Origin of the sequence: Variovorax sp. CCNWLW186, assembly GCF_037203865.1 — a bacterium.
Taxonomy (GTDB): domain Bacteria; phylum Pseudomonadota; class Gammaproteobacteria; order Burkholderiales; family Burkholderiaceae_C; genus Variovorax.
This window is the reverse complement of sequence record NZ_JBBCBO010000007.1, coordinates 54,485-167,763: the sequence shown is the minus strand read 5'-3', so window position 1 is coordinate 167,763 and position 113,279 is coordinate 54,485. Positions and strand designations below refer to the sequence as shown.

General features: G+C 66.1%; 101 protein-coding genes and 1 tRNA gene (2 of these 102 running past the window's edge). 56 read left to right on the top strand and 46 right to left on the bottom strand.

Translation table 11 applies throughout. The features are described from left to right. The 3 genes in view from V9K97_RS11250 to V9K97_RS11240 are tightly spaced (at most 43 nt apart) and all read right to left on the bottom strand, a layout consistent with a single transcriptional unit that may run on beyond the window. Nucleotides 1-150, bottom strand: the beginning of a protein-coding gene (locus V9K97_RS11250; protein ID WP_337318048.1) for an ABC transporter permease. The gene continues 834 nt to the left of window position 1, outside the view; 150 of the gene's 984 nt are visible here — the first part of the coding sequence; its start codon is at nt 148-150; its stop codon lies beyond the left edge, outside the window. Continuing rightward, the gene (locus V9K97_RS11245) at nt 147-1,766 is read right to left on the bottom strand and encodes a sugar ABC transporter ATP-binding protein (protein WP_337318169.1); all 1,620 of its coding nucleotides are present in this window, start codon (nt 1,764-1,766) and stop codon (nt 147-149) included. The genes V9K97_RS11250 and V9K97_RS11245 overlap by 4 nt, the downstream gene beginning before the upstream one ends. Nucleotides 1,767-1,809: 43 nt before the next feature. Then, a complete protein-coding gene (locus V9K97_RS11240; protein WP_337318047.1) occupies nt 1,810-2,766 on the bottom strand; it encodes a sugar ABC transporter substrate-binding protein in 957 nt (318 codons plus the stop codon). 192 nt (nt 2,767-2,958) lie between these two features. Here V9K97_RS11240 and ychF point away from each other — a divergent pair, with 192 nt between their 5' ends. Together ychF and V9K97_RS11230 are read left to right on the top strand one after the other, a co-directional pair. Next, a complete protein-coding gene (gene ychF, locus V9K97_RS11235) occupies nt 2,959-4,050 on the top strand; it encodes a redox-regulated ATPase YchF (protein ID WP_157615968.1) in 1,092 nt (363 codons plus the stop codon). Between the two features lie 138 nt (nt 4,051-4,188). Beyond that, on the top strand, nt 4,189-4,863 hold the full coding sequence (locus V9K97_RS11230) for a glutathione S-transferase family protein (RefSeq protein ID WP_337318045.1): 675 nt from the start codon (nt 4,189-4,191) through the stop codon (nt 4,861-4,863). Nucleotides 4,864-4,879: 16 nt separating this feature from the next. Here V9K97_RS11230 and V9K97_RS11225 read toward each other — a convergent pair whose 3' ends face one another. Next, nucleotides 4,880-5,350, bottom strand: coding sequence for a YqaA family protein (locus V9K97_RS11225; protein WP_337296967.1), 471 nt, complete (start codon nt 5,348-5,350; stop codon nt 4,880-4,882). Between the two features lie 181 nt (nt 5,351-5,531). On the opposite strand from V9K97_RS11225, the gene dusB reads away from it, so the two are divergent. The 3 genes from dusB to purH are packed head-to-tail and all read left to right on the top strand — an operon-like array spanning nt 5,532 to nt 8,473. Then, nucleotides 5,532-6,590: a tRNA dihydrouridine synthase DusB gene (gene dusB / locus V9K97_RS11220; RefSeq protein ID WP_337318043.1), complete on the top strand. Its 1,059-nt coding sequence runs from the start codon at nt 5,532-5,534 to the stop codon at nt 6,588-6,590. 22 nt (nt 6,591-6,612) lie between these two features. Continuing rightward, nucleotides 6,613-6,849, top strand: coding sequence for a Fis family transcriptional regulator (locus tag V9K97_RS11215; protein WP_007838304.1), 237 nt, complete (start codon nt 6,613-6,615; stop codon nt 6,847-6,849). Between the two features lie 16 nt (nt 6,850-6,865). Further along, a complete protein-coding gene (gene purH / locus V9K97_RS11210) occupies nt 6,866-8,473 on the top strand; it encodes a bifunctional phosphoribosylaminoimidazolecarboxamide formyltransferase/IMP cyclohydrolase (protein WP_337318041.1) in 1,608 nt (535 codons plus the stop codon). Nucleotides 8,474-8,565: 92 nt separating this feature from the next. On the opposite strand, the gene hemL is transcribed toward purH, so the two are convergent. Continuing rightward, a complete protein-coding gene (gene hemL / locus V9K97_RS11205) occupies nt 8,566-9,861 on the bottom strand; it encodes a glutamate-1-semialdehyde 2,1-aminomutase (RefSeq protein WP_337296964.1) in 1,296 nt (431 codons plus the stop codon). Continuing rightward, nucleotides 9,861-10,826: a bifunctional hydroxymethylpyrimidine kinase/phosphomethylpyrimidine kinase gene (thiD, locus tag V9K97_RS11200; protein ID WP_258502397.1), complete on the bottom strand. Its 966-nt coding sequence runs from the start codon at nt 10,824-10,826 to the stop codon at nt 9,861-9,863. Before thiD ends, hemL begins: the two co-directional genes overlap by 1 nt. A gap of 111 nt (nt 10,827-10,937) precedes the next feature. Here thiD and V9K97_RS11195 point away from each other — a divergent pair, with 111 nt between their 5' ends. The 6 genes from V9K97_RS11195 (at nt 10,938) to V9K97_RS11170 (ending at nt 20,970) form a co-directional block, all read left to right on the top strand. Continuing rightward, a complete protein-coding gene (locus tag V9K97_RS11195) occupies nt 10,938-11,108 on the top strand; it encodes a rubredoxin (protein ID WP_007838397.1) in 171 nt (56 codons plus the stop codon). 83 nt (nt 11,109-11,191) lie between these two features. Further along, entirely contained in the window at nt 11,192-11,590 is a 399-nt protein-coding gene (locus tag V9K97_RS11190) for a response regulator (RefSeq protein WP_126749384.1), read from the top strand. Further along, nucleotides 11,590-11,955, top strand: a complete 366-nt coding sequence (locus V9K97_RS11185; protein WP_126749383.1) for a response regulator — start codon at nt 11,590-11,592, stop codon at nt 11,953-11,955. Before V9K97_RS11190 ends, V9K97_RS11185 begins: the two co-directional genes overlap by 1 nt. 19 nt (nt 11,956-11,974) lie before the next feature. Continuing rightward, complete coding sequence (locus tag V9K97_RS11180; RefSeq protein WP_258502392.1) at nt 11,975-12,508, top strand: chemotaxis protein CheW; 534 nt, start codon at nt 11,975-11,977, stop codon at nt 12,506-12,508. Between the two features lie 43 nt (nt 12,509-12,551). Continuing rightward, entirely contained in the window at nt 12,552-14,873 is a 2,322-nt protein-coding gene (locus V9K97_RS11175) for a methyl-accepting chemotaxis protein (RefSeq protein ID WP_337318038.1), read from the top strand. A 28-nt stretch (nt 14,874-14,901) separates the two neighbouring features. After that, on the top strand, nt 14,902-20,970 hold the full coding sequence (locus tag V9K97_RS11170) for an Hpt domain-containing protein (protein ID WP_337318036.1): 6,069 nt from the start codon (nt 14,902-14,904) through the stop codon (nt 20,968-20,970). 43 nt (nt 20,971-21,013) lie between these two features. On the opposite strand, the gene V9K97_RS11165 is transcribed toward V9K97_RS11170, so the two are convergent. Continuing rightward, the gene (locus V9K97_RS11165; RefSeq protein ID WP_337318034.1) at nt 21,014-22,513 is read right to left on the bottom strand and encodes a cryptochrome/photolyase family protein; all 1,500 of its coding nucleotides are present in this window, start codon (nt 22,511-22,513) and stop codon (nt 21,014-21,016) included. Between V9K97_RS11165 and V9K97_RS11160 the strand changes: the two genes are divergently transcribed. From V9K97_RS11160 to V9K97_RS11135, 6 genes are read left to right on the top strand one after another with little or no spacing between them, the layout of a single operon-like run. Further along, a complete protein-coding gene (locus V9K97_RS11160) occupies nt 22,514-23,113 on the top strand; it encodes a YqgE/AlgH family protein (RefSeq protein WP_126749378.1) in 600 nt (199 codons plus the stop codon). Continuing rightward, nucleotides 23,113-23,562 (top strand): Holliday junction resolvase RuvX, encoded by a 450-nt coding sequence (gene ruvX / locus V9K97_RS11155; protein ID WP_157615946.1) that lies wholly within the window; start codon nt 23,113-23,115, stop codon nt 23,560-23,562. The genes V9K97_RS11160 and ruvX overlap by 1 nt, the downstream gene beginning before the upstream one ends. Next, the gene (gene pyrR, locus V9K97_RS11150; protein ID WP_337318032.1) at nt 23,559-24,056 is read left to right on the top strand and encodes a bifunctional pyr operon transcriptional regulator/uracil phosphoribosyltransferase PyrR; all 498 of its coding nucleotides are present in this window, start codon (nt 23,559-23,561) and stop codon (nt 24,054-24,056) included. The genes ruvX and pyrR overlap by 4 nt, the downstream gene beginning before the upstream one ends. Next, nucleotides 24,056-25,018: an aspartate carbamoyltransferase catalytic subunit gene (locus V9K97_RS11145; RefSeq protein WP_013543579.1), complete on the top strand. Its 963-nt coding sequence runs from the start codon at nt 24,056-24,058 to the stop codon at nt 25,016-25,018. Before pyrR ends, V9K97_RS11145 begins: the two co-directional genes overlap by 1 nt. Continuing rightward, entirely contained in the window at nt 25,015-26,298 is a 1,284-nt protein-coding gene (locus V9K97_RS11140) for a dihydroorotase (RefSeq protein WP_337318030.1), read from the top strand. The genes V9K97_RS11145 and V9K97_RS11140 overlap by 4 nt, the downstream gene beginning before the upstream one ends. A 25-nt stretch (nt 26,299-26,323) precedes the next feature. Further along, nucleotides 26,324-27,070: a lysophospholipid acyltransferase family protein gene (locus tag V9K97_RS11135; RefSeq protein ID WP_258502383.1), complete on the top strand. Its 747-nt coding sequence runs from the start codon at nt 26,324-26,326 to the stop codon at nt 27,068-27,070. Between the two features lie 238 nt (nt 27,071-27,308). Here the strand turns inward: V9K97_RS11135 and V9K97_RS11130 are convergent, their stop codons facing one another. After that, nucleotides 27,309-29,576, bottom strand: a complete 2,268-nt coding sequence (locus tag V9K97_RS11130) for an EAL domain-containing protein (RefSeq protein WP_337318028.1) — start codon at nt 29,574-29,576, stop codon at nt 27,309-27,311. A 239-nt stretch (nt 29,577-29,815) separates the two neighbouring features. Between V9K97_RS11130 and V9K97_RS11125 the strand changes: the two genes are divergently transcribed. Further along, nucleotides 29,816-30,277, top strand: coding sequence for a hypothetical protein (locus tag V9K97_RS11125; RefSeq protein ID WP_337296956.1), 462 nt, complete (start codon nt 29,816-29,818; stop codon nt 30,275-30,277). A 429-nt stretch (nt 30,278-30,706) separates the two neighbouring features. Here the strand turns inward: V9K97_RS11125 and V9K97_RS11120 are convergent, their stop codons facing one another. Then, nucleotides 30,707-31,624, bottom strand: coding sequence for a LysR family transcriptional regulator (locus tag V9K97_RS11120; protein ID WP_258502379.1), 918 nt, complete (start codon nt 31,622-31,624; stop codon nt 30,707-30,709). Between the two features lie 110 nt (nt 31,625-31,734). Here V9K97_RS11120 and V9K97_RS11115 point away from each other — a divergent pair, with 110 nt between their 5' ends. Next, on the top strand, nt 31,735-32,625 hold the full coding sequence (locus V9K97_RS11115) for an NmrA family NAD(P)-binding protein (RefSeq protein ID WP_337318026.1): 891 nt from the start codon (nt 31,735-31,737) through the stop codon (nt 32,623-32,625). Nucleotides 32,626-32,694: 69 nt separating this feature from the next. Next, nucleotides 32,695-33,564 carry an alpha/beta fold hydrolase gene (locus V9K97_RS11110; protein ID WP_337318024.1) on the top strand — a complete coding sequence of 290 codons (870 nt, stop codon included), beginning with the start codon at nt 32,695-32,697 and terminating at the stop codon, nt 33,562-33,564. Between the two features lie 13 nt (nt 33,565-33,577). Here V9K97_RS11110 and V9K97_RS11105 read toward each other — a convergent pair. Further along, a tRNA-Arg gene (locus V9K97_RS11105) sits at nt 33,578-33,652 on the bottom strand. Between the two features lie 70 nt (nt 33,653-33,722). Beyond that, a complete protein-coding gene (locus V9K97_RS11100) occupies nt 33,723-33,962 on the bottom strand; it encodes a hypothetical protein (RefSeq protein WP_126749368.1) in 240 nt (79 codons plus the stop codon). Between the two features lie 293 nt (nt 33,963-34,255). On the opposite strand from V9K97_RS11100, the gene V9K97_RS11095 reads away from it, so the two are divergent. The 4 genes from V9K97_RS11095 to V9K97_RS11080 all read left to right on the top strand — a co-directional run bounded on the left by V9K97_RS11095 (nt 34,256) and on the right by V9K97_RS11080 (nt 38,326). Beyond that, nucleotides 34,256-35,278 (top strand): Bug family tripartite tricarboxylate transporter substrate binding protein, encoded by a 1,023-nt coding sequence (locus V9K97_RS11095; protein ID WP_431769317.1) that lies wholly within the window; start codon nt 34,256-34,258, stop codon nt 35,276-35,278. Between the two features lie 122 nt (nt 35,279-35,400). Beyond that, entirely contained in the window at nt 35,401-35,922 is a 522-nt protein-coding gene (locus V9K97_RS11090) for a tripartite tricarboxylate transporter TctB family protein (protein ID WP_258502376.1), read from the top strand. A 21-nt stretch (nt 35,923-35,943) separates the two neighbouring features. Beyond that, entirely contained in the window at nt 35,944-37,473 is a 1,530-nt protein-coding gene (locus V9K97_RS11085; RefSeq protein ID WP_258502375.1) for a tripartite tricarboxylate transporter permease, read from the top strand. A 16-nt stretch (nt 37,474-37,489) separates the two neighbouring features. Continuing rightward, entirely contained in the window at nt 37,490-38,326 is an 837-nt protein-coding gene (locus tag V9K97_RS11080) for a cytidylate kinase family protein (RefSeq protein WP_337296950.1), read from the top strand. 25 nt (nt 38,327-38,351) lie between these two features. On the opposite strand, the gene V9K97_RS11075 is transcribed toward V9K97_RS11080, so the two are convergent. Next, entirely contained in the window at nt 38,352-38,960 is a 609-nt protein-coding gene (locus V9K97_RS11075; protein ID WP_015867259.1) for a Crp/Fnr family transcriptional regulator, read from the bottom strand. 156 nt (nt 38,961-39,116) lie between these two features. On the opposite strand from V9K97_RS11075, the gene oxc reads away from it, so the two are divergent. The 11 genes from oxc to V9K97_RS11020 all read left to right on the top strand — a co-directional run bounded on the left by oxc (nt 39,117) and on the right by V9K97_RS11020 (nt 51,349). Then, complete coding sequence (gene oxc, locus V9K97_RS11070) at nt 39,117-40,937, top strand: oxalyl-CoA decarboxylase (RefSeq protein WP_337318022.1); 1,821 nt, start codon at nt 39,117-39,119, stop codon at nt 40,935-40,937. A gap of 26 nt (nt 40,938-40,963) precedes the next feature. Beyond that, the gene (frc, locus tag V9K97_RS11065) at nt 40,964-42,235 is read left to right on the top strand and encodes a formyl-CoA transferase (RefSeq protein WP_337318020.1); all 1,272 of its coding nucleotides are present in this window, start codon (nt 40,964-40,966) and stop codon (nt 42,233-42,235) included. Between the two features lie 71 nt (nt 42,236-42,306). Continuing rightward, a complete protein-coding gene (locus tag V9K97_RS11060; protein WP_157615917.1) occupies nt 42,307-42,744 on the top strand; it encodes a PAS domain-containing protein in 438 nt (145 codons plus the stop codon). Then, the gene (gene frc, locus V9K97_RS11055) at nt 42,744-43,991 is read left to right on the top strand and encodes a formyl-CoA transferase (RefSeq protein ID WP_258502370.1); all 1,248 of its coding nucleotides are present in this window, start codon (nt 42,744-42,746) and stop codon (nt 43,989-43,991) included. The genes V9K97_RS11060 and frc (V9K97_RS11055) overlap by 1 nt, the downstream gene beginning before the upstream one ends. Before the next feature lie 160 nt (nt 43,992-44,151). Further along, nucleotides 44,152-44,535, top strand: a complete 384-nt coding sequence (locus V9K97_RS11050; protein ID WP_337318018.1) for a hypothetical protein — start codon at nt 44,152-44,154, stop codon at nt 44,533-44,535. A 7-nt stretch (nt 44,536-44,542) separates the two neighbouring features. Beyond that, nucleotides 44,543-45,715, top strand: coding sequence for an ADP-forming succinate--CoA ligase subunit beta (gene sucC / locus V9K97_RS11045; RefSeq protein WP_337296946.1), 1,173 nt, complete (start codon nt 44,543-44,545; stop codon nt 45,713-45,715). Nucleotides 45,716-46,063: 348 nt separating this feature from the next. Then, nucleotides 46,064-46,963: a succinate--CoA ligase subunit alpha gene (sucD, locus tag V9K97_RS11040; protein WP_337318016.1), complete on the top strand. Its 900-nt coding sequence runs from the start codon at nt 46,064-46,066 to the stop codon at nt 46,961-46,963. Nucleotides 46,964-47,005: 42 nt separating this feature from the next. Continuing rightward, a complete protein-coding gene (locus tag V9K97_RS11035; RefSeq protein ID WP_337318014.1) occupies nt 47,006-47,791 on the top strand; it encodes a fumarylacetoacetate hydrolase family protein in 786 nt (261 codons plus the stop codon). 41 nt (nt 47,792-47,832) lie between these two features. Further along, nucleotides 47,833-48,846 (top strand): 2-dehydropantoate 2-reductase, encoded by a 1,014-nt coding sequence (locus V9K97_RS11030; protein WP_258502366.1) that lies wholly within the window; start codon nt 47,833-47,835, stop codon nt 48,844-48,846. 65 nt (nt 48,847-48,911) lie between these two features. Continuing rightward, entirely contained in the window at nt 48,912-50,327 is a 1,416-nt protein-coding gene (pyk, locus tag V9K97_RS11025; RefSeq protein ID WP_337318167.1) for a pyruvate kinase, read from the top strand. A gap of 74 nt (nt 50,328-50,401) precedes the next feature. After that, complete coding sequence (locus tag V9K97_RS11020; protein WP_337318012.1) at nt 50,402-51,349, top strand: LysR family transcriptional regulator; 948 nt, start codon at nt 50,402-50,404, stop codon at nt 51,347-51,349. A gap of 21 nt (nt 51,350-51,370) precedes the next feature. Here the strand turns inward: V9K97_RS11020 and V9K97_RS11015 are convergent, their stop codons facing one another. Continuing rightward, the gene (locus V9K97_RS11015; RefSeq protein ID WP_258502363.1) at nt 51,371-51,607 is read right to left on the bottom strand and encodes a hypothetical protein; all 237 of its coding nucleotides are present in this window, start codon (nt 51,605-51,607) and stop codon (nt 51,371-51,373) included. Nucleotides 51,608-51,727: 120 nt separating this feature from the next. Here V9K97_RS11015 and V9K97_RS11010 point away from each other — a divergent pair, with 120 nt between their 5' ends. Beyond that, nucleotides 51,728-52,588 carry a LysR family transcriptional regulator gene (locus V9K97_RS11010; RefSeq protein WP_337318009.1) on the top strand — a complete coding sequence of 287 codons (861 nt, stop codon included), beginning with the start codon at nt 51,728-51,730 and terminating at the stop codon, nt 52,586-52,588. Here V9K97_RS11010 and V9K97_RS11005 read toward each other — a convergent pair. The 7 genes from V9K97_RS11005 to V9K97_RS10975 form a co-directional block, all read right to left on the bottom strand. Next, nucleotides 52,585-52,890, bottom strand: coding sequence for a hypothetical protein (locus V9K97_RS11005; protein ID WP_126749353.1), 306 nt, complete (start codon nt 52,888-52,890; stop codon nt 52,585-52,587). The two genes, V9K97_RS11010 and V9K97_RS11005, sit on opposite strands and share 4 nt — an antisense overlap. 77 nt (nt 52,891-52,967) lie before the next feature. Next, nucleotides 52,968-57,071: a translocation/assembly module TamB domain-containing protein gene (locus tag V9K97_RS11000; protein WP_337318008.1), complete on the bottom strand. Its 4,104-nt coding sequence runs from the start codon at nt 57,069-57,071 to the stop codon at nt 52,968-52,970. A gap of 14 nt (nt 57,072-57,085) precedes the next feature. After that, nucleotides 57,086-59,023 carry an autotransporter assembly complex protein TamA gene (locus V9K97_RS10995; protein WP_337318006.1) on the bottom strand — a complete coding sequence of 646 codons (1,938 nt, stop codon included), beginning with the start codon at nt 59,021-59,023 and terminating at the stop codon, nt 57,086-57,088. A 72-nt stretch (nt 59,024-59,095) separates the two neighbouring features. Continuing rightward, complete coding sequence (locus V9K97_RS10990; protein WP_157615892.1) at nt 59,096-60,283, bottom strand: vWA domain-containing protein; 1,188 nt, start codon at nt 60,281-60,283, stop codon at nt 59,096-59,098. Nucleotides 60,284-60,311: 28 nt separating this feature from the next. Next, nucleotides 60,312-60,908: a GNAT family N-acetyltransferase gene (locus V9K97_RS10985; protein ID WP_337318004.1), complete on the bottom strand. Its 597-nt coding sequence runs from the start codon at nt 60,906-60,908 to the stop codon at nt 60,312-60,314. 29 nt (nt 60,909-60,937) lie between these two features. Then, a complete protein-coding gene (locus V9K97_RS10980; RefSeq protein WP_157615888.1) occupies nt 60,938-61,183 on the bottom strand; it encodes a hypothetical protein in 246 nt (81 codons plus the stop codon). A gap of 61 nt (nt 61,184-61,244) precedes the next feature. Next, the gene (locus tag V9K97_RS10975) at nt 61,245-62,099 is read right to left on the bottom strand and encodes an AAA family ATPase (RefSeq protein WP_157615886.1); all 855 of its coding nucleotides are present in this window, start codon (nt 62,097-62,099) and stop codon (nt 61,245-61,247) included. A 161-nt stretch (nt 62,100-62,260) separates the two neighbouring features. On the opposite strand from V9K97_RS10975, the gene V9K97_RS10970 reads away from it, so the two are divergent. Further along, nucleotides 62,261-62,956, top strand: a complete 696-nt coding sequence (locus tag V9K97_RS10970; protein WP_258502355.1) for a c-type cytochrome — start codon at nt 62,261-62,263, stop codon at nt 62,954-62,956. A gap of 97 nt (nt 62,957-63,053) precedes the next feature. On the opposite strand, the gene pcaG is transcribed toward V9K97_RS10970, so the two are convergent. Both pcaG and pcaH read right to left on the bottom strand, forming a co-directional pair. Continuing rightward, on the bottom strand, nt 63,054-63,665 hold the full coding sequence (pcaG, locus tag V9K97_RS10965; protein WP_337318003.1) for a protocatechuate 3,4-dioxygenase subunit alpha: 612 nt from the start codon (nt 63,663-63,665) through the stop codon (nt 63,054-63,056). Between the two features lie 11 nt (nt 63,666-63,676). Continuing rightward, nucleotides 63,677-64,408, bottom strand: coding sequence for a protocatechuate 3,4-dioxygenase subunit beta (gene pcaH, locus V9K97_RS10960; protein ID WP_126747138.1), 732 nt, complete (start codon nt 64,406-64,408; stop codon nt 63,677-63,679). A gap of 108 nt (nt 64,409-64,516) precedes the next feature. Here pcaH and V9K97_RS10955 point away from each other — a divergent pair, with 108 nt between their 5' ends. Beyond that, nucleotides 64,517-65,503, top strand: a complete 987-nt coding sequence (locus V9K97_RS10955; RefSeq protein WP_337318001.1) for a LysR substrate-binding domain-containing protein — start codon at nt 64,517-64,519, stop codon at nt 65,501-65,503. Here the strand turns inward: V9K97_RS10955 and V9K97_RS10950 are convergent. Continuing rightward, on the bottom strand, nt 65,500-65,934 hold the full coding sequence (locus tag V9K97_RS10950) for a DUF1841 family protein (protein WP_018906845.1): 435 nt from the start codon (nt 65,932-65,934) through the stop codon (nt 65,500-65,502). The genes V9K97_RS10955 and V9K97_RS10950 overlap by 4 nt on opposite strands. 289 nt (nt 65,935-66,223) lie before the next feature. On the opposite strand from V9K97_RS10950, the gene V9K97_RS10945 reads away from it, so the two are divergent. The 7 genes from V9K97_RS10945 (at nt 66,224) to V9K97_RS10915 (ending at nt 78,207) form a co-directional block, all read left to right on the top strand. Then, entirely contained in the window at nt 66,224-69,310 is a 3,087-nt protein-coding gene (locus V9K97_RS10945) for a hypothetical protein (RefSeq protein WP_337317997.1), read from the top strand. A gap of 81 nt (nt 69,311-69,391) precedes the next feature. Beyond that, nucleotides 69,392-69,895, top strand: a complete 504-nt coding sequence (pal, locus tag V9K97_RS10940) for a peptidoglycan-associated lipoprotein Pal (RefSeq protein WP_258502351.1) — start codon at nt 69,392-69,394, stop codon at nt 69,893-69,895. Nucleotides 69,896-70,002: 107 nt separating this feature from the next. After that, nucleotides 70,003-73,080, top strand: coding sequence for a glutamate ligase domain-containing protein (locus tag V9K97_RS10935; RefSeq protein ID WP_337317995.1), 3,078 nt, complete (start codon nt 70,003-70,005; stop codon nt 73,078-73,080). Further along, nucleotides 73,077-73,382, top strand: a complete 306-nt coding sequence (locus V9K97_RS10930; RefSeq protein WP_337317994.1) for a hypothetical protein — start codon at nt 73,077-73,079, stop codon at nt 73,380-73,382. Before V9K97_RS10935 ends, V9K97_RS10930 begins: the two co-directional genes overlap by 4 nt. Nucleotides 73,383-73,455: 73 nt before the next feature. After that, nucleotides 73,456-75,300, top strand: coding sequence for a peptidase domain-containing ABC transporter (locus tag V9K97_RS10925; protein ID WP_337317992.1), 1,845 nt, complete (start codon nt 73,456-73,458; stop codon nt 75,298-75,300). 37 nt (nt 75,301-75,337) lie between these two features. Next, the gene (locus tag V9K97_RS10920; RefSeq protein WP_258502345.1) at nt 75,338-76,654 is read left to right on the top strand and encodes an HlyD family type I secretion periplasmic adaptor subunit; all 1,317 of its coding nucleotides are present in this window, start codon (nt 75,338-75,340) and stop codon (nt 76,652-76,654) included. After that, nucleotides 76,651-78,207: a TolC family protein gene (locus V9K97_RS10915; protein ID WP_337317990.1), complete on the top strand. Its 1,557-nt coding sequence runs from the start codon at nt 76,651-76,653 to the stop codon at nt 78,205-78,207. Before V9K97_RS10920 ends, V9K97_RS10915 begins: the two co-directional genes overlap by 4 nt. Before the next feature lie 15 nt (nt 78,208-78,222). Here V9K97_RS10915 and V9K97_RS10910 read toward each other — a convergent pair whose 3' ends face one another. The 16 genes from V9K97_RS10910 to V9K97_RS10835 all read right to left on the bottom strand — a co-directional run bounded on the left by V9K97_RS10910 (nt 78,223) and on the right by V9K97_RS10835 (nt 94,809). Continuing rightward, complete coding sequence (locus V9K97_RS10910) at nt 78,223-79,653, bottom strand: sigma 54-interacting transcriptional regulator (protein WP_337317988.1); 1,431 nt, start codon at nt 79,651-79,653, stop codon at nt 78,223-78,225. 18 nt (nt 79,654-79,671) lie between these two features. Further along, on the bottom strand, nt 79,672-81,612 hold the full coding sequence (locus V9K97_RS10905) for a TadG family pilus assembly protein (RefSeq protein ID WP_337317986.1): 1,941 nt from the start codon (nt 81,610-81,612) through the stop codon (nt 79,672-79,674). Nucleotides 81,613-81,670: 58 nt separating this feature from the next. Beyond that, nucleotides 81,671-82,132 carry a TadE/TadG family type IV pilus assembly protein gene (locus tag V9K97_RS10900; RefSeq protein WP_337317984.1) on the bottom strand — a complete coding sequence of 154 codons (462 nt, stop codon included), beginning with the start codon at nt 82,130-82,132 and terminating at the stop codon, nt 81,671-81,673. 29 nt (nt 82,133-82,161) lie between these two features. After that, complete coding sequence (locus V9K97_RS10895) at nt 82,162-82,647, bottom strand: TadE/TadG family type IV pilus assembly protein (protein WP_337317982.1); 486 nt, start codon at nt 82,645-82,647, stop codon at nt 82,162-82,164. 36 nt (nt 82,648-82,683) lie between these two features. Then, nucleotides 82,684-83,088 (bottom strand): DUF3613 domain-containing protein, encoded by a 405-nt coding sequence (locus V9K97_RS10890; protein WP_337317980.1) that lies wholly within the window; start codon nt 83,086-83,088, stop codon nt 82,684-82,686. Continuing rightward, on the bottom strand, nt 83,085-84,020 hold the full coding sequence (locus V9K97_RS10885) for a hypothetical protein (protein WP_337317979.1): 936 nt from the start codon (nt 84,018-84,020) through the stop codon (nt 83,085-83,087). Before V9K97_RS10885 ends, V9K97_RS10890 begins: the two co-directional genes overlap by 4 nt. After that, nucleotides 84,017-84,982: a type II secretion system F family protein gene (locus V9K97_RS10880; protein WP_337317977.1), complete on the bottom strand. Its 966-nt coding sequence runs from the start codon at nt 84,980-84,982 to the stop codon at nt 84,017-84,019. The genes V9K97_RS10885 and V9K97_RS10880 overlap by 4 nt, the downstream gene beginning before the upstream one ends. After that, entirely contained in the window at nt 84,979-85,968 is a 990-nt protein-coding gene (locus V9K97_RS10875) for a type II secretion system F family protein (protein WP_337318165.1), read from the bottom strand. The genes V9K97_RS10880 and V9K97_RS10875 overlap by 4 nt, the downstream gene beginning before the upstream one ends. Nucleotide 85,969: 1 nt before the next feature. Beyond that, nucleotides 85,970-87,289: a CpaF family protein gene (locus V9K97_RS10870; RefSeq protein ID WP_337317975.1), complete on the bottom strand. Its 1,320-nt coding sequence runs from the start codon at nt 87,287-87,289 to the stop codon at nt 85,970-85,972. 9 nt (nt 87,290-87,298) lie between these two features. Beyond that, complete coding sequence (locus tag V9K97_RS10865) at nt 87,299-88,594, bottom strand: AAA family ATPase (protein ID WP_337317973.1); 1,296 nt, start codon at nt 88,592-88,594, stop codon at nt 87,299-87,301. A 35-nt stretch (nt 88,595-88,629) separates the two neighbouring features. Beyond that, nucleotides 88,630-89,952, bottom strand: a complete 1,323-nt coding sequence (locus tag V9K97_RS10860) for a type II and III secretion system protein family protein (protein ID WP_443303164.1) — start codon at nt 89,950-89,952, stop codon at nt 88,630-88,632. A gap of 93 nt (nt 89,953-90,045) precedes the next feature. Then, a complete protein-coding gene (gene cpaB, locus V9K97_RS10855; protein ID WP_337317969.1) occupies nt 90,046-91,041 on the bottom strand; it encodes a Flp pilus assembly protein CpaB in 996 nt (331 codons plus the stop codon). Nucleotides 91,042-91,106: 65 nt separating this feature from the next. After that, the gene (locus tag V9K97_RS10850; RefSeq protein ID WP_258502326.1) at nt 91,107-91,607 is read right to left on the bottom strand and encodes an A24 family peptidase; all 501 of its coding nucleotides are present in this window, start codon (nt 91,605-91,607) and stop codon (nt 91,107-91,109) included. 15 nt (nt 91,608-91,622) lie between these two features. Next, a complete protein-coding gene (locus V9K97_RS10845) occupies nt 91,623-91,820 on the bottom strand; it encodes a Flp family type IVb pilin (protein ID WP_258502325.1) in 198 nt (65 codons plus the stop codon). Between the two features lie 422 nt (nt 91,821-92,242). Further along, entirely contained in the window at nt 92,243-93,676 is a 1,434-nt protein-coding gene (locus V9K97_RS10840) for a L,D-transpeptidase family protein (protein WP_337317967.1), read from the bottom strand. Next, entirely contained in the window at nt 93,676-94,809 is a 1,134-nt protein-coding gene (locus V9K97_RS10835) for a nuclear transport factor 2 family protein (RefSeq protein WP_337317965.1), read from the bottom strand. The genes V9K97_RS10840 and V9K97_RS10835 overlap by 1 nt, the downstream gene beginning before the upstream one ends. A gap of 241 nt (nt 94,810-95,050) precedes the next feature. Between V9K97_RS10835 and V9K97_RS10830 the strand changes: the two genes are divergently transcribed. Then, the gene (locus V9K97_RS10830) at nt 95,051-96,067 is read left to right on the top strand and encodes a Bug family tripartite tricarboxylate transporter substrate binding protein (RefSeq protein WP_337296919.1); all 1,017 of its coding nucleotides are present in this window, start codon (nt 95,051-95,053) and stop codon (nt 96,065-96,067) included. A 17-nt stretch (nt 96,068-96,084) separates the two neighbouring features. Here the strand turns inward: V9K97_RS10830 and V9K97_RS10825 are convergent, their stop codons facing one another. Next, entirely contained in the window at nt 96,085-96,888 is an 804-nt protein-coding gene (locus V9K97_RS10825) for an IclR family transcriptional regulator domain-containing protein (protein ID WP_337317964.1), read from the bottom strand. Between the two features lie 140 nt (nt 96,889-97,028). Between V9K97_RS10825 and V9K97_RS10820 the strand changes: the two genes are divergently transcribed. The 4 genes from V9K97_RS10820 to soxR all read left to right on the top strand — a co-directional run bounded on the left by V9K97_RS10820 (nt 97,029) and on the right by soxR (nt 100,203). Beyond that, a complete protein-coding gene (locus V9K97_RS10820; RefSeq protein ID WP_126747114.1) occupies nt 97,029-97,730 on the top strand; it encodes a 3-oxoacid CoA-transferase subunit A in 702 nt (233 codons plus the stop codon). Continuing rightward, nucleotides 97,727-98,380, top strand: a complete 654-nt coding sequence (locus V9K97_RS10815; RefSeq protein ID WP_337317962.1) for a 3-oxoacid CoA-transferase subunit B — start codon at nt 97,727-97,729, stop codon at nt 98,378-98,380. The genes V9K97_RS10820 and V9K97_RS10815 overlap by 4 nt, the downstream gene beginning before the upstream one ends. A gap of 31 nt (nt 98,381-98,411) precedes the next feature. Further along, entirely contained in the window at nt 98,412-99,617 is a 1,206-nt protein-coding gene (gene pcaF / locus V9K97_RS10810; protein WP_337296916.1) for a 3-oxoadipyl-CoA thiolase, read from the top strand. 97 nt (nt 99,618-99,714) lie between these two features. Then, entirely contained in the window at nt 99,715-100,203 is a 489-nt protein-coding gene (gene soxR, locus V9K97_RS10805) for a redox-sensitive transcriptional activator SoxR (RefSeq protein ID WP_337296915.1), read from the top strand. Nucleotides 100,204-100,213: 10 nt separating this feature from the next. Here the strand turns inward: soxR and V9K97_RS10800 are convergent, their stop codons facing one another. Then, nucleotides 100,214-100,447 (bottom strand): hypothetical protein, encoded by a 234-nt coding sequence (locus V9K97_RS10800; protein WP_337296914.1) that lies wholly within the window; start codon nt 100,445-100,447, stop codon nt 100,214-100,216. A gap of 240 nt (nt 100,448-100,687) precedes the next feature. Here V9K97_RS10800 and V9K97_RS10795 point away from each other — a divergent pair, with 240 nt between their 5' ends. After that, nucleotides 100,688-101,272 (top strand): thioredoxin family protein, encoded by a 585-nt coding sequence (locus tag V9K97_RS10795; protein WP_337317960.1) that lies wholly within the window; start codon nt 100,688-100,690, stop codon nt 101,270-101,272. A gap of 87 nt (nt 101,273-101,359) precedes the next feature. On the opposite strand, the gene V9K97_RS10790 is transcribed toward V9K97_RS10795, so the two are convergent. Then, on the bottom strand, nt 101,360-102,100 hold the full coding sequence (locus V9K97_RS10790) for a response regulator (RefSeq protein WP_126747108.1): 741 nt from the start codon (nt 102,098-102,100) through the stop codon (nt 101,360-101,362). A 211-nt stretch (nt 102,101-102,311) separates the two neighbouring features. Between V9K97_RS10790 and V9K97_RS10785 the strand changes: the two genes are divergently transcribed. Genes V9K97_RS10785 through V9K97_RS10775 form a run of 3 tightly spaced genes read left to right on the top strand, consistent with a single transcriptional unit; the run spans nt 102,312 to nt 105,962 of the window. After that, on the top strand, nt 102,312-102,731 hold the full coding sequence (locus tag V9K97_RS10785; RefSeq protein ID WP_337317958.1) for an organic hydroperoxide resistance protein: 420 nt from the start codon (nt 102,312-102,314) through the stop codon (nt 102,729-102,731). 32 nt (nt 102,732-102,763) lie between these two features. Continuing rightward, nucleotides 102,764-104,143: an ATP-binding protein gene (locus V9K97_RS10780; protein WP_337317956.1), complete on the top strand. Its 1,380-nt coding sequence runs from the start codon at nt 102,764-102,766 to the stop codon at nt 104,141-104,143. 28 nt (nt 104,144-104,171) lie between these two features. Then, nucleotides 104,172-105,962 (top strand): cytochrome c biogenesis protein DipZ, encoded by a 1,791-nt coding sequence (locus V9K97_RS10775; RefSeq protein ID WP_337317954.1) that lies wholly within the window; start codon nt 104,172-104,174, stop codon nt 105,960-105,962. Nucleotides 105,963-106,005: 43 nt separating this feature from the next. Here V9K97_RS10775 and V9K97_RS10770 read toward each other — a convergent pair whose 3' ends face one another. The 4 genes from V9K97_RS10770 to rtcR all read right to left on the bottom strand — a co-directional run bounded on the left by V9K97_RS10770 (nt 106,006) and on the right by rtcR (nt 109,837). Next, the gene (locus V9K97_RS10770; protein ID WP_258502308.1) at nt 106,006-106,257 is read right to left on the bottom strand and encodes a hypothetical protein; all 252 of its coding nucleotides are present in this window, start codon (nt 106,255-106,257) and stop codon (nt 106,006-106,008) included. Between the two features lie 135 nt (nt 106,258-106,392). Then, nucleotides 106,393-107,340: an ornithine cyclodeaminase family protein gene (locus V9K97_RS10765; RefSeq protein ID WP_337317952.1), complete on the bottom strand. Its 948-nt coding sequence runs from the start codon at nt 107,338-107,340 to the stop codon at nt 106,393-106,395. After that, nucleotides 107,337-108,179, bottom strand: coding sequence for an alpha/beta hydrolase (locus V9K97_RS10760; protein ID WP_337317950.1), 843 nt, complete (start codon nt 108,177-108,179; stop codon nt 107,337-107,339). The genes V9K97_RS10765 and V9K97_RS10760 overlap by 4 nt, the downstream gene beginning before the upstream one ends. 44 nt (nt 108,180-108,223) lie before the next feature. Next, complete coding sequence (gene rtcR, locus V9K97_RS10755) at nt 108,224-109,837, bottom strand: RNA repair transcriptional activator RtcR (RefSeq protein WP_337317948.1); 1,614 nt, start codon at nt 109,835-109,837, stop codon at nt 108,224-108,226. A 217-nt stretch (nt 109,838-110,054) separates the two neighbouring features. Here rtcR and V9K97_RS10750 point away from each other — a divergent pair, with 217 nt between their 5' ends. Continuing rightward, nucleotides 110,055-111,608, top strand: coding sequence for a vWA domain-containing protein (locus tag V9K97_RS10750; RefSeq protein WP_337317947.1), 1,554 nt, complete (start codon nt 110,055-110,057; stop codon nt 111,606-111,608). An 806-nt stretch (nt 111,609-112,414) separates the two neighbouring features. Beyond that, nucleotides 112,415-113,279, top strand: the 5' portion of a protein-coding gene (locus V9K97_RS10745) for an RtcB family protein (RefSeq protein WP_337317945.1). It continues 359 nt past the right edge of the window; 865 of the gene's 1,224 nt are visible here — the first part of the coding sequence; it begins with the start codon at nt 112,415-112,417; the stop codon falls past the right edge of the window.

Sequence of the window (113,279 nt, the reverse complement as noted above, 5' to 3'; positions counted from 1 at the left end):
CGAGATGAAGGTTTCGCGGGTAAAGAAGTACTCGCTCAGCGAACCGAAGAGCACGACCATGCCCACGAGCACGACCGAGAGGCCAAGGTAGGTGCCCAACTGGCCCTTGAGAGCGGAGGGCTGGGCGGATGTAGCGGCGGCTGCGTTCATGGTGTCTCGGCGGAGGCTGGTTGGGCCTTGTTCGAATCGGAAATGGCAGATCCCGCCGTGGCGGGCGTTGGCTCGGTGGCGCGTCCCGTCGCGTCGCTGAATGCCGCGGCGAGCAGCGATCGTTCGCTCCATTGGCCGCGCTCGAACACCGCGACCAGCCGGCCGGCGCTCATCACGCCGATGCGGTCGCACATGGCCATCAGCTCGCGCAGGTCGCTCGACACCATCAAGAGCGCCTTGCCGGCGTCGGTCATGCGGTCGAGCTCGGCATAGAGATCGGCCCGCGCACCCACGTCCACGCCGCGCGTGGGCTCGTCGAGCAGCAGCACCTTGCATTCGCGGTGCAGCCAGCGCGCGAACACCACCTTCTGCTGGTTGCCGCCGCTCAAGGTGGCAACGGGCTGCTCGATGCTGCGGGAGCGGATGCGCAGCAGTTCCACCAGCCGCCTGGCAATGCCGCGCTCCTTGGCGCGTTGCAGCCAGCCGGCATGCGAGATGGCGCCCAGGTCGCTCAACGTGGCGTTGACGCGAATCGATTGCGTGAGCAGCAGCCCTTGCGACTTGCGGTCTTCGGTCACCAGGCCGATGCCCGCGCGGATGGCCTGCATCGGCGAGCGCCAGCCCTTGTGGGCGCGCTGCACCGGTTGCGTGCTGGAGACACCGTCGTAGAGAAGAATTTCGCCGCGGTCGGCTCGGTCGGCACCGAACAGCAGCCGCACGAGTTCGGTCCGGCCCGAGCCGACCAACCCTGCCAAGCCCATGACTTCGCCCGCATGCAGGTCGATGTCTACGCCTTTCACGACCTCTGAACGGCCGATGCCCCGTGCGCTCAGTAAAACGGGTCCTGCTACGCGACGGTCGCGCCCTTCGTGCTCATGCACCGCACGGCCAACCATGCGCTGAACCAGTTCGGACTCGCGCACGCCGGCCATGGCGCGCACGTCGACCAACCGGCCGTCGCGCAGCACCGCCACGCGGTCGGCGATGCGCTGCAATTCCTCGAGTCGGTGCGACACATAGACGATGGCTACGCCGCGCGCCTTGAGCAGCTCGATCTGCTCGAAGAGGTGCGAGGTTTCGCGCGGCGTGAGCATGGCTGTGGGCTCGTCGAGCACCAGCACGCGCGTGTCGTCCTGCAGGTTGCGCGCAATTTCGACCATCTGCTGCTGGCCGATGCCGAGCCGCGCCACGGGCGTGGCCGGATCGATGTTCTGCATGCCGATTTTTGCGAGCTGCTGCGCGGCCAGATCGTGCAGCTTGCCGCGGCGAATCCAGCCGGTCTGGTTGGGCAGCCGGTCGAGCAGCAGGTTCTCGGCCACCGACAGCGTGTTGACCAGCCCCAGCTCCTGCATGACCATGCGCACGCCCAACCGCTCGGCGTCGCGGCGCGATGCGGGCTGGAACGGCCCGCCGCCCAGCAGCATCTGGCCGCGCGTCGGCTGCACCAGGCCGCAGACGATTTTCGAGAGCGTGCTCTTGCCGGCGCCGTTCTCGCCCGTGAGCGCGAGCACCTCGCCGGCATTCAGCACAAGAGAAACGTCGTCGAGCACCGGCGCCGCATAGTCCTTGCCGAGCGCGCTCAGCGAGAGCACGGGCGGGGCAAGACCTGTATTCATGGCGGCGGCGGATGCGTTCAACGGCGACTCTTTTTGTTGTTGCTTACTTGGCCGACGTCTTGGTGACCAGCACCACGTCGGTCTTCACTTCAGCCGGCATGCTCGACTGCGGCTTTTTCTCGGCCAGCGCCTTGAGCGCGGTCTCGATGCCGAACACCGCCTGCTTGGCTGCGAACTGGTCGGCGGTGGCAAGCACGCGGCCGTCCTTCAGCATCGGCTTGATGGCGCCGATGTTGTCGTAGCCCACCACCAGCACCTTGCCGGTCTTGCCCGCGGCCTTGACGGCAGCCACCGCGCCGAGCGCCATGCTGTCGTTGCCCGCGAGCAGCGCCTTCAGGTCGGGATGCTCGCGCATCATGCCGGCGGCCACCGTGTTGCCCTTGTCGATTTCCCACTGGCCCGACTGCACGCCCACCACCGTCACGCCGGCGGCCTTCATTGCGTCCTGGTAGCCGAGGGTGCGCTGCTGCGCATTGAACGTGGTCGACACGCCTTCGATGATGCCGACCTTGTCGCCGGCCTTCAGGCTCTTGGCGAGTTCATCGCCCACCAGCTTGGCGCCGGCGCGGTTGTCCGGGCCGACGAACGGCACCTGGATGCCCTTTTCCTTCAGCGCGGCGGCGTCGAACTGGTTGTCGATGTTGACGACCAGGATGCCCCGGTCGATGGCCGCCTTGACCACCGGCACCAGCGCCTTCGAATCGGCTGGCGCAATGACCAGCGCATTGATCTTCTGCGCCATCATCTGCTCGACCATCTTGATCTGGGCGGCCGTGTCGGTCTCGTCCTTGATGCCGTTGGCCACCAGCGTGTATTGGGAGGCGTTGGCTTTCTGGTGCGCCTTGGCGCCGTCTTCCATGGTGCGGAAGAATTCGTTGGCCAGCGACTTCATGACCAGCGCCACCTTGGGCTTTTCCTGGGCGAGGGCGGGCGTGGCGGCAAAGGCGCCCAGCAACGTCAGTGCGGCTGCGCTTTGCAGCGTACGGCGGGTGAACTTCATGGTGATGTGTCTCCTGAGGTGGTTGAGCGGGGCGCCGGTCTTGGCCGGGGGCTCCGATATTAACTAACGAAAACGTTTGCGCAAACGTTTGCTTGATGGGTCTAACCCTGAGGTTTCAAGCCGTCTTGCAAAGCCCGCCGGCGATGGCTGAGCCGGCTCGCCTAAAATCCTGGGTTACCCAGAGGACCCCCCATGAGTTTGCAATGCGGCATCGTCGGCCTGCCCAACGTCGGTAAATCCACCCTTTTCAATGCGTTGACCAAGGCCGGTATCGCAGCGGAAAACTATCCGTTCTGCACCATCGAGCCCAACGTGGGCGTGGTGGAAGTGCCTGACCCGCGGCTCGCGCAGCTCAGCGAGATCGTCAAGCCCGAGCGCGTGGTGCCCGCCATCGTCGAGTTCGTCGACATTGCCGGCCTGGTGGCCGGCGCCAGTACGGGCGAAGGCCTGGGCAACAAGTTTCTTGCGCACATCCGCGAAACCGACGCCACGGTGAACGTGGTGCGCTGCTTCGACGACGAGAACGTGATCCACGTGGCCGGCAAGGTCGACCCGATCTCCGACATCGAAGTGATCCAGACCGAGCTCTGCCTGGCCGACCTGGCCACGGTCGAGAAGGCGCTGCACCGCCACACCAAGGTGGCGCGTTCGGGCGACAAGGACGCGCAGAAGCTCGTCGGCCTGCTCGAGCGCTGCCAGGCCGCGCTGAACGAGAACACGCCGGTGCGCGCGCTCGAGTTCACCAAGGAAGAGCAGCCGCTGGTGAAGTCGTTCACGCTCATCACCGCCAAGCCCGCGATGTTCGTCGGCAACGTGGCCGAAGACGGCTTCGAGAACAACCCGTACCTCGACCGCCTGCGCGAATACGCCGCCAAGCAGGGCGCGCCCGTGGTCGCCATCTGCGCCAAGATCGAAGCCGACCTGGCCGAGATGGACGACGAAGACAAGAAGATGTTCCTCGCCGAAATCGGCCAGGAAGAGCCGGGCCTCAACCGCCTGATCCGCGCGGCCTTCAAGCTGCTGGGCCTGCAGACCTACTTCACCGCGGGCGTGAAGGAAGTGCGCGCCTGGACCATCCACATCGGCGACACCGGCCCACAGGCGGCCGGCGTGATTCACGGTGACTTCGAAAAGGGCTACATCCGCGCCCAGACCATCGCCTTCGAGGACTACATCGCCTACAAGGGCGAGCAGGGCGCAAAGGACGCGGGCAAGATGCGTTCGGAAGGCAAGGAATACGTCGTCAAGGACGGCGACGTGATGAACTTCCTCTTCAGCTCCTAACTGGCTCACCCCCAGTCTTCGCGCACTTCGTGTCGCTACGCCAACCCCCTCACCGGGGGCAACACCAGCGGCCCGGCGAAGCCGGTTCCGCGGTGTTCCACGAAAAGGCACGCCCTTCCTTCAAGCACCTGCCGACCTATGCTCACCGTCCACCACCTGAACAACTCGCGCTCGCAGCGCGTGCTGTGGCTGCTCGAAGAACTCGGGCTGCCCTACGAGATCGTTCACTACCAGCGCGATGCGAAGACCATGTTGGCGCCTGCTTCGCTGCGGGCCGTTCATCCACTGGGCAAGTCGCCGGTGGTCACGACGGACGACGGGCTCACGCTCGCGGAATCGGGCGCAATCATCGAGACGGTGATCGAGCGCTACGGCAACGGCCAACTGGCACCGGCGCCGGGCACGGCCGAGGCACTGCGCTACCGCTACTGGATGCATTTCGCGGAAGGCACGGCCATGTCGCCGCTGCTGCTGAAGCTGGTGTTCGACAAGATCGAGCGCAGCAAGATGCCTTTCTTCGTGAAGCCGGTCGCGAAGATGATCTCGGGCAAGGCCAAGGCGGCCATCATCATGCCCAACATCGAGAGCCACCTGAACTTCATGGAAGCGGAGCTCGGCAAGAGCGAATGGTTTGCGGGCAATGAATTCACGGGCGCCGACATCCAGATGAGCTTTCCCGTCGAAGCCTCGCAGGCGCGCGGCGGCCTGAATGCAACGCGCCCCCGTCTCATGGCCTACCTGGAGCGCATTTATGCGCGGCCGGCCTACCAGCGTGCGCTGGAACGCGGCGGCCCCTACGATCTGTTGAGCTGACGCGGGCGCGCCGGGACTACCCCGGAAAGATATAGAGCAGCGCGACGGTCATACACACGTAGCGCAAGAATTTGCCGATGAGCATGTAGCCAAGACATGGCCAGAACGGCAGCTTGAGCCAACCCGCGACCGCGCAGAGCGGATCGCCGACGATCGGCAGCCAGCTCAAGAGACACGCCTTGGGACCGAGCCGCTCCAGCCAACTCAATACGCGCACATGATGTTTCGAGTGCGAGTATTTGTCTGCGACCTTGTGCGCGCCGTAGCCTATCCACCAGTCGACCGCGCCGCCCAGCGTGTTGCCCGCCGTTGCCACCAGCACCGCCGGCCAGAACAGTTCGGGGTTGAGCTTGAGCAAGCCGAACAGAATGGGCTCGGAGCCCACCGGCAGCAGCGTGGCCGAGACAAAGGCCGCGATGAACAGCGTGGAGAGTCCGTATTGCGGAAGCGCGAGTAGCGCCAGAAGAGCGTCGAGCCAGGCTTGCATAGGGTGAAATGAGTCGACGCAGTATAGGTAGCCCGCCTGCTTGTACAGGTCGGAGAAAGCGCCGAGGACCGCAGGTTTTATTTCCCTACCCCAAGCGCAAATCGTTTCATTCGCCGAAATCCCGCGTGGCTACAATCGTGCCTCATTTTTCAGCAGCCGAACTCGCGACGCTTTCTCCTCCATGACCCTGCAGATCGGCACTCACACGCTGGAAAACCGCCTGTTCGCCGCGCCCATGGCCGGCGTGACGGACCGGCCGTTCCGCATGCTGTGCCGCCAACTGGGTGCGGGCTATGCGGTCAGCGAGATGGTGACCTCGCGCAAAGACCTGTGGAACACGCTCAAGACATCGCGCCGCGCCAACCATGACGGCGAGCCCGGCCCCATCGCGGTGCAGATCGCCGGCACCGATGCGGCCATGATGGCCGAGGCCACGGTCTACAACATCGAACGTGGCGCACAGATCATCGACATCAACATGGGCTGCCCGGCCAAGAAGGTCTGCAACAAGTGGGCCGGCTCGGCGCTGATGCGCGACGAGCCGCTGGCGCGCGAGATCGTGCAGGCGGTGGTGGATGCGGCTCAACCTTTCAACGTGCCGGTCACGCTCAAGATGCGCACTGGCTGGAGCCAGGAGCACCGCAATGCGGTGAGGCTCGCGCGCGACTTCGAATCGGCCGGCGTGCAGATGCTCACCGTGCATGGCCGCACGCGAGAGCAAGGCTACAAGGGCAGCGCCGAGTACGACACCATTGCCGCCGTGAAGGCGGCGGTGCGCATTCCCGTGGTGGCCAACGGCGACATCAATTCACCGGAGAAGGCGCGCGACGTGCTCGCGGCCACCGGTGCCGATGCGGTGATGATCGGCCGCGCGGCGCAAGGCCGGCCCTGGATCTTCCGTGAGATTTCTCACTTTCTTGCAACGGGTACGCATCTTGCGCCGCCGCTGGTCATAGAGGTTCGCCGCTTGCTGCTCGACCATCTGGTGGAGCACTATGCGCTCTACGGTGAGTTCAGCGGCGTGCGCACTGCGCGCAAGCACATCGGCTGGTATGTGCGTACGCTACCGGAGGGAGAAGCCTTCCGCGCGCAGATGAACACCATCGAAGATTCCGCCGCGCAGCTGCGTGCGGTCGGCGATTATTTCGACGGGTTGGCGGACCGCATGGACCGCATGCCCGTGCACCAGGCGGCCGAAGAGCTGTCCGGTGAAGAGGAGGCGGCTTGCGCCGCTGATTGAGAGAGAAGAAGAGAAGAAAAGCATGAGCAAGAAACACATCGAGGACTGCGTTCGCACCAGTCTGGACAGCTACTTTCGCGATTTGCGCGGCACCGAACCCGACGGCATGTACGAGATGCTCGTGCGCGTGGTTGAGAAGCCCTTGCTCGATGTCGTGATGACGCGCGCCGAGGGCAACCAGTCGAAGGCTGCGCAATGGTTGGGCCTGAATCGCAACACGCTTCGCAAGAAGCTGGTTGAACACAAACTTTTGAAATAACTACACGGCATATTCCATGGCCCAGACCGCACTCATTTCCGTCTCCGACAAAACCGGCATCCTCGAATTTGCGCAGGCGCTGCATGCGCTCGGCATCAAGCTGCTGTCTACCGGCGGCACCGCCAAGCTGTTGGCCGATGCCGGCTTGCCCGTGACCGAAGTGGCCGACCACACCGGTTTTCCTGAAATGCTCGACGGCCGCGTGAAGACGCTGCATCCCAAGATTCACGGCGGCCTGCTGGCGCGCCGCGACCTGCCCGCGCACGTGGCGGCCATCAAGGAGCACGGCATCGACACCATCGACCTGCTGGTGGTCAATCTCTATCCGTTTGAAGCCACAGTGGCCAAGGCCGGGTGCACGCTCGAAGACGCGATCGAGAACATCGACATCGGCGGACCGGCCATGGTGCGCAGCGCCGCGAAGAACTGGAAGGACGTGGGCGTGCTGACCGACGCCTCGCAATACCCCGTGGCGCTGGCCGAGCTGCAGGCCGGCGGCAAGCTCAGCGACAAGACCAAGTTCGCGTTCTCGGTGGCCGCGTTCAACCGCATTGCCGACTACGACGGCGCCATCAGCGACTACCTCTCGGCCATCGACTTCGAAGCCAGCATCGGCCAGCCTTCGCCCACACGCTCGCTGTTCCCGGCACAAAGCAACGGCCGCTTCGTGAAGGTGCAAGACCTGCGCTACGGCGAGAACCCGCACCAGCAGGCCGCGTTCTACCGCGACCAGCATCCGGCGCCCGGCTCGCTCGTGTCTGCCAAGCAGTTGCAGGGCAAGGAGCTCAGCTACAACAACATCGCCGACGCAGACGCCGCATGGGAATGCGTGAAGAGCTTCGACGTGCCGGCTTGCGTGATCGTGAAGCACGCCAACCCGTGCGGCGTGGCCGTGGGCGCGGACGCGCTCGAGGCCTACAGCAAGGCGTTCAAGACCGATCCGACCTCGGCCTTCGGCGGCATCATCGCCTTCAACCGTCCGGTGGACCTTGCCACTGCGCAGGCCGTCAACAAGCAGTTCGTCGAAGTGCTGATGGCGCCTGGCTATACGCCCGAGGCGCTCGAGGTGTTCCAGGCAACCAAGGCAAAGCTCAACGTGCGCGTGCTCGAGATTGCATTGCCCAAGGGCGGCGCCACCGACTGGGACAACGGCCGCAACGCGATGGACGTGAAGCGCGTCGGCTCGGGCCTGTTGATCCAGACCGCCGACAACCACGAGCTCGCGGCCAGCGACCTCAAGGTGGTCACCAAGAAGCAACCCACGCCCGAGCAACTGCAAGACCTGCTGTTCGCATGGAAGGTGGCCAAGTACGTGAAGAGCAACGCCATCGTGTTCTGCGCCGGTGGCATGACCATGGGCGTGGGTGCGGGCCAGATGAGTCGCCTCGATTCGGCGCGCATCGCGAGCATCAAGGCCGAGCATGCGGGCCTGTCGCTCAAGGACACGGCGGTGGCGAGCGATGCCTTCTTCCCGTTCCGCGACGGCCTCGACGTGGTGGTCGACGCCGGTGCGAGCTGCGTCATTCAGCCCGGTGGTTCGATGCGCGACCAGGAAGTGATCGACGCGGCCGACGAGCGCGGCGTGGTCATGGTGCTTTCGGGCGTGCGCCACTTCCGCCACTGAGCATCAACGGCCCTTCGGGCAAGGCCGGGCTGTACCGCCAGCGTTTTGCTGGCGTGCGCAGCCCGGCTTTTTTCTTGGCCGGAGGTTCGCCCTTAGCGGGGCCCGGAGGCCTTGAAGATCTGCCTGGCAGCCTCGATCGTGGCGGCAATGTCGTCGTCGCTGTGCGCGGCGCTCACAAAGCCCGCTTCGTAAAGCGCTGGTGCGATGTACACGCCGCGGTCGAGCAGGCCGTGGAACAGCGCGTTGAACTTTGCGTTGTCGGTGGTCATCACCGTGGCGTAGTTCTGCGGCAGTTCGTTCATCAGGAAGAAGCCGAACATGCCGCCTTCGCTGTCGGCGTTGAAGGGCTGGCCTTCGGCCGCCGCGGCAGCCTTGAGGCCCGCGACGAGCGACTGCGTTTTCTTCGACAGCGCTTCGTAGAAGCCGGGCTTGGCGATTTCCTTCAGCGTTGCCAGGCCGCAGGCCGTGGCCACGGGGTTGCCCGAAAGCGTGCCGGCCTGGTACACCGGGCCCAGGGGCGCAAGCTGCTCCATGATGGCGCGCGGGCCGCCGAAAGCCGCTAGCGGCATGCCGCCGCCGATGACCTTGCCGAGCACCGTGAGGTCGGGCGTGATGCCCAGCACGCCTTGGGCGCCGTGCAGCCCCACGCGAAAGCCGGTCATCACTTCGTCGAACACCAGCAGCGCGCCGTGCTGCGTGCACAGGTCGCGGCAGCGCTTGGCAAATTGGGGCGTGGCTCGCACGAAGTTCATGTTGCCGGCAATCGCCTCGATCATCAGGCAGGCGATGTCGTTGCCATGCAGCGCAAAGGCTTCTTCGAGCTGCGCGATGTTGTTGTACTCGAGCACCAGCGTGTGCTGCGTAACCTCGGGCGGTACGCCGGCCGAGGTGGGATGGCCGAAAGTGGCCAGGCCGGAGCCCGCCTTGACCAGCAGCGCATCGGCGTGGCCGTGGTAGCAGCCTTCGAACTTGATGATGTGCTTGCGGCCGGTAGCGCCGCGCGCCAGGCGGAGCGCGCTCATGGCGGCTTCGGTGCCCGAGCTCACGAGCCGTACCATCTCCATCGAGGGCACCAGCGCGAGGATGGCTTCGGCCAGCTCGATTTCGCGCTCGGTGGGCGCGCCGTACGAGAAGCCCTCGAGCACGGCCTTCTGCACCGCCTCCACGACGGCCGGGTGGCCGTGGCCCAGGATCATCGGCCCCCACGATCCGATGTAGTCGATGTAGCGCTTGTCGTTGGCGTCCCAGAAGTAGGCGCCTTCGGCACGGCGGATGAAGCGCGGCGTGCCGCCCACGGCCTTGAAGGCGCGCACGGGCGAATTGACGCCGCCGGGAATGACGGCGCGGGCGCGGTCGAAAAGAATGTCGTTTTGGTCAGCGTTTGGCATCAATGTCTGGTGTCGTGAGGGGGCAGGGCAAAGTCTGGGGACGCGTCGGGGTCTTCACCGTCGTCTTCGTCGTCTTCGGGCTCGGCCCAGAACAGGCGGTCGGGCAGCACATGGCCCATGCCGGGCCTGAAGCCCGCGTCCAGGCAGCGGTCCATGTAGGCCAGGGCTTCGCTGGTGGCGGCCACCAGGTCGGTGCCGCTTGCGAGCAGGGCGGCAAGCGCGGCCGACAAGGTGTCGCCGGCGCCGGCAAAAACGGCTTCGAGCCGCTCGTATTTCTCGCTGGCGAGCACTGACTGCGGGGAGGCCAGCACGTTGTCGATGAACTGGTCGGGCAGCACCATGCCGGTCACCAGGGTGTAGGGCACGCCGAACTCCCCCGCGGCCTTGGCAATGTCGCGCGCACCGGGCGGACGGTCGCCGCTCCAGTCGGGAAGCAGCCATCGCCAGAGCGTACTGTGGTTTCCAACCAACACTGTGGCCTGGGGAAGAAGTAACTCCCGAAAAGCGTCCAGATAGGGCTCGATCAGGTTCTCGTCCCACCACGAGAGGTTGGGCATATAGGCCACCAGGGGCACCTCGGGGTAGTCGGAGGCGGTCTCGGCGATGGTGCTCAGGGTGTCGGGGCTGCCCACGAATCCCACCTTGATGAGCTGGACTTCCACGTCCTCGAGGATGGCGCGCGCCTGCTCGGCCACGGCCTCTTCGTCGAAGGCGAAATGGTCGAATATCTCGGCCGTGTCCCGGGCGTAGGCCCCCGTGACCACGGGAAGCATGTGGGCGCCCACCGACGCCATGGCCAGGGCATCGGCGCCCAGGCCGCCGGCGCCGCTCGGATCGCTGGCGTTGAAGACCAGCACGCAGGGCGGATTCAGGTCGCGCTCGGCAACCTCTTCGGCGTCCGCCGGGGGGTCGTTAAGATCGCCCGGTTTGCGGGCGTTGTCTGCTGGATGTAAGTAAATGGTCATACGCCGGGCAAAATCCCCTGGATGGTGGCATAGGCGCGACGTTTACCGTCCGCCAGTGAGATACGCATAGATACACTCGTTGCATTTAATGAACAAGGACTTTAAGCTCCGATGAATACGAAAACTTGGATGTGCCTGATTTGTGGGTGGATCTATGACGAAGCGGTTGGTGTGCCGGAGGACGGCATCGCGGCAGGCACGGCCTGGGCCGATGTCCCGATGAACTGGACCTGTCCTGAGTGCGGTGCGCGCAAGGAAGACTTCGAAATGGTTGAAATCTGAAGAGCATGGCATAGGGCTACGCGATTTGCGTCGATGTACGGCGCGGCGGGCATCCAAGTCTCATCTCAGCAGGAGTGTGTGCAATGGGGCCGAATGGATCAGGTTACAAGGTGCTTGTCATCGATGACAGCAATACGATCCGGCGCAGTGCCGAAATATTTCTGAAGCAGGGCGGGCACGAGGTTCTTCTTGCGGAAGACGGCTTTGACGCGCTCTCGAAAATCAACGATCACAAGCCGCATCTGATTTTCTGCGACATCCTGATGCCCCGCCTGGACGGTTATCAGACCTGCGCCATCATCAAGCGCAACGCTCAATTCTCCAATGTTCCGGTCGTGATGCTCTCTTCGAAAGACGGCGTCTTCGACAAGGCTCGCGGCCGCATGGTCGGGTCGCAGGACTACCTGACCAAACCTTTCACCAAAGACCAGCTGCTGCAGGCCGTGCAGCAGTTTGGCATTGTTCAACAGGAAGTGCAGTAATGCCCATTCGAAAAATCCTCGTCGTCGACGACTCCAAGACGGAACTGGTGTTCCTGTCAGACCTGCTCCGCAAGAACGGCTTTGCCGTCAAGACCGCCGAAAACGCCGACGACGCCATGCGCCGTCTCGAAGAGGAGCAGCCCGACCTGATCCTCATGGACGTGGTCATGCCCGGCCAGAACGGCTTTCAGCTGACGCGCGCGATTGCCCGCGACCCGAAGTACGGCACCATCCCGATCATCCTGTGCACCAGCAAGAACCAAGAAACCGATCGCGTCTGGGGCATGCGCCAGGGCGCTCGCGACTACATCGTGAAGCCGGTCAACGAGGCCGACCTGATGTCGAAGATCACCGCGCTCGCCTGAGCTGGAGCCGACCGAGTCCATGGCGAATCGCGACGCTCTCCGAGCCTTCCAGTCCCGGCTAGCAAGCCGCCTGCAGGCCGCACGCACGACTGGCGTCGCCGCCACGTGGCTCGCGGTCGAGGCGGGAGAGGGCAAGTACCTCTTTCCTCTCGGCCACGCGGGCGAAATTTTTCCCTGGACGCCCCCCCAGCCCGTGCCCTACACGGAGCCCTGGTTCCTTGGCGTTGCCAACCTGCGCGGCGGCCTCTTCGGCGTGGTGCAGCTGTCGGCATTCGCCTCGGGCGTTCCGAGCGGACCGGCCGCCACCGAGGCGGCCCGGATGCAATCGCGGCTCGTTGCCCTCAACGAGCTGCTCGAAGTCAACTGCGCATTGCTGGTCGACCGACTGGCGGGGTTGCGCGGCGCCGAGGCCTTCACGGCCGCGGAGCCGCCAAGCGCAGAAGCACCCGCGTGGCTGGGGCATCTGTACACCGATGCGGCGGGTGAGCGCTGGCAGGAGATCAACCTGCAGGCGCTTTCGCAGCAACCCGAGTTTTTGAGTATTGGCGCCTAGTGCTTTCGCACAGCCCAAAGACAACCACCCTGAAGGACCGACCGTGAGCTCGATCGCCGACAAGTTCAAGAAATTACTGCCCGCGAACAGCGGCAACGAAAAGGCCCGCGTCGACGGCTCAGGTTCCACCTTGTCGCTCGACGATGTCGATACGGTGCAGGCGCTGGACGAGAAGACCGTCCGCCTCGCCCGAAAACAAGGCCGCTCCGCCGCCGACCCCGCGCCCACCGGCTTTGCCGACGGCGGCGCGCTGCCTCCCAGCGAAGCAGCCAACGAGGCAGCCGCAGGCCCGCTCGACGAAGCGCAGGCCGCAGCCGCCAAGGCCGGCTCCAGGCCGGCGCGCCAGCAGCGGATCCTTGCGATCATGCTGGCTGTGGTGGTGCTGCTGCTGTTGCTGGTGGCCGGTTCGGCCATTCTTCGCGCCGAGCGCCTCGCGCAGCAGGTGGCCGCCACCGGCCAGTCGCTGATGCAGTCGCAGCGTCTCGCCAAATCGATCTCGCAGGCCCTCGTGGGCAGTGCGCCCGCGTTCGTCGAAGTGAAGGACAGCGCCGACGACCTCACGCGCCGCGTGCAGGGCCTGACCAACGGCGACGATGCCCTGCGCCTCGAACGCGTGGGCAACCAGTACGACGAGGACATGGCCAAGATCAACCCGCTGGTCGCCCGTGCGGATGCCAGCGCCAAGGTCGTGCTGTCGCAGCGCCAGATCCTGACCCAGGTGGGCGCCGCCTTGCGCGACATCAACCAGCAATCGTCCGCGCTGCTCGAAATGACGGAAACCGTCGCTTCGCTGAAGATGCAGCAGAACGCCACGCTGCCTGAAATCTCGGCCGCCGGCCAGCTCGTGATGCTGACCCAGCGCATCGGCAAGTCGACCAACGAATTCTTCACGGTCGAGGGCGTGAACCCCGACGCCGTGTTCCTGCTCGGCAAGGACCTGAACACCTTCCAGGAAACCACCCGCGGCCTGCTGGACGGCAATGCGCAGCAGCGCTTCCCCGGCTCCAAGGACCCGCAAACGCGCCAGCAGCTTGAAGCCATCCTGAAGACCTACGAGCAGATGCGCACGCAGGCCTCCGCCATTCTGGGCAACCTGCAGGGCCTGGTGGCCGCGCGCGAAGCGCAGGCTTCCATCCTGACCGACAGCGAACCGCTGCGCAAATCGCTCGGCGAGCTGCAGGACAAGCTCTCCGCACGCACCGGCCTGGGCGCTGGAACCATCGTGCTGCTGTTCGTGCTGTCGCTGGCCGCCCTGGCCCTGGCAGGCGCCATCGGTTTCGTGCAGGTGCGCGAAGGCCGTGAACGTGCCGCCATCGCCGAACGCGAACGTCTCGCGGCCGAACAGGCCAGCGACGAAGCCGGCCGCATCAACAACGCCAACCAGGCCGCCATTCTTCGGCTGATGAACGAACTGCAGACAGTGGCCGAAGGCGACCTGACGCAGGAAGCCACCGTGACCGAGGACATCACCGGCGCCATTGCCGACTCGGTGAACTACACGGTGGAAGAACTGCGACTGCTGGTGGGCAACGTGCAGAACACGGCAACCCGCGTGGCGCAGACCACGTCGCAGGTGGAAAGCACCTCGACCGAACTGCTCGCCGCCTCGACCGAACAGCTGCGCGAAATTCGCGAAACCGGCCAGTCGGTGCTGACCATGGCCGAGCGAATCAACGGCGTGTCCTCGCAAGCGCAAGAGTCCGCCACGGTGGCGCGCCAGTCGCTGCAAGCCGCATCGTCGGGCCTGCAGGCCGTGCAGAACGCCATCGGCGGTATGAACTCCATCCGCGACCAGATCCAGGAAACCTCCAAGCGGATCAAGCGCCTGGGCGAATCCTCGCAGGAGATCGGTGAAATCACCGAGCTGATCTCGGACATTACCGAACAGACGAACGTGCTGGCGCTGAACGCCGCCATTCAGGCCGCATCGGCCGGTGAAGCCGGTCGCGGCTTCTCGGTGGTGGCGGAAGAAGTGCAGCGGCTGGCTGAACGCTCCGCGGACGCCACGCGCCAGATTTCGGCGCTGGTGAAGGCCATTCAGACCGACACGCAAGACGCGGTGGGCGCCATGGAGCGTTCCACGCAGGGTGTGGTCGAAGGGGCCAAGCTGTCCGACAATGCCGGTACCGCACTGACGGAGATTGACCGCGTGTCGCGCCGCCTTGCAGAACTGATTGAGCAGATTTCGCAATCCGCCTCCCGCGAAGCCGATTCGGCCAACGTGGTGGCTGCCAACATCCAGCACATTTTTGCGGTGACCGAGCAGACCGGAGAAGGTACCCGTACCACCGCCCAGCAGGTGCGCGAGCTTTCGCAGATGGCCGAAGAACTGCGCCGCTCCGTCGCCCGTTTCAAAATTGCCTGACAAGAGATAAGAACGGCGAGCATCCAACGTGTCGATTCAAACCCCTGCCACGGCCCCCCTCGCTGGCAATGTGCCGGCCACCGAAGACCTTGGGCCGCTGGCCTGGGTTCTGGGAGAAATCCAGAAATCCCTCGACAGCGTTGCCAAGTCGCTGCGTCGCTTTGTGCGCGACGTGGGCAATACCTCGGAACTCGAGAGCGGCCCGCTGCAAATGGCTCGCCAGCAACTGCACCAGTCCGTCGGTGCCTTGCAGATGGTGGGCAACACCGCTCCGGCGCTGGTGCTCGGCTCCATCGAATTCGCGGTCCAGGGCTTCATTGCCGAACCGCAGCGCTGCACCGAGAGCGCGGTCGTAAAGATCGAGCGCGCCGGCTTTGCCGTCGTCGATTTCCTCAACGCGCTGCTGGCCGGCAAGCCCGTGTCGTCGGTGGCGCTGTTTCCGCAGTACCGCGATGTGCTCGAACTGGTCGGCAACGAGCGCGTTCACCCGGCAGACCTGTGGAGCATTGCCTGGCGCTGGGTCGAAGTCCGTCCCGCGCTCACCCAGGCCGCGTTGGCCTATGACCCGGCGGTGCGTTCGCGGCTCGACCGCGAAGTGCTGCAGCTGGTCAAGACCGGCGACGCGCAGGCCGCTCGCCGGCTGCACGCCCTGTGCCTGGGGCTCGGACGCGGCGCGCTGCTGCCCCGCGTCGCGAGCTTCTGGACGCTGGCCGCGGGCTTCTTCGAGGCCCTGGCGCTCGAGCTGATTCCCGCCGATTCGTACGTGAAGCGAGCGGCTTCGCGCGTGCTGCTGCAATACGCCACGCTGGCACGCGGCGACAGCACCGTGTCCGACCGGCTCGGCCAGGACCTGCTGTTCTTCTGCGCGCAAGCCGTGCCTACCGGCCGCGACGACGCCGCCACGCTGCGCACCGTGCGCAGCGCCTGGGGCGTTGCGAGCGAGCCGTACATCAACTACAGCGTCGAGCAGTTCGGCCGCTTCGATCCGCTGGTGCTCACGCAAGCCCGCAAGCGCATCGAAACCGCCAAGGAAATGTGGTCGGCGCTTTCGGGCGGCGACGTCACCCGCACCCGCCAAGTGGCCGACACCTTCGCCCAGTTGGGCGAATCGCTGCAGAAGCTGCATCCGCCGAGCCTGCCGATGGTGGAAGCGCTGACGCATGCGGTCGAGGCTTCCGTGCGCACCGGCCAGGTGCCGGACACCGAGCTCGCGATGGAAGTCGCCACCTCGGTGCTCTACCTGGAAGCCGCGCTCGAAGATCTGGACCCGAGCGATCCGCAGCTCACCTCCCGCACGCTGCAGCTGGCCGGCCGCATCGAGCGCGTGCGCGCTGGCGGCCATTCGGAGCCGCTCGAGCCCTGGATGGAAGACCTGTATCGCCGCGTGAGCGATCGCCAGACCATGGGTACCGTGGTCGACGAGCTGCGCAGCCACCTGAGCGAGCTTGAAAAGTCGCTCGACCAGTACTTCCGCCGCCCGGCCGAAAAGGCGCTGCTGCGCACCGTGCCGAGCCAGTTGCTGCAAATGCGCGGCGTGTTCTCGGTGCTGGGCCTCGAGCAGGCCGCGCACACCGTGCAGCGCATGCGCGACGACGTCGAGCAGATGCTCGTGGGCAACGCATCTCCCGTCGAGGAAATGCACAGCTTCGATGCGCTGGGCAACAACCTGGGCGCGCTCGGCTTCCTGATCGACATGCTGGGCTACCAGCCGGCGCTGGCCAAGCGCCTGTTCGTGTTCGACGCCGAAGCCGGTGAACTCAAGCCGCTGATGGGCCGCCAGGCCGCCGACAGCGATGCCGCCGATACCGCGGTGGCGGATGGCAAGCCCGCGGGCGCCGAAGCCGTGCTCAGCATCGAAGAGGTCGACGCACAGATCGCCTCGAAGCTGGCCGCGCTGGCCACGCCCAACCGCAAGGCGAAGGTGTCGCCCATCGAGGAATTCAGCCGCAAGGCCGACAGCTGGACCAACAAGATTACCGGTCCCGCGGCGCTGCCCGACACTGAAGTGACCGAGCTCGAAGAAGACGACCTGCAGAATATCTTCCTCGACGAGGCCCGCGAGGTGGTGCAGAACGGCCTGGCCGCCATCGACGAACTCGGCGGCCACCCCGACGACACCGAAGAGCTCACCATCCTGCGGCGTGCGTTCCACACGCTCAAGGGCAGCTCGCGCATGGTCGGCCTCACCGATTTCGGCGATGCCGCCTGGTCCTTCGAGCAGGTGCTCAACACCTGGCTGGCCGACCAGCGCGACGCCACGCCCGAGCTGCTTTCCGCCACCCGCAATGCACTCGGCGAATTCAGCGAATGGGTGGAAGCCATTGCGTCAGGCGCCCAGCACAGCTGGCAGTCGTCGCATTTCAGCCGAGTGGCCAACGCCCTGCTGGCCGGCGAACCCGTGCCGACCGCGCCGCCGCGCGTCGATGCGGACGCCCTTGCGGTGGCCGCGCGCCATATTGCCGCAGAGCCGCCCGTGGCTGCTCCCCTGCCGATGCCGGAACTGCCGGAGTTGCCCGAGCTTTCGGAACTGCGCGGCTTGCCAGATCTGGCGCTGTCACCCGTCGCGTCGCCAGCCGCCGCGCCCGCCCCGGACTTCGAATTGCCGCCGCAGGTGCTGGAGCAACCCGCCAAGCACGAAACCGACGACGACTTCGCATCGACCGACTTCCTCGACTTCGATACCAAGCCGAGCCCGGAAGAGTCTTTCGAAGTGCTGACCGGCAGCGGAGATTTCGATTTCCTGGCGCCGCCCGAAAAGGCAGAGCCCGCACCGTCCGCCGCTCAATTTGCCGTCGAACCCGCCGAAGAACCCGCGCCGGTCGCCACGCCTGAGCTGCTGCAAACGCCCGTGGCACTGCCCGACCTGGACTGGGCACCCGAGCCCTTGCAGGCCAAGGAGAGCGAGCCTGTGGCCGTTGCCGCGGCCGAGCCGGTGCAAGAAGAGCCCGCGGTCACCGAACCGGCGTTCCTGCTGGCACCGGAAGAACCCGTTGCAGCCGTGGACGAAACGCCCGCGGCAGCGCCTGAGCCGGTCGAGCCGCCGGTGGCGGTTGCAGACGCGGTTGCAGTTGCCGAAGAAGCGCCGCAGCCCGAACCTGAGCCCGAAGCCGAAGTGCAGGAAACCGCCGAGGCGGCTGCGCCCTCCGGTGCGGATGACCAGGTCAAGGTCATCGGACCGCTGCGCATCGGCATTGCGCTCTACAACGTCTATCTCAACGAAGCCGACGAATGGTCCAGGCAACTGGCCACCGAAGTCGGCGAGTGGGCGCTCGAATCGCACGAGCGCCTGTCCGATTCGACCGTCGCGCTGGCGCATTCGCTGGCCGGCAGCTCGGCCACGGTCGGCTTCCACAGCCTTTCGGGCATGGCCCGCCTGCTCGAAGCCGCGCTGCAGCATCTGCAAATGCAGGGCAGCGGTACGCGTGAGCAGGGTGTGGTGCTGGTTGCCGCGGCCGACGAGCTGCGCCGCCTGCTGCACCAGTTTGCCGTGGGCTTCCTGCGCGAGCCGTCCGAGGGAACGCTGCAGGCGCTGCGCGACATTGCCGCCGCGCCCATGCCGGCCGAGGCTGCCGCTCGTGCCGATGTGCGGCCGCTGCAGCACATGGTGGCCACCGACAGCGTTGCCGACGTGGCGCTGGACGACTCCGAAGACGCGATCGACGTGGCCGATGCGGTCGACGTCGACCTTTTCCCGATCTTCGAGGAAGAGGCCGCGGAACTGCTGCCGCAGCTCGGCCAGGCGCTGCGCCAGTGGGCGCACCACCCTGACGACAACGCGCCCCGCGCCTCGGTGCTGCGCACGCTGCACACGCTCAAGGGCAGTGCCCGGCTGGCCGGCGCCATGCGCCTTGGCGAGCGGGCGCACCGCATGGAGTCGGAGATCGAAGTCCTGGGTACCCAGGGCGGTGCCGATCGGGCCGAAATCGAAAAACTGCTCACGCGGCTCGATTCGCTGCAGTCCACCTTCGACGCGCTGCGCGCGGCGGACGATGCCACCCAGGCCGAAGTGGCCCAGCTAGTGGTGGCGGCAACCGCTGCCCAGCCGGGCGTTCAACTGGTGCAGGTTGCCGCCGAAGCCGGCGTGCCCGCCAACGACGAGATTGCTGCCGGCGGCGACCAGAACGCGGATGCCGTGGAAACGGCCGCCGTGCCGTCGCTCCTGCCGCGTCCGGCTCCGGCGCTGCTCGCACCGCTGCGCACGGCGTCTACCCAGGCCGTTCGCATCCGCACCCAGCTGCTCGACCGCCTGGTGGCGCAGACCGGCGAGGTCATCATCACGCGTTCGCGCCTCGAGGCCGAACTGGGCCAGCTGCGCGGTTCGCTCTCCGACCTGACGGGCAACCTCGACCGCCTGCGCCAGCAACTGCGCGACATCGAAGTGCAGGCCGAAAGCCAGATGCAGTCCCGCCTGGCGCAAGCCAAGGATTCGCAGCAGAGCTTCGACCCGCTCGAGTTCGACCGCTTCACCCGCGTGCAGGAACTCACGCGCATGATGGCCGAGTCGGTGAACGACGTGGCCACCGTGCAGCGCACGCTGCAAAAGACGGTGCAGGCCACGGAAGACGACCTGAGCGTGCAGGCACGCCAGACGCGTGAACTGCAGCGCGGCCTGCTGCGCACGCGCATGGTGGAGTTCGAGGGCATTTCGGACCGCCTTTACCGCGTGGTGCGCCAGGCGTCGAAAGACACCGGCAAGCAGGTGCGGCTGGACATCGTCGGCGGCTCCATCGAGATGGACCGCGGCGTGCTCGACCGGATGACGCCCGCCTTCGAGCACCTGCTGCGCAATTGCGTGGCGCACGGCATCGAAGACCCGGCCGCGCGTGAAAAGGCCGGCAAGGACGCCAGCGGCCTGATCGTGATCGACCTGCACCATGAAGGCAACGACGTCTCGGTGAGCTTCCGCGACGACGGCGCCGGCCTGGACCACAAGCGCATTGCCGAACGTGCCCGCACGCTGGGCCTGCTCGAGCCGGGCCAGGAACTCTCGCCCGAAGAAGCCACCGAGCTGATCTTCAAGCCCGGCTTCTCCACGGCGGGGCAGGTGTCCGAACTGGCCGGCCGCGGCATCGGCATGGACGTGGTGCGCGCGCAGATCGCGGCGCTCGGCGGCCGCATCGAAACGCACAGCACGGCCGGGCAGGGCACCACCTTCAAGCTGGTGCTGCCGCTCACCACCGCGGTGACGCACGTGGTGATGCTGCGTGCCGGCGAGGTGTCGATCGGCGTGCCGTCCAACCTGGTGGAGCTGGTGCAGCGCGTGAGCAGCACCGAGCTCGAAGCCGCCTACCTGCACAACAGCCATCCGTTCGGCAGCGAGCAGGTGCCCTTCTACTGGGCCGGTGCTTTGCTGCAGGCCTCGGCGCGCAGCGAGCATCCCACCAGCAAGAACAACACCGTCGTGATCGTGCGAAGCGCGGCACAGCGCGTGGGCCTGCACGTGGACGAAGTGCTGGGCAACCAGGAAGTCGTGGTCAAGAACCTCGGGCCGCAACTCGCGCGCCTGCCGGGTCTGGCGGGCATCTCGGTGCTGGCTTCCGGCGCGGTGGCGCTGATCTACAACCCCGTGGCGCTGGCCGCGGTGCACGGCGAACAGGCGCGCATGCGCCAGGCCGCCGCGCTGGCCGTGTCCGCGCAGGGCGGATCGGCCGAAGCCGACCACGGCGCCCCGCAAGAGCCGTTGCCGATGCTGGCTCCGCCGGTGCCGCAGGTTCCGCTGGTGCTGGTGGTCGACGACTCGATTACTGTGCGCCGCGTGACGCAGCGCCTGCTGCAGCGCGAAGGCTACCGCGTGTCGCTCGCGGCCGACGGCCTGCAGGCGCTCGAGCGGCTGCAGCAGGAGCGGCCGGCGGTGGTGCTGTCCGACATCGAGATGCCGCGCATGGACGGCTTCGACCTGGCCCGCAACATCCGTGCGGACGAGTCGATGGCCGGCCTGCCGATCATCATGATCACCTCGCGCATTGCCGAGAAGCACCGGGACTACGCACGCACGCTGGGCGTGAACCACTACCTGGGCAAGCCGTACTCCGAAGACGAGCTGCTGCGCCTGGTGCGTGCGTACACGAGCGAACCGGCATTGGCCGCGGCGGCTTGAAGCTCTCCGGAGCTCGACCAGTAAAGGGGCCCGCCGGGCCCCTTTACTTTTGCAGCGCCTTCGCCCGTGCCGCGCCGTAGCGCTGCAGCGTTTTCTCGCGCGCCTCGGCATGGTCGACCACCGGCCTGGGGTAGGTCTCCCCGAGCTTGATGCCCGCCGCTTCCAGCTCTACGGGCGAGGCCGTCCAGGGCGAGTGGATCGCGGCATTCGACAGCCCCGCCAGCTGCGGCAGGTAGCGGCGGATGAACTTGCCCTCGGGGTCGAAGCGCTCGCTCTGCGTGACGGGGTTGAAGATGCGGAAGTAGGGCTGCGCATCGCAGCCGCTCGAGCTTGCCCATTGCCAGCCGCCGTTGTTCGAGGCCAGCTCGAAGTCGTTCAGGTGCAGCGCAAAGTAGCGCTCGCCGCGCCGCCAGTCCAGCCCCAGGTCCTTGCAGAGAAAGCTTGCCGTCACCATGCGCAGGCGGTTGTGCATGTAGCCGCTCTGGTTGATCTGCATCATGGCCGCGTCCACCAGCGGGTAGCCGGTGCGGCCCTGGCACCACGCCTCGAACAGCTGGTCGGCATGCTTGCCGTGATGCCACTGGATCTTGTCGTACTCGGGGCGAAAGCTCTTCGATTCGCCGCCCGAATGCACGTGCGGGAAGTGCGCCAGGATCTGGAAGTAGAACTCCCGCCAGATCAGCTCGCTGAGCCAGGTGGCCGCGCCCGCATCGCCCTGCAGCGAAAGCTGGTGCGCAACCCCCGCCACTTGGCGGATCGACACCGTGCCGAAGCGCAGGTGCACGCCCAGGTAGCTGGGCCCCCGCACCGCCGGAAAATTGCGCGCCGCATCGTAGCGGTCGATGCGCTGGAAAAAGTCTTCGAACAGCGCCGCCGCCCCTTGGGTGCCGGTGGGAATCTCGAGCTCGGAAAGGTTGGTTTGCTGAAAGCCGATTTCCTCGAGCGAGGGCGCCGGCGCGCGCCACGGCTCGGGCGGGGCGGCCAGCGCGTCGGCATACGCCCGAACCGGGTACGACTTGAGAAAGAACGAATCCACCTTGGCCAGCCAGGCCCGCTTGTAGGGCGTGAACACCGTGTAGGGCTGGCCGGTCTTGGTCATTACCTCGTCGCGGTCGAAGACGGTCGAGTCCTTGTAGGTGTGAAAAGCCACGCCCGCATTGGCCAGTGCGCCGAGCACCTGGGCATCGCGCGCCAGCGCGTCGGGCTCGTCGTCCCGGTTGGCAAACACGGCCTGCACGTCCAGCGCGTGCGCCAGCGCCGGAAGCTCGTCGACCGCGGCGGCATGGCGCACGATGAGCCCGCCGCTCAGGTCGCGCAGCTCGGCATCGAGCTCCACGAGCGACTCGCGGATGAATTCCACCCGGCGGTCGGCCGGGGGCAGGGGGTCCAGAATGGCCCGGTCGAACACGAAAACGCACACCACCTGGCGGCAGGCCCGCAGGGCGTGGTAGAGCGCCGCGTTGTCGTCCACGCGCAGGTCGCGGCGAAACCACATGAGCCCTTTGGGATAGGTCTTGTCGACGGCCAGTAAAATCGGCGGCATATGGCTTCCGATTCTGCCCCGATGAACCTCACGCATCACTTTTTGATAGCGATGCCGGGGATGGAAGATAAAACTTTCAACCGCAGCGTCGTCTACCTCTGCGAGCACAGCGAGCGCGGTGCGCTCGGCCTTGTGATCAACAAACCCAGCGACATCAACCTGAAGGTGCTGTTCGAGAAGATCGAGCTCCACCTGGCGCGCCCCGAACTCGGCGACGCGCCGGTTTTCCAGGGTGGCCCGGTGCAAACCGAGCGCGGCTTCGTGCTGCACGAGCCCGTGTTCTCCCACGCCGAAAAGCCCGAGGAGTCGGTCTACGCCTCGACCATGACCATCCCCGGCGGCCTTGAAATGACCACCTCCAAGGACGTGCTGGAGGCCCTGGCCACCGGCGCCGGACCGCGCAAGGTGCTGGTTTCGCTGGGCTATTCGGCCTGGGGCGAGGGCCAGCTCGAATCGGAACTGGCTGAAAACAGCTGGCTGACGGTGAGCGCCGATCCGGCCGTGATCTTCGACACCCCCATCGAGCAGCGCTACGACAAGGCGCTGATGCTGCTGGGCCTCGAGGCCTGGAAACTGTCGCCGGAAGCGGGACACGCGTGATGGCCGCTGCCATGCCAGACGCTCCCGTTCCCTCCGCTTCTCCTGTTTCCGTTGCCGTTCCTTCTCATTTCCAGAGCTTCCTGGCCTTCGACTTCGGCCTGAAGCGAACCGGCGTCGCGAGCGGAAACCGCCTGCTGGGCGCCGCCACGCCGCAGGCCACCATCAAGGCCGAGGGCGATGCCCGCTTTGCGCAGGTCGAGGCGCGCATCAAGGAATGGCAGCCCGACGCATTGGTTGTAGGTGTGCCGTATCACCCCGACGGCGCCCCCCACGAGAACACCCGCCGCGCGCAGAAGTTTGCGCGCCAGCTGCGCGGCCGTTTCAATCTTCAGGTGTTCGAGGTCGACGAGCGATACAGCACCACAGAGGCGCTGGCCTCGGGCGCACGAGACGCCGATGCCGCTTCCGCCTGCATCATCCTGGAACAATTTTTGAGGAGCCTCCCTTGAGTTCAATACCCGATGCCGAAGCGCTCTACAAGGAGCTGCTGAACGGCGTGAAAGCGCTGATGCGCACAGAAACGAAACTGGTGGGCATTACCTCCGGCGGCGCCTGGCTGGTCGAGCGGCTGCAAAAAGACCTGGGCCTTGCCGGCGCGCCCGGCGTCATTTCGTCGGCCATGCACCGCGACGACTTCGCGCGCCGCGGCCTTTCGGCCAGCGCGCAGACCGCGCTCCCCTTCGACGTGAACGGCGCCGACGTGCTGCTGCTGGACGACGTGCTCTACACCGGCCGCACCATTCGCGCGGTGCTCAACGAGTTGTTCGACTTCGGCCGCCCGGCGTGCGTGCGGCTTGCGGTGCTGGTCGACCGCGGTGGACGCGAGCTGCCGGTGGCGGCCGATTTCGCGGCCGCGAAACTCGCGCTGCCCGATACCCAACTCCTCGCGCTCGCCCGTGCGGAAGACGGTGCGTTCAGTCTCAAAGTGGAGGAGAACAGCTGATGCTCTACAAGCGAAACCCGCAGCTCAACAAGAACGGCGAGTTGATCCACCTGCTGTCGATCGAGGGCCTGCCCAAGGACATCGTCACGCACATCCTCGACACCGCCGCCAACTTCACGAGCGTGAGCGACCGCGAGGTGAAGAAGGTGCCGCTCCTGCGCGGCAAGAGCGTGTTCAACCTGTTCTTCGAGAACTCGACGCGCACCCGCACCACCTTCGAGATCGCGGCCAAGCGCCTTTCCGCCGACGTCATCAACCTCGACATCGCGCGCTCCTCGGCCACCAAGGGCGAGTCGCTGCTCGACACCATCGCCAACCTGAGTGCCATGGCCGCGGACCTGTTCGTGGTGCGCCACAGCGAATCGGGCGCGCCGTACCTCATTGCGCAGCATGTGGCACCGCATGTGCACGTGGTGAACGCCGGCGACGGGCGCCATGCGCACCCCACGCAGGGGCTGCTCGACATGTACACGATCCGCCACTACAAGAAGGACTTTGCGAACCTCACGGTCGCGATCGTCGGCGATGTGCTGCATTCGCGCGTGGCGCGCTCCGACATCCATGCGCTCACCACGCTGGGCTGCGCCGAAGTGCGCGTGGTCGGCCCCAAGACTCTCGTGCCCGGTGACATGGCCGGCATGGGCGTGCGCGTGTGCCACACACTCGAAGAGGGCATCAAGGACTGCGACGTCATCATCATGCTGCGCCTGCAGAACGAGCGCATGAGCGGTGCGCTGCTGCCCTCGTCGCAGGAGTTCTTCAAGACCTACGGCCTCACGCCCGAGAAGCTGCAGCTGGCCAAGCCGGATGCCATCGTGATGCACCCGGGTCCGATCAACCGCGGTGTCGAGATCGACTCCGCCGTGGTGGACGGAAAGCAGAGTGTGATCCTTCCGCAGGTCACCTTCGGCATCGCCGTACGAATGGCGGTCATGAGCATCGTGGCAGGTAACGAAGCATGAACACACTGATCATCAACGGCCGCGTGGTCGACCCCGCCTCGGGCACCGACAAGAAAGCCGACATCGCCATTGCCGACGGCAAGATCACCAGCGTCGGCAGCGTGCCGCCCAGCTTCAAGGCCGAACGCACCATCGATGCCGCGGGCTGCGTCGTCGCGCCCGGCCTTGTCGACCTGGCCGCGCGCCTGCGCGAGCCCGGCTACGAGCATGAGGGCATGCTCGAAAGCGAAATGGCCGCCGCCATTGCGGGTGGCGTGACCAGCCTCGTATGCCCGCCTGACACCGACCCCGTGCTCGACGAGCCCGGCCTGGTTGAAATGCTCAAGTTCCGCGCAGAGAAGCTGCAGGGCGCGCGCCTGTTTCCTCTGGGCGCGCTCACGCGCAGCCTGGCCGGCGGCGTGCTCACCGAAATGGCCGAGCTCACCGAGGCCGGCTGCATCGGCTTCAGCCAGGCTGACGTGCCCTTGGCAGACACGCAGGTGCTGCAGCGCGCGCTGCTTTATGCAAGCACCTTTGGCTACACCGTGTGGCTGCGCCCGCAGGACCGCGACCTCGGCAAGGGCGTGGCCGCGAGCGGCCCGCTGGCCACGCGGCTCGGCCTCTCGGGCGTGCCGGTGTCGGCGGAAACCATCGCCATCTTCACCATCATCGAGCTCATGAAGAGCACCGGCGCGCGCGTGCACCTGTGCCGTATCTCCAGCGCCCGAGGTGTGGCGTTGGTGCGCGAAGCCAAGGCGCAAGGCCTGCCGCTCACATGCGACGTGAGCATCAATTCGCTGCACCTGGCCGACACGGACATCGGCTTTTTCGACAGCCGCGCACGCCTGAACCCGCCGCTGCGCCAGCAGGGCGACCGCGATGCGCTCTCGGCCGCGCTGGCCGACGGCACCATCGACGCGCTGGTGTCCGACCACACGCCGGTCGAGGCCGACGCCAAGACGCTGCCCTTTGCCGAAGCCGAACCCGGCGCGACCGGGCTCGAGCTGCTGCTGCCGCTGGCGCTGCAATGGGGCGAGCGCAGCGGCGCCGGCATTGCGCGCGCGCTCGAGGTGGTTACCTCCGCACCCGCGCGGCTGCTGGCCGCCGCCGATGCGGGCACCGGCATCGGCCGCCTGTCCGAGGGCGGCGTGGCCGACCTCTGCGTATTCGATCCGACGCTCGAGTGGCAGGTGCAGCCCGACGCGCTGAAGAGCCAGGGCAAGCACACGCCGTTCGCGGGCTACCCGCTGCAGGGCCGTGCCCGCCACACGCTGGTTGCGGGCCGCGTGGTCCACGGCTGAAGAGAAGAAGAGGGCGCACGTCTCGATGGTTCATTCGCTGAAGGCCTGCTGGCGCCTGCTGCATGCCGTAGGGCACGCGCTGGGCGGGTGGTGGACGATCCGCTTCACCTTTCCGCGGCTTTCGCAGGAGGAGCGCAACCTGCGGGTGCAGCAGTGGTCGCGGCGCCTGCTCGAGATCATGGGCGTCACGCTCAAGGTGCAAGGCACGCCGCCCGCCAAGGGGCCGGTGCTGCTCATCTGCAACCATCTCTCGTGGCTGGACATCACCGCCATTCATGCCGCCTGCCACGTGCGCTTTGTCTCCAAGGCGGGTGTGAAGCACTGGCCGTTGATCGGCACGCTGTCCACGGGCGCTGGTTCGCTCTACATCGAGCGGGAACGGCGCCGCGATGCGTTGCGGGTGGTGCACCACATGACCGAGGCCCTGCAAGGCGGCGACCGCATCGGCGTGTTCCCTGAAGGCACCACCAGCGATGGCCGGGGGCTGCTGCCCTTTCACGCCAACCTGCTGCAGGCCGCCATCTCGTCGGGCGCGCCAGTGCTGCCCGCCGCACTGCGCTTTGCCGATGCGGCCACCGGCGAAACCAGCCAGGCGCCGCGCTACATCGACGACGACAACTTGCTGACCTCGCTCTGGAACACGCTGCGCGCACCGCCCCTCCTGGCGATCGTGCGCTTCGGCGAGCCGCAGTCCTCGCTGGGCCGCGAGCGCCGCGCCTGGGCGCAGTCGCTGCATGAAGATGTGCAGCAATTGCGCCGCGAAACACACTGAAAGAAACACACCGGGCAAAAAAAGCGCTCCCGAAGGAGCGCTTAACGACGCACGAATGCGCCGTGAGGAGGAACCGCAATGAGAAGCCGCACCAGGGCGGGGTGCCCTTGCGAGCTTGACTGCAGGTTGAACGCTGCGGCGGCTGCGGCTTGCGGGAGAAGTCAGTTCATGCGCGTGGGCGAGTGCCTACATACGTAGGCCGGGCGTCCAAGGCCGCTGCGCAGAGGCATGCCCGCAGTCAGCCGGGTGGCTCCTGGCCTTCGCCCTTGCTGCGCTCGCTCTGCTCCATGGTGCCCGAGCGCAGGAGGTCGCCAGCCTCGTCGGCGACTACTGCTTCGCTGAAATAGTAGCCCTGTGCAAGCGTGGTGGAGCCCGTCGAATGCAGAAAGGCCCGCTGCGCTTCCGTCTCCAGCCCCTCGACGATGATGCCGATGCGGGCCTCCCGCGCCAGGTTCATGATGGCGCGAACGGTCGCAGCGCTGTCGGGGTCGTCGATGGCCCGCTTGAGCATCGATTGCGCGATCTTCAGGTGGTTGACTCGGTAGGTCCGCAGGTATTCGAACGACGAATACTCGGTACCGAAGTCGTCGATGGCAATCCGCACGCCGAGCGCCCGCAGCTGTGGCAGCACGTCGTTGTGGCTCCACGTCATCTGGGCCAGCGTCGACTCCGTCACGTCGAACTCCAGGTCGGAAGGGTTGAGCTGCCACTTCGCAAGGCAATCGACCACATCGCGAACCAGCTCGGCGCCTTTTCTGAGCTGGCCGAGCGACAGGTTGATGGCCAGCACGGGCGGCGCCACGCCCTGTTCGCGCCACTGGCTCATCTGACCGCACGCCCGGTCCAGCACCCAGCGGCCCAGCGTGACGATGCTCCCGGTGCGCTCGGCAATGGGCACGAATGCGCCCGCGTCGAGCAGGCCGCGTTCGGGGTGGTTCCAGCGCAGCAGCGCTTCCACGCCCACGATCTTTCCGGAAGACAGCTCGACCTGCGGCTGGTAATAAAGCTCCAGCTCTTCGCGTTCGATCGCCTTCTTCAGGTCTTCACCCAGCGCCACGCGGTCACGCACTTCGTGGTCGATCTCTTCAGAGTGAAAGTGAAACTGGTTGCGCCCCTCTTCCTTCGACCGGTAGAGCGCCAGGTCGGCCTGCACGAGCATTTCGTCCGGCCCGGCACTGCCTGCGATGTAGGGGCAGATGCCGATGCTGACGGACACATGCACCTCGTTGCCGCCCAGCATGTAGGGGCGCGCCAGTTCCGCCTGGATCTTCGCGGCCAGCGCGCCCGCGGCCGCGGGCTCGCCCATTTCGCTTTGCAGCACCGCAAACTCGTCCCCGCCCAGGCGGGCCACCACGTCGGTTTCGCGCGTGCAGTTCTTCAGGCGCTGCGCGACTTCGCGCAGCAGCAGGTCACCGGTCGGATGGCCGTACATGTCGTTGACCGGCTTGAAGTGGTCCAGGTCGAGGTAGTGCAGCGCAAAGGGCATGGAGCCCCGCCGTGCGGCCGCATGGGCCTGGTGCAGGCGTTCGGTGAGGGTGGCGCGGTTGGCGAGCCCGGTCAGCCCGTCGGTGCGCGCCAGCCGCGCGAGCTGCTCTTCCGCCGCCTTGCGCTCCGTGACGTCGATGACGATGCCCTCGACCTCGATGAGCCGGCCTTCCTTGTCGCGGACCGGCACGTAGCGGTTTTCCACCCAGCGCCGCCCGCCGTCACCGGTGCACAGGCGGTATTCGATCGAGGCGCCTTCCGCGTCCTTCTCCAGCACGCGGGCCATCGCATCGGCAACTCCGGCCTGGTCGGCCGGGTCGATGAGCACGTCGGCCCAGTTCGGGTTCGCCATCAGGCCGGCCGGATCGTGGCCGAACTTGGTGATGTTGTGCGAGATGTAGATCAGCGGAAACGCGGGCTCGCCGCGCAGGCGGTAGAGGATGGTCGGGCTGTTCTGCACGATGATGTTGGCGTCCGACAGCTCCCGCGTGCGCTCTTCGACGGCCTGCTCGAGCATGTTCATCTTGAAGGCGGCGTCTTCCGTCATTTGCCACTTCATCGTGAGCGCACTGGCCAGCTGGCGCACCTCGATCGGATCGAACGGCTTCTTGAGCACCAGCAGGCGGTCGCGCGCGTCCAGCCGCTCGAACACCTCGACCCACGACTGGTCCGCATAGGCCGTGCAGATCACGATCTGCAGGCGCGGGTCTACCAGCCACAGCTGCTCGATCGTCTCCACGCCGTCCCACCCGGGGGGCATGCGCATGTCGATGAACGCCATGGCGTAGGGCTTGCCGGCCTCCAGTGCCTCGCGCACCTTGGCAAGCGCTTCCTGCCCCTGGTAGGCACTGTCCAGCACAAAGTCCACCGTGGCCTGCCTGGCCGAGGTGCCGAACAGTGCGGCCTCCATGTCGTCAAGGTCTGATGCGGTGGCCTCCGCCAGGAGAATCTTCCGAAAGTCCTCGTGGATGGCGGGCGTGTCGTCCGCCAGCAGGATGCGTCGGTTTTGCTGTTTGCTCATAGGGCTTCGTCCGCTTTCCTGATCGCAAGTCCGAGCGTGAATGCTACGAATGTGCGTACCAAATACCTCATGTTGCGGCTCCTTACATCATCAATGCATTAGACACTTCGACGCGCCGTTTAGCTCGGCTTCGATGCCTATTCGGGCCCACACAGTGGCTGCGAAGAAACATGCGTGTGCATGCGTTTCAGAGGAGTGAATCCGGCCGTCCGAAGCCTCGTTAGGCCAATAGCAGTAGCATGCGCAACTTCAAGCCGGTGGATCGCCCGCCGCTGCTGCTCACCAACAGCGCAATGAACTCCCTTTCGGAATCGAATGCCGTGGACAAGAAAATGCATGAGCGAAGCACGGAGAGGCGCCCGAGACCGCCTGTGCGCGTCACCGTCAAGGACGCAATGATGAAGCGCGACAGCGATGTCGATACAGCGACATCCGCGCTGAGAGCCGCCGCCGACGACGTGACCGCCTGCGTCGCCGAGCTGATGCACCTCGTTGCCCCGAAAGGAGCCTCGGCGCCTGTGGACTGGCGCGGCGGCGCCGCCGATCGCATCGACGCCTGTAAGCAGTTCGGCCTCGTCGGCGAAATTCACGACGTGACCTTTCAGCTGCGGGCGTTGCAACGGGCGGCCGAGCTGGCCACGCGCCGTGCACGCCGCCGCGCCGCCGAAGAGAGCGCCCGCCGCGAAGATTCCGGCAACTGAGAAAACACAGCAACACTACTGCCCGCGTGGCTGTAGTGGCGTGCCGGCGCAGTGCGCCCATAATGCGCCTCCTGCGGCCACGCCAGAGGCCGCTGAAACTGGAAGCTGTGCTCCGATCACTGCGAGCCAGCCACATTCTTTTCTGGCCTCACGGGATGACATCATGAGCGTATTGCAGATGTTTCTACCGGTGTCGGAACCAGCCCGCAGCGAGGCGCTGGAGCAGTTGAGAAGAACCCACCACCTACCGCGCCACCTCGTACGAGGCATCGGGCGCAGGACGCAAGGCGAGCCCGGACCGGTCGCTTTCGTCGGTCCGATGCAAGGCCAGCAACAGGCATCGTCGCCGGCCTTGCGTACGCCGGCCGCGCCGGAATAGGCACTCGGCATCTCGAAGGCAAGTAGCGCCCCAAGCTGACGGGAGAACTGTCAGGACTCTTGTCCTTTGCTGCGAGATCGCACCGCTTCCTTCGCAAGGTCGATGAACGCACGCGTCTTTGCGGGAGGAGCGATGTTGCCCGGATAGGCCGCGTACAGAAACATGCGACCTGACGCCCAGCCAGGAAAAAGACGAACAAGGCGCCCGGCTTCCACCTCGGCGCGGACGTTTGCCGTACTCGGAAAAAAAGAGATGCCCGCGCCCTGGCGCACCAGTTGCAGCACGGCGTCCGTGCTCGCCGCCGATATCGATCCGCGCAGCTTCACGCGCACCTTCCGGCCGCCGCGCTCGAGATCGATCGACCACGGAGCCGGCAGCAGAGACAGTGCAATCCACTCGTGCTTCGCGAGCTCTTCTGGCTTGCGCGGCGTGCCATGGCGGGCGAGATAGCTGGGCGCGGCGACAGTCCAAAGCCCGAGTTCCTCGAGCACCACCGCGCGAAGGCCGGAGTCGGCCATCGGCCCGATGCGGATCGTGAGGTCGAAGTGCTCGGCAATCACATCGAGTTTGCGGTCCGTGGGCACATAGTCCACGCGCATTGCCGGATAGCGCTCGCTATACGCCGCGATCCAGCTCGCGACCATGCCGGCCGATGCTTGCGGGCTGGTGAGCCGCAACGTACCCGAAGGTTGCGCGCGCCCGCTGCGTGCCCGCTCCATCGCAGCCTCCGCACCGGCCAGCAGCTCACGGCAGTCGGCGAGAAACGCAACCCCTGCTTCGGTGATGGCGAGCTTGCGCGTGGATCGCTGCAACAGCTGCGTGCCCAACTCCCGCTCGAGCAACGCCACCGCCTGGCTCACCGCGGACTTGGTCGTGTTCAGGCGTTCTGCGGCGGCGGTGAAGGTGCCGGCCTCGGCCACCGCGACGAAGGCCGCCAGGCGGCCGAAGGAGATGGCAGGAGCCTTCATGCGATTGTTCTCCACAACTGGACAATGAATTCTCCCGCAGGCGCTTTCTGGAAACAACCGCAGCGCGCACCATGGCACCCATCGCAACACCACCCATGAAGGGAACCGCCATGTATGTACTTCTCGGCTCCAACGGCAACATCAGCTCCAAGGTCGCGGCACTGCTGCTCGCGCAAGGCATGGCCGTACGCGTTGTCGGCCGCCATGCGGGATCGCTCGCTTCCCTGAAGGCCGCGGGCGCGAACATCGCGGCTGGCGACATCGGCGATGCGGGCTTCCTGGCCCGTGCATTCGCCGGTGCCACGGCCGTCTACACGATGATCCCTACCGATTACGCAGCGGACGATATGCTTGCGGAGCAAGATCGGCTGGGCGATGCCATCACGCGCGCAATCGCCGCGGCCGAGGTGAAACGCGTCGTGAATCTCAGCAGCGTCGGCGCGCATGTGAGCTCGGGAACCGGGCCGATCGCGGGCCTGCATCGGCAGGAGCAGCGCCTCGACCAACTCGCCGGCGTGGACGTGCTGCACGTGCGGCCCGGCTACTTCTTCGAGAACCACCTGGCCGCGATAGAGATGATCCGCAGCATCGGCGCGTACGCGGACATGACCGCGCCCAATTCGCCGCTGCCGATGGTGGCCACGGCCGACATCGCGCAAGTCATAGCGCGCGAGTTGGGCACGCCCTCGGGCAAGGGCAAGCGCGTGCTCCATCTGCGTGCGCCAAGCCTCTACACGATGAAGGAAGCGACGGCGCTGCTCGGCAAGGCCATCGGCAGGCCGGACCTCGCGTATGTCCAATCCGATCCGGAGCAAGCCAAGGCGGCGCTGATGCAGCAGGGCTTCTCGGCGAGCGCCGCCGCGCAGCTGGAGGAAATGAGCGCGGCGTTCTCCACGGGGCGCCTGGACGGCGAGTACGACAAGGGCCCTACCGAGATCACCCCGACGACGCTCGCGGATTTTGCGGCCAGGGTTTTCAGGCCGGCGTTCGAGACCACCTGAGGGGGTCTTCACACGCAGCGAAATGCTTCCTATCCTGCGGAGTGATTTAACCGGTCAAGGAGTTCTGACATGAACCCGGCAACCCCGCAACGGCTGCGCTTGTCCGGCGGCACGGAGCTGGCCTTCATCACGGCGGGGGAGGCCTCCAAGCCCGCCGTACTGCTCCTGCACGGATTTCCGAGCTCCGCGCGCGAGTTTCGGGACGTCATACCCGAGCTGTCGCAAGTCGCCCATGTGATCGCGCCCGACCTTCCCGGCTTTGGCCAGTCCGATGTTCTGCCGTCGCCTTCATTTGCGGCGTTCAGCGATGCGATTCTCGAACTGCTGGATCGCTTGGCGATCAAGCGCCGCTTGATCTACCTGCATCACTCGGGCGCGGCCGTCGGCCTTCAGATTGCCATGCGCGCGCCGGAGTTGGTTTCGGGGCTCGTCATCCAGAACGCGAACGCGCATCGAACCGGCTTCGGCCCCGTCTGGGACGCCCAATTGAAGCTCTGGTCGAATCCGACCAAGGAGAACGAGGCAGCCGCGGCCGTCGAACTGACCTTCGAGTTCACGCGCGAGCAATACACCGGCGGCCTGCCGGAAGAAGTCGCCGCCACGATCAGAGGCGAACCCTGGGTGGAGGACTGGAGGGTGATGAACCTTCCCGGGCGCATGGAAACCCAGCGCGCGCTCATTGCCGACTACAGGAGCCACGCCGCGCGTTTCGATGCGATCGCGAAGTACCTGAAGGAATGGCAACCGCCCGCGCTCATGCTGTGGGGCCGTCACGACCCCTACTTCGATATCGCTGAAACGCTGTCGTGGATGCAGGACCTGCCGCGCATGGACGCGCATATTTTCGACGGCGGGCATTTCCTGCTAGAGACGCACGCGGCCGCTGCCGTGGCGCTCATGCTTGACTTCATCAGCCGCACGCAACGTGACGGCATCTGAACTTGGTGTGCGGTGGTGCCTTCGACAGGAATCGAACCTGTATCTGAGTCTTAGGAGGACCCCGTTCTATCCATTGAACTACGAAGACGCGGTGGACGGCCCGAACTTTACCAGTTCGCTTGCGGCTCGAACTGCCCCTTGCTTGGGGTCGGCAGCGCTCAGCGCAGGCCGACGCGCGAGGCGTGCCAGCGCAGCACGGCTGCGCGCGCCGGGTCGGACGCTTCGATGCGGTCGGCGCGCGTTTGCAGGGCGCGCATTTCTTCGACCTCGCTGATGATCTTGCCTGGGCTCAGCAGGGCCTGAACGAGCACGCTTGCTTCTTCTGCAAGCGCCTTGAGCGCGCCAGCCAAGCCACTGCCGAATGTGCTCGCGCTGGACGATCGGTCAAGGGTAGACATAAAAGGGACTCCTGGATCTGGTGGGTGGGTAGACCCCTCTATTCTAGGGTTTACCCGAATACACCCTGGAGCGGGGGAAATGGGCACCCGCACGCACCGGGAGTGGGCTCCGCGCGGCTCGCTTGCGCAGCCCGTCCAACCACACGGCGCGGGCTAACCCCAAGACAAAATCTTTGAAAAGTTGACCATGGTCAAGCAAGCGATGTTCGTGCTGCGCGCACCATCTGCCCTGTTCGCATCTCGGCTCAGATTCTTTAAAAAATAGAGCGCACCCTTACACAGGAGACAACATGATGAAGAACTTCTTTTCGCGTGCCCACGCTTGCCGGGCCAAAGTCTTTACCGCTGCCATGCTGGCACTCGCGGCCACCGCACCAGCTGCAGCATGGGAACCCGCCAAGCCGGTGGAGTTCGTGATTCCAGCGGGCACCGGCGGAGGCGCCGACCAGATGGGCCGATTGCTGCAGGGCATCGTCATCAAGTACAAGCTCATGAAGGAGCCGCTGATCGTCGTCAACAAGTCGGGCGGCGCGGGCGCCGAAGGCTTTCTGGCGGTGAAGGAAGCCAAGGGCGATCCGCACAAGATCATCATCTCGCTGTCCAACCTGTTCACCACGCCCATGGCCACCGGCGTGCCGTTCAACTGGAAGGACATGACGCCTGTCGCGATGCTGGCGCTCGACCAGTTCGTGCTGTGGACCAATGCCGAGCAGCCGTACAAGAGCGCCGCGGAGTACATCGCCGCAGCCAAGGCGGCGGGACCGAGCAAGTTCAAGATGGCTGGCACCGGCTCCAAGCAGGAAGACCAGATCATTACCGTGGCGCTCGAGAAGGCCACCGGCACCAAGTTCATCTATGTGCCGTTCAAGGGCGGCGGCGAGGTGGCGGTGCAGCTGGTGGGCGGCCATGTGCAGTCGACCGTGAACAACCCGATCGAGGCCGTGGCCCAGTGGCGCGCGGGCAAGCTGCGTGCGCTGTGCGTGTTCGACGACGAGCGCATGCCGTTCAAGGCCAAGGTGACCGAGACGCAGTCGTGGAATGATGTGCCCACCTGCAAGGAAGCCGGCGTTCCCACCAAGTACACGATGCTGCGCGGCATCTTCATGCCCCCGGGCGTCACGCCCGAGCAGCGTGCCTTCTATGTCGACCTGCTGACCAAGATCGCGGCCACGCCCGACTGGAAGGAATACATGGAGAAGGGCGCGTTCAACCCGACGTTCATGACGGGCGAACCCTTCACCAAGTGGCTGACCGAAGCGGAAGCCACGCACCGCACGCTGATGAGCGAAGCCGGTTTCCTGGCCAGCAGCAAGTAGCAGCAATCGAGCGCCCTGCAGCGCTCCTTGCCTGAGGACGCGGCCGCCGGCCGATACGCGGCGGGCGGGGCGCTGCACTCTCGTTTCTTTCCCGGTACATACACACGAACGATGAGGTCTCCATGGAGCACGACGAGAATTCCGAAGGCGCGGCACGCACCGGCGTAGCGACCAACGTGGTCGAGGCGGTGGTTGCAGCGGTCCTGCTGGCAATAGGCCTTGTAGTCATCGTCGAGAGCCAGAGGCTGGGCTCCGGCTGGACCAGCGACGGCCCCGGCGCGGGTTACTTTCCCTTCTACATCGGCGCGATCATCGCGATCTCCGGCGCCGGCATCCTGTATCAGGCGCTGCTGGGCAAAGAGAAGAAGACCGAAATCTTCGTCGACTCCGTGCAGCTCAAGCGCGTGCTGTCGGTGCTTCTGCCGGCCATCGTGTACGTACTCGCAATCTCCTTGCTCGGGCTGTACCTGGCGTCGGCGATCTACATCGCGCTCTTCATGGTGTTCCTCGGCAAGTACTCGTGGGTGAAGAGCGTCATCGCGGCACTGGTCGTCAACACGGTTTTCTTCTTCATGTTCGAGGTGTGGTTCAAGGTGCCGCTGTTCAAGGGCGCTCTCGATCCCCTCCGATTCCTCGGCTACTGAATTTCACGGAGCAAACGCGAAATGGAAGAAATCAGCGCCCTGCTGCAGGGCTTCTCTGTGATCCTCACCCCCATGAACATCGGCCTGATGTTCGTCGGCATCATCCTGGGGGTACTGATCGGCGTGCTCCCGGGGCTCGGCGGCGCCAATGGCGTGGCCATTCTGCTGCCCCTCACGTTCACGATGTCGCCCACCTCGGCGATCATCATGCTGTCGTGCATCTACTGGGGGGCGCTGTTCGGCGGCGCCATCACCTCCATCCTGTTCAACATCCCGGGCGAGCCGTGGTCGGTGGCCACCACCTTCGACGGCTACCCGATGGCGCAGCAGGGCAATGCAGGCGCCGCGCTCACCACGGCGTTCACCTCGTCGTTCATCGGCGCGCTGCTGGCGGTGATCATGATCACCTTCCTGGCGCCGCTGGTGGCCAAGTTTGCGCTGAAGTTCGGCTCGCCCGAATTCTTTGCGGTGTACCTGCTCACCTTCTGCAGCTTCGTGGGCATGGGCAAGGGCTCGCCGTTCAAGATTCTTGCGTCCATGGCGCTCGGCTTTGCGTTGGCGAGCGTGGGCATGGATACGGTCACAGGCCAGTTGCGCCTCACCTTCGGCCAACCCGAGCTGATGCGAGGTTTCGACTTCCTGATTGCGGTGATCGGCCTGTTCGGCATCGGCGAAATTCTGCTGTCGATGGAAGAGGGCCTCAAGTTCTCGGGCAAGACCGCGAAGATCGACCCGAAGGTGGTGCTGCAGACTTGGAAGCAGCTGCCGCAGTACTGGGTCACGTCACTGCGCAGTTCGCTCATCGGCATCTGGATGGGCATCACGCCCGGCGGCGCCACCCCGGCCTCGTTCATGGCCTACGGCCTGGCCAAGAAAATGTCCAAGCGCGGCTCCAAGTTCGGCACCGGCCAAATGGAAGGCGTGGTTGCGCCCGAGACCGCGGCGCACGCCGCAGGCACCAGCGCATTGCTGCCGATGCTGGCGCTGGGCATTCCGGGTTCGCCCACCGCCGCGGTGCTGCTGGGCGGCCTGCTGATCTGGGGCCTGCAACCCGGGCCGCTGCTGTTCGTCGAGCAGAAGGACTTCGTCTGGGGGCTCATCGCCAGCATGTACCTGGGCAACATCGTCGGCCTCATCGTGGTGTTGAGCACGGTGCCGCTGTTCGCTTCGATCCTGCGCATTCCGTTCTCGATCATTGCGCCGGTAATCATCGTGATCTGCGCCATTGGCGCCTACACGGTGCACAACGCGATGCTCGACATCTGGTTCATGCTCGGCTTCGGCGTGGTGGGGTATCTGTTCAAGAAGCTCGACTTCCCGCTGGCGCCGCTGGTGCTGGCGCTGGTGCTCGGCGACAAGGCCGAAGACTCGTTCCGCCAGGCCATGCTGGTCTCGCAGGGCGATGTGATGATCATGTTCTCCAACCCGCTGGTCGGCGGCATCACCACCCTGGCGCTGGTGCTGCTGTTCTGGCCGCTGATCTCCAAGGTGCTGGCCTTCATCAAGCCGAAGAAGCCGGACGAGTTTGCCGTCGAGCGCCCCGTGGACTGACCGGAGAACAACCAACATGCCAGTGATTGCACTCACCCAGGAGATGGGCTCCCTCGCCAAGGACGTGTCGCAGCGCCTTGCCGAGCAGCTCGGCCTCGAGATCATGCGCCACGAGACGATCGAGCGCGTGGCCGACCGCATGCAGGTGCCGACCAGCTTCATCGGCCGCCTGCGCGACGGCAAGGCCGGCTTTGTCGAACGGCTCACCGCCGACAAGCGCAGCCTCGCGCTCTACACGGCCGAAGAACTCTTTGCACTGGCGGACCGCGGCAACGTGGTGCTGCGCGGCTGGGGCGCCACCTGCCTGCTGCGGCCTGTGCCGCACGTGGTGTGCGTGCGCATTACCCGCTCGATGAAGAAGCGCGTCGAATGGCTGATGGCGCACCTGGAAACCGACGACGCCGAGTTTGCCGAGGCCGAGATCCGGCGCAGCGACGACGCGCACGCCGCGCGCATGCACGCGCAGTTCGGCGTGACATGGGGCGACCCGGTGCTTTACGACCTGGTGCTCAACACAGATCGCATTTCGGTGGACAGCTGCGTGGCGCAGATCCGCTCGCTGGTGGAGCGCCCGGAGTTTGCCGAAACACCGGCTTCGCGCGCGCTGCTGGCCAACATGACGCTTGCGGCGCGGGTGAAGTCGGCGCTGAAGGACAACGAGGCGACCAGCGACATCCGCGTGACCGTCGAGGCCGACCAGGGCAAGGTAAAGCTGAGCGGCATCGTTCTCAATGCGGAAGAACGCGCGCTTACGGAGGACGTGGCCTCCAAGGTGGGCGGCGTAAGCAGCGTGGACAACGCGCTGCGACTGATGACGGTTCCGCGCCGCTTCGCATCGTCCAAGCAGACCTGAATACCGCGCGCGACTGGGCGCCTGCCTAGATCTTTCCGCGCTTGCGCAGGCGGCTAAGGGTTTCTGCGGAGAGGTTGAGATACGACGCAAGCTCCTTGCTGGGAATGCGGTCTTCCAGCTCGGGGTGCTTGCGCATGAACCGGTGCACGCGCCCGGGTGCGTCGAGCAGGTGCAGGGTGATGGTGTGCGCCATGATTTCGCTCATGCCGCGCATCACGCAGTATTCGAACAGCTCCTTGGTCTCGGGGTGGCGGTCGAGGAACGCGATCCACTCCTTCAGCGGCAGGCTGGCCACCCGGGCCTTGGTGACGCACACGATGCCGTAAGGCGTGGGCGTGCCCAGGCGCAGGGCCGCATAGCTCGTTTCCATGTCGTGCGCATCGGCAAAGCGCAGGATCATTTCCTTGCCCTCGGGGTTGCTCACCACCCGCTTGAGGATGCCGTCGAGGATGAAGTACTGCTCCATCTCGCGCACGCCCTGGTGCAGCAGAAAGTCGCCCTTGTTGCCGTCCACGATGACGAGATGGGTTTCCAGCTCGGCGCGTTCGCTTTCGCTCAGGTCCTTGAGAAGGATGTTCTGCCGCAGCTGCGCGCGAATGATGTTTTTCTCCGGATGGTTTTCCAACAAAGTCATGGGTCCCGTCTTGCTCGAATTCGCAACAACAACTTCTGGTTCATCTGGCTGGTGCCGTTTTCCGGAAAGTTGACCGAGGTCAACGCCCGAAAGACATGCCCCGAATCATAGTCCCGGCTCGGGCCTCGGCCATTCACCCAAGCAAGAAGGAGAGACATGTCTTCAGTAAGAACGGATAAAGAGGCATCCACGACCCTCGACGACGCCCTCAAGCCAAAGAACAAGGCTGCCGAAGGCGACGCGGTCGTGCTCGCACTCAAGCAACCGCCGGAAGAGGCGCACGACAACACGATCGACGGCTTCCACCTAGTCATCGATGCGCTGAAGCTGAACGATATCGACACGATCTTCGGCTTGCCGGGCATCCCGATCACCGACCTGACGCGCATGGCGCAGGCAGAAGGCCTGCGCGTCATCTCGTTCCGCCACGAGCAGCATGCGGGCAATGCCGCGGCGGCTGCGGGCTTTCTCACGCAGAAGCCGGGCATCTGCCTCACGGTGTCCGCGCCGGGCTTCCTGAACGGCCTGACGGCGCTGGCCAACGCCACCACCAATTGCTTCCCGATGATTCTCATCAGCGGATCGAGCGAGCGCGAGATCGTCGACCTGCAGCAGGGCGACTACGAAGAGATGGACCAGCTGGCCATCGCCAAGCCGCTGTGCAAGGCCGCGTTCCGCGTGCTGCACGCCGAAGACATCGGCGTGGGCATTGCACGGGCCATCCGCTCGGCGGTGTCGGGCCGCCCGGGCGGCGTGTACCTCGACCTGCCGGCCAAGCTGTTCGCGCAGACCATGGACGCCGAGGCCGGCCGCAGGTCGCTCATCAAGGTGGTCGATCCGGCCCCACGCCAGATTCCGGCGCCCGATGCGGTGCAGCGCGCGCTCGACCTGCTCAAGGGCGCCAAGAAGCCGCTGATCCTGCTCGGCAAGGGTGCCGCCTATGCACAGGCCGACGCCGACATCCGCGCGCTGATCGAGAAGACCGGCATTCCCTACCTGCCGATGTCGATGGCCAAGGGCCTGTTGCCCGACACGCACGCGCAATCGGCCGCGGCGGCGCGCTCCTATGTGCTGCAAGAAGCCGACGTGGTGATGCTGGTGGGCGCGCGCCTCAACTGGCTGCTGTCGCACGGCAAGGGCAAGACCTGGGGCCAGGAGAAGGGCGCCAAGCAGTTCATCCAGATCGACATTGCGCCGACCGAGATCGACAGCAACGTGGCCATTGCCGCGCCGGTGATCGGCGACATCGGCTCCTGCGTGGCGGCGCTGCTCGCGGGCGTCGATGCCAAGTGGGCCAAGCCGCCGGCCGAATGGACCGGCGCCATTGCCGAGCGCAAGGACAAGAACCTGTCGAAGATGGCGGTGACGCTGGCCGCGCGGCCCTCGCCGATGAACTTCCACAGCGCGCTGAGCGTGATTCGCGACCAGGTGAAGGCCCGGCCCGACGCCATTGTGGTGAACGAGGGCGCCAACACGCTCGACTTCGCGCGCAGCATCGTCGACATGTACGAGCCGCGCAAGCGCCTGGACGTGGGCACGTGGGGAATCATGGGCATCGGCATGGGCTTTGCCGTGGCGGCCGCGGTGGTCACCGACAAGCCGGTGATTGCCATCGAAGGCGACAGCGCCTTCGGCTTCAGCGGCATGGAGGTGGAAACCATCTGCCGCTACAACCTCCCGATCTGCATCGTCGTGTTCAACAACAACGGCGTCTACCGCGGCACCGACGTGAACGCGAGCGGCACGCCCGACGTGGCGCCCACCGTGTTCGTGAAGAACGCGCGCTACGACAAGCTGATGGAAGCCTTCGGCGGCGTGGGCGTCAACGCCACCACCGCGGATGAACTGCAGAAGGCGCTGGCCGAAGCCGTCGCCTCCCGCCGTCCGACCCTGATCAACGCCGTCATCGACGAGACCGCCGGCACCGAAAGCGGCCGCATCACCAGTCTGAACCCCAGCACGGCGAAGAAGAAGTAACCCAGCATCATCAAGGAGAACCTCACATGAGCAACAAACCCCTCAACGGCATCAAGATCATCGACTTCACCCACGTGCAAGCCGGTCCGGCATGCACGCAGATGCTGGCCTGGTTCGGCGCCGACGTGATCAAGGTCGAGCGCCCGGGCGCCGGCGACGTCACGCGCAGCCAGCTGCGCGACATTCCGAATGTCGACGCGCTGTACTTCACCATGCTCAACAGCAACAAGCGCTCGATCACGCTGGACACCAAGAAGCCCGAAGGCAAGGCGGTGCTGGAGAAGCTGATCCGGGAATCAGACGTGCTGGTGGAAAACTTCGGCCCCGGCGCGCTCGACCGCATGGGCTTTACCTGGGCGCGCATCCAGGAACTGAACCCCAAGATGATCGTCGCCTCGGTCAAGGGCTTCAGCGACGGCCACCACTACGAAGACCTGAAGGTGTACGAGAACGTGGCGCAGTGCGCCGGCGGCGCCGCCTCCACTACCGGCTGGTGGAAGGGCGAAAACTCGGTGCCCACCATCTCGGCGGCCGCACTGGGCGATTCCAACACCGGCATGCACCTGGCCATCGGCATCCTGACGGCCATCATTGGCCGCCAGCAAACGGGCAAGGGCCAGAAGGTGGCCTGCTCGATGCAGGACGCCGTGCTCAACCTGTGCCGCGTGAAGATGCGCGACCAGCAGCGCCTGGACAGCGTGGGCTACCTGGAGGAATACCCCCAGTACCCGCACGAGATGGACGCCTTCAAGGACAAGGTGGTGCCGCGCGGCGGCAATGCCGGCGGCGGCGGCCAGCCGGGCTGGATTTTGAAGTGCAAGGGCTGGCAGACCGACCCCAACGCCTACATCTACTTCACGGTGCAGGGCCATGCCTGGGACCCGATCTGCGACGCGCTCGGCAAGCCCGAATGGAAGACCGACCCGGACTACATGACCCCCAAGGCCCGTCAGCCGCACATCGACCAGATCTTCGCGACCATCGAGGACTTCATCAAGGACAAGACCAAGTTCGAGGCGGTGGACATCTTCCGCAAGCACGACATTCCTTGCGCCCCGGTGCTGTCGATGAAGGAACTGCTGCACGACGAGTCGCTGCGCAAGAGCGGCTCCATCGTCGAAGTGCCGCACAAGGAGCGCGGTAGCTACTGGACCATCGGCAGCCCGATCAAGTTCTCGGACCTCAAGCCCGAGGTCACCGCCTCACCGCTCTTGGGCGAGCACACTGACGAAGTACTGGCCGAACTGGGCTACACCAAGGAACAGATCGCCAACCTGAAGGAAGCAAAAGCCGTGTAGCGGCTCCCCCGGCTTCGCCCGCTCCCACGGCGGGCGAAGCCGGGAATCGACATGAAGCGCCAGAGGTAAACATGCAAGCGAACGTTGATTTCAAGCAGCTCGTCGAAGGCGCCGGCGACGCGATCATGGTGTGCGATGCGAAAGGAGCGATCACGCTCTGGAACCGCGCCGCCGAGCGGATCTTCGGCTTTACCGAAGCCGAGGCACTGGGCCAGTCGCTCGACATGATCATTCCCCAGCGGCAGCGCCAGCGCCACTGGGACGGTTACCACAAGACCATGGAAACCGGCATCACCAAGTACGGAGCCGACCTGCTGCGCGTACCCGCGCTGCACAAGGACGGGCACACGCTGTCGATCGCCTTCACGGTGTCGATGCTGTTCTCGGAGGATCGCGAGGTCACGGGCATCGTTGCCATCGTGCGAGACGAAACCGCCCGCTTTGCCGAAGAGCGTAAATTGCGCGCTCGACTGCAAGAAGCAGAGACCACGATCAAAGGAGACAGCTGATGAGCAAGGCACTTGAGGGCGTTCGCATTCTCGACTTCACCCATGTCCAGTCCGGCCCCACCTGCACCCAGCTGCTGGCGTGGTTCGGCGCCGACGTGATCAAGGTGGAGCGCGCCGGCGAAGGCGACGCAACGCGCGCACAGCTGCGCGACATTCCCGGTGTGGACAGCCTCTACTTCACTATGCTGAACCACAACAAGCGCTCGATCACGCTGGACACCAAGAAGCCCAAGGGCAAGCAGGTGCTCGACTCGCTGATCAAGACGTGCGACGTGCTGGTGGAAAACTTCGCACCCGGCGCGCTCGACCGCATGGGCATTACCTGGGCCCACATCCAGGAGCTGAACCCGCGCATGATCGTGGCCTCGGTCAAGGGCTTCGGCCCCGGCAAGTACGAGCACTGCAAGGTGTACGAGAACGTGGCGCAGTGCGCAGGCGGGGCGGCATCGACCACGGGCTTCGAAGACGGACCGCCGGTGGTCACGGGCGCGCAGATCGGCGACAGCGGCACCGGCCTGCACCTGGCGCTGGGCATTGTGGCGGCGCTTTACCAGCGCAACAACACGGGCCGCGGCCAGCAGGTGCTCGCGCCCATGCAGGACGCGGTGCTGAACCTCTGCCGCGTGAAGATGCGCGACCAGCAGCGGCTGGAGCGCACCGGCACCATGCACGAGTACCCGCAGTACCCCGACGGCAAGTTCGGCGACGCGGTGCCGCGCGCGGGCAATGCATCGGGCGGCGGCCAGCCGGGCTCCATTCTCAAGTGCAAGGGCTGGGAGACCGACCCCAACGCGTACATCTACTTCATCACTCAGGGTGCGGTGTGGCCGGCTGTGTGCAAGGTCATCGGCGAAGAAGGCTGGATTACCGACGAGGCCTATGCCACGCCGGCGGCGCGCCTGCTGCACCTGAAGCCGATCTTCGCGCGCATCGAGCAATGGACCATGACCAAGACCAAGTTCGAGGCCATGGACATCCTCAACCAGTACGACATTCCGTGCGGGCCGATTCTTTCGATGAAGGAAATCGCCGCCGACGAGTCGCTGCGCGAGACCGGCACCATCGTCGAGGTGGACCACCCCACCCGCGGCAAGTACCTGACGGTGGGCAACCCGATCAAGATGTCCGACAGCCCGACCGAAGTGACGCGCTCGCCGCTTCTCGGCGAGCACACCGAAGAAGTGCTGACGCAGCTCGGCTATACGGCGGGCGACGTTGCGGCGCTGCGCGCCGAGGGCGTGATCTGAGCTTGAGCTGAAGAAACGCTGTTTTTGAAGGCCGGAAGAATTGCGGGTGCAAATTCACCCGCTTCGGGAATTCACGGCCATCTATGTATAACTTATCGCGAATGCATTCAATAAAATAGTTTAACTATTATTTATCGATCATCGAATCTACATTTTGATCATGCCGACACGCAAAACATTTGCCGCACGGCGTTCAATTTCTAGGAGAAATTTCATGATCGATGATTTGCCGGTTCAATATTGGAGCAGTGAAACGGAGCGCAATGCCTACAACGCAGCGTTCTACGAATTGGGGTTCCGCTGGCATTGGGATCGCGAAATCTACTGCCAGCTGCTGCGCCACAGCCAGGACGGCATCGAGCGTGTGTGCAATTACCTGGCCGACCACCAGCCGCATCTTTTGCGCGCCTACGACGCCAAATTTCTGGCTGAAGTGATCGAGCAGAAGAAGGAAGAGCATCAAAAGCGGGAGCTCGAAGCCGGCGCCATGAAAAAGCGCTATTTCAATTGGGCCGAAAGCCGCGGCGCCGAACTCGGCGCCTGAAATTGCCATGAATATCCACGAATACCAAGGCAAGGACGTATTGCGCAAATACGGCGTGCCCACGCCGCGTGGATATGCATGCTTTTCGCCCGACGAGGCAGCCGATGCCGCCACGCGGCTCGGTGGCCGGGCCTGGGTGGTCAAGGCGCAGATTCATGCCGGCGGCCGCGGCAAGGGCGGCGGTGTCCGGCTGGCCTGGTCGGCAGCCGAAGTGCGGCGCCACGCCGACGAGTTGCTGGGCATGACCTTGAGAACGCACCAGACCGGCCCCGAAGGCCGCCTGGTCAAGCGCCTGCTGGTCGAGGAGAGCGTCGAGATCGAGAAGGAGTTCTATCTCGGCATGGTGGTCGACCGGGAGTCGCGCCGCGTCGCGCTGATGGCGTCGAGCGAAGGCGGCATGGACATCGAAGAGGTTGCGGCGCGCACGCCGGAAAAAATCCGCAAGCTGTTCATCGACCCCGCCACGGGCGTGAAGGCGGCCGAGGCCGACGGCCTGGCACGCGACATCGGCTTTTCCGGAAAGGCGATGCTGCAGGTGCGCACGCTGGTGCAAAGCCTCTACCAGGCCTTCGACGCCTGCGATGCATCGCAGGCCGAGATCAACCCGCTGGTGCTGACACGCGACGGCCGCGTGATGGCGCTGGATGCCAAGTTCAACTTCGATCCCAACGCGCTCTTCCGCCAACCCGAGATCGCCGCGATGCGCGACTTCGACGAGGAAGACCCGGCCGAGGTGGAAGCTTCGAAGTTCGACCTTTCCTACATTCCGCTCGAAGGCGACATCGGTTGCCTGGTGAACGGTGCAGGCCTGGCGATGGCCACGATGGACGCGATCAAGCTCTACGGCGGATCGCCGGCCAATTTTCTCGACGTGGGCGGCGGCGCCACGGCCGAGAAGGTGACGGAAGCCTTCAAGCTGATGCTGCGCAACTCGAATCTGCGGGCCATCCTGGTCAACATCTTCGGCGGCATCATGAAGTGCGACGTGATTGCGCGCGGCATCATCGCCGCGGCGCGCGAGGTCGATCTATCGGTGCCACTGGTGGTGCGCATGAAGGGCACCAACGAAACCCTGGGGCGAACCATCCTCGGGCAATCGGGGCTTCCGATCATTTCTGCCAACGACATGGCGGATGCGGCCCAGACGGTTGTGGCTGCGGCTCGTAGGGGGGCTCGATGAAGGGTCGCTGCTTGATTTGCCGGGTCGTGCGTTCAGGGCGGCGCACCCGTCGACGGGGTACCTTTCTCCGCGAATGTCCCCCGGGGCTGCGCCCCTCCTCCTTTATTTCGCTGCGCAAGGCACCCCATCGACGTGTGCGTGATGAACGTCGGTCGTTGATCGGCTGTACACCAGCAGCGTGCCCAAGTGCACAGGGCATCGGGTGCTCCGCGCAGCGAAATAAAGGAGGAGGGCGAAGCCCGGGGGGACATTCGCGGAGGGGAGTACCCGGTGGCCTTTGCACCCGCCCTGAACAACAGCGCTAAAGAACAACAGCCGCCCCAAGAACAAGAGACGGAGAGCTGAGACATGTCGATCCTGATCAACAAGCACACCCGCGTGATCACCCAAGGTATCACCGGCAAGACAGGACAGTTCCACACCGCCATGTGCCGCGACTACGGCCACGGCCAGAAGTGCTTCGTCGCCGGAGTCAATCCCAACAAGGCAGGCAAGTCATTCGACGGCATCCCGGTGTTCGGCACCGTAAAAGAAGCCAAGGCCGAGACCGGTGCCACCGTGTCGGTCATCTACGTGCCGCCACCCTTCGCGGCTGCTGCCATCGACGAGGCTGTGGACGCCGGCCTCGACCTCGTTGTATGCATCACCGAAGGCATTCCGGTGCGCGACATGATTCGCACACGCCACCGCATGGAGGGTAGCAAGACCTTGCTGCTCGGCCCCAATTGCCCCGGCCTCATCACGCCCGACGAAATCAAGATCGGCATCATGCCCGGCCACATTCACCAGAAGGGCCGCATCGGCGTCGTGTCGCGCTCGGGCACGCTCACCTACGAGGCCGCGAGCCAGCTTGCGAGCTTCGGCATCGGGCAGTCGACCGTGGTCGGCATCGGCGGCGATCCGGTCGGCGGGCTGCGGCACATCGACGTGCTGAAGATGTTCAACGACGATCCTCGCACCGACGCCGTGATCATGGTTGGTGAAATTGGCGGCAACGACGAAGAGATCTGCGCGCGCTGGATCAAGGACCACATGCAAAAGCCTGTGGTCGGCTTCATTGCCGGCGCCAGCGCACCGCCCGGCAAACGCATGGGTCATGCAGGCGCCATCGTCTCCGGCGGCAAGGGAACCGCGCAGGAAAAGCTCGCGGTGATGAAGGAGTGCGGCATTCACGTGACCGACAACCCCGCCGAAATGGGCAAGCTGCTCGCGTCGCTCGTGGTCCCAGACTACCTGCCTTTCGACTGAGCCCTGCAAAACCACTCCAACAGAAACCAAGGAAGGCACGACATGCAGCAGCAAGCACAGCAACAACAGCGATGGGTCCGTTTCGAGCACGGCGGTGAAACCGGCTTCGGCACGCTCGACGGCGACACCGTGCACGAGCACCGCGGCAACATGTTCGAGCGCCCAGAGCCCACCGGCCGTGTGTTCGTGCTTTCCGGCGTGCGGCTGCTCACGCCCACCGAGCCCACCAAGGTCATCGCGTTGTGGAACAACTTTCACGCGCTCGGCGAAAAGCTCCAACTGCCGGTGCCTGCGGAGCCGCTCTACCTGCTGAAGTCGCCCAACTCCTACCTCTCGCCCGGCGCGGACATCCGCAAGCCCTTGTGCGACGGCAAGGTGGTGTTCGAGGGCGAGCTCGGCATCGTCATCGGCGAGACCTGCACCGCGGTGCCGGAGGCCGAGGCGCTTGGCCATGTGTTCGGCTACACCTGCGCCAACGACGTAACGGTGGCAGACATACTGAATCGCGATGCTTCCTTCGCACAGTGGGTGCGCGCCAAGGGCTTCGACACCTTCTGCCCGATGGGCCCGGTGGTGGCCACCGGCCTCGACCCCGCCACGCTGACCGTAACCACGCTGCTCAACGGCGAGGTGCGGCAGAACTACCCGATCAGCGACATGCGCTTTTCGGTCCAGCAACTCGTCAGCCTGATCTCCCTCGACATGACGCTGTACCCCGGCGACGTGATCCTGTGCGGCACTTCCATCGGCGTCGGTTCGATGAAGCCCGGCAGCCTTGTCGAGGTGGAGATCGGCGGCATCGGCAGGCTCGGCAACCGCTTCGGCTGATGCCTGCCCGCGCGCAAAGAATCAACAACTTGGGGATCGACATGAAGATAGCAGTCATCGGAGCGGGCGCCATTGGCGGCCTGGTGGGCGCCAAGCTCGCCCTGGCCGGCGAGGACGTGACGTTCATCGTGCGCGGAAAGAATCTCGACGCCATTGCCACCAACGGCTTCAAGCTCATCGGGGCCGATGGCACCGAGCAGGTGGCGCTGAATGCAAAAGCGACAGACCGCTACGACCAGGCGGGTCCGCAGGACATCGTCATCCTGGCGATGAAGGCGCACCAGGTGGAGGCCGTGGCGAACGACGTTCCCAAGCTGTTCGGGCCCGAGACCGTCGTGGTCACCATGCAGAACGGCATTCCCTTCTGGTACTTCCACAACCATGGCGGGGCATTGGCGGGCACGCCCGTGCGCAGTGTCGACCCCACGGGCGTGGTGGCCGCAAAGATTCCCGCCGAGCGCGTGATCGGCTGCGTGGTGTACCCGGCGTCGGAGCTGATTGCGCCGGGCGTGGTGAAGCACATCGAGGGCGACCGCTTTCCCGTCGGCGAGCTTGACGGCTCTTCTAGCGAGCGCGTCAGCCGCGTTTCGGCGTGCCTTACCGCGGCAGGCTTCAAGGCGCCGGTGCTCGACAACATCCGCTCTGAAATCTGGCTGAAGCTCTGGGGCAACCTGACCTTCAATCCGATCAGCAGCCTTTCGCACTCCACGCTGGTCGACATCTGCCAGTACCCCCCGTCGCGCGAACTGGCCGCCGCGATGATGCAGGAGGCGCAGGCCGTGGCCCACAAGCTCGACATCGAGTTTCGCGTGACGCTCGACAAGCGCATTGCCGGTGCCGAGAAGGTGGGCAAGCACAAGACATCGATGCTGCAGGACGTCGAGGCAGGGCGCGCGCCCGAGATCGATGCATTGGTGGGCGCGGTGGTCGAACTGGCGCGGCTCACCGAAACCCCCACGCCGCACATCGACACCGTGTATGCGCTCGTCAAATTGCTGGCGCGTACCATGGAAGAGCAGCGCGGCCGGGTTTGTCTTCAAGAGATGGCCGGCTAGCACCACTGGGGCTGGGCGATTTTGCGCAGCATGTGTGCGCTGTGATCAATGAAATGGAACGGATGATGCGACGTACACGCAGCGCGAAGATCGTGGCCACGCTGGGCCCTGCCACCACCGACGAGCCGGCCATTCGTGCCCTGTTCGAACGCGGTGTGGATGTGTTCCGGCTCAACTTCAGCCACGGCACGCAGCATGACCATGCGCGCCGGCTCGACACCATCCGCCGGCTCGAGGCGGAGTTTGGCCGGCCCATCGGCGTGCTGCTCGACCTGCAAGGGCCGAAGCTGCGGCTGGGCACGTTCGAAGGCGGACGCGCGCAGCTCGACGCGGGCGCGCGCTTCCGGCTTGACATGGACAAGACCAGCGGCCACGCAGGACGCGCGCCGCTGCTGCACCCGGAGATTTTTGCGGCGCTGCAGGTCGGCACCGAGCTGCTGCTCGACGACGGCAAGCTGCGGCTGCGCGTGGACAGCTACGGCGCCGACTTTGCCGAAACCACGGTGCTCGTCGGCGGGCCGATCTCGGACCGCAAGGGCGTCAACGTACCGAGCGTTCTGCTGCCCATCTCGCCGCTCACGCCCAAGGACCTCGACGACCTGGCCTGCGGCCTTGCAATGGGCGTGGACTGGGTGGCGCTTTCGTTCGTGCAGCGCCCCGAAGACATCGAAGAGGCGCGCGCCATCATCGGCACGCGCGCATGGATCATGGCCAAGCTCGAGAAGCCCGCGGCCATCGACCACCTGGATGCGATCGTGGATCTGTGCGACGGCGTCATGGTGGCGCGCGGCGACCTCGGCGTGGAGCTGCCGCCCGAGCGCGTGCCCGAGCTGCAGCGCCTCATCGTGCGCGCCTGCCGCAAGCGCGGCAAGCCGGTGGTGGTGGCCACGCAAATGCTCGAATCGATGATTGCCGCACCGGTGCCCACGCGCGCCGAAGTGTCCGACGTTGCAACCGCGGTCTACGACGGCGTGGACGCGGTCATGCTGTCGGCCGAATCCGCTTCGGGCAAGTATCCGCTCGAGGCCGTGGCCATGATGGACCGCATCATCTCGCGCGTGGAGGCCGATGCGTCCTACCGAATCGGCATCGACGCCACGCACGAGGCGTCGCTCTCGACCACGGCCGATGCGGTGTGCGCGTCGATGCGCCAGGTGGCCGCACTGCTCGCGCCTGCCGCGACTGCAACGTATACCTCGTCGGGCTTTACCAGCCTGCGCGCCGCGCGCGAGCGGCCGGCCGTTCCCATTTTGAGCTTGACGCCGGACATTGCAACGGCCCGGCGCATGGCGATGGTGTGGGGCGTGCATGCGGTGCAGGTCGACGACGTGCACGATGTGGCCGAGATGATCGAGTGCGCCTGCCGCGTGGCGTGCACCGAAGGCTTTGCAAGCACAGGCAGCGATGTTGTGGTCGTGGCCGGTCTGCCGTTCGGGCTTTCAGGAACGACGAACCTGCTGCACGTGGCGCGGATTCCCTGAGGCCTTCTCGATAGCGGCCGGGTGCGCAGTACGATGCCAGCCCGACCGCTGCTGCAGCAGCCATCTTTTTCCGAATGAAGCACGCGACCCTGCGCCAGTTGAAAGTCTTCGAAGCGGTGGCGCGCCTGCTGAGCTTTTCGCGTGCCGCGGAAGAACTGCACCTCACGCAGCCCGCCGTCTCCACCCAGGTGCGCAAGCTAGAAGAACATGCGGGCAACGCGCTCTTCGAGCAGTTCGGCAAGAAGATCTACCTGACCCCCGCGGGCACCGAGCTGCTGCAGATCAGCCGCGCGATCATCCAGCAGTTCGAGGCGGCCGAGAACGCAATGCTGCAGTTCAACGGCGTCTCGGGCGGCAAGCTCAACGTGGGCGTGATCAGCGCGGGCGACTACTTCTTTCCGCGCCTTCTGGTCGAGTTTGCGAGCCGGCACCGCGGCGTGACGCTCAACTTCACGGTGCACAACCGCGAAGGGCTCATGACCCACATTGCGGAGAACCTGACCGACCTGGCGATCATGGTGCGGCCCCCGACCGACCTGGACACCGTCAACCAGCCGTTCGCGCCGCATCCCTACGTGATTGTTGCGGCGCCCAACCATCCGCTGGTGGGCGTGCCCAGAATCCCGCTCGACCGGCTGATGCGCGAGCCCTTCGTGGTGCGCGAGAAGGCCTCCGACACCTGGCATTCGATGGAAGAGGGCTTTGGCGGCGACCTGAGCGGCATCAACATTGCCATGGAAATACGCAGCACCGAAACCATCAAACAGGCGGTGATCGCGGGCATGGGCGTGAGCTTTGTCTCGGCTCACACCATCAGCCAGGAAACCCGCGCGGGCAGCCTGCGCGTGCTCGATGTGCAGGGCTTTCCGCTGATGCTCAACTGGTACGTGGTGCACCGGCGCGCCAAGCGCCTGCCGCCGGTGGCGCAAGCCTTCAAGGACTTTCTGCTCGCCGACGGGCCGACGCTCATTTCGCAGATCGTGCCGTTCGAGTCGGCGTTGCAGGACGCGCGGCCTGCCTGAGACCGTGCGGCCGCTGGCGGGTTAGCGCAGGCCGATGCGCGAGGCGCGCGAGCGCAGCGCTTCGGCTTGCACCGGATCGGTGGCTTCGATGTTGTCCGCCGCAACTTGCAGCGAACGCATCTGCTCCACCTCGCCGATGATCTTGTTCGGGCTCAGCAGGGCCTCGGCGAGCATCAGCGCTTCGTCGACAAGCGCCTTGAACGCATCGGCAAAGCTCTCGGAAGCGGCAGCATGGAACGGTTGGCGAAGGGTTGGCATTCGGAAGCTCCTTGGTTGCTTTTTGGATGCCCCGATCTTCCGGCTGCGTTCGCATCAAGTAAAACGATATTAATTGCCATTTGAATGCAAAAATAATGCATTGAAACTGGAGGCGCCGAGATGGACATCAGCCTGGCCCGGACCTTTCTCGCGATCGTGGACACGCGCAGCTTCCAGCGAGCCGCCGAGCGGCTGCACGTGACGCAAACCTCGGTGAGCGCGCGTGTGCGCACGCTCGAAGAGCTGCTGGGCCGGCCCCTCTTCGTGCGCAACAAGGCCGGCGCGGTGCTCACCGCGGCAGGCGAGCAGTTCTTGCCGCACGCCACGACGCTGGTGCAGGTGTGGGAGCGCGCACGCCATCAGGTGGCGGTGCCCAGCGGCAGCCGCGCCGTGCTCGCCATCGGCTGCGAGATCAGCCTGTGGGACCCGCTGCTGCTGCAATGGCTGCTGTGGATGCGCACCGCCGCGCCCCACCTGGCCATTCGCACCGAGGTCGGCTTTCCGCACGACCTGCTCGACAAGGTGGCGGCCGGCGTGCTCGACATTGCCATTGCCTATGCACCGCAGCAGCGGCCCGGCCTGCGCGTGGAACTGCTCATCGAAGAAAAGCTGGTCATGGTCACCACCGCGCAGCGCCCGCGCGTGCCCAAGCCTGCAGACTATGTGTACGTGGACTGGGGCCCGGAGTTCGCGGCGCAGCACGGCCTCGCGTTTCCGGAGCTCTCGAATGCGGCGGTGATGGCGGGGCTGGGGCCGCTCGGCCGCGAGTATTTGCTGGCCGCTGGCGGCACGGGCTACTTCAGGCACGACGTGGTGCGCAGCCATCTCGAATCGGGCCGGCTGCGCCGCGTGCCCAACACGCCGGAGTTTCTGTACCCGGCCTATGCGGTGTATGCGGTGGGCGCGGATGCAGCCATCGTGGATCCCGCCCTGGCGGGCCTCAGGCAGGTGGTGAAGACCAAACCTGCCAATACGGACTAGGTGGGCGTGAGCGTGTGCCTTGCGTGCTCCACGCGCTCTTCGTGTGATTGGAGCAGCGACTCGTAGTAAAGGCACAGCGGCATGGCGATGAACACCATGCCGGCCACGTAGACGATCAGGCCCATCAGCGGAAAGTCATCGCCGCCCCAGTAGGGGATGGACGCCACCGCGGCGCCCGCCGCAATGGCGGCAATCACGCAGCGGAGTGCGTTGCGCAAGAACGTGGTTCGCGAGTACCCAGGGGGGTCGTACTTCTGACGGTCCAGCCGGGAACACTCGCCCTTGTCTCCATCATCGTGCATCGTCGTTCCTTGTATTGGAGGGCGCAGATGATTCTTATCCCTGGCGATTGCCGCGGTCAAGGCGGCAGACCCGGACCTCAGTCGTACTTCAGCGTGTAGATCAGGTCGAGCCCGCTCGTCTGGCCGGCCTGCCCGCGCAACGTGAGCCGCTGCGTCAGGTCGTAGAAGATGAAAAGGGTGCCGAAGGTGCCGCCCACGCTGCGCTCGTAGGTGAGGTAGAAATCCTTCGACAGCCGCTTGCCGAGCGTCACGGCCGACTCGCGCAGGTCGCCGCCGTTGCCCGGCCCCTTGAAGCCGAGTTCGTCCAGGCCGAAGCGGCTGGCCAGGCTGCCGCCGCTGCCGCTCTTGCTGACATGGCCGATCAACGCGAGAGCCGCTTGCTGCAGCAGCGCCGATTCGCCGCCGCTGGTGGCCGAGGCGCGGCCCAGCACCACCCACGAAAGGGTTTCCGCATCCGACAGCGCGGGCTCGGAATAGAGCTTGACGCGCGGCGACTGCGCGGTGCCCGTGATCTGCACGCCGGCACGCTGCGAGATGTTGGGCCGGATGGCGAGGATGTCGAGCGACGGATTGTCGAACGGGCCGTTGAAGCGCGCGAGGCCTGTTTCCACATCGAGCTGCTGTCCGTAGGCGCGGTACTGGCCCTTGACGGTCCTGACCTCGCCGGTGATGCGCGGCGGCGCATTGAGCCGGTTGCTGCGGATTTCCAGATCGCCTTCGAGCCGCGTCGTGATGCCGCGGCCCTGCACCGCGAAGTCGTCGCCCAGGTCGAAGTTCACCACGATGTCGGGCGGCTTCGCCGTCTGCGGCTTGGCGGCCTGCGCCTCGTTGCGCGCGACATCGCGCTGGGCCTGCTCGGCCGCCTCGCGGTCCTTGGCGGCGGAGCGCACGACCACGTCGGAGCCCAGGCTGGGTGCGGTCTCGTCGGGCAGGATGATCACGGCGCGGTCGGTCTTGAGCTTGCCGCGCACGTTGAACTGGCCGTTGTCGAGCCGCGCCTGCAGGTTGCCCGAGAGCGTGACTTGCCGATCGGTGCGCACCAGCACGCGCAGCGCGCGCAGGTCGGCCTGCAGGGCCATGCGGATGCCCGTGCTCGACGAACTGGCCGCGCCCCAGCCGATGTCGCCGCGCGCGGTGAGCGAGCCGCCGTCGGTGCCAGCTTCGCTGGCCGCCGTGCTGCGGTTGCCGCTCTGGCCCGCAATGCGCGCGGTGCTGCCGGCGCCGCCCTTCAGCGTGAATTCGGTGATCTCGATGCGCTCGCCCGTGAGCGAGGCGCGCAGGCGGCCGTCGCGCAGGTCCAGCCCTTCGACCGGCGCGCGCAGCGCAAGCTTGTCGGCGCCGAGCGTGCCGTTCCAGCGCGGTGCCGCGCGGTTGCCCGCCAGGACAGCGTCCGCATCCAGCGTGCCGGCCACGCGCCAGCCGGGCGGCGCGAGCATCGACCACACGCCGAGGTTGGGCAGCGTGGCCTTGATGTTGCCGGCCAGCGGCGCATCGGCTGCCCATTGCCAGCCGTCCGCGCGCTGCTGCATGCGCGTGTTCAGTTCGGCATTGATCTTTCCGGCGCGCTCGCTGTCCCACGCCAGGGTGGCGCGCACGGCCTGGCCTTGCGCATCGAGCCGCAGCTCGGCCTGGCGCAGGCCGGCGGGCGTGCTGGGTGCCTCCGCGCCGGCGGTGGCGGAGTTCATCGTGCGCTCGCTGGCCGTGCCGGTGCCGCGGCTGGTGATGCGCGTGACCAAGGCCGCTTCGCCGGCCTGCACGCGGATGTCGCCGCTCTGGCGCGCGAGCCGCGCGTGCGCGCGCAGCGTGTCGCCGGCATCGATGTCCCAGTCGCCGTCGAACATCAGGTCGCCGCTCACGCCCAGTTCATTGAAGGTGGTGCTGGCGCCGAAAGCCTCGGCCCATGCCATCGGCAGGCCCTGCAGCTTGCCCTTCGACTGCACGCGAAAAGCCTGGTTGGGCCCCGCGCCGCTGCGGGTGAAGCGCAGCGGCTGCCATTCGATGCGAACGGTGCCGGGCGCCGGGCCGCGCAGCGTGGCGTCGGCCGCGGAGGCTTCCAGGTCGAGCCGGCTGGTGGTGCCGCTTCCGCTGGTCCTGATGGTGGCGGTGACTTCGCGGCCGAGCTCCACGGTCCACGGTGCGGCGGTGGTGCCCGCGGTGTTGACCCGCGCGCTGTCCTGGGCCTGCAGCCGCAGGCTGGCAAGGGCAGCGCGCCAATGGTTGGGGCCCGCAATGCCGCCGCTCGCGCGGGCGTCGAGCGTGAGCCTTTGCGTGCCGGTGGTGGCTTCGCCCTGCAGCGCGAGCGCGGCCTGCGCCAGGCTGCCGTCGAGGGTGGCACGCACGTCCTTCAATTGAACCGCGGTGGCTGCCGCATTGGCATTGGCATTGGCGTTGGCCGCCGGCATGTGCAGATCGAGGCGCGGCACGCCCAGAGTGGCCTTGAGGCTGGGTTCCACCGCGCCGCGCTGGGCCGGCGCACCGGGGTTCTCGAGCCGTCGCTGAATGGTCTGCCAGCCGCCCTGCCAGCTGGCGTCCAGCCGCGCGGAGCCCTTGGCCGTCTTGCCGGCGAACACGTTCGCCATTTTGGGCAGGCCTTCGATCCAGCGCTGCACCGCGTCGGCATCGTCGATGCGTGCCTTGATGTCGCCGCCGCCCTGCGACGGTGCGATGCGGCCTTCGAGCTGCGCACCGCCGCCCGGCAACGCCAGGTCGAGCTTGCCGCTCGCGGCCTGCTCGGCCACGCGCACCTGCAGCTTGCCTGCGATGCTGGCGCCTTCAGCCTCCAGGCGCAGCGTGCGCAGGTCGAGCACCTGGTTCTTCCATTGGCCCTGCGCAAGCGCGCGGTCCAGGCCGAAGCCGGGCATCGCCTTGCTGCCGGCGCCGCCTTCGGCCCGCAGTGCCAGGTCGAAGCCGATGGTGTCTTCGCGCTGCTGCGCCGTCGCCGTGCCGCTGATGGGCGCGCCCGACAGCTCGTTGTGCAGCAGGCCGGCGCGCACGCCGCGCACCGTGGCGCGCACTTGCCATGGCGCGGGGGCGGGGCTCCAGCGGCCCTCCGCTTCGATGCGGCCGCCGCCTGCGCGCACCACGGCATTGGGAATGGTCCAGTTGGTGCCGTCGAAGCCCACGCGCGCTTCCAACTGCTCGAGTGGCAGCGTGCCCTTGTCCCAGGGCCCGGGCACCGCATTGCGGATGCTGGCCGAGGCCTGCCAGGCCGATGCGCCGGTGGCCACGTCGGGCTGCAGCTCGACCGTGCCGGTCAGGCGCGTGCGCGGTGCGCCGGGCCACAGGGCGGCCGCATCCACGTTGCGCAGGTCGGCCTTGGCGTCGATGACGGGCTGCGGCAGCCACGGTGCGATGTCGGCCTGCAGCTTCGCTTCCATCGGGTCTTCCGCGGCGGGCGCGGCCGGCTTCAGTTCGGCGGCGACTTGCAGCCGCGCATCGGTGCCGGCAAGCGTGCCCTTGATGGCCGCTTGCGCCAGCACGTCGATGCTGCGTCCTTCTGCCAGCGGTGCCTTCACGCGGCCGTTCAGCGTGGCGTCGATCGCCATGGGCGCGGGGCCCTGCAGCTTCACGCGCGCGCTGTAGTGGCCTTCGGCAATGTCGACGCCCTTGACCTCCAGCTGATGCTCGGCGCCGGTATAGCGATAGCTGCCCGCGAGCTGGTTGGCCTGGAGCGCGGGCGGGCCGCTCCACTGCAGTTGGTCGATGCGAAACGGCACGTCGACCTCGATGGGTAGCGCGAGCTGCTCGAGCGGCTCGGTGGGCGTGTCGCTCGGCGGGCCGCGCTTTTCGATGACGAGCCGCGCCGCGTGCACTTCGCCGAGTTGCAGCTTGCGCTTGAAGAGTGGCGCGAGCTGCCAGCCGATGTCCGCCTCGTGCACCTCCACAGCCAATTTCTCGCTTTGCCAGCGCAGCCAGCCGATGCGCCCACCGGTGCGTAGCGAGCCCGTGACGTCGCGGCTTTCGAGCGTCTGGCCGGCGGGCAGGTAGCGCGCGGCCTTGGCAAGCGCGAATGCCAGCGACTGGTTGGAGCCGAGCCACCACCAGGTACCCGCGCCCAGCACGAGCACCAGCGCGAGCAGGCCCGCGGCGGTCCAGCCCAGCCCACGCAGCACCCGGCGCGTGCGCGAGCGCCGTGCGCGCGGCGCTGCCTTGTCGGGCTGGGGTTCGGCGTCTGTCTGCATCCGTGCGTGCTGGGTCAAAAGGTAAAGCCCAGGCGGAAGTGAAGGCGGAACTTCTTCGTGTCCACGCCGTAGGCAAGGTCGGCCTGCACCGGCCCCACGGGGCTGCGCCAGCGCGCACCCACGCCCACGCCAACCTTGGGCTTGAGTTCTCCGGGCTTGTCGGCGACCGCACCCGCGTCGACGAAGACGGTGCTTTCCCACTCGGTGAGCTTGTCGTTGTAGACGAAGGGCCGCTGCCATTCGAGGCTCATCACGCCGAGGTAGCGGCCTGCCACGATTTGCCCGTCGCTGCGCACGGTGCCGATCTGGCGGTAGCTGTAGCCGCGCACCGTGGTGTCGCCGCCGGTCAGGAACATCAGCGTGGAAGGGATCTGTGCGCTTTCCTTGGCCGACACAGCACCGGCTTCGGCGCGCAGCTGGAGCCGACTGCGGCGCGCGAGCGTGGCGGCGTCCTGTCCGTTTCCAAAGCCCAGCGGCAGCACGCCCAGCCAGCGCGCATAGGTGCGCGTGAAAGGCACTTGTTCGCCCGTCAGCGTGTAGCCTGCGGCAAGCTCGAGCGCCAGGCCGTAGCCGCGCGTGGGCGCGGCGTTGTCGTCGAAGTAGCGGCCGGTCCAGCCCCAGTTGGCAGTGACGGCGGAGGCGGAGGGCGGGGCGTTGGTGCCGCGGTTCTGCGCGTAGTCGTACTGCAGGAAGTAGCTGCGGTCGATGTGGCCGCTCGACTTGTTGCGCCCGCTGCGCACGCGGCCGCTGTCGACCACATAGCTGCCCGAGGTTTCGCTCTTGAGTTCGGCGCCGGCAAACCAGCGCCAGCCGGTGTCGTCGGGAATGCCATTCCATTCCGTGCCCAGCGACTTGATGTCCCGGTCGACCGACAGGCGCGACACCGCGCGCCAGCCGAGCAGCGGCAGGCGGTTGTGGATGTGGTCCACCGACAGCCGCGGACCGTTGTCGGTGGTGAAGCCGGCGCCCAGCACCACCTTCTGCATGGGGGCTTCGCGCAACTGCGCGATCACGGGGGCGGCCAGCGGCGTGCCGCTTTCGGTGTCGAGCGTGAGAAACACCGAGTCGTAGTAACCGCTGCTGGCCAGGCGCTGCTGGGCATCGAGCAGCTTCTGCTGGTCGTAGTCGGTGCCGGTGGGAAGCTGCGCGATGCGGCGCGCGCCGTCGGCGTCGTAGCGCTCGACGCCCCGCAGCACGAGCGGGCCGAAGCGGTAGGCCGGCCCCGATTGGTAGGTGACGCTGAGCCGCACCTCCTGCCGGTCGGCATCGACCTCGGCGCGGCTCACCTCGATGCTGCCGGTGGGAAAGCGCTTGGCGGTGAGGCTGCGCAAGGCGGTGTTCTTGGCGTTGTCCCAGCCCTGCTGCGTGAAGGGTTGGCCGGCCCGCAGCGCCCAGGCGGTGCGTATCGAATCGCGCTGGGCTTCGGCGGTGGGGTCGCTGGCAATCTGGCCGCCGTAGCTGATCTGCACCGTGCTCACGCGGGTGAGCTCGCCGGGCGCCACGGTAATGACGATCTCGCGCGGGGCCTTGGTGCTGGCCGGCGTTTCGTTGAGCTCCAGCGTCAGCGTGGGCGTGAAGTAGCCCAGCGTGCCGAGCAGTTCGCGGGCATTGGCTTCCGCCGCCACCATGAGCCGCGAGATCTCGGTGGCGCCCAGGTCGTCGAGCGTGCGGTAGCGCTGGATGTCCAGGTGCAGCGAGAGGTATTCGCGCACCGCGGCGGGCCCGCGAACATCTACGGTGAAGGCATCGCGCCGGCCGCGCTTCTCGCCTTCCTTGGTGCCTTCATCAGCGGCTGTAGCCGCGGTGTCGCCGTTGCGCACCAGCACGGGGGAGGGGGTGTCCTTGGCTGCGTCTTTCTTGGGCAGCAGACTGCACCCCTGCAAAAGCAGGACGCCGCAAAAAAGCAAAGCCGGCAACCACGCCGGCGCAAAGACTGGAACCACCCTGAACATGGGCGGATTTTGACAGCAAGGCGAGCGGGCTTTGGAAGCATCCGGAAACAGGTCGGCCCCACCCACGCGGGCTTACTTCGAAAGCATTCGCATTGCTTCTTCGAGGCCCCGCAGCGTGAGCGGGTACATGCGGTTGGACATGAGCTGCTGCATCACCGCAATGCTCTGGCGGTATTGCCACACGCCTTGCGGCTCGGGGTTGATCCAGGCGAACTTCGGAAACGCGTGCGTCAGGCGCTGGATCCACTCGGCGCCGGCTTCCTCGTTGTTGTATTCGACGCTGCCGCCGGGCTGCAGGATTTCGTACGGGCTCATGGTCGCGTCGCCGACGAAGATGAGCTTGTAGTCCTTGTTGTACTTGCGCAGGATGTCCCAGGTTGCGAACTTCTCGGAGAAGCGGCGCTTGTTGTTCTTCCACATGAAGTCGTACACGCAGTTGTGGAAGTAATAGAACTCCAGGTGCTTGAACTCCGTCTTCACGGCCGAGAACAGCTCTTCCACGCGCTGGATGTGCTCGTCCATGGTGCCGCCCACGTCCATCAGCAGCAGCACCTTCACGTTGTTGTGGCGCTCCGGCCGCATCTTGATGTCGAGGTAGCCCGCATTGGCCGCGGTGGAGTGGATGGTGTCGTCCAGGTCCAGCTCTTCGTCGTGGCCTTCGCGCGCAAACTTGCGCAGGCGCCGCAGCGCCACCTTGATGTTGCGCGTGCCCAGCTCCTGGCTGTCGTCGTAGTCCTTGTAGGCGCGCTGGTCCCACACCTTCACCGCGCTCTTGTTCTTGCCTGCGCCGCCGATGCGAATGCCCTGGGGGTTGTAGCCGCCGTGGCCGAAGGGCGAGGTGCCGCCGGTGCCGATCCACTTGTTGCCGCCCTCGTGGCGCTCTTTCTGCTCTTCGAAGCGCTTCTTGAGCGTTTCCATGAGCTCGTCCCAGCCCATCTTCTCGATCTTGGCTTTTTCTTCGGCGGTGAATTCGCGCTCCAGCGTCTTGCGCAGCCAGTCGAGCGGCACTTCCTTGGTGAAGTCGGCCAGCATTTCCACGCCCTTGAAGTAGGCGGCAAAGGCGCGGTCGAACTTGTCGTAGTGCTTCTCGTCCTTGACGAGCGCGGTGCGCGAGAGATAGTAGAAGTCGTCGATGCCGTAGGCGCCGTCGGAATTGGGCCCCACCACATCGGCCTGCAGCGCCTCGAGCAGCGTGAGGTATTCCTTGACCGACACCGGCAGCTTGGCCGAGCGCAGGGTGTAGAAGAAATCGATCAGCATGGCGGGCTTTTCTTTCCTTGAACTTCGTTCAGCTTCGCGGCTTGTCGAGCAGGTAGAGCAGCTGGGCCTTCACCTCGGGCCACTCGCCCGAGCGCAGGCTGTACATGACCGTGTCGCGGATCGTGCCGTCGCGGCGCATGGCGTGACCGCGAATCACGCCGTCTTTCTTGGCGCCGAGCCGCTCGATGGCTTGCTGCGAAGCGAAGTTGAAATTGTCGGTGCGCCAGCCCACCACGTTGCAGCCGAGGGTATCGAAGGCATGCGTCAGCATGAGCAGCTTGCAGGTGGTGTTGACGTGCGTGCGCTGGCAGCGCTTGGCATACCACGTGTAGCCGATCTCCACCCGCTTCACGGCCGGCAGGATGTCGTGAAAGCTGGTGCTGCCGAGCACGGTGCCGGTTTCGGCCTCGGTCACGGCAAAGGCAAAGCGGTGGCCGGCTTCGCGCCCCTGCAAGGCGGCTTCGATGTAGGCGCGGGTTTCGTGCGGCTCGGGCACGGAGGTGATGCGCAGCTTCCAGAGCTCGCCGTCGGCCGCGGCGGCGCGCAGGCCCTCTTCATGGTCGAGCGACAGCGGCACCAGGGCCAGGTCGCGCGCCTTCAGCGTGACAGGTTCGACGAACGCCATCTTGCAGACACCCTTCTCGATTGAATTTTTCAGCGCTGCGGCTTGCCGTACTTGCGGTCGTACCACGCGCGCGCCAGTTGCACGCCGCCGCCGCCACCCAGGCCGATCAGCAGAATGCCGAAGATCTCGCGGTTGCCGTAGCCGTTGGCGCCGAAGGCGTCGAGGCCCAGCTGGAGGCCGATCCAGCGGCCGAGCAGTGCACCGGCCACGAACAGCACGGCCTGCGCCACGCCCAACTTGAGCAGCTGGCCGACGGGATGCGGCTGCTGGCTCACAAGAAAACCTCCGTGCTTCGCACTGCGGTGCGAGTCCCCTTCGGAGCGGCCGGGCGGGGACTCATCGGTTGTTCCGCTGCATGAAGACGAGCTTCTCGAACAGCGTCACGTCCTGCTCGTTCTTGAGCAGCGCGCCCACCAGGGGCGGCACCGCAACCTTGTCGTCCTTGCTTTGCAGGGCTTCGAGCGGAATGTCCTCGGCCACCAGCAGCTTGAGCCAGTCGAGCAGCTCCGACGTGGAGGGCTTCTTCTTCAGGCCCGGCAGGTTGCGCACGTCGTAGAAGGTCTTCATCGCGGCCGTGAGCAGCTCTTGCTTCAGGCCGGGGAAGTGCACGGCGACGATGTGCTTCATCGTCTCGGCATCGGGGAATTTGATGTAGTGGAAGAAGCAGCGGCGCAGGAAGGCGTCGGGCAGCTCCTTCTCGTTGTTGGAGGTGATGAACACCACCGGCCGGTGCTTGGCGCGGATGAGTTCGCGCGTTTCGTAGCAGTAGAACTCCATGCGGTCGATTTCTCGCAGCAGGTCGTTCGGAAACTCGATGTCGGCCTTGTCGATCTCGTCGATGAGAAGCGCCACCGGCTGGTCGGCCGTGAAGGCCTGCCAGAGCACGCCCTTGACGATGTAATTCTGGATGTCCTTGACGCGCTCGCCGCCGTCCACGTCCTTGAGTTGCGAGTCGCGCAGGCGGCTCACCGCGTCGTATTCATACAGGCCCTGCTGCGCCTTGGTGGTCGACTTGATGTGCCACTGCAGGAGCGGCAGCCCGAGCGATTCGGCCACTTCCTCCGCCAGCATGGTCTTGCCGGTGCCGGGCTCGCCCTTGACGAGCAGCGGGCGCTTGAGGGTGATGGCGGCATTGACGGCCAGCATCAGGTCCTGGGTGGCAACGTAATTGTCTGAGCCCTTGAATTTCATGAGTGAACGGGAAGCAAGTGGAGGAGGCAGGGTGGAGAAAAGAACACACTCGATTCGCTTCGCGCAACCTCTTGGGCGGCTTGCCGGGGTCTTGGAAGACCCTTGCATATAATCGAATGTTGATTCGAAAAACTGTATCTCCACGAGATTGTGCGCGCAAAATGAACAAGTTGTTGACCACGATGTTTGCCTTCGCTGTCGCTTGCGTGACGGTCTCGGCGCAAGCCCAGCAAGTCACGGGCAAGGCCCAGGACGGTTCCAAGAAGGTGGCAATGTGCGTGGGCTGCCACGGCATCATTGGCTACCAGGCCAGCTTTCCGGAGATCCACAAGGTACCGATGATTGCCGGCCAGAGCGCCAGCTACATCTCTGCCGCGCTCACCGCCTACAAGGGCGGCGACCGCAAGCACCCCACCATGCGCGCCATTGCCGACAGCCTGAGCGAGCAGGACATTGCCGACATTGCCGCCTACTACAGCCAGTTGGGCCTGAAGGAAGGCGACGCGCCCCCGGCCGCCACGGCCAAGCCCATGCCTGAGAACATCCAGGCCCTGGTGTCCCGCGACAAGGACAACAGCTGCACCAAGTGCCACGGCGCCAACTTCAACACGCCGAACGACGGCACGGTGCCCAAGCTGGCTGGCCAGCATGCCGATTACCTCTTCGTCGCGCTCAAGTCGTACCGCGTCAAGAACAACCTGCACCTGGGCCGTTCGAACGCGGTCATGGCGCAGCAGGTCGAGCCCAAGAAGTTCACCAACGCCGAACTCAAGACGCTCGCCAACTACATCAGCACGCTGCCGGGCGAACTCAAGACGGTGCCTGAATCGCGCCTGCACCGCAGCGGCGGCGAGTAACCAGCCAAGGCCCCGGCAGCAACGCAGAGTTGCCTGCCGCGCACGAGAAAAAGCCCGCTTCGAGCGGGCTTTTTTGTGCCTGCGGGTTTCCCCGCAGTCAGACGTCGAAGAACACCGTTTCGTCGGCGCCCTGCATGCGGATGTCGATGCGGTAGCTCACCGCGCCGCCGCGCTCCACGCGCTCGGCAACCAGCGTGTGGCGGCGCTCGGCCGGCACGCTGGCCAGCACCGCGTCTTTTGCGTTCGCCTCGGCCTCGTCGCTGAAATACACGCGCGTGAACGCATGCAGCAGCAGGCCGCGCATCAGCACGATCACGTTGATGTGCGGGGCTTCGCCCGGCGTTTCAGCGCCCGGCTTCACCGTGTGGAACACGAAGCGGTTCTGCGGATCGGTGCCGGTGCCGGCGCGTCCGAAGGCGCGAAAGCCCATTTCGCGCGCCTCGGCCGGGGTTTGCGGATAGCGGCCTTCGCCGTCCGCCTGGCTGATTTCGACCAGCGCGTCGCCGATCGGGTTGCCGTCGCCGTCGAGCACACGGCCCTCGAGGCGAATGCGCTCGCCCGCGGCATTGTCCAGCGCCACGACGGCGTCGAAGGGCTGGTTGAAGTCGTAGCCGTATTGCGTGGCCGTGAGGCCGTAGGCGAAGTAGGGGCCCACGGTCTGGGAGGGGGTCTGGCCGAAGTCGGCTTCCTGGGCGGTCATCAATGGCATGGGAAATCCTTTCAGCGGTTCTCGAACGGCGTTTCGTCGGCGCCGCGCAGCACGATGTCGAACTGGTAGCCCAGCGCGTAGCCCTCTTCGGTGATGTCGAGGCTGAAATCGGCGATGAGGCGGTTGCGGTAGCGCTCGGGCGTGCCGGTGATCATCGGGTCGTACTGCAAGAGCGGATCGCCGGGAAAGTACATCTGCGTGACCAGGCGGCTCGCAAAGCTCTGGCCGAACAGCGACAGGTGGATGTGCTGCGGACGCCAGGCGTTCGGATGGTTGCCCCACGGGTACGCCCCGGGCTTGATGGTGAGAAAGCGGTAGCGGCCCTCGCTGTCGGTCAGGCAGCGGCCCGCGCCCAGAAAGTTGGGGTCGAGCGGCGCGTCGTGCTGGTCGACCTTGTGCACGTAGCGGCCCGAGGCGTTGGCCTGCCACAGCTCCACCAGCGTGTTGGCGACCGGGCGGCGGCGCTCGTCGAGCACCTGGCCGGTCAGGATCATGCGTTCGCCCAGCGGCTCGCCGTTCTTGCGCGCGTTGCGCGTCAGGTCATGGTCGAACTCGCCGATGCTGTCGTGGCCATAGACCGGCTGCTGCAGCTCGCCCAGCGAGGCCTTCAGCGGCACCAGCGGCTTTTGCGGACCGCGCTTCACGGTGGACTTGTAGCCGGGGTAGACGTAGGAGGGATGGGCTTCCCAGTCGCGCGGCGTGAGGATGGCCGAGGGGGTCTTGGCCTTCGTGTTGGTCAACATGTCGTTGTCTCCTGTCGTGGGGACGGATCGAATCCGGAACCCGGACTTTAGAAGTCCCGTCCGATGATGTAAATTGAAGATTGATTCGTTCTGAATAACCAACGGTAATTGAAAAACACCGCCGACCTTCGCCAGGATTTCGTGCGCAACGTGCAGTTGCGCCACCTGCGCTGCCTTGTCGCGGTGGCGCAAGAGCGCCATCTGGCGCGCGCCGCCGAGCGGCTTTCGCTGAGCCAGCCGGCGGTTTCCAAGACGCTCTCCGAGCTTGAATCCATCGTTGGCACGCGCCTGGTCGAGCGCAGCAAGGCCGGCCGGCGCGGCGTACAGGGGCTCGCACCCGCCGGCGAGCAACTGCTGGCCCATGCCCTGCGCGTGCTCGAGGCGCTCGACGCCAGCGCCGAGGCCGTGGCGCCCGCCTCGGGGGAGCGCGTCGAGCGGCTGCGTATCGGCGCGCTGCCAAGTGTGGCGCCGTCCCTGCTGCCCATGGCGCTCGCGCGCTTTCGAGAGCGGTGGCCCGCGGTTCAGGTGGTGGTGAAGACTGCGGCCAACCCGGTGCTGCTCGACGAACTGCGCGCCGGCGAGCTCGACCTGGTGATCGGCCGCATGAGCGATCCGCGCCTGATGGGCGGGCTCAGCTTCGAGCTGCTCTACACGGAGCCGCTGGTGTTTGCCGTGCGCGCCGGCCATCCGCTCGCGGTGCGGCCCGCCCGGGCGGTGTCGGTGCAGGCGGTGCTCGACTATCCGCTCGTGGTGTACGGCGAAGGCACGATCCCGCGCCACAACACCGAAAGTTTCTTGTCCGCGCGCGGCCTGGCGCTACCCGCCAACGCGCTGCAGACGCTCGACGTGGCGGTGGCGCGCGGCCTGCTGGCGGTTTCCGATGCGGTGTGGATCACCCCCCTTGGCGCCGCGCGCGGGGAACTGGCCGACGCGCGCCTGGTCAGGCTGCGCATCGAAACCGCCGGCACCGATGAGCCCGTGGGCCTGCTGCTGCGCAGCGAGGCCGAGCCTTCCGCCCTGCGCGGCGCCATGGCGGCCCTGCTGCGTGAAGGCGCGAAGCAGCAGGTCGCGCTGCCGCCGCGAAAGACCAGCTAGTCCTTGGTTGCCCGGCGCTGCACGCAGGCGACGTAGCCATCGCCGTCGGGGGGGCGGCCGGCGCGCTGGCTCTCCCACATCATCTGCCCAAGGCATTCCATCGCCTCATGGTGCGCATCGAGCAATGAGCCGCGGCGCGCCGCCAACAGCTCGACCGCCTGCCGGATTCCTCGCGGCTGGTCGATCGAGCATTGCTCGCTGATCGAAAGATGCATCGACAGGTGCAGGAACGGGTTCTCGCGCCCGTTCGAGCCGTCGTACACGCGCGCCACCGCCGCGTCGGCATCGGCCAGGTCCTCGTGGTATTCGGGGTGCGCGTCGATCCATCCCGCGGCAATCGTCTCGAGGGCTTCCATCGGCAGGCCTTGCCGGTGCTTCGCATACACGTCGCAGAAAAAGCGGCGCACGTCTTCCTGGGAGGGGTTGAACATATCTATATGAGGGAGCCGAGAAGGAGAAGAAAAAGGTGGGGAGATCCGCGTGTGGATGGTCCCGGAACACGCCGGATGTTCCGGTAGCACGACGTTACATCGTTACGTAACGAACGGCCAAAAGACCCCCGCGAGGGCCGTTTTCGACCGGACCTCTTGGCCCGGAAGTTAAAAAAATAGCCATATAAATCAAAGACTTGCATCGTTTTTGATGCGGCGGCGAACATCTGTTAACGATTTGGCACGCCAGTTGCCCCTGTACATGCATCTTTTGTCACAGAGGCCAACCATGAACGCACCCCAAGCATCGACCGTTTCGACCGAAGGACTCGCCGCCAGTGGCGTGGCTCCCGTGGTCATCGCCCAAGCCACCAGCATGCCGCTCGGCGCTCCCGCCGCAGCCAGCTCGATGGCGCCTGCCGCAAGCGCGGCATCTGCCGGCATCGGCACATTGTCCAATGCTACGCCGGGCGTTGCCGTGATGCGCGAAGGCGTCCGCATTCCGGTGGACGGTAACCAGACATTGATGGCGGGCGACCGCGTGATCGTTCCCGAAGGCGGCCAGGCCAACGTGCTGTTCCCCGGCTCGGCCACCAACAAGGCGCCGCTGGCCGGCGTCTTCACCGGTGGCACCGATGCCACCATCGGCTCGACCAAGCTGCCCGGCGGCCTCGAACAAGTGAACGTGGATGTCGCCTCCGGCGACCTGCAGGTGACCCCTCCCGACAGCGATGCCGATGCGGCCGCACTGGCCGTGACGAAGAAGGTCGCCGCTGGCGGCGGCCTCGGACTCGGCGAATTCGCACTCGGCGCACTGGGCGCCGCAGGCCTGGGTGCCGCACTCGGCGGTGGCGGCGGCGGCGATGGTGGAACGATTCCGTTCTTCGTCGGCGCGGGTGAGACGGATGCCGACGCGGATGCGGACGCCGACGCGGATGCAGATGCGGACGGTGACGCTGACGCCGACGCCGATGCCGATGCCGATGCCGATGCCGATGCCGATGCTGACGCCGACGCCGACGCCGACGCCGACGCCGACGCCGACGCCGACGCCGACGCTGACGCCGATGCCGATGCCGACGCCGACGCTGACGCCGATGCCGATGCCGATGCCGATGCCGACGCTGACGCCGATGCCGATGCCGATGCCGATGCCGATGCCGATGCCGATGCCGATGCCGATGCCGATGCCGATGCCGATGCCGACGCTGACGCCGATGCCGATGCCGATGCAGACGCCGATGCAGACGCCGATGCAGACGCAGACTCGGACTCCGATGCCGACGGCAATGGCCTCCTCAACCCGGGCGACAACCTCCTTGAAGGCGCAGTCGGCACGACAGACGGCAACTTGGGCCTCGGTGGTTCTCTCAACCCGGTGCCGGGTGTGATCGACAGCACAACCGACCTCGTCGATGACCTGGTCTCCCCGTTGCTCGGCGAGAACTTCACGCGCAACGATCCGAACCAACTCGACCCGGTCGACGATTTCGCCGAAACCGTTGTCGACGGCTTGGGCGGCGTGGCAGGCCCCATTGCCAGCGCCCTTCTGGGCGAAGGCGCTCTCGATTCGGTGGTGGGCCAGGTCGACCACGTCACAGACGCTCTCCAGAACGGTCTCGACAATCTCGTGGGCGAAAACGGCATCCTCAGCGGCGCAACCACGGCCCTGGGCCTGGACGGTGTTCTTGAAGACCTCGTCGGCGACGGCGGCGCGCTTGGCAACGTGGTCGAAGGCGTTCTCGGCGACGGCAGCCTGCTCCAGACTCTGGTGAGCGAGGACGGCCTCGTGGGGGGCCTTCTCGCAGAAGACGGTGCCTTGGGCAATCTCATCGGAGAAGACAGCGCTGTGGGCGGCCTGCTGAACAACGTGCTGGGCGAAGACGGCCTCGCAGGTGGCCTGCTCGGCGATGACGGCTTGCTGGGCGGCGTGCTCGGCGGACCGCTGGGCGATGAGGGCCTGCTGGGTGGTGTGCTCGGCGGCGACGGCCTGGTGGGCGGTCTGCTGGGGGACGGCTTGGTGGGTGGCCTGCTCGGCGGAGAAGGCACCTTGGCCGGCCTGCTCGGCAGCGAAGGCCTGACCGGCGGATTGCTGGGACAGGAGGGCGTGGTCGACAACCTGCTCGGGGCGAACGGCGTGGTTGGCGGCCTGATCGAAGGCAGTCCGCTCGGCGGGCTGCTGGGCGGTGAAGACGGCCTGCTCGGTGGCCTCACCGACGGTGTGCTGGGCGACAACGGCTTGCTGGGCGGCGTTCTCGGCAGCGAAGGCGTGGTGGGCGGCCTGCTCGGCGACGATGGCCTGCTGGGTGGTACCGGCCCGCTGGGCAGCCTCCTTGCCGAAGACGGCCTCCTCGGCGGCGTGCTCGGCGACGAGGGCGTGGTGGGCGGCCTGCTTGGCGACGACGGCTTGCTGGGCGGCGTCCTCGGCGGAGACGGCTTGCTTGGCGGCTTGCTGGGAGAAGAGGGCATTGTCGGCGGCCTCCTGGGCGACGACGGCCTCGTGGGTGGCCTGCTTGGTGGCGACCTCCTCGGCGGCGACCTGCTGGGCGGCGTGCTCGGTGAAGACGGCATCGTCGGCGGCCTGGTTGGCGGCGACCTCCTCGGCGGTGACCTGCTGGGCGGCGTGCTCGGCGAAGACGGCCTCGTCGGCGGCCTGCTCGGTGGCGACCTCCTCGGCGGTGACTTGCTGGGCGGCGTGCTCGGCGAAGACGGCATCGTCGGCGGCCTGGTTGGCGGCGACCTCCTCGGCGGCGACCTGCTGGGCGGTGTGCTCGGTGAAGACGGCATCGTCGGCGGCCTGGTTGGCGGCGATCTCCTCGGCGGCGACCTGCTGGGTGGTGTGCTCGGCGAAGACGGCATCGTCGGCGGCCTGGTCGGCGGCGATCTCCTCGGCGGCGACCTGCTGGGCGGTGTGCTCGGCGAAGACGGCGTCGTAGGCGGCCTGCTCGGCGGCGATCTGCTGGGGGGCGACGTCCTCGGTGGCGACCTCCTCGGCGGTCTCCTGGGTGACGAAGGCCTCGTCGGCAGCCTGCTCGGCAATGGCGGCCTGCTTGGCGGCGTGCTGGGCGACACCACCCCGGTCGCCAACATCCTGGATCCGGTGCTCGACGCCGCCGGCTCCGTGGGCGAGACGCTCGAGCCGGTGGTCGCCGCGGTGTCCGAAGTGGCCGAGCCGGTGACCGACATCCTGGCCGGTACGGCCCCGACGCTTGCGCCGGTGGTCGAAACGGTCGCCGGCCTGGTGGACACCGTGGAACAAGCCGCACCGATCGTCACCGATGTCGTGACCCCGATCACGAGCCTGGTCGATCAGGCGGCCGGCACCGGCAGCGTTCTGACTCCGGTCACGAACATCCTGCACGGCTTGCTGGGCTAAGGAACAAGGGCAGCAGTAGGAGAAGAAAAACAAAGCAAGGGGCAGGCCTTACCGGCCTGCCCCGCGCGAAAAGGACCGAACATGAAAAACACTTCCCGGATACTGGCCGTCGTCGCACTCGGGGCAAGCCTTGCCGCCTGCGGAACAGGCCCCAAGAGCGGACGCGAAGACGCGACGTATTACTACTCGAACAAGGCCGCGCCGGTGGCCAAGGTGGAGCCGCCTCCGGCCGCTCCGCCGGTACAGGAGAGCCCGGCCGCAGCGAAGATCGTGTATTTCGACTTCGACAAATACGACATCAAGGCGCAGTACCGCAGCGTGGTGGAAGCGCATGCGAACTTCCTGCGGAACCGGCCTGCGAGCAAGGTGATGATCGAGGGCCACACCGACTCGCGCGGCGGCCGCGAATACAACCTTGCGCTGGGCCAGCGCCGGGCCGAATCGGTGCAGCGCGCGCTCACGCAGTTGGGCGTGCCGGCCGATCGCATCGAGGCCGTCAGCTGGGGCATCGAAAAGCCCGCGTCTCCTGAAACCACCGAGGAGGGCTATCAACTCAATCGCCGAGCCGAATTCAGCTACCGCTGAAATCCGGAGATCTGCGATGCCTTCGAGGGGAGCTTCCGGTCCGCTGCGTCAAAAAAGCGAGAGCACATGACGGGCGCGATCGGTCTCCCGTATTCGATCGAGGCCGAATGATGTCCTTCTCCGACCAGCTCCACGCCTGCCACGAGCGCCTGGTGTCGGTGTGCGCGGCCCTGCCGGCGCCCTATCCGGCGTTCACGCTTTTCTTCTCGGTCAGCGACGGGTCGCAGCGCGCGCACGTGATGCACGCGCGCGCGGCCGAGTTCGAGACCGCGTGGCGCGAAGGCTCCGGAATCATCGCGCGCTGGGTGCGCGAAAACGGCATCGTGTCGCCGTGGCTGCGCATCGACTGGGTCGAGGGCGCAAGCCCCATCGACTGGGCCCAGTTCAAGGCGCAGCTCGCGGCCGTCAAGCGCAACTACTTCCGGCTCGGCCTGGCGTTCGACAAGAACTTCGAGACGGCATTCACCGAGCAGGAGCTCAATGCCAACGCCATGCTCTATGCCGATTCGACCATCGCGCATGCGGTGGTGAACATGCGCAACTTCGAGAGCTACAGCCAGGCACGCTTCGCACGCACGCTCATGCTCGATTTGCCGGCGGACCAGCCGGTCTACCTGCTGGCCACGGTGGGTGTTTTTTGCCAGCCTGATTGCGTGGTGCACAAGCTGGTGGGAACGGGGCTCGATGCAGGGCGGCGCCAGGCGCCCGCGCTCACGCCGCAGTCGGCACTCGAACTCGTGCGCAGCGGCGCCTCCTATCTTGCGCGGCAGGTCCAGGTCGACGGGCGGTTTGCGTACGGCTACTTTCCGTGCTTCGATCGCCGCATTCCGACGTCGGACCCCACGCGCCATCCGAGCGTGCTCCACGCCATGATCGAGGCGTGGGAGCTCACGCGTGAAGACAAGCTGCGGACCGCCATCGACCGCGCGCTGGACCATCTGTCCAACTGGCTCATACGCGGCTACAGGCTCGCGGACGGCAGCGAAGCCGCGTTTCTCGTCGAAGCCGGTGAAGAGATCAAGCTGAGCGGCACCGCGGCCTGCGTGCTCGCATTGGCAAAGTACTGCGACGCGACCGACACGCGCCACTGGCTGCCGCTGCTCGAAAAGCTGGCGCTGGGCCTCGTGGCGATGCAGGACGCCGACACGGGGCGGTTCAACCACGTGCTGCATGCCGCCGACCTGACGGTGAAGCAGGCCTCGCGCGCCACCTACTACGACGGCGAGGCGGCCTTGGGCCTCATGCGCCTGTACGGCCTCACGCGCGATGCGCGATGGCTCGCGGCGGTCGAGAAAGCGTTCGAGCATTTCATCGCAAGCCAGCACTGGCAGGCGCACGACCACGGGCTGAGCTGCTGCGTCAACGAGCTCACGCGCTGGAGCCCGCAGGAAAAGTACTTTCGCTTCGGCCTGCAGAACGTGGCCGGCTACCTGGACTTCGTGCTCGACCGCAAGACCACGTTTCCGACGCTGCTCGAGCTCATGCTGGCCGCACAGCAGATGCTGCAGCGGCTAGAGGGCATGCCCGCCATGCGGCACCTGCTCGAAGAGCTGGACACCGAAAAGTTTCACCGCGCGCTCGAGTACCGTGCCCACTACCTGCTCAACGGCTTCTTCTGGCCCGAGATGGCGATGTACTTCCGGCGGCCGTCCACCGTCGTCGGGTCTTTCTTTACCCGGCACCACGCCTTTCGCGTGCGCGTGGACGACGTGGCGCAGTACGTGTCGGGCCTTGCGGCGTACCACCGCTACCTGCAAGAGCGTCGCGCAGTGCCTGGTGCCACCGCCGGCAGTACCCGCGACGACGGCGCCGCGTGGACCGCCAACGAGATGGCGCGCGTGACCGGCGGCGAATGGGTCGTTCGGCCGGAGGAGGGCTGGCGCGCCACCGGCGTGACGCAGCGCTCTTTCCTGCGCAAGGGGCGCGTGGTGTTCGAGCACCAGGTGCGCCCCTCGAAGACTCCGCTGGCCGCGGTGGCGCTCAAGGGCGTGTTGCAGCCGGCCGCCGCTGTGCTGTGTACCGATGCCGCGCCGCACCTCGACAAGCGCGTGCCCGTGCTCCAGGTGCCAGACGTGCTGCAGGCGGTGCTGGCGCTGGGCGCGCATGCGCGCACCGAGTTCGGCGGGCGCGTGTGCGGCGTGCTGGGCAGCGGCACCGCCAGCAGCACCGTGGCCGCGATGCTCGCCGATGCGCTGGCCGTGTGGGGTGAAGTGGCCCGGCCCGAGGGCAATGTGAGCCTGCCTTCGGGCATTGCCTGGAACCTCACCTGCATGCCGCGGCATGCCGCCTACTGGGTGCTCGAGATGGGCTCGCCGCACATGCTGGCCTCGGCGCAGCTGGTGCGCCCCATGCTGGCGGTGGTCACGGGGCTCTCGGCGGCTGCGCAAAAAACGCGTGGCCCGTCGGAGGCGGCGGCGCGCCTGGACAGCCGCGTCTTCCAAGGCATGGCGCCTGGCGACAGCGCCGTCTTGAACCGCGACATTCCCGAGTTCGCGACCTTCGCGGAGGCCGCGATGGCGCAGCAGCTGCAGATCGTGACCTACGGCGAGCACAAGGACGCCGACGTGCGGCTGCTCGCCTTCGATCACGGCGAGGTCCAGGCCCTGGTGCTCGGCGAACCGCTCCAGTTGCGCCTCAACGCACCCGGGCGCCACATGGGCACAAGCGCCGTGGCCGTGCTTGCGGCATTGCAGGCCATGCGCCTGAAGCTGGCCGCCGCGGTGGAGCCCTTTGCGCATTTCGAGCCGCCGGGCGGGCGCGGCGCGCTGCACACCATTCACATCGGCGGCGGCAGCTTCAAGCTGATCGACGAGACCTACGACGCCAACCCGAGCTCGATGCGCGCCGCGCTCGAGCTGCTTTCGCAGGCGCCTTGCGAGCCGGCACGCCGCGTGGCGATCCTCGGCGACATGCAGGAGCTCGGCCCCGCCGCGCAGCGGCATCACCTGGACCTGGAGCCGGAGCTGCTCGCCTCGCAGCCCGACCGCGTGCTGCTGTGCGGCCCGCTCATGCGGGCGCTGCATGCGCGCATCCGCACCAAGGTCCGGTCGCACTGGTTCGTCGATGTGACCGATTTGTCGACCGCGCTCGGAGGCCTGGTGCAGCCCGGCGACTGGGTGTTGGCCAAGAGTTCCGCAGGCGTCGGCCTGTCCCGGCTGGCCCGGGTTTTGAAAGCACTGCCATGAAATTCAGCGCGTATCTGCCATTGCCCGTTCAACGCTATCCGGCAGAGGCGGCGGCGCCCGCGCGCCGCTGGTGGCTCGGCTGGCTGCAGTTGCTTGGCGCCTGGCTCCTTTGCATGTTGCTGTGCGCGAATGTCGCGCTGGCGTTGGCCAAGGGGCTGCCGACCGACGAGGCCCGTCCGGCTGCGAGAAAAACCTCGGGCTGCTTGCAGGCGGAGCGCGGTAACAAAGCTGTCGCCAGGCCCGACGGATCGGCTGTGAAGGAATACACACGAACGCCGCGCTGCCTCGGCATACAAGGGTAGATATTGCTTGTAACAGAAGGGTAACAGTTGATAATCTTCGAGGCGTCACTGCCCGACGGATCGGCCATTTCCCATGATCAAGTTTCTCTTGCCCAGCCAACTGGTTGCCGATGCGCCCGAAGAGCCGGGCGCGAGTCCGTATGCAGGTGCGCTGAACAAGGCTTTTCGCGATGCCTATCCGCTGGTGAAGAGCGCAGCGTGGCGCTCGCTGCCCATCAGCCTCTTCGGTTTGCTGCCGTCGATCTTCCTGCTCCAGGTGTATGACCGCGTGCTGTCGCGCGGCGGCATCTCGACGCTGGCCGCGCTGGTGAGCGGCATTTTGTTTTTCTTGTGCCTCGAGTTCTGGCTGCGCGCGCGGCGCTCGCGCCTGCTGCGCAATGCGGGCGCCATCATCGATCACGGCGTGTCGGGTGCGCTGCTCAACTCGATGCTGAACCGCCCGTTGCGCGCGCTCGAAGCGCGGCCGGCCTCCATCTGGCACCAGTTCTTTCGCGACGTGGCTTCGGTGCGCGGCACGGTCAGCGGCGGCCTGGCGCAATCGATCTTCGATCTGCCGATGGCGATCTTCGCACTGGTGGTGATCGGCATCGTCGCCTTGCCGGTGTTGCCGGTCGTGGCATTGTTCCTGGGTGTCATGGCCTTCCTGGCCTGGTGGTGGGCCGATGAAGTGCGCACCGGCCGTGTGGAAGAAGTGCAGCGCGGGCGCGGCCTCGACCGCATGACCTCGGAGATCTGCAATGCGCGCGAAACGCTCAAGACGCAGTCGAACGACGGCCCCACCATCGAGATGTGGCGCCAGACCTACAACGACTGGCTGAGCGAAAGCTTCAGCAAGAACGGCCAGATCGAATCCGCGCGCGACGGCACCACCGTGCTGCTGACGGTCTTCTCGGTCATCGTGGTGACGGTGGGCGCTGTCTCCGTCATGGAGCAGTGGATGACCGTCGGCGGCCTGGTCGCATCGAACATGCTGGCCCTCAAGGCGCTGCAGCCGGTGGCGGGCCTGGTCTCGAGCTGGCGCTCGCTGGCCGCGGCGAAAGAGGCGGCAAAGCGGCTCGAGAAGGTGCTTTCCGAGCCCGTCGAAAAGCCGCCGAGCGGCATGACGCTGCCGCAACCGCTGGGCCGCGTCACGTTCAAGGACGTGAGCTTCAGCTTCACCGAAACCGCGCAGAAGCCGGTGCTCGAAAACGTGGACCTCGACATCGGACCCGGCGGCCTGCATGTGATCGTCGGGCGCAACGGCGCCGGCAAGTCGACGCTCGTCAAGCTGCTGTCGGGCCTGTACACGCCCACGCGCGGCGTCATCAGCATCGGCGAGTACGACCTGTCGCAGTTCGGCCGCGAAGAGCTCTCGCGCTGGATCAGCTATCTCTCGCAAGAGGTCTATTGGTTTGGCGGGCCGCTCATCGACACCATGCGCCGCACAGCCCCGGGGCAGAGCGACGAGCAGGTGGTGGCGGCCTGCAAGCTCTCGGGCGCGCACGACTTCATCTCGAAGCTGCCCGACGGCTACCGCACCGTGGTGGGCGAAGGCGGCACCGGCTTTTCGGTGGGCGAACGGCGCAAGCTGGCGCTGGCCATGAGCTTCCTGCGCAAACCCTCGGTGCTGGTGCTCGACGAGCCGAGCAACGATCTCGACTTTCAGAGCGAACGCACGCTGCTCGCCACGCTGCTCGCGGTGGCCAAGGTGCGCACCGTGGTGGTGGTCACGCATTCGCTGCGCATCGTGTCGGCGGCCACGGTGGTCTATCACGTCACGGGGCAGGGCAATGTCGAACAGGGAACGGCAGCCGTGATGGTGCCGAAGCTTTTCGGTGTGAAGAAGGCGCTGGTGGCGCTGACCGACCCGGCCGCGGGAGACGGCGACGCCGATGCGCACTCGCAGGGCGCCGCCGGAGCGACCCGTTCGATGGCGTGAGCCAATAGTCGATCAAAGAACAAACAGGGACCGCGACTTGAAATCAGATCTGCCGCAGATACTCCAGGACGAAGAGCACAAGCGCGCGGCGCATGCATCGCCCGAAGGCCGGCGCCGACAGTGGGTGATCGGCGGCGTGGTGGCCGTGCTGGCCGTGGTCGGCCTGGGTTTTCCGATGGAGACGGTGGTGGTGGCGCCCGGCCGCGTGATTCCGTCGGACCGCGTCAAGTCGATCCAGCATCTGGAAGGCGGCATCGTCAGCAGCGTGCTGGTGAAGGAAGGCGACCGCGTGAAGCAGGGCCAGTCGCTGGTAGAGATCGACTTGGGCGGCAGCGGCCTCAACTTCGAGGAGCTCACCGCGCGTTATGCGGCCACGCAAGCCACGCGCATCCGCCTGATTGCCGAGAGCCGCGGCAAGCCGCTCAAGCGCGAGAGCTTTGCGGCGGATATCGACGAGAGCGTGCTCGACGGCGAAACCGGTGCCTATGAAGCACGCGCGCTCGAGCAGCGCGGCGTGATGGCCGGCGCGGTGTCGGGGCTCGAACAGGCGCGCAGCAAGGAGCTCGAACAGCAGGCCAAGGTCAAGGGCCTGAACGACCGCCTGGCGCTGATGCAGAAGGAGCTCGAGATTTCGGAGCAGCTGCTGGCTGAAAAACTTGTCGGGCAGGTCGAGGTGCTCGAAAAGCGCAGGCTGGTAGAGGGTGTGCGAAGCGAGTTGGCCGTGGCACGCCAGGGCGCCATTTCCGCAAGTGCGGCCATCGCCGAGGCGCAGGCCAAGATGGCCGAGGCCGAAGGGCGCTTCCGCCGTCGCGCCTCCGACGAGCTGGCCACGGTGGAGCGCCAGTTCGCAAGCCTGAGCGAAGACCTTGCACGCGCGCGCACCCAGCGCTCCCGCACCATCGTCAAGGCGCCGGCTGACGGCATCGTGAAGGGCCTGCGCAGTGCCAGTCCGGGCTGGGTCATCAAACCTGGCGAAGCCATCATGGAAGTGGTGCCCGACAAGGACGAGGTCATGATCGAGGCGCGCCTGAACCCCAACGACCGCGGCTTTGTCGAAGTGGGGCAGGCGGCGCGCGTGAAGATCACCGCCTACGACTACCTGCGCTACGGCGCCATCGACGGCAAGGTCACGCTGGTGGCCGCCGATGCCGACCGCGATCCGGCCGTTGCCAACGCGGCGCCTTACTACCGCATCCTGGTGAGCACCGGGCAGGCCTATGTAGGCCATCAGGACAACCGCGTCACCGCCGGCATGGAGTCGGAGGTCGACCTGAAAGTGGGAACCGATCCGTTCATCTGGTACATCCTTCGCCCCGTGCTCAAGCTGCGGCGCGAAGCGTTTCGCGAACCATGAGGAGCAGCAAATCGGCAGGCCCGCGCCGCATGGGCCGCGGCGTTCTCTGTGCAGCGCTGAGCGCGAGCTTTGCGCTGCCGCCGGGCGCCGCCATTGCGCAGGAGCCGCCCGCGCAGTTGGTGCCGGCGCGCCGCCTTTCCACTCCGTCGATCGGCGCCGCAAGCTATGCGCAGCGCGTGAAGCAGGCGCTGGTCGCGCTGTCGCAGGAGTACCCTGAAGTGCAGACCGCGCAGGCGGCCGCCAACACCAGCAGCTTCAGCGTGGACGCTGCCAAGAAGGCGCGCTTTCCGCGCTTCAAGATGGGCACCGCCTCGGGCAACTACAACAGCGGCGCGGCCAACGCCAAGACCGAGAACTACACGGTGCTGACCGCCGAGGCGCGCGTGAGCCTGATCGACGGCGGCGCCATGAGCGCGGCGGTGCGCGCGGCCGAAGCCGGCAACCAGGCCGATGACGAGGCGGTGGTGACCACCTCGCAGAAGGTGGTGCTCGACGCGCTGACGGCCTACCTGCAGGTGCAGCGCTTCGACCTGAAGAAGCAGATCGCGCGCAAGTCCACCGAGGTGGTGGCCGAGCTGTCGAAGGCCGAGGCTCGCCGCGTTGCGCTCGGTGCCGCCGGCGAGAACGACCTGAACATGGCGGCCGCGCGCCGGGCCAGCGTGGCCGCGCGCGAATCCGACTTTCAGGCGCAGCGCGACGAGGCGGTGGCCAAGTTCAACACCTACTTCAAGTTCACGCCCAACACCGATTCGCTGCCCGTGCTCGCAGCGCCCGCGTTGTGGCGCATCGCCTCGCATGAAGAAGCCCTGCGCCGCGCCGAAGAGCGCAGCACCGAGATAGCCGAGGCCAAGGGCCGCGTCGCCCGGGCCCAGGCGCTCGTCGACCAGCAGGAGGCCAGCATCTATCCGACGGTGGATGCGGTGTTCGTGAAGAGCAAGGACCCGCGCGGCGTGTCGCCGCAAGACCCGACACGCGCCGCCTTCGAGCTGAACTGGAACTTCGGCAACGGCTTCGATCGCCAGTTGCGCCTGAAGTCCGCACTGGCCGAGGTTGCCAACCAGGAAGCCAAGCTCGAAGGCGTGAAGCTCAATCTGCTGGAGCTCACTTCGGCTTCATGGGCGCGCACTGTGTCCGGCCGCGAGCGCGAGCGTCAGCTGATGGAAGCGGTCAGTACATCGGGCCAGGCCTTCCGCGGCCGACGCCGCCTGATGGAGTTCGGCCGCGAGACTTTGCCCGCCGTGCTCGATGCGCAGCTCGACTACTACAACCTGCTGTTCGACTATGTCGACACCGTGTTCGACCTGCGCATTTCGGAGCTGCGCCTGGCGCGCACCACCGGCGAGCTGCGCATCGATCCCGAAGCCAGCAACGCGTGGATCGACCGCATCTTCGGCCCGCCGAGCCGACCAGCCCTGAGCGAGGACGGCCTGCTCACCGCGCTGTGCATATCGAGCAACGCGAGCTGCGCCAGCGAGCCTGTTGTCGATCGCGGTGCCACCGCGGTTGCGGCGAACCCGCCGCTGCGACGCACCGCCCGCCTGGCGGAGCGCTGATGAGCGGCGAAGGGCTCAGGCGTCCTCGGGGATGCCTGGCTCTCCGTCGAGGATTTGATACTTGCGCATCTTTTCCCACAGCACCTTGCGGCTGATGCCCAGATGCTGCGCCGTGTCCTGGCGCTTCCAGTCGTTGATCTCCAACGCCGCAATGATGCGGTTGCGCTCGCTGCCGTTCCATCCCTTGCGGTCGCCGTTGCCGTCGAGTGCCACACCGTTGGCGCCGCCGCTGTGTCCGTTTCTTTCGGCCGAGCCCGGCGTGGGCGTCGGCGTGCCGCGCGTGAGTGCAATGGCGCGCTGAATCAGGTTCTGGTCCCATGCATGCAGCTGCCGTGCAATCACGCCCACCCGCTCGGCCAGGTTGCGCAGTTGCCGCACGTTGCCGGGAAAGTACGTTTCCGCCACCGCATCGCTCAGCCAGTGCGGCGTTTCGCCCAAGGCCTCGAGCTCGTCGCCCAGCACGTTGGCGAGCAGTGCCTTGAAGATCGCGATCTTGTCGATCTCGCCGCGCTCCTCGAGGCTGGGCACATGCAGTTCGATGACCGCGAGCCGGTAGAACAGGTCGGCACGGAACTCGCCGTTGGCCACCATCTCGCGCAGGTTGCGATTGGTCGCGGCCACCAGCCGAAAGTCGACGCGAACCGGTGCCGTGGCACCCAGCCGCGTGACCGCGTTGTCTTCCAGCACGCGCAGCAGCTTCACTTGCTGGTACTTGGGCAAGTCGCCGATCTCGTCGAGAAACAGCGTGCCGCCCGTCGCCTGCTCGAAATAACCGCGATGCGCGTGCACCGCGCCGGTGAACGAGCCCTTGGTGTGGCCGAAGAAAAGCGATTCGAACAGGCCGTCGGGAATCGCGCCGCAGTTCACCGCCACGAACGCGCCCTTGCTGTAGTGCTGGTGCCCCAGGTGCAACTGCTGTGCAATGCGCTCTTTGCCCACGCCCGTTTCGCCGCGCACCAGCACGCTGTGGTTGCAGTCGGCAAAGGCGGACACTTCGGCAAGCAGCGATTTCATCGCGTCTGAATGCGCCACCAGCACATCGGGCGCCTGCGGCGCTACGTCGCGCGCCCGCAGTTGCCGCACCAGCTTTGCCACCATCGTGCGCAGCTCGGCACAGGTGAAGTCATACGGCAGAACGTGCAGGTACTCCGGCGGGTAAGTGCGCGAATCGCGCTCGCGCGAAGCCGCCGCCACCCAGATCACCGGCATGCCCTGCAGCAACTCGGTCGCATGCGCCAGCGCCCCGCTGTCGATGACCGTGACGCTGATGATGGCAACCGACGGCCGAAGGGCAGTGCCGCGCTCCTGCTGCGGCGCCGGCATGCCGTCGGCGCGAATCACCTCCACGTCGAAGCTCGCCATGCACCGCGCGATGCGGTCGAGGATGTCGGCCTTGCCTTCCCAGACAAAGAGGTCGAGTTCGTCGAAGTTGGGGGGAGCGCTCATGACAGGGGAATACGTATTTCAATAGACAAGCTCGGCGCCCTTGGAGCAGCTCAAGCGGGCACCGACTTCTGTCTGGCCGAGGTTGGCGCCGAGCACGTCGCTCAGCAAGGTTGTCAGCAGCGGATCCAGGAGCGGACTCAGTGCATCCGACACTACATCCTGAACAGCGGCGATCACTCCGCCCAATGCATTGTTCAACGCTGTAAGAAAGTTCGGAAGATTTGCAGCCGATACGGGGGGATTGGGTGGGATAACCGTCAACAGATTGCTCAACCCCGAGAGGGTGTTGCTCAGGCTGTCGACGATGTTCTGCGTGGAAATTTCCAGGTATGCAGGCGGCGCTTCCAGCTCTGGTGGATTCTGGAATAGCTGTGATTGAGTCGAGGAGCCGATGGGAAGGGATGCTTGAATACCGAGACCACCGCCATGGAAAGCCTTGCGGCTTGCAGCATTGCAGCTGATCACCGCCAACCCGAGCGGCGCAAGCAGGCAAGTCTGGGAGCCGATGTCGATGATGGGCACTGCGCTCACCGCGGGTGGCGTAGTCGACGCAAAGGCATTGGCCTTTGCAATCGCGGCTGTCGCGCCCAAGCTCCCGACGCGCAAGTTCGCGATCGAAGTCGTGGTTTGAGCCGTGAGAGATTTGGCGCCCGCTGCGCAGCTGAAGTCTGTCACCCGCGATGCGCCGCTGCCCGCGTCCAGGCTGATGTCGAGCCTCAACGGTGGTGGAAGTATCTTGATGTCGGTTACATCCCGCGTACATCCGAGAGCGCAATTGAGAATGTTCGTTAGCCCCGTCACGAGGTTCAGGCCAAGAAGGTTCTTCAAAAGATCGGTGACGGGCGAAACTACCGCAAGGACCGCGTTGACTAAATTGGTCACCGCGTCGAGTGCGGGCATGGCAATCGAAATGAATGTCCGCACCTGGGCGGTTCGCACGAATATCTGGTCTGGGCCAGTAGGGTTCAGCTTGGCGAGCGCCGGATCGCCGATGGCGGACACCTGCGGTGGTTCGATGACTTTGACGCTGGCAGTGAGCCCTGCAAGATTCACATCGGCGGCGAGTCCATTTTTGCCGTTGGCGGCCTGAACCACGCCCTGCAGCAACTGAAAAAGCTGGATGCTGGTGTCCAGCCCCGCTGCGTCCGTGCCGGCTTGCACGCCGAGCAGGTCGCCGAGCTTCAGCGGCGGCTGGGCGGGAGCGGCGTTCGCTGCAGTCCTTATCAGGTTGAGCGCGTCTATCGCCACCTGGGCGGCGCTCCCACTGCGCTGCAGCGCGTTGATCATGGCTTGCACCAGCGTGCCCACCGAGACATCGGTGGCGAGGACTTCGTCGTACTTTCCTGCGCCAACACCCAGTTGAAGGGCCAACTCGTCGAGAAAGCTCAGCAAGTTGAGCTCGGTGTTGATCAAGCCGTTCCAGCCCACGGCGTCGAGGTTGAGGCTTCCGCCCAGAAGGCCGCCGAACACCGCATTGAGCAACGGGGACTGCGTGCTGTCCACGCTGACCAGCGTGCTGCGAATGTTCAATGCCGCGAGCGGGTGCTTTCGAGCCGCCAGCGCATCGACGCCAATAGGCCTTGGCTCGTTGCCGGGAATACCTGCAAGCAGCAGCGCCGGGGTTCTGCTGATGGTGACCCGCACTGCGTTGAATCGCTGGCCGCTCTCTGGCGGCCCGAAGTGGGGGGCAGTCGGCCTTGACGAAGGATCCCAGTGGCCGCACACCACGCTGTCTGCGCCGAGGGCCGCCATGGCAGGTGGAAGGTTCCGTGCCGCATTGGCAATTGCAGCCGCCGTCGCGGTTGTGCAGCTCTCGTCTTCGAGCGCCTGCGCACCCGCCAGCGCAGCAAGATCGGCTGTCTTCTGAAGCTCGCGTTTCAGAAAGAACATGTAGCCCAGTTCAACACCGACAAGCACGATGACCAGCAGGCTCAACGCAATGATCGCGGTGATGACCACAGACCCGCCTTGCCGCCGTGCTGCTCTTCGATTGAATGCGCGCATCGTTCGCATCTGCCTATGAAGAAGATCTGGCGGCCGTGGCCTTGCCAAGCAGGTGCTCAGGCATCCAGCTGCCGGTTAGCGGAATGGGCGGAAGCAGCGGATTTTCACCGTAGGGATAAGTCACTTTCACCGCGACCTCTCCGGGCGAAACAGTCACTTCGGGAGGGGTGTCCTCCATCAAGTCCCGGAGCCAGTCTTCTTTTAACAAAGGGGTGGCGCCCACCGACGCTGGCGTAATCAGTGAGAGTGCCAGCGACCGATAGACCGCCGTCCGAACATTCGTCTGCAGTTCTGCGGCCGGCGTGTCGCTGCGAAAAGACTGAGCCGCTCTCGCGCCATCCTCAGCCGCGCGAGAGATGACCTGCTGCACGTACAGAACGCCGCAGAACGTCACGAGGCCATAGATGCCGAGGAACAGAACTCCGAAGACGAGCGCAAACTCAATGGCAGCCACGCCTCGCTGGCGGCGAGCCATGGCCCGTTCGAGCTTGAGCCGGCCGGGCTTCACAACGACCTCCCGTCGAGCAGCATGCTGGCCTGGCCCGCAATCCGTGCGGGAACCGCAAAGCTCGGGAACGCGGGAAACAGCGTGTCTATCCCACTGACAGCAACGGTCACGACCACCTGGCACCGGTTGTTCCATTCCGGGCCGCATGGGGGCGCCGCCTGCGAGCAGTCGTCCGTTCCAGCCAGGCAGATTCTTGCCTCGACGTTCCGGTTCGCTTTCAGGCCCGCGGGCAGCCAGTTGCTGCGCTCTACGGCAATGTCGTTGGCCTTGGTTTTTCTGGCTTCGAGGCTGCTCTGGTAACGCAGCCCCGCACGGGCGCCGTCTTCCGCCGCGTTCTGCAGGCTCATGCGCATTGTCAACAAGAAGCCATAGCAGATCACCGCGTACAGCAGCGCAAAGATGATCAGGAACACGAACGCAAACTCGATCGCGTACACGCCGTGTTGGGCGCGTCCGGGGTTTGCGTGGCTGCGTGTTTCCATTGTGGTTCTCTTGCGCGGCGAGGGTCGGCGTTTTGCCTACCGGCCTCCGGAAGAAGAGGCGCCACCGCCGCCCTTCGACTTGCTCACCGTGGAGCCGAGGTGCTCGGGGATCGGGTGCTCGAAGCTCTTGATGTAGCGCTCATAGCTGCGGCTGGCCACGCTGCCGGCAATGGGCCGGGGTGTGCGCGAGGCGATTTCTCCGCTGCGTTGCCAGGCGAGCAGGCTCTGGGTTGCATCGCCCATCAGCAGCGGTGGCGGCGATTCGAACTCTTCAGCCTCGGCTTCGAACTCTTCAGCCTCGGCTTCGACCTCCCGCGCCTCCTGCGCCTTCTGCGCCTCCGTGGGCTGCGACGCTGGCGGCACGGCTTGCGCCCAGGCGGTGGTCGCCATGAAGAAGAGTGCGGCTGTCAACGCAACCCGTTCGGCAAGCTGGCGGTTCATGGGGTACCTCGCGAGGTCGAGTTCAGTGAAAGCGGCGCTTCAGGTGCGGAGGCCGAAGGATTGGTCTGGCTCGCGGTTCTCATGCCGCCCGCGCCGGTCCATCGGGACGGCTTGAGCGCAAGGGGCGCCACAACGGGTTCGACGCGCGTTCCCGCCGTTGCGGCAGCAACAACAGGTGCGGGCAGCCTGCCCGATGCGCGCATCTGCAGTGCGGCTTCGCGTACGGCCGCGCGCGTGGGCTGGGGCATGCGGTGCGCGTCCATCAGCGCTGCCGCCCGGTCGGGCTGGTTGGTCACTTCGAGATAGAGCGCGAGGTTGGCTTGCGCCTGGGTGCTGTCGGGGCGCAACTGCAAGGCCTGCATCAGCGGCAGCCGCGCTTCCTCGATCTGGCCGGCCCCCAGGTGCGCGTAGCCGAGATCGCTCAGCAGCAGCGCATCGGTCGGGGTGCGGCGCTGCGCTTGCGCCAGCAGCTGGACCGCCTCGGCATAGTTGCCGCGCATGCCCGCCAGGAGGCCGAGGCCACGGTAGCCCGCGCTTGCCAGCGGCGTGGCCAGCAGGCGCTTGTAGGCGGCTTCAGCGGCTGCGGCCTGTCCGGTGTGGCGCAGCGCTTCGGCGCGCGTGCGTGTGGATTCAGGCGACACGCCCCAACGCTGTTCCAAGGCGTCGATGTGCGCGAGCGATGCAAACCACAGGTCTTCCTTCTGCATCTGCTCGACGAGCTTGAGATAGGTGGGCTGGGTGTCCACGGCCGCACCGGCCTTGGTGTCCGCGGCGGCTTCGGCGGCCATGCGTTGCTGCGCATCGGCGCTGGCGGCGTACTGGTCCTTGGGGCCGGCGCAGCCGGTGAGGGCAAACGCCGCAGCCGCCGCGCAGGCGATGGCCAGCAGGCGGCAAGCAGGACGCGCGCTTGCGCAAAGGTCGAGTGGCTTCATTTGGCGGCGGTTCCCAGTGAACGGAAGATGGCCAGAAAGGCCGGCCCCGCAGTGACGATGACCAGCGCCGGCAGCAGCGTGGTCACCATTACGGCGGTCATCTTCACGGTGATCTTTCCGATGCGTTCCTTCATTTCGGAACGCCGGTGTTCGCGCAAGCGGTCGCTGAAGACGCGCAGCGGCTCCTGCACGGCGCCGCCGTGCTTGTCGACCTGCACCAGCAAGGACACGAGCCCGCGGAGGTTCTCGTTCTTGTGCAGGGTTGCAAGGCGCTGCAGCGAGTGCTCGCGGCTGCGGCCGCGGCTGTACTGGTTGTTGGCAAAGGTCAGCTCGTAGCCGAGCACGCGCAGCACGTGCGAGAAGTCGCTGGCCATGATCTGGAGGCTCTGGTCCAGGCTCAGCCCCACGCCTTGCAGGAGGCGAAGCAGGTCGATGAACAGCGGCAGTTCCTGGTTCACCCGCTCGCGGCGCTTGGCCGCAATGCGGCCGAGCACCCACTTGGGTGCCATGAAGCCGATGACGAACGCGACCGCCAGCACGATGGTGACGGTGCGCTGCGGCCGGCCCGCGCTCCACAACACGTAGACGGCAAAGGGAAGAAGGAACGTGAAGAGGATGCGGGTCACCAGGAAGACCAGCTGGGCCCGCTTCGAGGAAAAGCCGCATTGATCGATGAGGTTGCGGTCCTCGTTGGCCACGAGTGCGCGGCCGATCCGCGAATCGAGCCAGTGAAACGGCAGCTCGATGTCGGGCTTTGCCGAGGCGTTGAACACGTCGGCCGCATCGACGGATGCCGCGGATCCGCCCGGCGCCGTGGTGACCTGCTGGATGGCGCGGCCGATGACCTTGCCGCTGCGCGCGCGCCGCAGCTCGGCCGCGATCAGTGCGCCGGCACCGGCCATGAGGCCCAGGGCCAGCAACGCCAGGCTGATGATCGCCAGCTGGTTGGTGGTGAAGGTCATGTGAGTTTCGCCAGCCGGTAAAGGAGCGCCGCACCGAACAGCTGAAAGCCTGCGGCCGAGAGGACCATGATGCGGCCGGTCCCGTCGTTCCACATTCCCATGAAGTAGCCGGGATTGGTGAGGATGAAGAACGCGCCCACGCTCACCGGCAGCAACCCGAGAATCCAGGCCGAAAGCCGGGTTTCGGACGACAGGGCGAGCAGCTCATGCTCGGCTTGCTCGCGATCGCGCATGAAGTTGCCCACGCGCTCCAGCAGCAGGTCGGAGCGCCCGCCGTAGCGCACGCCCAGGCCGAGGATGGACGCCAGCAGGAACATTTCCTCGATGCGCACATTGCTGGCCGTCTGGTGCAGGGCGCGGTCCAGCTCCATGCCCGCGCGCACCAGCGATGCAGAGCGCTCCAGCTGGCCGCGCAGCGGCGCCTCGGTGGTGGCAATCGCAAGCTGGAAAGCCGCCTGCGTGGAGTTGCCGATGGTGATCAGCCGCACCATCGCGTCGATGTACCCGGGCAGCTGGCTCACGAGCTTGCGGCGGAACTTCTGCAGCCGCAGCCAGACCGCGAACGCCGAGAGAACAGCCAGCAGTGCGAGCGCACTCAGGCCCGATACCCAGCCGGCAAGCAGGCCCGCGAGTGCGGCTGCAGCCACGACGGCAGCCAGCCCCAGTGCGGCCGTGCGCGGAGCGATCACGCCGATCAGCCATTCGGGCAAGGCCTTTTCGAGCAACCCTGCGGGTGCGGCGGCCGGAGTGCCTGCGTCGGCGTTGAGCCATGGGTCCGAGGTCACGCCTGCCATGAGGTGGTCGTTGGCCGGGTCCCGCAAGGGGATGGGCATCGGCGCCGGTGCGCCCACGGCCGTGCTGGCCTGGATCTGCTGGTTCAGGTGCCGCGCAGCCGCCTGGCGTGCCTGGCGGCCCTTGGCCCATTGCCACAGCAGCAGCCCCGCGGCTGCGAACAGCAGCGCGAGGCAGGCCACCGCGAGCAGCATTTCACGCACGGTTGTTGTCTCCCTGCTGCGCGCGTGTCCGCGACTGCCTGAAGCGCGTGATCTTGGGCGAATGCGGCGCAATGCCCAGCGATATCCAGCGGTCGCGCTCCTCGCCGTCGGGCGACGTGATGGGCTCGTAGCGATAGAGCTCCTGCATGGCCACCACGTTGTCGTTGACGCCCGTGACTTCGCTCAGCGAGAGGATGCGGCGCTGCCCGTTCGAGAGGCGCCCGATCTGCACGATGAAATCGATGGCATTGGCAATCTGCCGGCGCAGGCTCACTTCGCTGCCCTGGTAGCCCGCAAAGCCTGCGAGCATTTCAAGGCGGTACAGGCATTCGCGCGGCGAGCTGGCGTGAATGGTGCCCATCGAGCCTTCATGGCCCGTGTTCATTGCCTGCATCATCTCGATCACTTCGGCGCCGCGCACCTCGCCCACGATGATGCGGTCGGGCCGCATGCGCAGGCTGTTGCGCAGCAGGTCGCGGATCGACACCACGCCGGTGCCGTCGAATCCGCCCGGTCGGCTTTCGAGCCGCACCACATGGCTGGTACCGAGCGAAAGCTCCGCCGTGTCTTCGATGGTGATGACGCGCTCGCGCGGCGGAATGAAGGTGGCCAGCGCATTGAGCAGAGAGGTCTTGCCTGAACTGGTGCCGCCGCTCACAAGAATGTTGCAGCGCGCGCGAACCGCGATCTCCAGCAGCTGCGCCATGCCCGCGTCGAAGGTGCCGAGCTTCACCATGTCGGCCGGCGTCAGCGGCTCCTTGCGGAACTTGCGGATGGAAACCGAGAGCCCGTCGATCGCCAGCGGCTCGATGATCACGTTGATGCGGCCGCCGTCGGGCAAGCGCGCATCGACCATCGGGTTGGATTCGTCCAGCCGCCGGCCGAGCGGCGCAAGAATGCGGCGCACGATGCGCATCACGTGCTCCGCATCGGCAAAGCGCACCGTCTCGCGCTCGAGCATGCCGTGGCGCGACACGTACACGTTCTGGTAGCCGTTGATCAGGATGTCTTCGACGGCCGAATCGTTCAACAGGTCTTCCAGCGGGCCGAAACCCGCAAGCTCCTTGGTCAGCGCGTCGGAGATGAGCTGCATCTCGCGGTCGTTGATCGGCACCCGGCGCAGCCGCACGAAGCTGTCGACCTCCAGTTCGACGAACTGCTGGATCGAGGCGCGCGACCAGCGGCCGAACTCCGCGCCGAGCTCTTCGATGCGGCTCAGTAGATGGTCGTGCGTCCAGCTCTTGATGTCCTGGAACTGCTGGGAGTTGATGAACGCCTGGTCGTCGTCGGCGAATTCGAGATCGTTGGACATAAGGGCGGTTCAACCTTCACTAGAGCTTTTCCAGAAGCCGGCAAGTCGCGGAACTCGCGGCAGTCGCGCGGCCCAGCGGGATTCCCTGGCCGGCGGCTGGCTTGTGCCGGACACGAATTCCTGGTGCAGGCCGCGCGCCAGTTCGGCCACCGCTTGCGAATAGGCGTCGTTGCGCGCGGTGCGCACCAGCATTTCGCCGCGGCTTGCCGCCGCCAGCAGTTGCGTGCTGCGCGCCGGCACCACGTGGTGCAGCGGCAGTTCGAGCCGTTCGGCAACGTCCTTGGCGGACAGGCCCACATGGCTGTCGAACTTGTTGACCACGAGCGACAGCTGCTGGGTCTCCACACCGCGCGTGCGCAGTTCCTTGAGCATGGTCGCCGTGGAAACGATGGCACCGATGCTCTGGTCGCACACGACCCAGCTGCGCGGCGCCGCCTTCACCGTCTGCGCGACGAAATCCAGCGTCGAAAAGCCTCCGAGGTCGGCAATCTGGAAATCGAAAAAATCACCGAGCCGCTTGATCAGCGCCACCGAATCCGCATGCGAGATCTCGCGCACCTGCGCAAGGCTCGCGGGAAGCGGGAGCACGGCCACACCGCTCGCGTGATGGGCCAGCGCCGTGTGCAGCAGCGTCTGGTCGAGGCGGCGCAGGTTGCGCACGCCATCGACAAAGCTGAAGCCGCTTTGCGTGTCGAGATAAAGCAGACCGTCGCGGGCCGGAAGCCCGAGGTCGAGCAGCGCGACGCCGCCGCGCGTGTTGCGGCCGGCCTGGGGCAGGGCGCCGGCCTGGCACAGCTGGTCCTTGAGCACGAGCGACAGGCTGGCCGCGAGCGTGGTCACGCCAATGCCGGCGCGCGCGCCGAGCAGGGCCAGCGTGCGTCCGCGCGTGCGGCCCGGCAGGCTGCTCTGGCGCTCGAGCAGCTTGCGCAGCGTGTTGACCGCGTCCGTCGGCGGCGCGGCCATGTCCACGAAGTCGTCCACGCCTGCGCGCAATGCGGCCAGCATGGAAGCGGGCTCCGCCGAAACGCCGGTGGCCAGCACCGGCAGCGTGGGCCATTCGCGCTTGAGGCGCTGATGAAGCTCGCTTGCCGCCGCGGCGTGGTCGCCCGAAAAATCGAGAAACACCGCGGCGGGGCCGAGCATGGCCATGCGCTCGTCCAGCGACTTGGCCTCGGCGGGAAGGTTCACCACCGTGCCCAGCCGGGCGAGTGCATCGGTCAGCCAGTTGATGTGGCCGCTGTTGGGCGATGCGAAGAGGTAGGTCTCCGCACCGATGTCTGGAAGGCTGTCGCGGGGAGCGTTCATGGCGTCTGCCACCGGATCTGTGGGGTTTGTTTCAGTCAACGTGAGAAGCCCGGAACAGTGGTGCCCGAAGCGGGCCCCAGAAGATGAGCGCGCCATACAGGTCCGTCGCGCTGCTCGGCGCCGCCGGGAAGGTACGGGCCCAGATCGGTGCCGCGCGCGATCGGCTTCACCAGGTGCGGCGTGACGAGGATCACTAACTCCTTCTCGCTCATCTGGTACTTGTTCTGCTTGAAGAAGGTTCCGAGCACCGGGATGTCGCCGAGCAGCGGAACCTTGTCGGCGTTCGACGTGGTGGTGCGGCTCACGAGGCCGCCGATGATGAAGCTCTCGCCGTCGCCGAGTTCCACCGTGGTGTCGGCGCGCCGGGTGCTGATGGCGGGTACGGCCACGCCGCCGATGCTGAGCGAGTTGGTGTAGTCCAGGTCGCTGGCCTCCGGCGCTACCTTGAGCACGATGCGATCGTTCGACAGCACCGTGGGCGTGAGGGTGAGACCGATGCCGAAGGGCTTGTATTCGATGCTCGTGGTGCCCAGGCCCTGGGGCGCCGGAACGGGCAGTTCGCCGCCCGCCAGAAAGCTTGCGCTCTGGCCTGAGAGCGCCACCAGCGTCGGTTCCGCGAGCACGCGGGCCATGCCGTTGCCCTCGAGAAAACCCACGTTCAGGCCAATGCCGGCCTTGCCGAAATTGAACAGAAGGCTGAATGCCTGCGCGAGCGGGTTGTTGTGTTCGCCGCTGAGCGAACCGTCGGGGGCAAACGAGGCCGAACGCAGCGACGACGGCGTGAACACGCCGAAGCTGAAGCCGTTGGAGTTGGCACGCGTGCTGAAGATGTTGAGGCCGGCCTGCTTGAGCACGCTGCGGTTGAACTCGACGATCTTGACCTCGACCTGCACCGTGTTGCTGCGCACATTGACCACGGAACGGTCGACCAGCGCCGACTTTTCTCCGCCGGCCGACATGGCCGCATCGCGCGCCTCCTGGTGCGCCTCCATGCTGTTGAGCGAGCCATTGAGCGTGGAGGTGCGGCGCCGGACTTCAAGGGCATAGACGATGGCGTTGGCTTGGCCCTTTTCCCAGACCATGAGCGTGGTGCGGCCGGCCGCCTTGCCGGTGACGATGAGGCGCGCCGCCGGCGAGTTGGGCGATTGGCGGGTGAGCGCAACGCCCGCCACGGTTTCGTCCGCAATGGCCATGCGCTCGATGCCCTTGCCGATCAGCAGTTCCTTTTGCGTGCCCGCATCGATGCGCAGTTGAAGCGCAGCGCGCGCAGGCGCCGCCGCTGCATCGGCCGCCGTTGCGGGCGCCACCGGCCAGACCCCCGAGGCCAGCAGGCACAGCACCGCAAGGTTCGGGCGCATGAAGCGCGCCGTGCCGGTTGTTTTCGCACAAGGGGCGATCGTCATGGTGTTCGTTTCGTGGGTGGCTTGCATGTGCGTGCCACTGGTTGCTGATCAGTAGTTGATGGTTTCGCTGCGGTCGCCGCGAATGACCTCGACCTGCAGTCCGCCGCGGGAACCGCCCGTGCGGGCCGTGGGATTTGCCGGGGCTGCGGCGGCAACGGTCGGCACTCGCGAGCTGCCCGGCTTGCCGCCCGTCACAAAGTCGACGGCGGTCATGCCCGCCTGGGCGCGGTCCAGGCCTTCGAGCGGGGCCCTCCGGGCTTCGCCGGCTTTTTGCGCCACCGGCTGCAGCGCCGTGGGCAGTTCGGCAAAAAGCTTCGGATCGGGTTCCGACATGTCGGTGGGGTTGCGCAGCGCCAGAAGCAGGCGGCCGCTGCTCTCGGCGAGCGTCAGCCGGTTGATGTCATCGACGGGCACCGCGAGCACGGCGGTGCGGGCGGCCTCGGCGCGCTGGGCCTGCTGCTGGGCCGCGCCGTTCTTGTCCATTCCGGAGGGCATGCCGTCGATGGAGGCGCCGCCGTAGGCCAGCACGCGCTTGCGCGACAGCAGCAGGCGCGCCTGGCTGCGGTCGATGTCCTTGCCGTCGGACTTGAGCATCAGGAAGACATCGACGAAGTCGCCGGGCCGTACCTTGTTGCCCACGCCCATGACCTCGTCGGCCTTGATGGCGACCGCGCGTTCGCCTTCGCCGACGCGCAGGGCCAGGCCGGACACCAGCTGCCCTTCGACCAGCGGCGTGCCCTCGCCCAGGTCGATGACGGGCACCCGGCCCGCAAGCGGTGCCGTCTCCTGGAAAGCGCCTGCGGGATTGATGGTCAGGCGTTCGACGCGAAGCGCGTCGGCCGGAATCGCGCGGCCCGCGGGCAGGGGCTTGGACGCCACGACCACGCGGAAGGTTTGCGCCTGGGCCGTCTTGGCCGGAGCGGTGGCCGAAGGGGCGACCGCGACCGGCGGCGGTGGCTGCCGGCTGAGCAGCCATGCATAGCCGCCGAGCGCGAGGGCCAGGAGCACGAGGACGGCGGCAACGATTTTGGTGAGATTGATCATGGGCGGCAGGTCAAGGAAGGGGCCATTCGAGAGTCATTGATGAACAACTCGTGGTGACGGGGCGGCTAGCTACCCTGTCGACCCCAAACCATCCACACCGCGGCGGCCAGCGCGAGGTAGGCCGCATAAGGAATAAATCGAACCCGGGCTGGCGCCGGCTGGCCCTCCGGCGAAGACGACGGCCCGAAGAGCGCCAGCGAAAGCCGGGGGAAAACGGGCCAGCGCTGGAGCGCGAGCCAAAGCGCGGCATGAAGACCGGCAAGGAGGCTGCCGACGAGCCATATCGGCGGCAGCGCAGAAAGGCCCACCCAGAGTCCGAGAGCTCCGGCGAACTTCACGTCGCCGGCTCCCATGACTCGGAGTGCATAGAAAAGAAGCAGAAAGCCGAAGCCGATGCCTGCGCCGAGCAGGGCGCCAGTCCAGTCTTGCTCGATGGGAGCCATTCCCGTTGCAAGCGCCGCAAGAGCCAGGAAGGCACCTGCAAGCACAAGCCAATTGGGAACGCGGCGCTGCCGGAAGTCATAGATGGCAATGAGTAGCAACCAGATCAAAAAGACTGATTTCATTGCTTTTCCGACACCTCAAGGTGCTGGCGGGGTGGCGGCGGTTGCAATGGAGGATTTAATGCTTCCCCAAATGGCTTCTAGGCTTTTTCCGATTCCACCGTCTCCGATAATTGCCGTGATCATCACAACCGAAATCAGTCCCGCAATAATTCCGTATTCAATTGCGGTGGCACCTTCTTCGTCACGCAGAAAACGAGTAATTGAATTGAGCATGATTTACCCCTTTTGAAAGTTGTTACAACGACTGGCAAGGTGAATGTTATACAGCGTAACTCCGTGTATCAAGGAGGTGAACCCGTGAGGCGCTGCCGTTACTGTGCTAGCAAGAAGGTGTAAGCACGATAGCGGCCAGCCTTCTGGCGAACTCTTGGAAGTTTCTCCTGCAGAGGGAAGCAGGCGTCTTGGGAATGCATTCTTCCCTCTGTGGCAGAGCGCCCGTATCCCATGAATGTGGGACGCACGTTACGGCTTCGCGGAACGTGCGAAAGATTCTTGTTACGGGAACAAATGGGTTACGTGTTACGTAACACTGACGATGTGAAGCCAGATGTAACACCCAAGTTTGGTGTTCCGTCTGAGTAAAAAATCACATTTTTCGGGCACAACCCCGTCAGCAGGAGGGCCTAAGTGGGTACCTAGCCCAGTACTTCTTCGTAAAAAAGCTTCCAATCGCTGCCTTGGCGCAGCCAGTATTGGCGGCGTGTACGCCCGCTCTTTTCGCCTTCGAAGACCTCGCCGAAGGTGGCGACCATGGTGTCGTCGCCGTCGCGCCAATGCAGATAGGACACATCCTTGAACTGGACGCGCTTGCCCTGCGCGTATTCCACTTCGTCGTGGAGGGCTGCAAATCCTTCAGTGGATTTTTTATTGTTGCTGCGCTGGAAATCCGGCAAATAGAACTTCTTCAATTGCGCTTCATTGCCGGCGGCCCGCGCCTCTTTCCAGGCCGCGATGGTGCTTGTGAACGCCTGGGCTTCCTTTTCGGCCTGCGGCGGCGAGATCCATTGCAGGCTTCGCGCCGTGATTACCGGCGTGGCGCCGATCTGCACCTTGCGCAGCAATTGCTTCAGGTCGGGGTTGGCCATGACCACGCAGCCGTCGCTGGCCTGCGGTGCGCGGGCAAACTGCTGCGACGGAGTGCCGTGCAGCCATATGCCTCCGCCGGTCTTGCCACGCCGCACGTCATACGGGTTGGGATAGTTGATGGGCAGCGCGCCGGCGCCGTAGAAGTCGCGCAGCGACTTGGGGTTCAGGCTGCTGGTGATGTAGTACACCCCCAGCGGCGTGCGTGCATCGCCTTCGGTTGCCTTGTCGATGCCCGATTTGCCGACCGACACGTAATAGTCGGCCACGAGTTGCAGGCCCTTGTCAGAGTTCTCTAGTAGGTAGAGCCGCGAACGCGAGGCGTCGACCGCAATGGCATAGCGGCTGCGCGTCGACAGGGCCAGGAACTGGGAGGGCACCGTGCCGGCCGGCGGCCGCTCGCGCAGGGCCTGCAGGCGACGGCGGGATTCTTCGCGCAGGTCGGCCATGGCCGGATCGCTGCGCAGCCGCGCAATGCCGGCGTCGGAGAAGGCGTGAGCGGGCGGCACCTGCGTTGCCAGCAGGTCGGCATAGACGAGCTGGGCGAGCTGGAAGTTGGGATAGTCGCGCACCAGGTCGCGTGCCTTTGCGAGCGCAGGCCGGGTCTTGCCGCGGCCGAACAGTTCATAGACAGCAATCAGGCGGGCTTCGGCGCCCGTGGCTTCCTGGATGGCGGCCGATGAAGATGTGGCCGCTTTACGCGGGGCGGGCTTGGCCGCCGCTGTCTTGGTTGCGGCTGCGGAGGCCTTCCGGGTACCGGCTTTTGCTGCCTTGCTGGCCCCGTGTGCAGCCGTGCGTGCGGCGCCAGACGACTTGGGCGTCGCGCTGCTCGCCTTGGCGCTGCCCGATGGAGCCTGCGTCGACGCGCCGGCCGCGCCGGGCGCCGCCAGCAGCAGGGCCGAAGCCGCCAGGAGTGCGGCAAGCCTTGTGCGGCCGAGTTGCAGCGGAGAGTTCTGTGGCCGGGCGTGCCGGACGATGTCCGCCACTATCCGCCGACGCTTTCCTTGCGAATTTGCCATTGGTTGCCGGAGCGCTGCAGCTCCAGCGTCTTGCGACTCGAGATGTTGAGGTTGTCGGCGCGGTAGATCTGCCGGAACTTGGCGGTTGCCGCCTGGCCGTTGACGTTGATCACCAGGTTTTCGATGTTCACGCTGATGCTCGACTTGCCGACGATGCGCGCGCGGCGCTCTTCTTCCCAGCTCTTGCGGCTTTGTCCGCCGCCGGGATTGAAGTCGGGCCCGTAGGCGGCGAGATAACGGTCCATGTCCTGGCCCGCCCACGCAGAAGCCCATCCGCGCACGGCGGATTCCACTTCGGCTGTTGCGGCGGGGGAGGCTGCGGACGGTGCGGATGCGGGTGCGGGTGCGGGTGCGGGTGAAGCTGCGGCCGTAGGTGCCGAAGCGGGCGGTGCCGAAGCTTCCGGCGCCTTCGCAACCACCGCGGGCGCCGGTGCGAGGGGCGCCGCCTTGGCGACCGGAGCGGGTGCGGGCGCAGGCACCGGTGCCGCCGCGACGGGTGCCTTCGCCACGGCAGTGGGCGCTGCCGCCGCCACCGCTGCCGTGGGCTTGCCGGCCGGCGCGGGAGTGAACAAGGTGCGGATCACCGCGAGCTTGGGCTGCACTGCCGTGTTGTTCTGGTCGAGCTGCAATGCCTTGCTGTAGGCCTGGCTGGCCAGCCGCGCGTACACGTCGCCCAGGTTTTCTTGCGCCGTGGCGTAGCTCGGGTTGGTGCGAATCGCGCTTTCGAGCGCGCTGCGCGCCTTGTCGAACTGGTTCTGGCTCGCGTAGATCACCGCGAGGTTGTTGTACGGCTCAGGCAGTTCGGGCGCGTCTTGCGTGAGTTGCGTAAAAGCCGCAATGGCTTCGGCGCGCTTGCCGGTGTCGAGCTGGATCACGCCCTTGAGGAAGCGCATCTGCGGGTCCTTCGGCTTGTCCTTCAGGAAGGCGTCGGCGCGGCCCATGGCCTCGTCGAGCTTGCCAGCCTGCATGAGCCGGTCGACTTCATCGTGCTCGGCCGCGGCGAGCGCGGGCAGTGCCATGCCGCAGGCGGTTGCCAGGAGCAGGGCGCGCACGGCAGGAGTAAGGCTGAAACGGGCGCGCGGGAGGGGGCTCTTGGGCATTGCGGACAAGACCTCGTAGGAGGGAAAGGGAGATGCGGCAGGGATTGTATGTGGGCGGTTAACTTGCGGATACATCGCGGTAAATCCGAGGGCCAATGCACCGGATTGCGCAGCCGTCAACAGGCCGATGCATGCCCACATCGATGAATACGCATCGACTTGCGCAACGCAGCACGATCATGTAACGTTGTGTAAGCAGATTGTCAGCAATCTCCCAGTTCCTTCACTCTCTGGAGCCACCTTGAAGATCACCAAACGCCGCTTGCTGGAAAGCGGCGCAGCAGCATTTGCCGCGTCGCTTTTTGCGCCGGGTTCCCTGGCGCAGCAGCGCCCCGCAGCCGGCGCGGCCGGCGGCGACGCGTGGCCCACCAAGCCTGTTCGCATCCTCGTGGGCTTTCCCGCCGGTGCATCGCCCGACCTTGCGGCGCGCGCCATCGCCGAGCCGCTGTCGAAGATCCTGCGCCAGCCGGTCACGGTCGAGAACAAGCCCGGTGCAAGCGGCAATCTGGTAGCCGACCAGGTGGCCAAGGCGACTGACGACCACACTATCGGCGCTTTGATCAACGGCAATCTCACCATTGCGAAGCTGCTCAACCCCAAGCTCAGCTTCGATCCCGAGAAAGACTTCCTGCCGGTCGGCATGATCGGCACCGCACCGCTGGTGCTCGTGGTTTCGGGCAACGCGCCCGGCAAGACCGCGGCCGAGCTGCTGCTGTGGACGCGCAACCTGAGCAGCAGCGGCAAGTACGGCACGCCGGGCGTGGGCACGGTGGGCCACCTGGGCATGGAGCTCATCAAGAGCCGCGCCGCCATCACCGCGCAGCACAAGCCCTACACCGGCAACCCGCAAGTCATCGCGGGCTTGCTGGCCGGCGAGATCCAGCTCGCGCTGCTGCCGCCCGGCCTGGCACTGCCGCATGTGAAGTCCGGAAAGATCAAGGCCATTGGCGTGACCTCGCCCGAGCGCAGCCCCTTGGCCAACGAGCTGCCCACCATTCGCGATGCCGACGTGCGCGGCGCCGACCTCGAGATCTGGACCGCACTGGCCGCTCCCGCGGGCATGAAACCGGCGGCCGTTGCCAAGCTGAACGCCGCGCTGGTCGAGGTGACCAGCTCGCCCGATGTGAGCCAGGCCCTGCTGAAGACCGGCTGGCAAGCGCAGCCGGGCACGCCCGATGCGCTGGCCAAGCGCATGCGCTCCGACACGGCGCGCCTGGGCGGCGTGATCATCATGAAGGGCATCCAGTCGGAGGGCTAGCACGCCCTCCAGTGCGCCTAAAGCAGTTGGGAGACCTTCTTTGCGGCGTCGATCAGCGCCGGGAGCATGGTCTCCTGCATCACCTTGGCGCTGGTGCGGTTGGCCTGCCCGCTGATGTTCAGTGCCGCGACCATGCGGCCCTGGCGGTTGACGATGGGGGCGGCCACCGAGATGAGGCCCTCCTCAAGCTCCTGGTTCACAAGGCACCACTGCTGCCTTCTTGCCTGCGCCACCTTCGTCATGAGCGCATCGATGTCGGTCACCGTGTGTTTGGTGAGCGGCTCGATGCTCGAGGCTTCGAGCCGGGCGCGCACCTCGTTGTCTTCTAGGTCGGCCAGCAGCAGCCGGCCCAGTGAAGTGCAGTACGCCGGCAGCCGCGAGCCCACGCCCAGGCTGATGTGCATGATCTTCTTGGTCGGCACGCGCATCACATAGACGATGTCGGTCGCGTCGAGCACAGCGGCCGAGCAAGACTCCTGCACTTGCTGCACCAGCGCTTCCATCACGGGCTCTGCGCGGTTCCATATAGGCATCGACGAGAGGTACGCAAAGCCCAGGTCGAGGATGCGCGGCGTGAGCGTGAAGAGCTTGCCGTCGGTCACCACATAGCCCAGCGTCTGCAGCGTGAGCAGAATGCGCCGCGCGCCCGCCCGCGTGAGCCCGCTAGCGGCCGCTACTTCGCTCAGCGTCTGCCGGGGGGCGCTTTCGCTGAACGAGCGAATCACCTGCAGCCCTCGCGCGAACGACTGCACATAGCTGTCGCCGGGGGCGGGTGCCTCGGGCGTCTTGGGCGTAGCGGTTTTCAGAGCGTGGGTTGCCATGCGGGGTGATCCTCTTTAGAATTCATTATACGAACAAATGTTCTTTAGACGAACAAATCAGCGATTCACAGGATCGATCGGGTCGCCCGAGTGGATCGCAGGCAGTTCGGTTTCTTTCTTCACTCCCGGAGACAGGCTTCATGATCAACAAGATCGCGCGCTCGGTCGCCGATGCCCTTGAAGGCATCCAGGACGGCGCCACGGTTCTCATCGGCGGCTTCGGCACCGCCGGCATTCCCGGCGAACTCATCGACGGCCTCGTCGAGCAGGGCGCCAAGGACCTCACCGTCGTCAACAACAACGCCGGCAACGGTGAAACCGGACTGGCCGCGCTGCTCAAGGCCGGCCGTGTGCGCAAGATCATCTGCAGCTTTCCGCGCCAGGCCGACAGCCAGGTGTTCGACGGGCTCTACCGCAGCGGCAAGCTCGAGCTCGAACTGGTGCCCCAGGGCAACCTGGCAGAGCGCATTCGTGCCGCCGGCGCCGGCATTGGTGCCTTCTTTTGCCCGACGGGCTACGGCACGCAACTCGCCGGCAACCGCGAAACGCGCGAGATCGACGGTAAGCAATATGTGCTCGAGTACCCCATCCATGGCGACGTGGCGCTCATCAAGGCCGAGCGCGGCGACCGCTGGGGCAACCTGGTCTACCGCAAGGCCGCGCGCAACTTCGGCCCCGTGATGGCCATGGCATCGAAGAAGACCATTGCCACCGTGCACGACATTGCCGAACTCGGCACGCTCGACCCCGAGACCATCGTGACCCCCGGCATCTTCGTGCACCAGGTGGTGCGCATCGAACGCGTGGCGACGCAAGCCGGCGGTTTCAAGAAGGCAGCATGAACATGAGCAGCACTTACCAACGTCGCACCAAGGACCAGCTCGCCGCCCGCGTGGCGCAGGACATCTTCGACGGCGCCGTCGTCAACCTGGGCATCGGCCAGCCCACGCTGGTGGCCAACCACTTGCCGAACGGCCGCGAGGTCATCCTGCAAAGCGAGAACGGCATTCTCGGCATGGGCCCCGCGCCCGCGGCCGGCGAAGAAGACTACGACCTCATCAACGCCGGCAAGCAGCCCGTCACGCTGCTGCCGGGCGGCTCGTTCTTTCACCATGCCGACAGCTTCGCCATGATGCGCGGCGGCCACCTCGACATCTGCGTGCTCGGCGCCTTCCAGGTGTCGGCCACGGGCGACCTTGCCAACTGGCACACCGGCGAGAAAGACGCCATTCCCGCCGTCGGCGGTGCCATGGACCTGGCCATCGGCGCCAAGCAGACCTGGGTGATGATGGACCTGCTCACCAAGCAGGGCACGAGCAAGCTGGTGCAGGAATGCACCTATCCGCTCACCGGCATCGGCTGCGTGAAGCGGGTGTACTCCGACCTTGCTACGCTCGAATGCACGCCCCAGGGCCTGAAGCTCGTCGACCTGGTCGACGGCCTCAGCCGAGAAGAACTCGAGAAGCTCGTGGGCCTTCCCATTGCCGCCTGAAGCGGATTCATTCACTTTTGAGACAAAAGACATGACCAACCAAGCCTTCATCTGCGACGCTGTTCGTACCCCCTTCGGCCGCTACGGCGGTTCGCTCAGCAGCGTGCGCACCGACGACCTCGGCGCCGTGCCCCTCAAGGCGCTGATGGAACGCAACAAGAACGTCGACTGGCAAGCCGTGAGCGACGTGCTCTACGGCTGCGCCAACCAGGCCGGCGAAGACAACCGCAACGTCGCGCGCATGTCGGCGCTGCTCGCGGGCCTGCCGCTCGAACTCGGCGGCGCCACCATCAACCGCCTGTGCGGTTCGGGCCTCGATGCGGTCGGCACCGCGGCGCGCGCCATCCGCGCCGGCGAAGCCGGCCTCATGATCGCCGGCGGCGTGGAAAGCATGAGCCGCGCACCCTTCGTCATGCCCAAGGCCGAAAGCGCCTTCAGCCGCAACAACGCGGTGTACGACACCACCATCGGCTGGCGCTTCGTCAACAAGCTCATGAAGGCGCAGTACGGCGTCGACTCCATGCCCGAGACGGCCGAGAACGTGGCCACCGACTACAAGATCGAGCGCGAGGCGCAAGACCTGATGGCGCTCAACTCGCAGCTGCGCGCCGTGGCCTCGCAGAAGTCCGGCTTCTTCGACGCCGAGATCGTGCCCGTGACCGTGCCGCAGAAAAAGGGCGATGCGCTCATCGTCAACAAGGACGAGCATCCGCGCGAAACCAGCCTGGAGTCGCTCGCCAAGCTCAAGGGCGTGGTGCGCCCCGACGGCACCGTGACCGCGGGCAACGCCAGCGGCGTGAACGACGGCGCCTGCGCGCTGCTGCTGGCCGACGAAGCCAGCGCCGCCAAGCACGGCCTCACGCCGCGCGCCCGCGTGGTCGGCATGGCCACCGCCGGCGTTGCGCCGCGCGTGATGGGCATCGGCCCCGCACCCGCCACGCAAAAGGTGCTGGCGCTCACCGGCCTCACGATCGACCAGATCGACGTCATCGAACTCAACGAAGCCTTCGCAGCCCAGGGCCTTGCCGTGCTGCGCCTGCTCGGACTGAAGGACGACGACGCGCGCGTCAACATCAACGGCGGCGCCATTGCGCTCGGCCACCCGCTGGGTGCCAGCGGCGCGCGCCTGGCCACCACCGCCGTCAACCAGCTGCACAAGGGCGGCGGACGCTATGCGCTGTGCACCATGTGCATCGGCGTGGGGCAGGGCATTGCCGTGATCCTGGAACGCGTCTGACGAACCGCCACTGCGCGGCCTGCTGCCTGGCCTGATTCGCCAGGCGGGTTTTTGAGGGAAGCAAAACCTCAACTAAAGTCGAGATCGAGAGGTCTCGATGAAGAAATCCAAGCCAGCAGAACCGCCCGACTTTTCCGCCAGCCTTTCGGTGGGCGAGGTCGCGCAGCGCAGTGGGGTGCCCGTGTCCACCCTTCATTTCTACGAGTCGAAGGGGCTCATTGCGAGCCATCGGGCGCCGAGCAACCACCGCCGCTATGCACGTGACGTGCTTCGGCGCGTAGCGTTCATCCGCGTGGCGCAGCGCGTGGGCATTGCGCTGGCCGACATTGCCGACGCCCTTGCCACGCTTCCCACCTCCGCCGCACCCAGCCGAGCCGACTGGGCACGGCTTTCGGCCGCATGGCGCGCAGAACTGGACGAACGCATGGCCCAGCTCAAGAAGCTGCGCGACACGTTGGACGACTGCATCGGCTGCGGCTGCCTGTCCATCGACCGATGCCGCCTCCGCAATCCCGCCGACAAGCTGGCATCGCAGGGGCCGGGCGCACGCCGACTGATGGTCAGGCTCGAGCCCGCGGAAGACTGAGAACGCCGCGTCACTGCGTCCCGGCGGGGAGCAGCGACATCAGCTCGTTCTTCTCTGCGGCAGACATCGCGAGCGTCAGCCGGCCGAACTCGACGCGGTAGCAAGGCAGCATCAATGCCGCCGTCAACGAATGAACGTTGTCGCTGCGTGCAAGGTACTCATTGCATGCGGCAATGCTTCGATGGATTTCGAGCGCCTGCTCGATGCGGCCTGGACGGCCGGAGGGTTGCTGGTCACTGTTCATGCGACGCAATGTGCTTCCTCAACCTAACTTGAGGTCAAGCCGACGGATCGAGAAGCCCTGCGACTCATGGGTGATCGGTGCTCCGAAGCCAGGCGCGGGCGACCGTCGTTGTGCAACGTAGTGTGTTGGTTTCCCGGTCTCGACACAGTGGCATACGCAATGTGGGCCGTGTGGCCGGTGGGCGAAAAACAATCCACAGGTCATCAACTGCGCCCTTGCGCATCGCCCGAAGGAACCACCATGAAGCTCTCCCTCATTGCCATCGGTGCGGCCATTGCCGCATCGGTGGGCGCCTTGACGTTTGCCGCGCCACGGCTCGGCGGCGACACGCCCGCGGGCGTGGTGCGCCCCGCACCGGAGTTCCAGAACATCGACACATGGCTCAACTCGCCACCGCTCAAGCTCGAAGCGTTGCGCGGCCAGGTGGTGCTGGTCGACTTCTGGACCTACACCTGCATCAACTGCCTCAACCACCTGCCGCACGTGAAGGAGTGGCACGAGAAGTACAAGGACAAGGGCCTGACCGTGGTGGGCGTGCACACGCCCGAGTTCGCGTTCGAGAAATCGACGAAGAACGTGAAGGACGCCATCCAGCGCCTGCAGATCAAGCACGCCGTGGCGCAGGACAACAGCTACGGCACCTGGCGGGCCTTCAACAACCAGTACTGGCCTGCTGTGTACCTGATCGACAAGGAGGGGCGCATCGCCTACTCGCACTTTGGCGAAGGCAGCTACGGCGCCACCGAGAAGAAGATCCAGGCGCTGCTTGCGGAACCTTCGGCCGTAGCGGCCGCTGCCCCAGCGCCGGGCGGGAGCGCCAAATGAAGAAGCTCTGGTTTGCGCTGCTCTTTTTTGCAGGCGGTGTGGCGCACGAGGTGCGCAACCCGACCAACTGCCAGTGCATTGCGTCGGTCAGTCTTTCGCCTCGACCGACGAAGCGAGGACGTAGCCTTCGCTCCGCACGGTCTTGATGTAGCGCGGCTCGCGCGCATCGTCGCGCAGCCGCTGGCGCAGCCGGCTCACCAGCAGGTCGATGGAGCGCTCGAAGAGCTCGGCCTCGCGGCCCTGGGTCAGGCTCAGCAGCTGGTCGCGGCTCAGCACCTTCTGCGGGTGGTCCAGAAACACCCGCAGCAGCCGGTACTCGGCGCCGCTCAGCGCCACCATCACGCCGCTTTCGTCGATGAGGTGGCGGGCCACCGTGTCGACCTCCCACTCGCCGAATGCCAGCTTCTGTGCCGGCTCGGCAGCATTCATGTTGGGCGGCAGCATGCGCGTGCGGCGCATCACGGCGCGCAGCCGAGCGAGCAGTTCGCGCGCCGAAAAGGGCTTGGCCAGGTAGTCGTCGGCGCCCATCTCCAGGCCCAGGATGCGGTCGGCCTCCTCGCTGCGCGCGGTCAGCATCAGAATGGGCGTGGCCTTGTACTTGCCGGTGCGAAGGTCCCGGCACAGCGTGAGCCCGTCTTCGCCGGGCAGCATCAAATCCAGAATGATCAGGTCGAATGGGCCCGACTCCTCGAGCGCGGCACGCATGTGCCGCCCGGTGGGCACCGCAACCACCCGCAGGCCGTTCTTCACCAGGTAGGTGGTGAGCAGCTCGCGGATTTCCCGGTCGTCGTCGACGATGAGGATGTGATCGGAAGTCTTGGGTGTCATGGCAGTGAACAGGAGAAGGGTATGGCGCGGAAGGCGCCGCAGCCGCAATGTAGCGTCACCGCCGCCCGAAGGCTGCGAACAGTGAAACGTAGTGTGTTGATTTCTTGCGCGGATACATAGGCATACGCAATGCGGGTTGGCAGGGCAGGGGCGGCCCAACAATCCGTTCGTTCGCAAACCAACGTATGTCAACCTTCATCAAGGAATCACCATGACCCGCATCGAAAAAGTCCTCTACACCGGCAAGACCCACACCTCTTCGGGCGGCCGTGACGGCGAAGCGCGCAGCTCCGACGGCCGCCTGGACATCAAGCTTTCTTCGCCCGGCAGCGCCGGTGCCGGCACCAACCCCGAGCAGCTGTTTGCCGCCGGCTGGTCCGCGTGCTTCATCGGCGCCATGGGCAAGGCGGCCGGCAAGATGAAAGTCACGCTGCCGCCCGACCTGGCGGTGCACGCGGAAGTCGACCTGGGCATGGCCGGCGGCGAGTATTTCTTGCAGGCGCGCCTGAACGTGAGCCTGCCGGGCCTGGACCGCGAAGTGGCACAGGCCCTGACCGACGCGGCGCACCAGACCTGCCCATACTCCAAGGCCACACGAGGCAACATCGACGTTGCCATCAACCTGGTGTGACCCGGTCACGCCGCCCATAGAAGAAAGCGCCCATGCCCACTCCTGCGAACCCTTCTGCGAACACGGCCCGTGCCGCGAATGTCGCGAATGCCGGTGCCAAGGGGTGGCGCAGGCTGCTGCCGGGTTCGCTGTTCTACCGCGTGACGCTGATCATCGTGGTGGGCCTGGCCGTTGCGCAACTGCTCACTTTCGCCGCGATTCGCTACGAGCGGAACATGGCGCTTCGCGAGCTGATGATGATCGGCATCGAGCGCGACATCGCGAGCTCGGTCGCGATTCTCGACCGCCTTCCCGCGGCCGAGCGCGCGGGCTGGATCGATCGGCTGGAGCGGCGCAACTACCGCTTTGTGCTGGGTGGCAGCGCGGAGGGTACCGAGCCCGGCTCGCCCGCTTCGCGCCAGTTTGCCGCCGCCATCGTGGAAGCGATGCGCCCGTTCGAGATCGTCAAGGTGGGAGAGGTGGCCTGGCCGCCCGAGGGGCTGCAGATCCAGGTGCGGCTGGGTGATGGGTCTACCGTGGTGGTGCATGCCAGGCGCGTGGGCATGCCTGTGTCGGGCTGGGTGATGTGGCTGCTGGTCGTTCAACTGCTGGTGCTGGCCATTTGCGCATGGTATGCGGTGAGGCTGGTCACGCGGCCGCTTGCGCAACTGTCCGCCGCCGCCGATGAGCTCGGGCCTGACCTCAAAGGCCAGGCGCTCGCGGAAGACGGGCCCAGCGAAGTTGCGCATGCGGCACGCGCGTTCAACGCCATGCAGCAGCGCATCGCCGGCTACATGGCCGAGCGCGTCGAGATCCTGGCGGCCATTTCGCACGACCTGCAGACGCCCATCACGCGCATGCGCCTTCGCACCGACCTGATGGACAACGAGCACGACCGCGAGAAGTTCCGGCAAGACCTGGACGCCATGAACTCCCTTGTGCGCGAGGGCGTTACCTACGCACGCACGCTGCACGGCGCGACCGAGCCGCCGCTGCGCATCGACGCCGACGCGCTGCTCGAGAGCATGGTGGCCGACTATGAAGACGTGGGCCAGCAGGTGCGGCTCGAAGGCAAGGCCGGCGCGCCCATCGTGAGCCGACCCAACGCGCTGCGCAGGATCTTGATGAACCTGATCGACAACGCGCTGAAGTTCGGCACCGACGTGCGCGTGCAGGTGCATGCCGAGGGCGGCAAGCTGGTGGTGGCCGTGCTCGACAACGGACCGGGCATTCCGCCCGACGAGCTCGAAGCGGTGCTCAAGCCCTTCTACCGCGTCGAGAGCTCGCGCAACCGCAGCACCGGCGGCACCGGCCTGGGCCTGGCCATTGCGCACCAGCTTGCCATGGCCATGGGCGCCGAGCTCACGCTGAACAACCGCGCCGAAGGCGGGCTGGAAGCCCGGCTCTCGCTGGGCACCGCGCCCGCGCACTGAACACATCCTTTCACGGACGACCGCGATCATGCTCATCCTCCTCATCGCCTACCTGGGCGGGGTGCTCACCATATTGAGCCCCTGCATCCTGCCGGTGCTGCCTTTCGTGTTTGCGCGCGCCGACCGCCCGTTTCGCTCGCACGGCCTGTCGATGCTGGTGGGCATGGCGCTGGCCTTTGCCGCCGTTGCCACGCTGGCGGCGGTGGGCGGCGGCTGGATCGTCACGCTCAACGAGTACGGGCGCTATGCAGCCATTGCGTTGCTCGCGCTGTTCGGGGTGACGCTGCTGTTTCCAAGCGTCGCCGACCGCATGACCCGCCCCTTGGTGGCGCTGGGCATGCGCATGTCCGAGCCGCAAGGCAATGCGGCGCCGAGCGCGGTGTTTTCCCCGCTGATGCTGGGCGTGGGCACCGGCCTGCTCTGGGCACCGTGCGCGGGCCCGATCCTCGGCCTTATCCTGACCGGCGCGGCGCTCAATGGCGCGAGCGTGGGTACCTCGCTTCTGCTGCTGGCCTATGCCGCGGGTGCCTGCACGTCGCTGGCGGCCGCGCTGCTGTTCGGCGGGCGCGTGTTCTCAGTCATGAAGCGGTCTCTGCATGGCGGCGAATGGGTGCGGCGAGCCGCCGGCGCGGCCGTGCTGGTGGGCGTGGGCGCCATCGCGCTGGGGCTGGACACCGGCCTGCTCGCGCGCCTGTCGGTCGGCACCACCTCGGCGCTGGAGCAGGCGCTGGTGGACAAGATCAAGCCCGGCAAGCCGCACGGGGAGCCGATTGCCGCGCAGGAAGACGCGGGCTTCGTGCGGGTGTCGGACAACCGCCCGGCCGCCGTGCCTGCGCGCGAACTCAGGGTCGAGGGCAACTTTCCCTCGCTGGCCGGCGCCACCGAATGGATCAACTCCCCGCCGCTCGCGCCCGAGGCCCTGCGCGGCAAGGTGGTGCTGGTCGACTTCTGGACCTATTCGTGCATCAACTGCCTGCGCACGCTGCCCTACCTGAATGCATGGGCCGAGAAATACAAGGACGCGGGCCTCGTCGTGCTGGGCGTCCACACGCCGGAGTTCGCGTTCGAAAAACGCGCGGCCAACGTGCGCCGCGCGACCAAGGACCTGGGCATCGGCTTTCCCGTAGCCACGGACAACGACTTCGCGATCTGGCGCGCCTTCGGCAACCGCGCTTGGCCCGCGTTCTACTTCGTCGATGCCGAGGGCCGTGTCCGCTACCACCAGTTCGGCGAGGGCCGCTACGACAAGGCCGAACAAGTCATCCAGCAACTGTTGGCCGAGGCCGGACGGGCTCGCGTCCCTGCCGGGCTGGTCGCTCCCTCAGGCCAGGGTACCCAGGCGCAGCCCGGCACCCAGCCCGCCTTGTCCGGTGAAACCTACCTGGGCCACGAGCGCGCACACGGTTTTGCCTCGCCCGGCGGTGTGGTGCGAGATCATGCAAAGGTCTACCAGGCGGCTTCTTCGCTGCGCACCAATCAGTGGGCGCTGGCCGGCGACTGGACCGTGGAGGCCGAGCGCGCGGTGCTCAACAGTGCGAACGGCCGCATCGCCTATCGCTTTCAGGCGCGCGACCTGCACCTGGTGCTCGGCCCCACGGCCAACGGCAAGCCGGTGCGATTCAGGGTGCTGGTGGATGGCAAGCCGCCGCTTGCGGATCACGGTGCCGACACCGACGCGCAGGGCTATGGGGTTGTCGATGCGCAGAAGCTCTATCAGCTGGTGCGCCAGGCCACCAATGGGGCTGACGGGAAAGACAGGCTGTTCGAGATCGAGTTTCTGGACGCGGGCGCGCAGGCCTACGCGTTCACCTTCGGCTGAGCGCTGACGCGGCCCGGGCGGCTGGCGAAAGGGCGAATGCGCCTTACGCAGCCCAGGCGGTCAACGAAAGCCGCCGAAGCATGTCCGTCTGGCGCGACTCTTCGGCGTCCCGCAGGCTCTTGGCCGCGCGGGCTGCCACGTAGGCCACGTACATCGTCTCGATGGCCTTGCCCCATTCGTGCATCTTTTGCGAAACCACGCTGGTCGAGTTTGCCGACGGGTCTTCGGCCGGGCAGGCGGGAACCTCGAAACCGGCTTTGCTGAGGATGGTGGCTTTCTGAAGAATGGTGAGCATGCGGCTGGCCTCTGGAATATGGGCATCAGATTAGCCATGGCGCAAGACGCGTGCCATCAGCCGCTTGACGTATGTGCTTGTCAGTAAATGGCTATCCATGCCGGCAAACAGCCGCGGTTTTCTAGGCCTTAAGCCTTAGGCTGGCGTCGATTCGGCATGCCGCCACACCAGCGTGGCGGCGGTCAGGTCTTCGAGCGCGCTGCCCACGGCCTTGAAAACGGTGCGCTCGCCGCTGCTTGTGCGGCCCGCACATTCGCCCCGGCAGAGTGCGGCGAGCGTGCCCTGCACCTCATCGGCGCGCAGCGTGCCGACCGCCATTGCATCGAGCAGCTCGCCCGCTTTCTGCAATGCTTCGGTGGTGTCGATGAAGGTGCGTGCGCCCGCAAAGCAGCGGGTATCGGCCTCGCGCATGGCGGGGGTGAAGCTGCCGATCAGGTCCAGGTGAGAGCCCGCGCTCAGCCATTCGCCGCGCACCAGCGGCTCGGTCGCGAGAGTGGCGCAACTCACGATGTCGGCTTGCCGCACGGCCGCTTCGAGCGCTGTGACGGCACGGGCATTCAAACCCTCTTCGCGCCACTGCGCGGCCAGGGCCTCGGCGCCTTCGGGCCGGTGGTTCCACAACTGCACCTCGTCGATGGGCCGCACGCTCGCATGCGCGGCGGGCAGCAGCCTGGCGATGCGGCCGGTGCCCACCACCAGCAGCCGGCGTGCATCAGCCCGCGCCAGAAACGCTGCGCCCAGCGCCGATGCGGCCGCCGTGCGGCGCGCGGTGAGCTCGTTGCCGTCCATCATCGCCAGCGGCACACCGGTGCGCGCGTCGTACAGCACATAGGTGGCATGCAGGCCGGGCAGGCCGCGCGCGCCGTTGCCCGGAAAGACGTTGATGGTCTTGATGCCGAGGAATCCCGCATCGCTCCATGCCGGCATGATGAGCACGGTGCCCTTGTTTCCGCCGGCCGTCTCGATGCTGTGCACATGCCGCGGTGGCACCTGCGCCTCGGCGGCGAAGGCGGCTCGCAGCGCGGGTACGAGCCGTGCAAAAGCGAGCGGCTCGCGGGTGGCGGTTTCGTCGAAGTGCTTCATGGTTGCCGTGGTTGCAGCGCGGCGTCGAAGAATTCGACCAGCGCGCGCTGGTAAGTGGTGCCGAAGCGATGGGTCATGGGCTCCAGATGAGCGGCACCGGCCACTTCGATCAGCCGCTTGGGCTCGCGCGCGGCCTCGAGCAGGCGGCGCGAATGGGAATGCGGAATCACTGCGTCGGCCGTGCCATGGATGAGCAGCAACGGAATGGGCGAAATGTCGGCGATGTACTTCGATGCGGCGTAGTCGTCAGTTACCAGCAGGCCTGCGCCCGGCAGCTTCTCGCTGGCAATCGATGAGTACGAATAAAACGTCGATTCGATGGCCGCCGCCTTCACGCCGGCCCGGTTGCCCGAACCCACCGCCGCCACGGCGTTGGTGCCCCCCAGGCTCTGGCCGAAGACGAAGAGGCGCTCGGGGTCGACGTCGGCGCGAGTGCGCACATGGTCCAGCGCGGCATTCGAATCCTCGAACACGCCCTTGGGTTCCGGCTTGCCTTCGGACTCGCCGTAGCCGCGGTAGTCGAACACGAACACGTTGAAGTCCTGCTTCGGCAGCCAGGCCACGAAGCGCCAGTGCGCGGACATGTTCTGCGCGTTGCCGTGGAAATGCACCACCGTGCCCTTGGCATCCTTCGGGTTCTGGCGGCTTGCGGCGGGAATGAACCAGCCGCTCAGGCGCGTGCCGTCGGCGCTGGCAAATTGCACCGCTTTATATCGCAGCCCCAGCGCATCGGGCGTTTCGTAGCGCACCCGGTCGGGGTAATAGAACATCGACTGAACACAGCCGGTGAGGAACACGGGCAGCGCGAGCAAGGCCAGCTTCCAGTTCATGGGTGTCATGCGCGGGGTGTCGCCACTGCGGCGGAGTTGCGGCGGAGGATAGCTCAGCCCGCGGCAATGCGGCTCCACTCGAGCCCATGCTTCGCGAGGTACTTTCGGAGCCGGTCGGCATCGTTCACCACGCTGCGCTGCGCGCGCGACGCCTGGAAAAGCTGCCGCCCCGCGTCCGACAGGCTGCGCGATTCACGGCACACGCGCACCACCGCCTCCAATTGCAGCCGGTCGAACAGGTCGAGCGCCGCCGCGCGTTCATCGCCCAGCAATGCGTCGAGGTCCACGTCCTCGGCGCCACTGCCATCGGTTTTCGGGCTCTCGCGGTTCCATAGCCAACGAAGCCGTGCAATCTCGGCTTCGACCAGCGCGACCGGAATGCGCCCGCCGTCCGCCAGCGTGGCCAGCCGCGTCACGCTGGCCGACAGGTCGCGGAAGTTGCCGCACCACAGCGCCTCGGCGCTTTGCGCAAACCGCAGGTAGGCCGCGCGGGCTTCGGCGTTGAAGCGCACCACGCGGTTGTTTTCGGCCGCGTGAATGGCCAGCAGGTGGTCGAGGTTGGGCTCGATGTCTTCCGGCCGCTTTGCCAGGCCCGGCAGGTCATAGGTCCAGAGGTTGATGCGCGCGAACAGGTCTTCGCGAAAGCGACCGGCCGCCACGTCGCTGCGCAAGTCGCGGTTGGTACCGGCAATGAGCTGGAAGTCGCTCTCCACTTCCTTGTCGGCGCCCACCGGGAAGAAACGCTTCTCCTCGATGGCCTTGAGCAGCATCGCCTGTTCGTCGAGGCCGAGTTCGCCGATCTCGTCGAGAAATAGCGCGCCCTGGTGCGCCGTGCGCAGCAGGCCCGCGCGCTCGCCCGCCGCGCCGGTGAACGCGCCCTTCTTGTGGCCGAACAATGTGGATGCGGCGCCATCGCCCCGCAGCGTGGCGCAGTTCACTTCCACGAACGGCCCCGTCATCTGGTGCCGTGCCTGCTTCAGCTCGAACATGCGCCGCGCCAGGAAGGACTTGCCCGCACCGGTCGGCCCCACCAGCAAGATCGGCGCGCGCGATCGCACCGCCACGCGTTCGATCTCGTCGATGAGCGCATTGAAGCGCGCATTGCGCGTGGCGATGCCGCTCTTCAGAAAGGCCACCGCGTCGCGCTGCTCGGCATCGAAGCGCCGCGCAATCGCGTCGTAGCGCGACAGGTCGAGGTCGATCAGCGCTACTTCGCCCGGGTTGCCCGCGCGCTGCCGCTTGGGCGGCGAGGTCTGCGCCAGCACGCCCGGAATCACCCGCGATTCGGCCAGCAGGAACATGCAGATCTGCGCCACGTGCGTGCCGGTGGTGATGTGCGTCCAGTACTGCTCGCGTTCGGTGTCGAAGGTGTAGGTGCGCGCCCAGTCGTAGAGGCGCGCGTACACCTCGCCGAAATCCCACGGGTCCGCCAGGTCGAGCGGCACCAGGTTGACGGTGGTCTCCGGCGAGACGGTGGCGATGTCGGCCTTGACCACCTCGGCCAGCGCCGTGTGCTTGAGCGTGTAGAGCAGCTCCATGCGCGAGATGACCATGTCCTCGTGCTGCGCGAGCGAGACGGTGGGGCGCCACTTCTCCCAGCGGCCGGTGCCTTGGCCGGCGTCGAGCTGGGTGCCGAGAAAGCCGATGACAACGGTGGATCTCTTCATTTTCTGGATAAAAAAACTATCCAAAATTATAAGAACCTCTGTCCGTTTAAGCCCGCTGAATTTGGGATGAGCAGCGGGAAATCATAAAAATATCTTTCAAATCAACAACTTGAATTCAGAGGGCGCTACGAAACTGCCGGCTGGCACACCCGTTGCGATAAGGAGCACACATCCAAGAAAACGAACGAACAAAAAGAACGCCACAAGGAGAAGTCACATGGCCAACCTTCAACTCTTCCAGACCCTGCGCGGCGCGCTGCTGCCTTCGGCCAACACGCCCAACGAAGCGGGCGGCGCAGCCTACGCGCTGTCGCCCAAGCACCAGCTGGCGCAGCTCGCGGCCACCGGCTGCCTGAACAGCACCTTCTATGCACAGGCGCAGGACCAGCTCGACACCGTGCTGGCACTGGCCCGTGAAGTCGATCCGGTGTTCGTCGCCAAGACGGCCATGTACGCACGCGGCGCCGGCCACATGAAGGACATGCCCGCGCTGCTGGCCGCCACACTGGCGGTGCGCGACGTGGCACTGCTCGCCAAGGTGTTCGGCCGCGTGGTCGACAACGGCAAGATGCTGCGCAACTTCGTGCAGATGCTGCGTTCCGGCGCGGTGGGCCGCAAGTCGCTCGGCACGCGACCGAAGAAGCTCGTGCAGCAATGGCTGCTCGAAGCAACCGAGGCGCAGCTGCTCAACGCTGCCGTGGGCAACACGCCCTCGCTGGCCGACGTGGTGAAGATGGTTCACCCGAAGCCCGCCGAAGCCTGGCGCGCCGCATGGTTCGCATGGCTGATCGATCGTCCGTATGCGCTGGAGGCTCTGCCTCCGCTGACGCAGGCTTTCGAACGCTTCAAGCGCGACCGTGCGCAAGCGGTGCCTGATGTGCCGTTCCAGATGCTGACCGCGCTGGAGCTGGACGCGCAGGCCTGGGCGCAGATCGCGCAGCGTGGATCGTGGCAGATGTTGCGTCAGAACCTGAACACCTTTGCGCGCCACGGCGTGTTCGAGCTGCCCGGTCTTGCTGAAGCGGTGGCTGCCAAGCTGCGTGACCCACAAGCCGTGGCCAAGGCGCGCGTGCTGCCGTACCAGTTGATGGCGGCCTACACCGCAACCGGCGCCGAGGTGCCGCACGCGGTGAAAGAGGCGCTGCAGGACGCGATGGAACTCGCGCTGGCCAACGTGCCGGTGTTCGAGGGCCGTGTGATGGTGTGCCCCGACGTGTCGGGCTCGATGAGCTCGCCGGTGACGGGCCACCGCGGTTCGGCGACTTCGGCGGTGCGCTGCATCGACGTGGCCGCGCTGGTGGCTGCCGCCGTGCTGCGCCGCAATGCGGATGCGCGTGTGCTGCCCTTCGAAACGAAGGTGGTGCCGCTGAAGCTGAATCCACGCGATTCGGTGATGACCAACGCGGCCAAGCTGGCGGCGGTGGGCGGCGGCGGAACTTCTTGCAGCGCGCCGCTGGCGCTGCTGAACAAGGAGAAGGCGCAAGCCGATCTGGTGGTGCTGGTGTCGGACAACGAATCGTGGGCCGATGCTGCACGTGGCCGTGGAACCGCGACCATGCAGGAGTGGGAGGCGTTCAAGCAGCGCAATCCGAAGGCGCGGCTGGTGTGCATCGACATCCAGCCCTATGCGACCACCCAGGCGCAGGAGCGCGACGATGTGCTGAACATCGGCGGCTTCAGCGACGAAGTGTTCAAGCTGCTGGCGGTGTATGCCGCGGGCGGCCTGGGCGCCGAGCACTGGGTGGGTGTGATCGAAGAGACTTCGATCTGAGAGAAGAAAAAGAGAGGACGCCCCAGGCTTCGGCCTGTGGTGCCCGACTCGAAATGAATTGAACGTCGTCGTTCGGCGAATGCAGATGCGAGTACATCCAACCATGTTCTTCCTCGCATCGATTGTTTGTCGCCGAACGGGGATGAGAGCGGTTTTGTGCGAATGCAGGCAGGACTACATTGGTGCGACCAGGGTTCGACTCCCGGCGCCGGTTCTCCGGCGTGGTCTACGTCTTGCCATCCTCGTCGCACTGTTTTTTGCAGCGAATGCTGGCGGAACTACAGACTTTTAATCTCGCGGTCGCGGGTTCGAATCCCGCCGGTCGCAAGGCCGTAGCTCAGTGGTAGAGCACGACTGTTTCGTCGATTTTTGTCGCTGCTTTTTTTGTTTTGAGGTGAATGCAGGCGGGTTTACAGGATAGAGCGTCATGGTCTCGGCCATGGAGGTCCCGGGTTCAATCTCCGGTCTGTTTCGGCAGATAGCTCAGTACACAACCCGTCGCTCCTCGTCACCTCTTTTTTGTATATCGGGCACGCAGGCACAGAAGGGAGCGCCACTGCCAAAAATGTTGTTATTGCCGGCAGTCCGGGTAGCACCGGATGCGGCGGGAAAGCCGGTTGACGGGCAAGGTTGAGGATGCAGGTGCTGGCTCCGATGACGGGTCTGTCACTGGCGCGCGTTTCCAATCGTCGACTGGGCCATCGGACTCAAACACCATGGTCGCCGTATTGATGTGGGTTCGAATCCCACCGTGTCCACCATTCAGTCGTAAGAATAGATAGATAGACAGTCAGAGAGAAAAGAAAATGGAACAGAACTACAAACTGCATGAAGTAGCCGACGGCGTCCCGGTCAAGATGTGGACGAACGGCGTGCCCGTGGAAGACGAGGCGCAAAAGCAGCTCGAGAACGCGGCCCGCCTGCCCATCGTGTTCAAGCACATCGCGGCCATGCCCGACGTGCACTACGGCATCGGCGCGACCGTGGGCTCGGTGATTCCGACCTTCAAGGCCATCATCCCGGCCGCGGTGGGCGTGGACATCGGCTGCGGAATGATGGCGTGCAAGACCACGCTGAACGCGCGCGACCTGCCCGACAACCTGGGCCCGCTGCGCTCGGCCATCGAAAAGGCCGTGCCGCACGGATCGAACCCCAAGCGCATGGGCCGCGACAAGGGCTCGTGGGAAACGCCGCCCGACGAAACCGATGCGGCCTGGGCCAGGCTGGTGGATGAGTTCGACCTGATCTGCGAGGACTACCCGCGCCTGAAGAACACCAACAACCACAAGCACCTGGGCACGCTGGGCACCGGCAACCACTTCATCGAGGTGTGCCTCGACGAGGCGGGCGCGGTGTGGTTCATGCTGCACTCGGGTTCGCGCGGCGTGGGCAATGCCATCGGCACGCACTTCATCGAACTCGCGAAGAAGGACGCCGAGCTGCACCAGCGCAACCTGCCCGACCAGGACCTGGCGTACTTCGAGGAGGGCGCCAAGTACTTCGGCGACTACGTGCGCGCGGTGGGCTGGGCTCAGAAGTTCGCGCGTGCCAACCGCGAAGTGATGATGCAGCGCGTGGTCGCGGCCGCGCGCAAGGTCATCGCCAAGCCGTTCGAGGCGCATGTGGAAGCGGTGAACTGCCACCACAACTATGTGAGCCGCGAGACGCACT

Excerpts from the sequence above, each read along its gene's own strand:
- thiD (WP_258502397.1), bottom strand. The coding sequence starts at position 10,826 with ATGACCATTTACTTACATCCAGCAGACAACGCCCGCAAACCGGGCGAT.
- V9K97_RS11185 (WP_126749383.1), top strand. The coding sequence starts at position 11,590 with ATGCCCATTCGAAAAATCCTCGTCGTCGACGACTCCAAGACGGAACTG.
- sucC (WP_337296946.1), top strand. The coding sequence starts at position 44,543 with ATGAATATCCACGAATACCAAGGCAAGGACGTATTGCGCAAATACGGC.
- V9K97_RS10865 (WP_337317973.1), bottom strand. The coding sequence starts at position 88,594 with ATGAACGCTCCCCGCGACAGCCTTCCAGACATCGGTGCGGAGACCTAC.
- V9K97_RS10895 (WP_337317982.1), bottom strand. The coding sequence starts at position 82,647 with ATGGAAACACGCAGCCACGCAAACCCCGGACGCGCCCAACACGGCGTG.
- V9K97_RS11245 (WP_337318169.1), bottom strand. The coding sequence starts at position 1,766 with ATGAATACAGGTCTTGCCCCGCCCGTGCTCTCGCTGAGCGCGCTCGGC.
- V9K97_RS10985 (WP_337318004.1), bottom strand. The coding sequence starts at position 60,908 with ATGGCGTTCGTCGAACCTGTCACGCTGAAGGCGCGCGACCTGGCCCTG.
- V9K97_RS11215 (WP_007838304.1), top strand. The coding sequence starts at position 6,613 with ATGAGCAAGAAACACATCGAGGACTGCGTTCGCACCAGTCTGGACAGC.
- V9K97_RS11100 (WP_126749368.1), bottom strand. The coding sequence starts at position 33,962 with ATGTCTACCCTTGACCGATCGTCCAGCGCGAGCACATTCGGCAGTGGC.
- V9K97_RS10750 (WP_337317947.1), top strand. The coding sequence starts at position 110,055 with ATGGCCAACCTTCAACTCTTCCAGACCCTGCGCGGCGCGCTGCTGCCT.
- V9K97_RS10770 (WP_258502308.1), bottom strand. The coding sequence starts at position 106,257 with ATGCTCACCATTCTTCAGAAAGCCACCATCCTCAGCAAAGCCGGTTTC.
- V9K97_RS11010 (WP_337318009.1), top strand. The coding sequence starts at position 51,728 with ATGGACATCAGCCTGGCCCGGACCTTTCTCGCGATCGTGGACACGCGC.
- V9K97_RS10825 (WP_337317964.1), bottom strand. The coding sequence starts at position 96,888 with ATGGCAACCCACGCTCTGAAAACCGCTACGCCCAAGACGCCCGAGGCA.
- V9K97_RS10900 (WP_337317984.1), bottom strand. The coding sequence starts at position 82,132 with ATGGCTCGCCGCCAGCGAGGCGTGGCTGCCATTGAGTTTGCGCTCGTC.
- V9K97_RS11240 (WP_337318047.1), bottom strand. The coding sequence starts at position 2,766 with ATGAAGTTCACCCGCCGTACGCTGCAAAGCGCAGCCGCACTGACGTTG.
- V9K97_RS11230 (WP_337318045.1), top strand. The coding sequence starts at position 4,189 with ATGCTCACCGTCCACCACCTGAACAACTCGCGCTCGCAGCGCGTGCTG.
- pcaG (WP_337318003.1), bottom strand. The coding sequence starts at position 63,665 with ATGCCATTGATGACCGCCCAGGAAGCCGACTTCGGCCAGACCCCCTCC.
- V9K97_RS10765 (WP_337317952.1), bottom strand. The coding sequence starts at position 107,340 with ATGAAGCACTTCGACGAAACCGCCACCCGCGAGCCGCTCGCTTTTGCA.
- hemL (WP_337296964.1), bottom strand. The coding sequence starts at position 9,861 with ATGCCAAACGCTGACCAAAACGACATTCTTTTCGACCGCGCCCGCGCC.
- V9K97_RS10945 (WP_337317997.1), top strand. The coding sequence starts at position 66,224 with ATGAACGCACCCCAAGCATCGACCGTTTCGACCGAAGGACTCGCCGCC.
- V9K97_RS10780 (WP_337317956.1), top strand. The coding sequence starts at position 102,764 with ATGCCCACTCCTGCGAACCCTTCTGCGAACACGGCCCGTGCCGCGAAT.
- V9K97_RS10850 (WP_258502326.1), bottom strand. The coding sequence starts at position 91,607 with ATGAAATCAGTCTTTTTGATCTGGTTGCTACTCATTGCCATCTATGAC.
- V9K97_RS10970 (WP_258502355.1), top strand. The coding sequence starts at position 62,261 with ATGAACAAGTTGTTGACCACGATGTTTGCCTTCGCTGTCGCTTGCGTG.
- V9K97_RS11145 (WP_013543579.1), top strand. The coding sequence starts at position 24,056 with ATGCTCTACAAGCGAAACCCGCAGCTCAACAAGAACGGCGAGTTGATC.
- V9K97_RS10875 (WP_337318165.1), bottom strand. The coding sequence starts at position 85,968 with ATGCTGCTCGCGGTGGCCTGCCTCGCGCTGCTGTTCGCAGCCGCGGGG.
- V9K97_RS11135 (WP_258502383.1), top strand. The coding sequence starts at position 26,324 with ATGGTTCATTCGCTGAAGGCCTGCTGGCGCCTGCTGCATGCCGTAGGG.
- V9K97_RS10880 (WP_337317977.1), bottom strand. The coding sequence starts at position 84,982 with ATGACCTTCACCACCAACCAGCTGGCGATCATCAGCCTGGCGTTGCTG.
- V9K97_RS11060 (WP_157615917.1), top strand. The coding sequence starts at position 42,307 with ATGCAAGCGAACGTTGATTTCAAGCAGCTCGTCGAAGGCGCCGGCGAC.
- sucD (WP_337318016.1), top strand. The coding sequence starts at position 46,064 with ATGTCGATCCTGATCAACAAGCACACCCGCGTGATCACCCAAGGTATC.
- cpaB (WP_337317969.1), bottom strand. The coding sequence starts at position 91,041 with ATGATCAATCTCACCAAAATCGTTGCCGCCGTCCTCGTGCTCCTGGCC.
- V9K97_RS11030 (WP_258502366.1), top strand. The coding sequence starts at position 47,833 with ATGAAGATAGCAGTCATCGGAGCGGGCGCCATTGGCGGCCTGGTGGGC.
- V9K97_RS11035 (WP_337318014.1), top strand. The coding sequence starts at position 47,006 with ATGCAGCAGCAAGCACAGCAACAACAGCGATGGGTCCGTTTCGAGCAC.
- V9K97_RS10790 (WP_126747108.1), bottom strand. The coding sequence starts at position 102,100 with ATGACACCCAAGACTTCCGATCACATCCTCATCGTCGACGACGACCGG.
- V9K97_RS11085 (WP_258502375.1), top strand. The coding sequence starts at position 35,944 with ATGGAAGAAATCAGCGCCCTGCTGCAGGGCTTCTCTGTGATCCTCACC.
- frc (WP_337318020.1), top strand. The coding sequence starts at position 40,964 with ATGAGCAACAAACCCCTCAACGGCATCAAGATCATCGACTTCACCCAC.
- pyk (WP_337318167.1), top strand. The coding sequence starts at position 48,912 with ATGCGACGTACACGCAGCGCGAAGATCGTGGCCACGCTGGGCCCTGCC.
- oxc (WP_337318022.1), top strand. The coding sequence starts at position 39,117 with ATGTCTTCAGTAAGAACGGATAAAGAGGCATCCACGACCCTCGACGAC.
- V9K97_RS10835 (WP_337317965.1), bottom strand. The coding sequence starts at position 94,809 with ATGCCCAAGAGCCCCCTCCCGCGCGCCCGTTTCAGCCTTACTCCTGCC.
- V9K97_RS11000 (WP_337318008.1), bottom strand. The coding sequence starts at position 57,071 with ATGCAGACAGACGCCGAACCCCAGCCCGACAAGGCAGCGCCGCGCGCA.
- V9K97_RS11125 (WP_337296956.1), top strand. The coding sequence starts at position 29,816 with ATGCGCAACTTCAAGCCGGTGGATCGCCCGCCGCTGCTGCTCACCAAC.
- V9K97_RS11075 (WP_015867259.1), bottom strand. The coding sequence starts at position 38,960 with ATGACTTTGTTGGAAAACCATCCGGAGAAAAACATCATTCGCGCGCAG.
- purH (WP_337318041.1), top strand. The coding sequence starts at position 6,866 with ATGGCCCAGACCGCACTCATTTCCGTCTCCGACAAAACCGGCATCCTC.
- V9K97_RS10800 (WP_337296914.1), bottom strand. The coding sequence starts at position 100,447 with ATGAACAGTGACCAGCAACCCTCCGGCCGTCCAGGCCGCATCGAGCAG.
- V9K97_RS10845 (WP_258502325.1), bottom strand. The coding sequence starts at position 91,820 with ATGCTCAATTCAATTACTCGTTTTCTGCGTGACGAAGAAGGTGCCACC.
- V9K97_RS10925 (WP_337317992.1), top strand. The coding sequence starts at position 73,456 with ATGATCAAGTTTCTCTTGCCCAGCCAACTGGTTGCCGATGCGCCCGAA.
- V9K97_RS10930 (WP_337317994.1), top strand. The coding sequence starts at position 73,077 with ATGAAATTCAGCGCGTATCTGCCATTGCCCGTTCAACGCTATCCGGCA.
- V9K97_RS11195 (WP_007838397.1), top strand. The coding sequence starts at position 10,938 with ATGAATACGAAAACTTGGATGTGCCTGATTTGTGGGTGGATCTATGAC.
- V9K97_RS10995 (WP_337318006.1), bottom strand. The coding sequence starts at position 59,023 with ATGTTCAGGGTGGTTCCAGTCTTTGCGCCGGCGTGGTTGCCGGCTTTG.
- V9K97_RS11130 (WP_337318028.1), bottom strand. The coding sequence starts at position 29,576 with ATGAGCAAACAGCAAAACCGACGCATCCTGCTGGCGGACGACACGCCC.
- V9K97_RS11140 (WP_337318030.1), top strand. The coding sequence starts at position 25,015 with ATGAACACACTGATCATCAACGGCCGCGTGGTCGACCCCGCCTCGGGC.
- V9K97_RS11090 (WP_258502376.1), top strand. The coding sequence starts at position 35,401 with ATGGAGCACGACGAGAATTCCGAAGGCGCGGCACGCACCGGCGTAGCG.
- frc (WP_258502370.1), top strand. The coding sequence starts at position 42,744 with ATGAGCAAGGCACTTGAGGGCGTTCGCATTCTCGACTTCACCCATGTC.
- V9K97_RS11015 (WP_258502363.1), bottom strand. The coding sequence starts at position 51,607 with ATGCCAACCCTTCGCCAACCGTTCCATGCTGCCGCTTCCGAGAGCTTT.
- V9K97_RS11020 (WP_337318012.1), top strand. The coding sequence starts at position 50,402 with ATGAAGCACGCGACCCTGCGCCAGTTGAAAGTCTTCGAAGCGGTGGCG.
- V9K97_RS11005 (WP_126749353.1), bottom strand. The coding sequence starts at position 52,890 with ATGCACGATGATGGAGACAAGGGCGAGTGTTCCCGGCTGGACCGTCAG.
- dusB (WP_337318043.1), top strand. The coding sequence starts at position 5,532 with ATGACCCTGCAGATCGGCACTCACACGCTGGAAAACCGCCTGTTCGCC.
- V9K97_RS10975 (WP_157615886.1), bottom strand. The coding sequence starts at position 62,099 with ATGAAATTCAAGGGCTCAGACAATTACGTTGCCACCCAGGACCTGATG.
- V9K97_RS10910 (WP_337317988.1), bottom strand. The coding sequence starts at position 79,653 with ATGAGCGCTCCCCCCAACTTCGACGAACTCGACCTCTTTGTCTGGGAA.
- ruvX (WP_157615946.1), top strand. The coding sequence starts at position 23,113 with ATGGCCGCTGCCATGCCAGACGCTCCCGTTCCCTCCGCTTCTCCTGTT.
- V9K97_RS10860 (WP_443303164.1), bottom strand. The coding sequence starts at position 89,952 with ATGCGCCCGAACCTTGCGGTGCTGTGCCTGCTGGCCTCGGGGGTCTGG.
- pcaF (WP_337296916.1), top strand. The coding sequence starts at position 98,412 with ATGACCAACCAAGCCTTCATCTGCGACGCTGTTCGTACCCCCTTCGGC.
- rtcR (WP_337317948.1), bottom strand. The coding sequence starts at position 109,837 with ATGAAGAGATCCACCGTTGTCATCGGCTTTCTCGGCACCCAGCTCGAC.
- V9K97_RS10890 (WP_337317980.1), bottom strand. The coding sequence starts at position 83,088 with ATGAACCGCCAGCTTGCCGAACGGGTTGCGTTGACAGCCGCACTCTTC.
- V9K97_RS10795 (WP_337317960.1), top strand. The coding sequence starts at position 100,688 with ATGAAGCTCTCCCTCATTGCCATCGGTGCGGCCATTGCCGCATCGGTG.
- ychF (WP_157615968.1), top strand. The coding sequence starts at position 2,959 with ATGAGTTTGCAATGCGGCATCGTCGGCCTGCCCAACGTCGGTAAATCC.
- V9K97_RS10915 (WP_337317990.1), top strand. The coding sequence starts at position 76,651 with ATGAGGAGCAGCAAATCGGCAGGCCCGCGCCGCATGGGCCGCGGCGTT.
- V9K97_RS11225 (WP_337296967.1), bottom strand. The coding sequence starts at position 5,350 with ATGCAAGCCTGGCTCGACGCTCTTCTGGCGCTACTCGCGCTTCCGCAA.
- V9K97_RS11050 (WP_337318018.1), top strand. The coding sequence starts at position 44,152 with ATGCCGACACGCAAAACATTTGCCGCACGGCGTTCAATTTCTAGGAGA.
- V9K97_RS11180 (WP_258502392.1), top strand. The coding sequence starts at position 11,975 with ATGGCGAATCGCGACGCTCTCCGAGCCTTCCAGTCCCGGCTAGCAAGC.
- V9K97_RS11165 (WP_337318034.1), bottom strand. The coding sequence starts at position 22,513 with ATGCCGCCGATTTTACTGGCCGTCGACAAGACCTATCCCAAAGGGCTC.
- V9K97_RS11110 (WP_337318024.1), top strand. The coding sequence starts at position 32,695 with ATGAACCCGGCAACCCCGCAACGGCTGCGCTTGTCCGGCGGCACGGAG.
- V9K97_RS11095 (WP_431769317.1), top strand. The coding sequence starts at position 34,256 with ATGAAGAACTTCTTTTCGCGTGCCCACGCTTGCCGGGCCAAAGTCTTT.
- V9K97_RS10870 (WP_337317975.1), bottom strand. The coding sequence starts at position 87,289 with ATGTCCAACGATCTCGAATTCGCCGACGACGACCAGGCGTTCATCAAC.
- V9K97_RS10775 (WP_337317954.1), top strand. The coding sequence starts at position 104,172 with ATGCTCATCCTCCTCATCGCCTACCTGGGCGGGGTGCTCACCATATTG.
- V9K97_RS11190 (WP_126749384.1), top strand. The coding sequence starts at position 11,192 with ATGGGGCCGAATGGATCAGGTTACAAGGTGCTTGTCATCGATGACAGC.
- V9K97_RS10820 (WP_126747114.1), top strand. The coding sequence starts at position 97,029 with ATGATCAACAAGATCGCGCGCTCGGTCGCCGATGCCCTTGAAGGCATC.
- pcaH (WP_126747138.1), bottom strand. The coding sequence starts at position 64,408 with ATGTTGACCAACACGAAGGCCAAGACCCCCTCGGCCATCCTCACGCCG.
- pal (WP_258502351.1), top strand. The coding sequence starts at position 69,392 with ATGAAAAACACTTCCCGGATACTGGCCGTCGTCGCACTCGGGGCAAGC.
- V9K97_RS10990 (WP_157615892.1), bottom strand. The coding sequence starts at position 60,283 with ATGCTGATCGATTTCTTCTACACCCTGCGCTCGGCCAAGCTGCCGGTG.
- V9K97_RS11115 (WP_337318026.1), top strand. The coding sequence starts at position 31,735 with ATGTATGTACTTCTCGGCTCCAACGGCAACATCAGCTCCAAGGTCGCG.
- V9K97_RS10885 (WP_337317979.1), bottom strand. The coding sequence starts at position 84,020 with ATGAAGCCACTCGACCTTTGCGCAAGCGCGCGTCCTGCTTGCCGCCTG.
- V9K97_RS10950 (WP_018906845.1), bottom strand. The coding sequence starts at position 65,934 with ATGTTCAACCCCTCCCAGGAAGACGTGCGCCGCTTTTTCTGCGACGTG.
- V9K97_RS10760 (WP_337317950.1), bottom strand. The coding sequence starts at position 108,179 with ATGACACCCATGAACTGGAAGCTGGCCTTGCTCGCGCTGCCCGTGTTC.
- V9K97_RS11120 (WP_258502379.1), bottom strand. The coding sequence starts at position 31,624 with ATGAAGGCTCCTGCCATCTCCTTCGGCCGCCTGGCGGCCTTCGTCGCG.
- V9K97_RS10785 (WP_337317958.1), top strand. The coding sequence starts at position 102,312 with ATGACCCGCATCGAAAAAGTCCTCTACACCGGCAAGACCCACACCTCT.
- V9K97_RS11080 (WP_337296950.1), top strand. The coding sequence starts at position 37,490 with ATGCCAGTGATTGCACTCACCCAGGAGATGGGCTCCCTCGCCAAGGAC.
- V9K97_RS11160 (WP_126749378.1), top strand. The coding sequence starts at position 22,514 with ATGGCTTCCGATTCTGCCCCGATGAACCTCACGCATCACTTTTTGATA.
- V9K97_RS10815 (WP_337317962.1), top strand. The coding sequence starts at position 97,727 with ATGAACATGAGCAGCACTTACCAACGTCGCACCAAGGACCAGCTCGCC.
- V9K97_RS10935 (WP_337317995.1), top strand. The coding sequence starts at position 70,003 with ATGATGTCCTTCTCCGACCAGCTCCACGCCTGCCACGAGCGCCTGGTG.
- soxR (WP_337296915.1), top strand. The coding sequence starts at position 99,715 with ATGAAGAAATCCAAGCCAGCAGAACCGCCCGACTTTTCCGCCAGCCTT.